The organism is Arthrobacter sp. SX1312 (assembly GCF_002929295.1).
In the GTDB taxonomy this organism is placed as follows: domain Bacteria; phylum Actinomycetota; class Actinomycetes; order Actinomycetales; family Micrococcaceae; genus Arthrobacter_D.
Map to the genome: position 1 here is coordinate 228,786 of NZ_PJIM01000003.1, position 113,486 is coordinate 342,271.

Here is a 113,486-nt window from a genome sequence, read left to right on the forward strand (position 1 = left end):
TGTGGGCGAGCAGCGCGCCGAGGCGGCCCTGCCCGAGCGCGACCTGCAGGGCGGGCGCGGCCCCCCAGAAGACCGCGGCCCAGAGCCGCAGCGCGCGGGACCGCGTCAGGGCACCGGCCGCGAGCCATGCGGTGAGGCCGGCGAGGGGAAGCGCGCAGACCACGGCGACGACGACGGCCGTGTTCGCCGAGCCGAGGCCCAGCAGGGACAGCAGCCACAGCACGTACGCGAACGGCGAGCCGTGGGCGGGGAACCCGGCCCCCAGGCCGGTCCACCACGCGGTCGCGCTGTCCCAGACGGCGCCCGGGGTCGCGGCGACCGGCAGCAGCGCCCCGCCCGCCAGGGCCGGCGCCCCGATGAGGCGGTGGAGGCCCAGGACCGCGGCGGCGAGCAGCACCAGGACGGCCAGCACGGCCCCGGATCCGACCCAGAGCCGCGCCGGGGTGGTCAGCGCGGCGAAGTCGTCGTTGCTGTCCCCGGACGGGATGTACTCCTCGGTCCGCGGGTCCTGCCCGGCGGAGGCGCCGCGCGAGGTGAACGCGTCGACGACCGACCGGCGGTGGGACCACACCTCACGGCGGGACGTGATGAGCGGGCGCACGGTGGAGCGCGGCCGGCGCCGGCTCCGTCCGGCGGAGCGGCGGGACCGCCGGAGGTGGATCGGCCGGCAGACGCCGGCGAGGCTGCCGAGCAGCTGGCCCGCGCCGTGGGCGGGGTCCTTCGCCAGGAGACCGAGCAGCAGCCGGCCCAGGCCTCCGAGGACGGCGCCGACGGCGAGGAAGGGCACGGCCGGCGCGGTGGCGTGCTTGAGCCGGAGATACACCTCGGCCGCCCGCGCGCCGTGCGGCGTGGACACCGGGTGCGGCCTGGGCCGCGCGTGGCGCAGCACCGCCCGGGGCACCACCACCACGCGGTGGCCGGCGAGGCGGTTCCGCCAGCACAGGTCGACGTCGTCGCCCACGCCGTGGAGGGCCGGGTCGAAGCCCCCGAGGGCGTCCCACACGTCGCGGCGGATCAGCATGCCCGCGGAATTGACGGCGAAGACGTCGCTCCGCGCGTCGTACTGGCCCTGGTCGTGCTCGTCGACGTCGATCAGCGTGAGCCGTTCCGCCCACCGGCTGATGGACAGCCCGACGTCCACGAGTTCGCGGCGGTCGTCCCAGGCCACCTGCTTCGCCCCGGCCACGGTGACCGACGGGGCACGCTCGACGGCGAGGAGCAGTTCGGCGAGCGCCCCGGGTTCGGGAGCGGAATCGTCATGGAGGAGCCACAGCCAGTCGTGGGCGTCGCCTCCCCCGGACCCCCCGTACGGCGGGATCTCGGCGACGGCGGTCCTCACGGCGGTGCCGAACCCCGCCCGCGCGGGAGCGCCGACCACGGGGCTGCCGACCGGCAGGTGGAGCTGGAGCAGGGACGCGGACCCGTCCGTCGATCCGGTGTCGACCCCGACGCAGAGATCGGCCGCGCGTCCCTGACGTCCCAGGGCTTCCAGCGTGGCCGGAAGGTACTCGGCACCGTTGTGGGCTACGACGACGGCGGTGACGCGGAGGTGCTGCTGAATCAGACTGCTCGCTTCCGCAACCTGCGGCGCTCCCGCTCGGACAGACCACCCCAGATGCCGAAGCGCTCATCGTTCTCCAGCGCGTACTCGAGGCACTCGGACTTCACGATGCAGGACCCGCACACCTTCTTGGCGTCGCGGGTGGACCCGCCCTTCTCGGGGAAGAAGGCCTCGGGGTCGGTCTGCGCGCACAGGGCGTCCGCCTGCCAGGACAGCTCGCCGTCGTCGTCGACGTTGCCCGGCGCGAGCGGCTGCCCGATCCAGGTGGGCCGGTCGGCCGGCGCCGACTGCGGCCGGGCATCCTCCTGCACCTCGGGATCCAGGCCCGGAAGAACGAGGAGGCTGCTGGGGCCGTCGACGTCGGGGAGGAGCGTGAGGGTCTGGTGGGCGCTGAGGAACGCGGTGGCCTGATCCTCGAGCACGGAACGCGTGCCTTCGCGGTACCGCTCGCCTGCCACCGGGTCGGCGGGATCGAGGAACCAGTCGGCCGGAACGCCCCGTGACCCGTAGCGGGCCGAAGCCTGCGCCGCGATATCTGGTCGTTCCTGTGTGCGTTCTGCCTGCCCCATGATCAGCCTTCCCGGTGTCGCCGTTCCAGCATCAGCATGGGGCGACCCTCGCGCCCGCCTGCTGGAACAGATCCGTTGCCCTAATTACACGGGTGTAACACGATTTTCGTCAAGCGGCGGGGGGAACCTTATAGAGTCGGAGCGTGACACGCACGAGTGGCACGCCGTCAGGACTACCTGTTTTCGTCGGCGAGTCGGCAAGTAGTCATCCCCACCGCGTCGGCGCGAAACCGACCCTCGAGCTGGAAGAGGCCCATCATGCCACAGACACCGGGACAGCTCCTGACAAGGATGCGGACCGTCAACCCCACCTCTCCCCGCCTCGTCTGGCATGGCCGGGAAGGCCGGATCGAGCTGTCGGGGCGTGTCTTCGACAACTGGGTCGCCAAGAGCTCGAACCTCCTCGTCGACGAACTCGATGCCGCCGGCGGGACGACCGTCGCCGTCGACCTGCCGGTGCACTGGAAGACCCTCGCCCTCGTGTTCGCCTGCTGGCAGGTGGGTGCCGTCGTCGTGCTCGCGGACGACGGCACCCGGTCCGCTGACCCCGACATCGTGCTGTCCTCGCGAACCGGTGTCGAGGTGGACCCGGGCCGCCTGCTGGCCTGCGTGGCCCTCGGCTCGCTGGCGCTCCGGTGGGAGGGGCCGCTGCCGCGGGGAGCGGTGGACTACGCGGCCGAGGTGCGGTCCCACGGCGACGTCTTCCTCGACGCGGCGGACGGTCCCGGGGCGCCGTCCGCTCCCCTGGTCCGCACCGACGGGAGGACACTGACGGCCGCGGACCTCGCGGGGAGCGTCGTGCTGCCGACGGGACCCGGGCGGGCCGCCGCTGCCGACACCGCTGCGGCCGGATCCCCCACGGTGCTCCTGGAACCCGGCGTCGATCTGCTGCGGGCCCTCGCCGCCGCGTTCGCGGTGTGGGAGCGGGACGGCGCGCTGGTCCTCGTGGAGGAGGGTGTACCCGTCACCGAGCGGTTGCTGAGCGGTGAGAAGGTCACTGACCGGCTGGGGACTGCCTGACCTTCTCGGCCGCCGGCGTCGCCGCGGTCGGGGCGGCCTTGGCCGGGTGCCCGCCCTCCGGGTGGACGAGTTCCTGGTCGTGGCTGAACGCCGGATCCTCGTCGAGTTCCACGTTGAACACCCAGAATCGGTAGGCGACGAAGCGGACGAAGGTGGCGAGCACCGTGCCGAAGACCCCGACGACGAACAGCGGGGTCGGTTCGACGACGTCGAACATGTACTTGGCCACCCACACACAGCCCGCGGCGATGCCCATGCCGATCACGTTGATGAAGACGAACATGGCCAGTTCCCGGGCCGGGTTGGGCTGGCGGCGGCGGCGGAAGGTCCAGTAGCGGTTGGCGACCCACGCGAAGATCGTGGCCACGCCGGCCGAGACGAAGCGCGCCTTGACCTCGCTGCCGCTCATGGGCCCGTGGATCAGGTACCAGTAGAGGCCGTTGTCGATGACGAACGCCACACCGCCGACGGCCCCGAATTTCGCCACTTCACGCCAGAAAAGGGAGGCGAGGCCCCTGATCCGGTCCATGAGTCCTGCCACTGTCAACCTCCGGGGTGCGATACGAACGCCGGGGCCGCAGGGCATGCTCCCGGCGGACCTGCAGGACGAACCGCGACGGGGCCAGCAGAGCGAGCAACCCAGGCTGACCTTTGCATGGCGTGTTTCGCTCCACTTTACGTCCTCCCTCCGCCCCCCGGGCTCCGCAGGGGCCCGGAAACACCCGATGGCGGGCTGGCAGCTTCCTGTGAAACGCACCCCGGGCCTCCCGATCCTGCCCCCCGGATGGCCGGGTCCGGCCGCGCCGTGGTTACCCTGTAGTGGTGACTTTTCCCGTGATAGGCGTCATCGGCGGCGGCCAGCTCGCCCGCATGATGGCCGGTCCAGCCGTAGAACTCGGCCTCGAACTCCGCGTCCTGGCGGAGGGCCCCGACGTGTCCGCGGTGGCCGCCGTCGCCTCCTCGCAGGTGGGCGACTACCGCGACCGCGAGACGCTGCGTGCCTTCGCCGCGGGCGTGGACGTGGTCACCTTCGACCACGAGCACGTCCCCGGTGAGCTCCTCGCGGACCTGGCGGCCGACGGCGTGCGCCTGCACCCCTCGCCGGCGGCGCTCCGGCACGCCCAGGACAAGCTCGTGATGCGGCGGGCCGTGGACGGACTCGGGCTGCCCAACCCGCGGTGGCAGGCAGTGACCGACCCCTCCGACGTCGAGGCGTTCGCGGCGTCCACCGGCTGGCCGGTGGTCCTCAAGACACCCCGCGGCGGCTACGACGGCAAGGGGGTACTCGTGCTGCGTGACGCCGCGGCCCTCGGGTCCGCCAGCGACTGGTTCACCGGCGGCGAGCTGCTGGTCGAGCAGTTCGTCCCGTTCAGCCGCGAACTGTCCGTCCTCGTGGCCCGGCGGCCGTCCGGGGAGGCCGTCACGTGGCCCGTCGTAGAGTCGATCCAGGTGGACAGCGTCTGCGACGAGGTGATCGCCCCCGCCCCGGCCCTGGCGGCCGACGTCGCCCGCGACGTCACCGCGGCCGCGCTGCACCTCGCCGAACGCCTCGACGTCACCGGCGTCATGGCGGTCGAACTCTTCGAGACCCCCGGGTCGGGAGCAGGCTACCTCATCAACGAACTCGCCATGCGTCCGCACAACTCGGGGCACTGGACCATGGACGGCGCCGTGACCGGCCAGTTCGAACAGCACCTGCGTGCCGTGCTCGACCTCCCCCTGGGATCGACGGCGCCGCTGGCGCAGCACGCCGTCATGAAGAACATCCTCGGCGGCGTGAACACGGACATCTACGCGGCCTATCCGTCGGCGCTGTCCTCAGGACCGTCCGCTAAAGTGCACTTCTACGGCAAGGGCGTACGTCCCGGCCGGAAGATCGGCCACGTGAACGCGCTGGCGGCCCCCGGGGAACCGCTGGCCGACGTCCGCGCGAGGGCCACGAGGGTAGCCGCGACGCTCCGCGACGGCACCGGGATGCCCCCCACTCAGCAATGACCGAAGGGAATGCAGTGACGAACGCCCAGGTAGGCCTCGTGATGGGCTCGGACTCCGATTGGCCCGTCATGGAAGCCGCAGCGGCTGCACTGGCCGAATTCTCCATCCCCTACGAGGCCGACGTCGTGTCCGCGCACCGCATGCCTGCCGCGATGATCGAGTACGGCAGGAGCGCCCACGAGCGCGGACTCCGGGTCATCATCGCCGGCGCCGGCGGCGCCGCCCACCTCCCGGGCATGCTCGCCTCCGTCACGCCGCTGCCCGTGATCGGCGTCCCGGTCCCGCTGCGCTATCTCGACGGCATGGACTCGCTCCTGTCGATCGTGCAGATGCCGGCCGGCGTCCCCGTGGCGACCGTGTCCATCGGCGGCGCCCGCAACGCGGGACTGCTCGCCGTCAGGATGCTTGCCGCCGGCACGGACGAGCAGTCGGCCACCCTGCGCCGGCAGCTCATCGAGTTCGCCGGCGCGCTCCAGCGGACCGCGGAGGAGAAGGGCAGCGCCCTCCGCTCCCGCCTGACGGCGTCGACGGCCGACGGCGCATGATGACAGCCACCCGCAACGACGGCAACGGAGCGCACGGGGCCGGCACCCTCACCGATCCCGTGCGGTACCCGGAGTCCGCTCCGCCGGCGGTCCGCACCAAGCGCGCCTTCGTCCTCCTCGCCCTGACGCTCGTCCTGCCGGGCTCCGCGCAGACCGTCGCCGGGGACCGGCGCCTCGGCCGCAGGGCCCTGCGCACCACGTTCGCCTGCTGGGGCCTCCTGATCCTCGGGATCATCCTCGCCGTCACGAACCGGACCCTCGTGGTCGGCATCGTGACCCACCGCTGGTGGTCGCTGCTGCTGATCGCGGTGATCCTCGGGATCGCCGTCGGGTGGGTGCTGCTGTTCCTGAACACCCTCCGCCTCATCCGCATGCCCCTGCTCGACCGCGGCGCGCGCCCCCTCGTGGCCGGGGCCCTCGCGGTGCTCATGGTGCTCACCAGCGGCTCCCTGGCCTACGGCGCCTACGTGCTCGGGGTGGGCCGGTCGACGGTCGGCTCCATCTTCCAGTCGGGGCCCGCCTTCGACCCCGTGGACGGGCGGTACAACTTCCTCCTCATGGGCGGCGACGCCGGCGAGGACCGCACGGGCCGCCGGCCGGACAGCATCTCGGTGATCAGCGTCGACGCGGAGACGGGCGCCACCGTCACGTTCAGCATCCCGCGCAACTTCCAGAACGCGCCGTTCCCCGAGGGCTCCCCCCTCCGGGAGGTCTACCCCGACGGCTACAACTGCGGCGACCCGTGCATCATCAACAGCCTGTACACGGACGTGACGCAGAACTACACGGACCTGTACCCCGACGCCCAGGATCCCGGCGCCGAGGCGATGATGGACGCCGCGAGCGGCGTCCTCGGGATCGAGGTGCAGTCCTACGTCCTCGTCGACATGAACGGGTTCGAGCAGCTGGTCGACGCCATGGGCGGGATCCGGATCGATGCCGGCGGCTGGGTGCCCATCACCGCCGCGGAGATCCCCGGCACCTACCCCATCCGCCACTACCCGCCGGACGGCTGGATCAAGCCGGGCGTCCAGACCCTGGACGGCTACCACGCCCTCTGGTACGCCAGGAGCCGCGAGTTCGTCACGGACTACGAACGCATCTCCCGGCAGCAGTGCGTCCAGCAGGCCATGATCGCGCAGCTGGATCCGGCCACCCTCCTGACGCGGTTCCAGTCGATCGCCGCGGCGGGCACGCAGATCGTCGAGACGGACATCCCGCAGGATCAGCTGGCCGGGTTCGTCGACCTCGGGCTGAAGGCCCAGGGCCAGGAGACGCGCCGCCTGACCATCGGTCCCCCGGACTTCGGCACCCCGGCCGAGAACTTCGTCACCTACCCGGACTTCGACCGCATCCACGCCCGCGTGCAGGAGATGCTCGCGGTCGGTGCGGCCGACCCGGCCGCTGCCGGTCCGCTGCCGCTGGAGCGCGCCGGCGTCGTAGCCCAGGTGCCGTCGCAGACCGTCGACGACGGCACGACGGAGGGCACCACCGGCGACGTGACGGACGTCGTGATCACCGAGGAGTACCTGCAGGAACTGGCCACGATCGGCGACGACCTGACCCTCGGTGACCTGCTGGCCAACAACGGCGAGTGCTCCCCCGCCTGACCCGGTAGAGGCCTCCCCGACGATCACCCCGACCATCCAAGGACCTGACGATGTACCTCCTCGACAACACCCTCCGTCCCTACGCCTGGGGATCGGATTCCGCGATCGCCGACCTGCTGGGCAGGGAGCGGTCGGGCGGCCCCGAGGCGGAGCTGTGGATCGGCGCGCACCCGGACTCGCCGTCGGTGGTGCTCGCCCCGGCCGGACCGGACGGGGCCCCCGTCCCTGGCGCCGGCCCGGCGGACGGCCGCGCGCTGGACGGGTTGATCGCGGAGGACCCGGAGCACCACCTGGGCGCCGGGGTCGCCGCCGACTTCGGGCGGCTTCCCTTCCTGCTCAAGGTCCTCGCCGCCGACAGCCCGCTCTCGCTCCAGGTACACCCGACGCTCGAGCAGGCCCGGGAGGGCTTCGCCCGTGAGGAGGCGGCCGGGGTGGACCGTGCCGCGGCGGAACGCAACTACAAGGACGACAACCACAAACCGGAGATGCTCCTGGCGCTGACGCCGTTCGCGATGCTGTGCGGCTTCCGGCCGCCGGCACAGGCGCGTGCCGTCTTCGAACTGCTGGCGGCGCACGTCGATCGCGCCGGCCTCGCGCTCCCCCCTCTGGTCCCCCTGCTGCTCGACGATCTGGCCCGGCAGGAGGAGCGCACCGCCCTGCGGTCGGCCTTCGAACGGCTGATCGAAGGCGGCACGGACGTCACGGAAGCGACGGCCGCCATCGTGTCCGCCCTCGCCTCCGGAGCCCCGACCGCGCCGTACGAGGAGGAGCTTGCCACCGTCGTCGCGCTCGACGCGCAGTACCCGGGCGATCCGGGCGTACTGATCTCCCTGCTCCTCAACCGCGTCTCCCTGGCGCCCGGGGAGGCCGTCTACCTCCCGGCCGGCAACGTCCACGCCTATCTGCACGGACTCGGCATCGAAGTCATGGCCTCCTCGGACAACGTCCTGCGCGGCGGACTCACGCCGAAGTTCGTGGACGTGCCGGAGCTGCTCCGTACGGTCTCCTTCGAGCCCGTCGGCGTGCCGATGCTCGGCCCCGAGAGGACGTTGCTGGGACAGGAGGTCTTCCGGCCGCCGTTCCGGGAGTTCCAGCTCCAGCGCATCGAGCTCGAACCCGGCGCCGGGCCCGTCCCGCTGGTGCAGGAGGGGGCCGCCGTCGTCCTCGTGGTGTCGGGGTCCGTCCTGCTCGACTCACCGAGGAGCGAGCTGCGGCTGGACCGTGGTGACAGCGCCTTCCTGCCCGCGGCGGAGGCCCCGGTCAACGCGCACGTCGTGTCCGGCGCCACCGGCGCCGCCCTCGCCTTCGCCGTCACCACAGCCCCGGAGGACTGAGACCGTGGACCACTTCCTGCAGAGCCCGCCGTGGGGCGCACTCCAGCGCGACCTGGGACGCACCGTCCACGAGCGTTCGGGCCCCGGCTGGCGCTTCCTGGCCATCGAGGAGCGCAATCCCGCAGGGACCCTGCTCTACGCCCCCTACGGTCCGACGGCCACCTCCCTGGCCGCGTTCGACGCCGCCCTGGCCGCACTGACGGACCTCGCCCGCAGCTGCGGGGCCGTGTTCGTCAGGATCGAGCCGGTGGATGCCGGCCTCCCGGAGGCCGATCCCGCCGCGCTCCTGCGCACGCGCGGCCTCCGGCCGGCCCCGGCCAACCAGCAGCCGGAGCTCACCTGGGTCGTGGACGTGGACCGGGACTTCAAGGAGGTCCTCGCGGAGATGAAGCCGGTGAACCGCAATCTGTACCGGAACATCCACAAGAAGGGCGTGACCTTCCGGTCCAGCCAGGACCCGGCAGAGATTCCGGTCCTGCTGAGGTTCCTGCACCTGACGGCGGCGCGCAACGGCTTCAAGCCGCAGAGCGACGACTACCTGACGCAGGTGGCCCGATCCCTCATGCCCGCCGGCGCTGCGACCCTCTTCATCGCGGAGCTCGACGGCGAACCGATCGCCGCCGCCCTCACCTATGACTCGGCGGACACGCGGACCTATGCCCACGCCGCGCTGGACGACACCCACCGGAAGCTCAGCGCCGGGATCCCCCTGCTGGTCACCCTCATGGCCGACGCCCGGGACAAGGGCCTGCAGCAGGTGGACCTCTGGGGCGTCGCCCCCGCGGACCAACCGGACCACAAGTGGGCCGGCTTCACGGCGTTCAAGAAATCCTTCGGTGGCCGGGAGGTCGCCTACCCCGGGACCTGGGACCTGCCGGTGAGGAAGCTGCGCTACCGCGGCTACCAGCTGGCCCGGACCGGGGCGCAGGCCGTCCGTCGCGGCGTCGGCGCGGCCCGGACCCTGCCTGCCCGGGTGCGCGGCGCGCTCCGCCGCTGACCCGGCAGCGCGCCCGGCCCGCTAGTCCCTGACGCGGGCGTACGTCTCCCACTTGTGGGCCTGGTGCTCGCCGTCGACCACGCGGATGGTGCCGGACTTCGAGCGCATGACGATGGACTGGGTGAGGACCTTGTCCTTGCTGTACCTCACGCCGCGCAGGAGGTCGCCGTCGGTGATGCCCGTGGCGGCGAAGTAGCAGTTGTCGCTGGTGACGAGGTCGTTGGTCGACAGGACGCGGTCGAGGTCGTGGCCGGCGTCGAGCGCCTTCTGCTTCTCCTCGTCGCTCGTGGGCCAGAGCCTGCCCTGGATGACGCCACCGAGGGACTTGATGGCGCAGGCCGCCACGATCCCCTCGGGGGTGCCGCCGATGCCCATCAGGGCATCGACGTCCGTGCCCTCGCGGGCCGCGGCGATGGCCCCGGCGACGTCGCCGTCCATGATGAACTTGGTGCGCGCGCCGGCCGCGCGGATCTCCTCCACGAGCGGCTTGTGCCGGTCGCGGTCCAGGATCATGACGTTGAGCTGGCTGACCTTCTTGTTGTTGGCCTTCGCGATGAGGTGCAGGTTCTGCTTGACCGGCAGGCGCAGGTCCACCATGTCGGCGGCCTCGGGCCCGGTCACGAGCTTCTCCATGTAGAAGACGGCCGAGGGGTCGAACATCGAGCCCCGCTCCGCGACCGCGAGCACGGCGAGCGCGTTGTTGATGCCCAGCGCCGTCAGGCGGGTGCCGTCGATCGGGTCGACGGCGACGTCGCACTCGGGTCCGCTGCCGTCGCCCACGCGTTCGCCGTTGAACAGCATGGGGGCCTCGTCCTTCTCGCCCTCCCCGATCACCACGATGCCGTTGAAGTGCACGGTCTGCAGGAGCGACCGCATGGCGTCCACCGCGGCGCCGTCGGCCAGGTTCTTGTCACCGAACCCGACCCAGTGGCCGCCGGCGATGGCCGCGGCCTCCGTGACGCGGACCAGTTCGAGCGCGAGGTTCCGGTCCGGTTCCTTGTCCCCGACGGCCAGGGCCGGTGACAGTGTCGAGTACTGGGCATTCGTAGCGTTCTGGGACACGTCTATCCTCATCGTCGAAGGTGATCGGTGGGCACGCGGGCGTACCTGTCCGGTGCTGTCATCATAGGCGCGCCGACGGCGCCGTGCCCGGTCATGACGCGCACGTGCAGCGCCGCGGACGAGCGTCCGTTAGGTGCGGTGGCCGGCATCAGCGAAAATGGAGGGGTGAGCGATCAAGGGAACGAGCGGACGACCCCCGGGACACGACCGGGCTCCGGGGACGGGCAGGGCCCGACCCTGCAGCCCGCCGTGCAGCCCGCCGTGCAGCAGGCACGGCCGGCCGACGACGCCCGTCTCGCCGCGGAGCTGAACGACGACGCCCCGCCCATCACGCTCAGCCCGAACCAGGCCAAGCGCGCCAGCTCCACGGCCCGCGGCATGCTGATCGCCACCGGCGCGACCATCGCCGTCGTCCTCCCCGTCTACTTCCTGAATCCCACGTACACCGCGGACACCTACCAGCGGGACATCGACGTCGGGACCGTGGCCCGCCAGGCGGCGGGCGACGCCGGCTACCTCCCGGCGTCGCCCGCCCTGCCGGAGGGCTGGACCTCCAACTACGCGCGCTGGGTCACCGGACGCAGCGACGCCGTCGATTTCTGGGAGGTCGGGTTCCTCACCGCGGACACGGGCTTCATCCAGCTCACCCAGACCGACGACGCGAACCCCACCTGGACGGCGCAGCGCATCGGCGACGCGCAGGTCTCGGGGACACGGACCATCGGCGGGCTCGACTGGGAGCTCCTCGACGCACCGAACGGGGACACCGTGCTGACGTCGGAGGTCGACGGCGCCACGGTGATCCTCAACGGGGAGGCCTCCCTCACCGAGTTCGACACCGTGGGCGAGGCCGTCGTCGAGGACGTCCGGCAGAATGCCGTCGAGGAGGCCGAGCGCCTGTCATCTTCGGACACGGACGGCTCGTGACGGACGGAGACAGTACAGTGGGCGGCGTGACCCAGCAACTGACTCCCGCCGCCGCCTGGCAGCGACTGCAGGAGGGCAACGCGCGTTTCGTGGCCTCCGACGTCTCGCACCCCAACCAGGACGCCTCCCGCCGCACCGCGCTCGTGAACGACCAGCACCCCTTCGCCGTCATCTTCGGCTGCTCGGACTCCCGGCTGGCCGCGGAGATCATCTTCGACCTCGGCCTCGGTGACGTCTTCGTCGTCCGCACGGCCGGGCAGGTGATCGACGACGCCGTCCTCGGCTCGCTCGAGTACAGCGTGAGCGTGCTCGGCGTCCCCCTGATCGTGATCCTCGGCCATGACAGCTGCGGCGCCGTCACCGCGACGATGGACGCGGTCGAGACCGGGGACATGCCCACGGGCTTCCTCCGCGACCTCGTCGAGCGGATCACGCCGTCCGTCCTGACGGCGCGGCGCGCAGGCATCACCGACGTCAACACGACGGTCGTCGAGCACACGAAGCAGACCGCCCGGCGGCTGGTCGACAGCTCCCGCGTCATCTCCGACGCCGTCGAGACCGGGACGGTCGCCGTCATCGGTGTCTCCTACCGACTGGACGAGGGCAACGCCGTGCTGGTGTCAGGATTTGGCGCACTGTAGAGCAGCGGTAAGAATTGCGGCATGACTCCAACGCCTGCAGCCGGTCCTGAATCCACCTCGACGACGGGCGCTGCGCCCGGCGCGGAGACCGTCGGATACCGCATCGAACACGACACCATGGGTGAGGTGCGTGTCCCGGTCGACGCCCTCTACCGGGCGCAGACACAGCGGGCCGTCGAGAACTTCCCGATCTCCGGCACCACCCTCGAGCGCGCGCACATCGAGGCGCTCGCCCGCATCAAGAAGGCCGCCGCGACGGCCAACGCCGAGCTCGGCGTGCTCGACGAGGAGCGCGCGCGGGCCATCGAGGCGGCGGCGGAGGACGTGGCGTCGGGCCGGTACGACGGCGACTTCCCGGTGGACATCTACCAGACGGGCTCCGGGACGTCCTCGAACATGAACGCGAACGAGGTCATCGCGACCCTCGCGAGCCGCGCCCTCGAGGCTGCCGGGAGCTCCACCTCGGTGCACCCGAACGACCACGTCAACGCGTCGCAGTCCTCGAACGACGTCTTCCCCACGTCCGTCCACGTCGCCGCGACCTCGGCGCTCGTCAAGGACCTCATCCCGGCGCTGGCGCACCTCGCCGAGGCTCTCGAGCGCAAGGCGGAGGAGTTCGCGACCGTCGTCAAGTCGGGGCGCACCCACCTCATGGACGCCACCCCGGTCACCCTCGGCCAGGAGTTCGGCGGCTACGCGGCCCAGGTGCGCTACGGCATCGAGCGCATCGAGGCCTCGCTGCCCCGGGTGGCCGAGGTACCGCTGGGCGGCACCGCCGTCGGCACCGGCATCAACACCCCGGCGGGCTTCTCGGCGCGCGTCATCGAACTGCTCGCCGAGGACACCGGGCTCCCCCTCACCGAGGCACGCGACCACTTCGAGGCGCAGGCCAACCGCGACTCCCTCGTCGAGGTCTCCGGCATGCTGCGCACCATCGCGGTGTCGCTCACGAAGATCCACAACGACCTGCGCTGGCTCGGGTCCGGCCCGAACACCGGCCTCGGCGAGATCGCCCTCCCCGACCTGCAGCCCGGCTCGTCGATCATGCCCGGCAAGGTGAACCCCGTGATCGCGGAGGCCGTCATCATGGTCTGCGCGCAGGTGGTGGGCAACGACGCCACCGTGGCGTGGTCCGGCACGAACGGCGCGTTCGAACTCAACGTCGGCATCCCCGTGATCGCCCGGAACGTGCTGGAATCCATCCGCCTGCTGAGCAACTCGACGCGCGTGTCCGCGGACCGCATGATCGACGGCATCACGGCGAACGTCGAGCGCGCGCGTTTCCTCGCCGAGGCGTCCCCCTCGATCGTGACGCCGCTCAACAAGCACATCGGGTACGAGAACGCGGCGAAGATCGCGAAGAAGGCGGTTGCCGAGGGTCTCACCGTGCGTGAGGCCGTCGTCGCCCTGGGCTTCGTGGAGCGCGGCGAGCTGACCGAGGAGCAGCTGGATTCTGCGCTGGACGTGCTCTCGATGACACGGCCCCCGCAGGCCTGACGCGAGGGCAGGACCGTCTCCGGGAGGGGCGTCCCCGATGCGGGTGCGCCCCTCTCTCGTGTGCAGCGACAATTTGCACTCTTTCAGACAGAGTGCAAATATGTACTCCATGCCTGACAGTGCAAACAATGAAGACGTAGGGCTGCGGGAACGCAAGCGCCGCCGGACTCGCGCGTCCCTCGTGGCCGCGGCCCGCCGTCGGACGCTCGAGCACGGCCTCGCCGGCTTCACGGTCGAGCAGCTCTGCGACGAGATCGGCATCTCCCGCAGGACGTTCTTCAACTACTTCCCCTCCAAGGAGGACGCCGTCCTCGGCTCCTCCGACGAGGTGCTGCCCCAGCAGATCCTCGACGGGTTCGTCGCGTCGGGGCGGACCGTCCCGCCGAAGCCGCTGCTCGACGCCCTCACCGATCTCCTCGCGGAGTTCGGCGCACGGATGGCCATCTCCCGCGAGGAGTACCGGCTGATGTCCGCCGTCCTGCACCGGGAGCCACAGCTCATCGCGAAACTGTTCGCCCGGGCCGAGTCGAAGGCCCAGCTGCTGGTCGACCTCATCGCCGTCAGGGAGGGCCTGCCCGCGGAGCATCCCGTGCCCCGCGTCGCCACCTTCGTGCTGGGCGGTCTCGCCCGCCGGTCCCTCGACGAGTTCTTCGCCGAGGGCAACGAGCTGTCCTACCCCGACGTCATCCGCCGGAACATCGACGCCCTGCGCTACCTGTTCCCCTCCTCCCCCGCCCTCCAGAACCAGAACCAGGACACGACATGAGTACACCGACGGCGCAGGACGGCCCGCTCCTCCTGACCCAGAGACGCATCTGGATCATCTTCTCGGCGCTCATCGCCGGGATGCTGCTCTCCAGCCTCGACCAGACCATCGTCTCCACCGCCATGCCCACGATCGTCGGCCAGCTCGGCGGCGTCGAGCACCAGGTGTGGATCACGACGGCATACCTCCTCGCCACCACGATCGTGATGCCCGTCTACGGCAAGTTCGGCGACGTCCTCGGGCGCCGCAACCTCTTCCTCTTCGCCATCGCGCTCTTCACGATCGCCTCGATCGGCTGCGCCTTCGCCACGGACTTCTGGGCGTTCGTGATCTTCCGGGCCATCCAGGGCCTCGGCGGCGGCGGGCTGATGATCCTCTCGCAGGCGATCATCGCCGACATCGTCCCGGCCAACGAGCGCGGCAAGTACATGGGCCCCCTCGGCGGCATCTTCGGTCTCAGCGCCGTCGCCGGCCCCCTGCTCGGAGGCTACTTCGTGGACCACCTCACGTGGAACTGGGCGTTCTACATCAACATCCCCATCGGGATCGCCGCCTTCGCCATCGCCTGGTTCACCCTGCGGCTGCCGTCCAAGAAGGCCACGAAGCGCATCGACATCCCCGGCGTCGTCCTGCTGTCCGTCGCCACGACGTGCCTGATCTTCTTCACCGATTCCGGCGGGGACGCGGCGGAGGGCTGGACCTCGCCGCTCACCTGGGCCTTCGGGGCCGGCATGGTCCTGGCGACGGTCGCGTTCATCCTCGTGGAACGCCGCGCGGAGGACCCGATCATCCCGCTGGAGCTCTTCCGCAACCGCACGTTCGTCACCAGCACCGGCATCGGCCTGACGCTCGGCCTCGGCATGTTCGCAGCCCTCGCCTTCATGCCGACCTTCCTGCAGATGGCCTCCGGGACGTCCGCCGCCGTGTCCGGGCTGCTCCTCGTCCCGATGATCGTGGGCCTGATGGGCACGTCGATCTGGTCCGGGATCGCGATCTCCCGCTCCGGCCGGTACCGCAGGTACCCGATCGCCGGCGTCTCGATCACCCTCCTGGGCCTGGTCTGGATGTCGACGCTCACGGCCGGCACGCCGATCTGGGTCATCTGCACCATGCTGTTCTTCTTCGGCGCGGGGCTCGGCCTCATCATGCAGGTGATCGTCCTCGTGGTGCAGAACGCGGTGTCCCCGACCATGGTCGGCGTCGCCACGAGCACCAACAACTACTTCCGCGAGGTCGGTGCGTCGCTCGGCGTCGCCGTCTTCGGCGCCATCTTCACGAGCCGCCTCTCGGAGCGCCTCAACGGGACGTTCGCCTCGTTCGGTGCCGACCCGGAGGCCGCCGGCCAGGCGACGTCCACCCTCGATCCTGCCACGCTCAACGCCCTGCCGGACCAGGTGCGCGACGCCGTCGTGAGCGACTACGCCGAGTCGCTGGCCCCCGTGTTCCTCTACCTCGTGCCGTTCCTGGTGATCGCCCTCGTCCTCGCCCTCCTGCTGCGCGAGATCCCGCTGTCGACGACGTCGGGCATGGTGGCGCGGGGCGAGGCGATCGGCGGGGAGGAGGCCGTCCGCCTGGAGCGCGAGCGCGCCGCCGCCGGGTCGCCGGAGCGTTCCGGCGCCTGACCCTCGCGGAGGCGCCCGACGGGCGCGCCGGCGGACGGGTCAGGACACGAAACGGGCCACGCCGTCGAACGAGGCCGCCCCCTGCACCAGGGCAAGGTGCCGGGGGCTGAGGTCGGGCAGGGCATCCGGGGTGAACCAGCGGACGTCGGTCGACTCGTCGTCGTTGACCCGGGCGGTGCCGCTGACCCAGCGGCAGCGGAAATCGAGGTTCAGGAACGTCGTCACATCGCCGTTGGGGTAGGTGATGGGCCCCACGACGTTCGTCCCCAGCAGGCACTCGACCTCGACGAGCACGCCGGTCTCCTCCTCGACCTCGCGGCGCAGGGCCACCGCCGGCTCCTCGCCGGGGTCCACCATGCCGGTGATGATGGCCCACGCACCGTTGTCGGCCCGCCGGCCGAGGAGCACCCGCCCGTCGTCGTCGAACACCACGCCGCCCACGCCCGGCAGCCAGAGAGGGGCATGGCCGATCGAGCGGCGCAGGGCGAGGACGAAGTCCGGGGTAGGCATGATTTTCAGCCTAGTACAGCGAGGCCGAGGGCCGCTCCCGCGATGAGGAACGGCCCGAAGGCCACCGACGAGCGCAGCGTCGCCCGCCGCGCCGCCAGGAGCAACAGGGCCCACCCGCCGCCGAGCACGACGGCGAGGACCGGCCCCCACCAGAGCTCGTCCCAGCCGGCGAACCCCAGGTACAGGCCGAGAAGCCCCGCGAGCTTCACGTCCCCGAAGCCCAGCCCCTGCGGGTGGAGCAGGTGCAGCGCCGCGAAGGCCACCAGCAGGATCGCTCCCCCGCCCAGCATCCCCGGGATACGGTGCCAGTCCCCCGCGGCCCCGGCGGCCGCCCCCAGGAGCAGGACCGCCGCGGGGTAGGACGGCAGGACGATGCGGTCCGGGAGCCGGTGGGTGCGCCAGTCGATGACGCTCAGCCGCACACCGACGACGGCGAATCCCGCGAGGGCGGCGGCGAGCAGCACGAAGGCGACGGGCTCCCGGCCCAGGTAGTCGGCGAGCACGGAGGTCACGGCTCCAACCTATGCGACGGCCCTGATCCGGCGGCGCACCGACGGTACACTGTGGAAATGTCGGCCCAGCACAGTTCCAGCCCCGAGGAGACGTTCCGCTCGCTCTGCCGGTCCTCACCCTGGCGCTGGGAGACCCTGCGCTTCACCATCACCTGGCGTGCGCCGTCGGAGTCGGGCAGCGACACGGCACCGCCGCTCATGGCCTGGCTGCGCCGACCCGCGGCGCTGCGCGTGGAGGCCGCGGACGGCACGCTCCTCCATTCGACCACCGGCAACGAGACCTCCCGCGACGCCATGTACGTGAGCGCCACACGGAAGTCCTGGCTCCTCGCACCGCGCCTCGTGACCCCCGTGTACGACGACGCCGGGCTGGTGCGACGCCGCCCCGAGGCCGCCTACGGCGAGGCGGTCTTCGGCGATCCGCGCTGGTCCTCGATGCTGGACCCGGTGGAGCTCGCCGGGAACGCACCCGTGGCGATGGCCTTCCCGGGGGCCAACCGGGTGGAGATCGGGGATCTCGCCGAGGAGGTGTTCGCGGGCCGCCCGGTGCTGGCCGCGACGCTCACGCCCAACGCCGGCTACACCGCGACCGCGCCCGGCCATCCCCTCATCGGCGAGGGGCGGACACGCGTGCTCGTCGACGTCGGCACCGCGGTCTGCGTGTCGACGACGGCGCTCGACGGCCCGTCGAGCGGCGCCGGCCACGACCTGCAGATCCTCGGTGTGGACGAGTACCTGACGGACGACTACTTCCGGGCGGCGCCGCCCGAACTGAGCGATGTGAGCCGGCACGTGCCGTGGATCGTGGAATGACCTAGAGCTCCGCGCCCTCCAGCAGGTCCGTCACGAGGGCCGCGATGGGCGAGCGCTCCGACCGCGTCAGGGTCACATGCCCGAACAGCGGGTGGCCCTTGAGGATCTCGACGACGGCCGCGATGCCGTCGTGGCGTCCCACCCGCAGGTTGTCGCGCTGGGCGACGTCGTGCGTGAGGACGATCCTGGAATGCTGCCCGATGCGGCTCATGACGGTCAGGAGCACGTTCTTCTCGAGGGACTGCGCCTCGTCCACGATGACGAAGGAGTCGTGCAGGCTCCGGCCGCGGATGTGGGTGAGCGGCAGCACCTCCAGCATGCCGCGGTCCAGGACCTCCTCGACGACCTCCTGCGACACGAGCGCACCGAGGGTGTCGAAGACCGCCTGCCCCCAGGGATTCATCTTCTCGTTCTCGCCGCCGGGCAGGTAGCCGAGCTCCTGGCCGCCCACGGCGTAGAGCGGCCGGAAGACCACCACCTTGCGGTGCTCCCGGCGTTCGAGCACGGCCTCGAGTCCCGCGCACAGGGCGAGGGCGGACTTCCCGGTGCCGGCGCGGCCACCGAGCGAGACGATCCCCACCTCGGGATCCAGCAGGAGGTCGATGGCCAGGCGCTGCTCGGCGGAGCGGCCGTGCAGCCCGAACACGTCGCGATCACCCCGCACCAGGCGGACGTGCTTGTCCGCCCCGACACGCCCCAGCGCGGACCCGCGCGGCGAGAGCAGGATGACGCCGGTATTGACCGGCTGCTCGGCCGCGGCCGGCGTGAACACGGCCTCGTGGCTGTACAGCGTGTCGACTTCCTCGACGGTGGCGTCGAGTTCCACCACGCCGGTCCAGCCGGAATCCCGGACGAACTCGTTGCGGTACTCCTCGGCCCGGAGGCCCATCGCGGACGCCTTGAGGCGCAGCGGCAGGTCCTTCGAGACCACCGTGACGTCCCGTCCCTCGACGGCGAGGGACTTCGCGACCGCGAGGATGCGCGCATCGTTGTCGCCGCTCCTGAACCCGACCGGCAGCACGTCCGGCGAGACATGGTTCAGTTCGACGCGCAGCGTGCCGCCCTCGTCGCCGAGGGGGACGTCCCGGTCGAGTCCGCCGTGGGCCACCCTCAGGTCGTCCAGCAGCCTGAGCGCCTTCCGCGCGAAGTACCCCAGTTCGGGGTCGTTCCGCTTGCCCTCCAGTTCGGAGATCACGACGACGGGCAGGACCACCTCGTGTTCCTCGAACCGCAGGATGGCGCGGGGGTCGGAGAGCAGGACCGAGGTGTCGACGACGTAGCTGCGACGGTGGTGCGATGCATCGGGCGATGGTGCGGTGGTGCTTGTGGCCATGTGGACTCCGCTCCGGGGTGAGCCCACCCCGACGTCGTAGGGTTGACGCGGGCACGGATCCGAACCCCCGTCGATGGCTCGACCCTACGCCTCCCGTCCGTACGGCGCGCGCCGGACGCGTCGTGTCGGTGGTGAAGGAACGGTGAACTCTCAGGAACCGAAACGGCGCTGTCGTCGGCCGAAGTCGCGCAGGGCACGCAGGAAGTCGACGCGGCGGAAATCGGGCCACAGGGCCTCGCAGAAGTAGAACTCGCTGTACGCGCTCTGCCACATGAGGAAGCCGGAGAGCCGCTGCTCGCCGGAGGTGCGGATGACGAGGTCCGGGTCCTGCTGGCCGCGCGTGTAGAGGCGGGAGGAGATGTGCTGGTCCGTCAGCTCCTCGGCGAGCGTCTCCAGCGACATCCCGCGGGCCGCGGCGTCCCGCATGAGCTCCTTGACGGCGTCGACGATCTCACGCCGCCCCCCGTAGCCCACCGCGACGTTGACGTGGATCCCGTCGATCCTCTCCGTGGAGGCGGCGAGGTCCACGAGCTTGCCGCTGAGGTCCTCCGGCAGCAGGTCGAGGGCGCCGACGGGCTGCACCCGCACCCGGTTGCTCTCGCCCAGGCGGTCCAGGGTGTTGGCGATGATGTCGAGGAGTTGGTCGATCTCCTCCTGGGGCCGGCCCATGTTGTCGGTGGAGAGCATGTAGAGCGTGACGACGTCGACGCCGAGTTCCTCGCACCAGCCGAGGAACTCGTGGATCTTGTCAGCGCCGGCCTGGTGGCCGTGGCTCGTCGGAGCGCCCGCGAGCTTCGCCCACCGCCGGTTCCCGTCCACCATGACGCCGATGTGGTGGGGGATCCGCTCGGGCGCGAGGTGACGCTGCAGCCTGCGCTCGTAGAAGCTGTAGCCGACTTCGGGGAACTTCCACGTCACGCCCGGCAGCACCTCCTGAGTCCATGCTCCGGCGGGTCCGGAGCGTCGCCGCGACGGAACACCGGCGCCTTGCGCATACCTCTTCCTACCGTACCGGCAGTCGCCTTATAAAGACCTGCACCGCCGCCGTCGAGCTGTTGCGCATGCCTCGTCCGCCGCCGCCCGCAGGCATCGCCGTGGGCTAGAATCCGGGCTATGACCCCGCACGACCAGGCCCCCCACTCCCGCCCGTCGGACACCGCCGGCGGCCGCACCGCGGCGCTCGAGGACACGGTCGGTTCGGTGGCGGGACCCCTCGCGGACGCCCTGGCCGCCAAGCCGCTGTGGCGGGGCTGGATCCATGCGGTCGCGACCCCGTTGGCGGTCGCGGCCGGGATCGTCCTCGTGGCGCTCGCGCCGACGCCGGCACTGAGGATCACCTCCGCCATCTACGCCTTCACCGGCGTGCTGCTCTTCGGCGTCAGCGCCGTCTACCACCGCGGGAACTGGAGCCCCCGGGTGAAGGTGGTGCTGAAACGCCTCGACCACACCAACATCATGCTGGTCATCGCCGGCTCCTACACGCCGCTCGCCTGGGCGCTGCTGGAGCCGGGGAAGGCCGAGACGCTGCTGTGGATCATCTGGGGCGGCGCGATCGCCGGGGTGCTGTTCCGCAACCTCTGGGTCGATGCCCCGCGCTGGCTGTACGTCCCGATCTACGTGGCGCTGGGCCTCGGCTCGGTGTTCTACATGCCCGATTTCTTCAGGGCCGACGTCGCCGCTGCCGTCCTCATCTGCGTGGGAGGCGTGCTCTACATCGTGGGTGCCGTGTTCTACGGGATCAAGCGTCCCAACTTCTCGCTGCGCGTGTTCGGTTTCCACGAACTCTTCCACGCCTTCACCGTGGCGGCCTTCGCGGCGCATTTCATCGCGATCATGCTGGCCGTCCTGAACCCGGACCAGGCCTGACTGCAGCGACCTAGCGGTTGTCCGGGCCGTGCTTCCCGCCGGGCATGGGCCGCCCGGCATCGTCGGGGCCCTGCGCGCCACCCCGGCGGTCGTCGCCGGCGGCCCCGCCGTCGGCTGCGCCGCCCGGATCAGCGGCGCCGGCCTCGCGCCGGGCTCGTGCCTGGTCCACCTCCGCGGTGTAGCGGACGCGGCGGATGCGCTTGGTCATATCGCGGATCAGGAGGATGACCAGCACGACGACGAAGAGGGTGGCCAGGAACCCGAGGGTCCCGGGCGTCACGGACGCCGGGTCCAGCCCTGGTTTCAGCGTCGGATCGCCCGACGGCGTCATCGTCGTTGCAGCCAGGCTGAGGTCAAGGAACACGCAGGCACCACTTTCGAAACTCGCAGCGGATCACGATGACCGCCGCAGGCAATTCTACGCGGGATAGAACTGGCCCGTGGACCGGGAGGGTCCTACGCGTCGGCGGTGATGCCCGCGAAGAAGTCGTGCTCGGGCAGCTGCGACTCCACCCTCGAGGCGATGAGCGAGTAGTCCTCCCACGGCCACACCTTCTGTTGCATCTCGATCGAGACGGCGAAGAAGAAGCCCTCGGGGTCCACCTGGGTGCGGTGCGCGAGGAGCGCCCGCTCGCGGTGCCCGAAGAAGTCGGCGCAGTGGATCTGCGTGGTGGTCGCGTGGGTGGGCGCGGGCGGCTGGTGCCCCTCGGCGTCGGACTCGAGCCACTGGGCGATGCGCTCGGCGTAAGGGGACTGCAGGCCGGCCTCCTCGAGGGCGAAGTGCAGGGCACGGAACCGTTCGGGATTGAACGCGCGGTCGTAGTAGAGCTTGGACGCACTCCACGCCGCGCCCGTCCCGGGGTAGCGCCCCGGATCGGCCGCGGCCTCGAAGGCCTCCACGGCCACGCGGTGGGCCATGATGTGGTCGGGATGCGGGTAGCCCCCGTTCTCGTCGTAGCTGACGATCACGTGGGGGCGGAACTCGCGGACGAGCTTCACGAGGGGTGCGGCCGCCCGCTCGAGCGGCTGCAGGGCGAAGCACCCGGCCGGCAGGTCGGGCAGCGGATCGCCCTCGGGCAGTCCCGAGTCCTCGAAGCCGAGCCACCGGTGCCGGACGCCGAGCTCGGCGGCGGCGCGGGCCATCTCCAGCCTGCGGAGGCCCGGGAGGTCGCGCTTGCCGTGCGCATCGTCGTTCATCGCCGCATTGAGGATGTCGCCGCGCTCGCCACCGGTGCAGGTCGCGACCATCACCTCTGCCCCGGCCGCCACGTAGCCGGCCATCGTGGCCGCACCCTTGCTCGACTCGTCGTCCGGGTGGGCGTGGACTGCGAGGAGGCGGAGACCCTCGCGGGACTCGCCGGGCTGATCCTGGGGTGGCAACACGCGCTCCTGGCTTGTCGGGGGAAGAACGGAGGAGGCGCCCGGAGGGGGCCGCCGTCGACGGGCGGTAAAATGGGAGCGTGAGCTCCGCCGGAACGCCAACACCAAGAGTAGCCAATCGCTACGGCACCCCCAAGCCGAAGAGGCCGATGGGCCGTGTGCGGATGCTGGTCATCGCCGTGGTCCTCGCAGCCGTGGCAGCGATCGCCGCCGTCGCCCTCACCACGGGCAGCCCGCCGGTGTCCTCGAAGGACGTCGGTTTCTCCCTCGCCTCGGACGAACTGGCGAGCGTCGATTTCGAGGTGACGAAGGATCGCTCGGCGACCGCGCAGTGCGCCGTGCAGGTGCTCAGCGAGAACTATGCGGTGGTCGGCTGGAAGACCGTGACCATCGGCCCGAACAGCGCCGAGGAGGGCGCCAACGACGGCGGGACCACGGCGCACCGGACCGATGTCCGGCTCGATTCGCCCGGCGTCTCCGGCGGTGTCAACGCCTGCTGGATCGTGGAGGACTGACCTCGGCGGCCGGACTGCTTGGGTTCTGGCCCTCCCCCCTCTAGAATGGGGGGATACGTTTCGCCCCGCTTCACCGGCGTACCGGCCACCCGGTCCCACGAGGCGGGGTGTTTGCTTGCCGGTGACCTCGGCTGCACTGCCGGCCCGTCGAGTGACCATGAGCCCCGCCGTCCTGGTGGCGGCCGTACTGAAGGAGTTATCCCGTGTCCACGAACAGCGTTCCCATCGCCGCCTGGCTCACGCAGGAGTCCTACAACCGGCTCAAGACCGAACTGGACCACCTGTCCGGTCCCGGTCGCACCGAGATCGTCGCCCGCATCGAGCAGGCCCGCTCCGAGGGCGACCTCAAGGAGAACGGCGGCTACCACGCCGCCAAGGAGGAGCAGGGCAAGGCCGAGGCCCGCATCCGGCAGCTCACGCACCTGCTGGAGAACGCACACGTCGGCGAGTCCCCGGCGGACGACGGCGTCGTCGAGCCGGGCATGATGGTGTCCGCGAAGATCGCGGGCGACGTCGAGAACTTCCTCCTGGGCAGCCGCGAGGTGGCCGGTGACACGGACATCGACGTCTACAGCGAGAAGTCCCCCCTGGGCGCCGCCATCCAGGGGACCAAGGCCGGCGACACCGTCACCTACACGGCGCCCAACGGCAAGCAGATCACCGTCGAGATCATCTCGGCCACCCCGTACGTGGGCTGACGGTCCGGCTTCACCCGCCGGCTACGAGCCGATGCCGAAGCGGTCCGCCCTCCCGGGGGCGGGCCGCTTCCGTTTGAGCAGGAACGCGGCGAGGACCCCGCCGAGGGCCCCGAAGAGGTGCGCCTGCCAGGAGATGTTCGAGCCGATCGTGGGCAGGACGCCCCACAGGATGGAGCCGTACGCGAGGAACAGGACGACGGCGAGCAGGATCTGCTTCCAGTCCCGGTTGTAGAAGCCGCGCGTGATCAGGTAGGTGAAGAGGCCGAACACCACGCCCGAGGCGCCGATGGTGAGCCCGCCGCCGAAGAGCCAGGTGCCGATGCCGGAGGCGAGCCAGCTGATGCCGATCGCCGCGGCGAAACGCCGCGCGCCCTCCAGGAAGGCCACGAACCCGAGGACCAGCAGGGGCAGCGTGTTGCTCGCCAGGTGCTGGACACCGCTGTGCAGGAGCGGCGCGAAGACCACGCCGTCGAGGCCGTCCACGCTGCGGGGTGCGATCCCGAGGGTCCTCACGAGCGTGTCCCCGAGCAGGGCGTTCACCAGGAACACCGCCCACATCGCCGCCACGAGGCCGACGACGGTGACCAGTCCGGCCTGCGCCCTCCGGGCGAGGGGTTGCACGTCCCCGGCCCTCACCCCTGGACGACCACGGGCTGGAAACCCTCCGCGCGCAGGTTGCTGAGAACCTGCTCGCAGTGCTCGTCGCCCTTGGTCTCCATGTTGATCGTGATCGCCACGTCACCCATGCTGATCGATCCGCCCACGCGCGTGTGGTCGACCCCGGTCACGTTCGCGTCCGACTCCGCGATGATCCGGGAGATGGTCGCGAGCGAGCCGGGGCGGTCGTCGAGGAGCATGCGCACCACGAGGTAGCGTCCCGCGGCCGCGAGACCGCGCTGGATGACCTTCAGCATGAGCATCGGGTCGATGTTGCCGCCGGAGAGCACCACCACCGTGTTGCCCGGGTCGGCGCCGTCCTCCGTCAGCTTGCCGTCGAGGAGGGCCGCCACACCGACGGCGCCGGCCGGCTCGACGACCATCTTGGCGCGTTCCAGCAGGAAGATGAGCGCCCGGGCGAGGGAATCCTCGCTCACCGTCACGACGTCGTCCACGAGCTCCCTGATGATGGAGAACGGCAGCTGGCCCGGCCGGCCGACGGCGATGCCGTCCGCCATGGTCGAGACCTTGGTGAGCGGCACGAGGGCGTCCGCGGCGAGGGACGGCGGATAGGCGGCCGCGTTCTCCGCCTGCACGCCGATGATGCGGATCTCCCGCCCGAGCTCCTTCGCGCGTGCCTTGACGGCGACCGCCACCCCGGCGAGGAGTCCGCCGCCACCCACGCCGATGAGGATCGTGTCGACGTCCGGCACCTGCTCGAGAATCTCGAGCCCGAGGGTCCCCTGGCCGGCCACGACGTCCACGTCGTCGAAGGGATGCACGAACACCGCACCGGTCTCGTCGGCGTACTTCCGGGCTTCGGCGAGCGCCTCGTCGACGTTGTGGCCGTGCAGCACCACCTCGGCACCGTGTCCGCGCGTCGCGGCGAGCTTCGGGAGTGCAACGCCGAGGGGCATGTAGATGCGGGCCGAGATGCCCAGCCGCGCGGCCGCCACCGCCACGCCCTGCGCGTGGTTGCCGGCGGACGCCGCGACGACGCCGCGGACGCGTTCGGCGTCGGTCAGCTTCGCCATCCGGTTGTAGGCGCCGCGCACCTTGAAGGAACCGGCGCGCTGCAGGTTCTCGCACTTCAGGGACACGGTGGACCCGGTGATCCGGCCGAGGGCCCGCGACTGCTCGATCGGGGTACGGGCGATGACCCCCTCGAGGGTCCGGTGTGCCGCTTCGACGTCGGCGAGGGTCACGGCGAGGTCGACGGCGGGGTCGGTCGCGAAATCGGTGGTTGCGGTCTGCTCGGTCACGGGGAGGTCTCTTCCTGGGGGGCTGGCGCGGCGGTCGGGTCCGGGGTGCTGGCCGGTGACGACGAAGACTGGTGCTCCGCCGGGACCGGCCCGCTAATGCCGGCCCCTCCCCCCTGGGGCCAGCCCTGCCGGAGCACGACCTCGTCGTCCTCCCAGGCCCTGCGCGAGATGTAGCGGACGGATGAGTTCAGGACCGCCAGGATGGGGACGGAGAACAGGGCGCCCGGGATCCCGGCGACGATCGTGCCGCCGGCGACGGCGAGGACCACCGCGAGCGGGTGGAGGGAGACGGCCGGTCCCATGACGAGCGGCTGGAGCACGTGTCCCTCGACCTGCTGGACGAAGAGCACGATCGCGAGCATGATCAGTGCGTTCACCCACCCGTTGGCGACGAGCGCGAGCAGGACGGCGACGGAGCCGGTGGCCAGTGCGCCCACGACGGGGATGAAGGACCCGAGGAACACGAGGACGCCGAGCGGCAACGCCAGGGGCACCCCGATGATGGCGGCCCCCACGCCGATGCCGATCGCGTCCACGCCCGCGACGAGGATCTGGACGCGGACGTAGCGCGCCATGGACAGCCACCCCGTGCGGCCGGCGCCGTCGACAGCTGCCCGTGCGCGGACCGGCGCGAGTCCGACGACGAACCGCCAGATCCCGGGGCCGTCGAGCATGAAGAAGATCAGCGAGAACACGGTGAGGAAGATCCCCGCGGCGATGTGCCCCGCGGTGGACCCGAAGGAGAGGGCGCCGCTGAGGATGGAGGCGCTGTTGTCCTGGATCGCGCCGCCGAGGTCCTGCAGGTACTGGTCGATCTGCGTCGCGGTGAGCTGGAGGGGGCCCTGGGACAGCCAGTCCAGCAGCTGCTGCACCCCCGCGGCGGCTTCCCCCCACAGGCTCGCCATCCCGACCGTGAGCTGCTGGCCGACGAGCAGGAGGGCTGCCACGATGACGCCGAGGAACCCGACGAGCGTCATCGCGACGGCGAGGCCGTTCGGGACGCGCCGGCGATGCAGCGCGATCTTCAGCGGCATGAGCAGCGCGGCGAGCAGGCCCGCGATCATGAGGGGGATGACGAGCACCGAGATCCAGCTGAGGAGGTAGATCAGCACGCCCCCGACGACGATGACGAGTCCCAGCCGCCAGGCCCAGGAGGCGGCGATGCGCAGGGCGAAGGGGACGTCCGACCGCCCGTCGGTCCGGACGGGACGGGGCACGAGCGCGGCCCGGTCCTGCGACGGTCCGGGGAGGGTCACAGCACCGCGGCTCACGGCGCGCTGCAAGGCGCGCTGGGGGTTCGCTCCGCGGAGACGATGCATGGCCCAATCCTTCCATAGAACCCGCGCGCGCCCGCTACCCGAGAGCCGGCAGGATCCCCCAACGGGCCGAGAACGACGCCCCCGCGTCGAGCCACCGCAGGCCCTCCCCCGAATTGAACGCATCGGCGGGGGCGGTCATGGGCTCGATGGCCACGGCCCTGTCCACGCCGGGGTAGATGGTGCTCACGTACACATGGGCATAGGCGAAGGACGCGTCGGCCCAGAGGGTGACGCTGCGTCCGTCCGGAGCGGCGAGGACGTGCTCGTGGCGCCCCCCGACGGTGTGCAGGCCCGTAAAGGCCGTGTCGAACTGCAGGTCGCCGATCCTTTGGCCGTTCCGCAGGTCGTGCTGCCCGGTGACACCCACGGTGCCGGTCGGGATCGACCGGTCGTCGGTCTCGAACATCCCGTCCGCCAGCAGCGTCAGGGTCAGGTCCTCGGTGGGCACGTCGGAGATCTTGAGGTACGGATGGGCGCCCAGGCCGAAGGGCGCGGCGTCCGGTGAGAGGTTCGTCAGCTCCTGGGTGACCGTGAGCTGCTCCTCGGTGAGCTCGTAGGTGGCGCGGTGGAGCAGGTGGAAGGGGTAGCCGTGCTGGGGGAATATCTCGGCCTCGAGGATGGCGTGGGCGGGACCGACCTCGACCGCCCGGTAGCCGGTGTTGCGGAGGAGCCCGTGGGTGGCGTTGCCCTTGGACGGCTCCGTGATGTCGAGGCGCTGCTCCGTGCCGTGCAGCGACCACCGGCCGCCGGCGATGCGGTTCGCCCATGGCGCGAGGAGGATCCCCCCGCCCCCGGCGGGGATGTCGCCGTCGCCCCAGGTCTCGGTGAGTGCGACGCCGCCGCACTCGTAGGAGCGCAGGGCCGCCGCGAGGCTGGCGACGACCACCGTCGACGCGCCCGCCCGCAGGGTGTGGTTGATGCCGCTTGCCGGCCGTGGAGTCGCCATGCAGCGATGCTACCCGTACGCGAACTTTCCCTGCGCGGGGTGGCATGGGGCCCTATGATGGATTTTGTTCGTTTCAGTGCGGACTCGTTCGTTTCTCATCCCGTTCCACGGCAGGAGGGCCATGCTCGCAGCAGAACGCCAGGCGGCGATCCTCGAGCGCCTCTCCGGGCAGCCGGCCGTCCGGGTGAGCGGGCTGGCGATCGCGCTCGGCGTCTCGGAGATGACGGTCCGGCGGGACATCGACACCCTCGAGGCCCGCGGGGCGCTGGTCCGCGTCCATGGAGGAGCGGTGCGCCCGGGCAGCCTCAGCTCGGTCGAGGCGGGCTTCGACGTCAACCGGACGCGGGCCGGTGCAGAGAAGCGGCAGATCGCGGCCGCGGCGGTGTCGCTCCTGGCCCCCGGCATGACCGTCTCCGTGACGGGCGGCACCACCACCTTCGCCCTCGCCCCCCTCCTCTGCCGGGTCCGGGGACTGACGGTGATCACCAACTCGCTCCCCCTCGCGGACGAACTGTTCCGGCTGAGCGCCGCTGCGACCCCCGAGAGCACCCCCCGGGTGCTGCTCTCGGGCGGGGAGCTCACCCCGTCGAAGGCCCTCGTCGGCCCGCTCGCGACCGGCACCATCTCCACCCTCCGGGCGGACCTGTGCTTCATGGGCGCCCACGGCGTGGACGCCACCGCGGGCATCACCACGCCCAACCTCGCCGAGGCGGACACCAACCAGGCCTTCGCCCGCACCTGCGGGAGGCTCGTGGTGCTCGCGGACGCGACCAAGATCGGCGTCGTGAGCCTCGCCCGTGTCGCGGCGCTCGACGCCGCGGCCATCCTCGTCACCGACCGGCACCCCGGCGCCGACTACGCCGCACGCACGCGCATCCTCTGCGACCCCGTCACCGACCCCCACCTGGAAGAGCGCCCATGACCCTCATCACCCCCACCCGCCTGTCCGACGGGCGCGAGCTGATCTACTTCGACGCGCACGAGTCCAGCGCCACACGGCATCGCGACGCTGCCGCGACACGTGACGCCCGCGAACTGCCCGCGCGCGGACCGGCCGGGACCGCCCGGTACGACGCCCTGACCGGCGAGTGGATCGCGGTGGCGGCCCATCGGCAGTCGCGCACCCACCTCCCTCCGGCGGACCAGTGCCCGCTGTGCCCGACGACGCCGTCGAACCTCTCGGAGATCCCGGCCTCCGACTACGAGGTCGTGGTGTTCGAGAACCGCTTCTCCTCCTTCGGCCCCGACCTCGGCGACCTGCCGGCCGCCCCCGCCTGGGGTACGACGACGACGGCGTACGGCCGGTGCGAGGTCGTCGCGTTCGATTCCGCGCACGAGGGATCCTTCGGGTCCCTGCAGCCGGAGCGCGCGCGGACCGTGATCGACGCATGGGCCCAGCGCACCGAGGCGCTGTCCGCGATGCCGGGCATCAGGCAGGTCTTCTGCTTCGAGAACCGTGGAGCGGACATCGGCGTGACGCTGCTGCACCCGCACGGCCAGATCTACGCCTACCCCTTCATCCCGCCCCGCGCCGCGACCCTCGCCGGGAAGGCCGCGGAGTTCTTCGAGGCCTCCGACGGACGGCAGACGCTCATGGGGCACGCGCTCGCCGCCGAACGGCAGTCCGGCGAGCGCATGGTCATCGAGGGCGAGCACTTCAGCGCCTTCGTACCGTTCGCTGCCCGCTGGCCCCTCGAGGTCCATCTGGTCCCCCACCGGCAGGTCGCGGACATCGCGGGCCTCACGGGCGAGGAGCGCGACGAACTCACGACGGTCTACCTCGAACTCCTCGGCCGGCTCGACGCCCTCTACCCCACGCCCACGCCGTACATCGCGGCCTGGCAGCAGGCGCCCGTCGACGCCGCGCTGCGGCCGGCGAGCTACCTCCACCTCCAGCTCACCTCTCCCCGCCGCGCCGCCGACAAGCTGAAGTTCCTGGCGGGTTCCGAAGCTGCCATGGGCGCCTTCATCAACGACACCACCCCGGAGAAGGTGGCGGACGCCCTCCGCAGCGCCTCTCCCGCCACAGCCCGGAAGGACCAGGCATGAACACCACCCCCCACGATCTCGCGGCCGCCTTCACCGACCGCTTCGGCAGCGAACCGGACGGCCTGTGGTCCGCCCCCGGCCGCGTCAACGTCATCGGCGAGCACACCGACTACAACGACGGCTTCGTCCTCCCCTTCGCCATCAAGCATTCGACGACGGTCGCCGTGGCGGTGCGCCCGGACCGCATCGTGCGGGTCGCCTCGACCTTCTCCACGGACGACACCCCGGTGACCGCGGACCTCGACTCCCTCCAGGAGGGCAGCGTGGAGGGCTGGGCGGCGTATCCCCTCGGCGTGCTGTGGGCCATGGAGCAGTCCGGCTACCGCTGTCCCGGCATGGACATCCTGGTGGACTCGTCGGTCCCGGTCGGTGCCGGACTCTCCTCCTCCGCCGCGCTCGAGTGTGCCGTCGCCGTCGCGGCGAACGATCTCTCGGAGGCCGGCGTGTCCCGCCGGGAGCTCGCCACGATCGGGCAGTTCGCCGAGAACCGCATGGTCGGAGCGCCGACCGGCATCATGGACCAGTCCGCGTCGCTGTTCGGCGAGGCGGGGCATGCCGTCTTCCTCGACTGCCGGTCCGGGGAATCCCGGCTGGTCCCCCTCGACCTCGAGGGTGCGGGGCTCGAACTCATGGTCATCGACACCCGCGTCAGCCATTCGCATTCCACCGGGGGCTACGCGGCCCGCCGCCGGTCCTGTGAACTCGGCGCCGAGCTCATGGGGGTCCCCGCGCTGCGCGACCTCTCGGTGAAGGACCTCGCCGAGGCGGCGGGCGTCCTGGACGAGGAGACGTTCCGCCGGGTGCGCCACGTCGTCACCGAGAACGCGCGCGTCGAGGACGCCGTGGACGTCCTCTCCCGGAAGGGCCCCGCCGACCTCGGGTCCCTCCTCGTCGCCAGCCACGCCTCGATGCGCGACGACTTCGAGATCTCCTGCCCCGAACTCGACACCGCGGTGGACGCCGCCCTGGACGCCGGAGCGCTCGGCGCCCGGATGACCGGCGGCGGGTTCGGCGGCGCCGCGATCGCCCTCGCGCGCGTCGGCGACGTCCCCGCCATCCGCTCCGCCGTCGAGGCGGCGTTCTCCGCGGCGGGCTTCCGCGCCCCGGTCGTCTTCGGCGTCCTGCCCGGGGCGGGCGCGGCGCGCGTCGCCTGAGACCACGGGACCCCTGCGAACGGCCCTGAACGGCGAAGGACCCGCACCCTGGAGGGTGCGGGTCCTTCGCTGTGACGACCCTTGGTCGTCACCGATCGGTGGGTGCTAGTCGCTGCCGCGAAGGATCGCGAGCAGGCGCAGGATCTCGACGTACAGCCAGATCAGCGTGACGGTCAGGCCGAAGGCCGCGGTCCACGAGTACTTCTGGGGGGCGCCGTTGCGGACGCCCTCGCTGATCGAGGTGAAGTCGATGATCAGGGAGAAGGCCGCGAGGCAGATCGCGAAGAGCCCGATGACGAGGCCGAAGGGGATCCCCTGCTCGAAGCCGAACATACCCTCCGTGCCCGGGATCCCGCTGGAGCGGAGACCGAACGCGCCCTCGGTCACGCCGAAGAGCATGAGTCCCAGGTTCACCAGCGAGAAGGCCGCGTAGCTGATGATCGCGATCATGAAGAACTTCATCGCCTTCGGCGTCGCACGGACCTTGCCGCTCTTGAACAGCGCGAGCGTCACGCCGAAGACCACGAGCGTCCCGAGGACGGCCTGCCCGGCGATCCCCGGGTACATCGCCTCGAGGAACATGGTGAGTCCACCGACGAACAGTCCCTCCAGGCCCGCGTAGGCGAGGATCAGCGCCGGCGACGGCTCACGCTTGAACGCGTTGACGAGGCCGAGCACGAAGCCGCCGAGCGCGCCGATGACCATGAGGGGCAGGGCGAGCCCGGGCAGCACGAAGGCGGGGATCGCAGCGCCCACCAGGACGACGCCGATGCAGAGCAGCGTCTTCACGATCACGTCGTCGAAGGTCATGCGCCCCGTCTGGGCGGGTCCGGCGGACGGCTGGTTGTACATGTGCTCCAGCTGCTGCTGGTTGGCCATGGTCTGGCCCGCGTACATCGTGGTGCCGACTCCCGCCGCCTGGTTGCCGCCCCGGGTAGCGGAACGGAAGGTCTTCCCGTTGAATACCGGATTACCGCCAAGTGCCATTTCTGTAGTCCTCCAATAGGGGGCCGAGTGTCTAACGAACCCTATCAAGTGCAACGGTCCTGCCCGGGGTTTGTTCCCGGCGGCGACCGTGCTCCCGGCCGGACGGAATTTCAATACCAAGGAGCCTTGGTAAAACATTCGTTACCGAATTGCTACCTTGGCCGGATGCTTTTGCGAGGAGGGGAAACACGCCGCTAGTAAAGTGATCCCCACGCCCGTGACACTCGTCACAACTACTGATCCCAGCGGTTCGCCGCCGGGCTTGCCCCCACCGTGGAGGTTCCCATCTTGATCACCATGTCCACGCCTGCACGGATCAGGAGGTCGCTGCTCCTGGTGCTCGGCCTCCTGACGCTCGTGCTGCTCGGCGCCCCTGCCGCGCAGGCGTCCCAGCCGTCGTCGATCCCGGCGGTGCATCAGACGCAGACCGCCGCCACCATCCAGGCCTCCGAGTTCGACAACCGGATCGGCGGCGTCCTCCGCGGCGCCGACGGACCCATCGCCGATGTGACGGTCACCGCCAAGGGCAACGGTTTCGAGGGTGAAGCCACATCCGGCCCCAACGGCGCCTGGAGCATCGGGGTCCCCGAGCAGGGCACCTACGAGGTGGAGATCGACGAGGAGACGCTCCCCGAGGGGGTGGCCCTCGCGGAGGGCCAGGAGAACCCCCGCCAGGTGACCTTCGCCAACACCTCGAGCGCCACCACCCTCTTCCTGTTCGGTGAGGGAATCGTCTCGCAGCAGGCGTCCTTCCTGGACACCCTCGCCGAACGGGCCCTCGCCGGGTTCAGCTTCGGCCTCCTCCTGGCACTGAGCGCCGTCGGGCTCTCCCTGATCTTCGGTACCACGGGCCTCACGAACTTCGCCCACGGCGAGATGGTGACCATCGGCGCGGTCCTCGCGTTCGCCTTCTCGGCCGCCGGGCTGCCGATCACCGTCGCGATCGTCCTGGCGGTCATCGGCGGCGGCCTCCTCGGCTACGTGCAGGACGCCGGTCTCTGGAAGCCCCTCCGGCGTCGCGGGACCGGCCTCGTCCCCATGATGATCGTGAGCATCGGCCTCGCGCTCGCGCTGCGCTACACCATCCAGTTCTTCTTCGGCGGGGCCACCCAGCAGCTTCCCGGATCGCAGAGCGAGATCATCGATCTCGGGTCGGTGTCCATCTCCCGCAACAACCTGACCTCGCTGATCGTGAGCCTCGTGATCATCCTGCTGGTCGCCTTCCTGCTCCTGCGCACGCGCATCGGCAAGGCCACCCGCGCCGTCGCCGACAACCCCGCCCTCGCCGCGGCGTCGGGCATCGACGTGGACCGCGTCATCAGGATCGTCTGGGTCATCGGCGGCATGCTCGCGGCCCTCGGCGGCATCCTGTGGGCCTACTACCGCCCCGGGGTCTCCTACAACATGGGCCAGCAGATCCTGCTGCTCATCTTCGCGGGCGTCACGCTCGGTGGCCTGGGCACGGTCTTCGGCGCCCTCGTCGGTTCCATCATCGTCGGCCTGTTCGTGGAGATCTCCACGATCTGGCTCGAGGCAGACCTCAAGTACGTCGGCGCACTGCTCATTCTGATTCTCGTGCTCCTCTTCCGGCCACAGGGCATCCTCGGCCGCCGCGAGCGCATAGGTTAGGGGCTCTTCATGGACTTCGGAAACATCCTCATCAACGCCTTCGGCGAGATGATCAGCCCCACCACGGCGGCGTACGCCCTTGCGGCCCTCGGTCTCGCGGTGCACTTCGGCTATTCGGGCCTCCTGAACTTCGGACAGGCCGGCTTCATGGCCGTCGGGGCCTACGGGTACGCCATCGCGACCCTCAGCTTCGACGCACCGCTCCCGGTGGCGGTGCTGGTGGCCGTCGTCGCCTCCGTGATCTTCGCGATCATCCTCGGTATACCGACCCTCCGCCTGCGGGCGGACTACCTGGCGATCGTGACCATCGCGGCAGCGGAGATCGTCCGCTACATCGTGACCACCAACGGACTCACGGATGTCACCGGTTCGGCCAACGGGCTGGCGGCCTTCGAGGGCGGGTTCTTCGGCCTCAATCCCTTCCCCCAGGGGACCTACAACATCGGCCCCCTCGGGATGAACGAGCGCGACCTGTGGATCCGCGTCGTCGCCTGGAGCGTCGTCACCATCGCGTGCCTCCTCGTCTGGCTCCTCATGCGCAGCCCCTGGGGCCGCGTGCTGAAGGGCATCCGCGAGGACGAGAACGCCGTGCGCTCGCTCGGCAAGAACGTGTACGCCTACAAGATGCAGGCCCTGATCATCGGCGGTGTCCTCGGGTCGATCGCGGGCATCATCTTCACGCTGCCGCGCGGCGCCGTCCAGCCCGCGAACTACGCGACGGAGCTGACGTTCTTCCTCTACACGTGCCTCCTCCTCGGCGGCATGGCCACTGTCCTCGGACCGGTCGTCGGGGCGATGATCTTCTGGGTGGTGCTCTCGTTGACGCAGGGGATCCTGTACGGCCTCATCGAGATCGGCGCCATCACGTTCCTCACCAACTCTCAGGCGGGTCAGCTGCGCTACATCCTCGTGGGTGTGGCCCTGATGCTGCTCATGATCTTCAGGCCGCAAGGCGTCCTGGGCAACAAGAAGGAGCTGGCGTTCGCATGACCGGCAACCACGGTGAGAACACCCACGACAACCATCACGACAACGACCCGGGGATCACCCCCGGCGATGCCGCTCCGGCGGCGTCCGGCGCCCATGCAGCGGCAGCCCCGGCCGGCGGCGTCCCGGGCGGCTCGGCGGCGGGTGCGGCCCCGCCAGGCCAGGACTACATGACGGACTCCGAGCCCATCGCCACCGGGGAGGCGAGGCCGGGGTGCAGCAAGCGCGATCCCATCGTGGTCGCCCGGAAGGTGACCCGCAGCTTCGGCGGCATCAACGCCGTCGACGTCGAGCACCTCGAGATCCCGCGGCACAAGATCACCGCCCTGATCGGCCCCAACGGTGCCGGCAAGACGACGCTGTTCAACCTGCTCACCGGGTTCGACACCCCGAACAGCGGCGACTGGGAGTTCGACGGCAAGCCGCTCGCGAAGGTCGCCTCGCACAAGGTGGCACGGATGGGCATGGTGCGCACGTTCCAGCTCACCAAGGTCATGGGCAAGCTCACCGTCATGGAGAACATGCGTCTCGGTGCCGCGGACCAGCCCGGCGAGAGCCTCGGCCGGGCCCTGTTCAAGGGCATCTGGGGAGGCCGGGAACGCGAGATCACGCAGCAGGCCGAGGTGTTGCTGGAGAAGTTCAAGCTCGACGCCAAACGCGACGACTACGCGGCGTCCCTCTCCGGCGGGCAGCGCAAGCTCCTCGAGATGGCGAGGGCGCTCATGGTCCGGCCGCGGCTCGTGATGCTCGACGAGCCGATGGCGGGCGTCAATCCGGCGCTCACGCAGTCCCTGCTGGAACACATCAAGAACCTGAAGGCGGAGGGCATGACCGTCCTGTTCGTCGAGCACGACATGCAGATGGTCCGCCACATCGCCGACTGGGTGGTGGTCATGGCCGAGGGCAAGGTGGTCGCGGAGGGTCCGCCCGCCATCGTCATGAAGGACCAGGCCGTGATCGACGCCTACCTGGGGGCCCACCACGACGTGGACCTCGGCGACGCCGAGGGCATCGAGCGCCTCGAGGCGGAACTCGCCCACGACGAGGAATCGGTCATCGGCACCGAGGACGAAGGCCTCCTCGGCCGCGGGGTCATCGAGCTCGGAGGCGAGCCGCGCACGGCAGGCTCCGCCCACAAGGACGAGGAGACGAAGTAATGGCTGAATTCGAGGGCGACTCCGTCGTCAAGGTCACCGATCTCGTGGCGGGCTACCTGCCCGGCGTGAACATCCTCAACGGGTGCAGCATCGAGGCACGCCGCGGTGAGCTCATCGGGATCATCGGCCCGAACGGGGCCGGCAAGTCGACGCTCCTGAAGGCGATGTTCGGACTTGTGAAGGTGCATTCCGGCACCGTCATCGTCCGTGGGCAGGACCTCACGGGCCTGAAGGCGAACAAGCTGGTCAGCCTGGGCGTCGGCTTCGTGCCGCAGAACAACAACGTGTTCTCCACCCTGACCATCGAGGAGAACCTCCAGATGGGCATGTACCAGAGGCCCAAGGACTTCAAGGAGCGCTTCGACTTCGTCGCCAGCCTCTTCCCGGAACTCGCCAAGCGGCGGGCGCAGCGGGCGGGGTCGCTCTCCGGCGGGGAGCGCCAGATGGTCGCGATGGGCCGGGCCCTCATGATGGATCCCGCGGTACTGCTGCTGGACGAGCCCTCCGCCGGCCTCTCGCCCGTGAAGCAGGACGAGACGTTCCTGCGCGTGCATGAGATCAACAGGGCCGGGGTCTCGGTGATCATGGTGGAGCAGAACGCACGCCGCTGCCTGCAGATCTGCGACCGCGCCTACGTGCTGGACCAGGGCAAGGATGCCTACACGGGCACCGGCCGCGAGCTGATGAAGGACCCGAAGGTCATCCAGCTGTACCTCGGCACCCTGGCCGACACCGCCTGAGGTCCGCACCTCAAGGAGGCGTGAAGCGCAAGGGATGGGCGGAACCGGGAACGGTTCCGCCCATTGCCGTGTCCGGCCCGCTACCTTGGCAGGAGGACGCGGGACGGCGTGCACCCGGGAAGGACGACTCATGGCAGGACTGGCCAGCAGCGCGATCGGGAAGGGCTTCGAAGGCGTGTTCCGGGGCATCAAGCGTGTCCGCCGGCACCGCCCGATCCACACCCGCGGGCTGCGGCTCGACGGCACGGTCGTGGTCCACGAGCACGGCCTGCACAGCGGGATCGCGTGGATCGATCAGCCGGGCCGGGCCCCCGCGACGGCCCGTGTCTCGCGCTCGGTCGGTACTGCGGACGGCCTGCCGGACATCATGGGACTCGCGGTGCGGGTTCATCACCCGGACAACGGGGCGGGGCCCTCGACCTTCTCGGACATCCTGCTGTCCTCGACCGGCTGGTCCGTCCCCGGCCGTTTCGTCCTCGTGCCGAGGCTCCGGCTCTCGCGCACGCCGTTCGGCACGATGATGCCCTACCGCGGCGACCACGGCCCGGTGCTGCTCGGCGCGCGCACGCTCGACCCCGCCGGGCTGCCCGCGTCACTCCGTGCGCTCGAACGCGCCCTCGGACCCTCGACCTGGCGGCTCGGTCTGTTCTTCGCGACGCCGCTCGGTGCGTGGCAGCACTTCGGCACCCTCACCCTCGTCCTGGCCCCGGAGGCAGAGGAGAGGGATCTCCGCTTCGACGCCATCCTCCATCCCCTCGCCGGCGCCGCGACGTACGAGTGGGCACGCCGCGTCCGCGAGCCCTCCTACGCCCTCTCCAGGCGTCCGCCGGGCGTCGACTGATCGCGGGGACGGCAGGGCCCGACGGCGTGTGTCCGGGCAGCACAAGGCCCCGGTCGCGCCTTCCGGGGAAGGGCGGCCGGGGCCGTGTCGCCTGTGTCACCGGTCGGGGTGACACACCGGACAGTCCCTAGAGCTTGCCGACCTCGGAACGGCTCGGCTGGGGCTTGTTGTCGGCGTCGTACTTGTAGATACCGATGGCGGCCTCGGTGGGATCACCGTTCTCGTCGAAGGAGACAGGACCGGAGATGCCGTCGTAGTCGATGTCCTCGCCCTCACGGAGCAGCGTGACGCAGCCCGCGAAGTCGAAGCACTTGGTGCCGTCCTTCGATACAGCTGCGAGCTGCTCGGAGATGGCCGTGCCCTCGACGCTCCCCGCCGCCTCGGAGGCGAGCGCGATGAGGTTCACGGCGTCGTAGCTCTCACCGGCGTAGGCGAAGCTGTCCAGGTTGGGGTCGATCGTGGCGAGGGACTCCTGGAATCCGGTGCCCGTAAAGGGGCCGGGGATGGTGCCCTGGGCTCCTTCGAGGGTGCCCGGATCGAGGTCCTTGCTGTAGTCGGTGGTGTTGCCGTCGACCATGAAGATCGAGCTGGCGTCGATGCCCTTGGCGACCAGCAGCGGCACGATGCTCTTGGCCTCGTCGAAGCTGATCAGGACGATGGCGTCGGGCTTCGCCGCGGCGATGGCGTCCACCTGGCTGGAGAACTGGGAGTCGCCGGTGTTGAACATCTCGTTGCCGACGACCTGGCCGCCTGCCCCTTCGATGACCTCCTGGATGTTGCTCTGCAGGCCGGTGCCGTAGGAGTCGTTGAGCGTGATCATGCCGACGGTCTGCGCGCCGCACTCCATGATGTAGTTGCCGAGCGTGCGTCCCTGGAGCACGTCCGAGGGAGCGGTGCGGAAGTACAGGCCCTTGTCGTCCCAGGTGGTGAACTCCGGCGAGGTGTTGGCGGGCGAGAACTGCACGACGCCGGCACCCGTGATCTGGTTGATGACGGTCTTCGACACACCCGAGGACGCGGCGCCGATGATGGCGCTGACGTCCTGGGACAGCAGGTCGGTCACGGACTGCGTGGCGATGTCGGTCGTGGTGTCGCCGGAATCGCGATGCGTGATCGAGATGTCCTGGCCCAGCACACCGCCGGCCGCGTTGACCTCCTCGACGGCGAGGTTGACGCCCGCGATCTCCGGCGGGCCGAGGAACGCGAGCGTCCCGGTGGTCGGCAGGATGGATCCGAGCTTCAGCGGCTGGGGGCTCGTGGTCTCGCTGGCGGGTACGGCCGCAGGATCACCCTTCTCGCCCTGCTCCTCGCCGGTCCCACCCTCGCTCTCGGGACACGCCAGCGCGGATGCGCCCGCGGCCGCCGTGGTCTCCGTGCTGCCGCTGTCGCCGCCGTCGCCCTCGGAACCCGTGGTCCCGCCGCCACCGCAGCCGGAGGCGAAGAGCGCGACGCCCAGGCTCAGGGCAGCGATCTTCGCCGCGCGCGGGGCGTTCTCCCCAATGCCGAAACGCGCGGAGTTGCGTGTTGCAGTCATGAATTAGTCTCCTCGACCGAAAGGCTCTTGCTGCCTTTGATGCGTGTTGCCAGGTGTTCCTGGCTTATGGAAAAGCTAATCCAATTTCGTGTCCGAGATAAGCGAATCCGGTTACATCCTTGTAACGCTCGTCACAGCCGACAGATCCCACTCTTGACAGCGGGCACTGATCAGTATCCTGTCGATCGACGGCGGCCGGACACTTCCGCGGCCATTCAGCGGACGTATACGGCGGCCACTCACGCGGGAGAAGTGCCCCAGCAGGGACTCGAACCCTGACTGAACAGATTTTAAGTCTGCTGCCTCTGCCATTGGGCTACTGGGGCCGGCCGGACGCTCCAGCCTACCGCGGAGGGCAGGCTCGGTCCCTCGGCGGCGGCAGATCCGGCGGGGCGAAGCAGAACGACGGCGGCCCGGGGCGGGCCGCCGTCGTTCTCCTCACGGGTGGTGCGCGGTGCTCAGGCCGTCGCCTTCGCGGAGGCCGCCTTGCCTGCCGGGGTGGGCGGCTGGCTCTGCAGCGCGGTGTCCTTCTTCGGCGCCGGGGTGGCCGCTTCGCGGAACTGGCGCTGGGGGGTCTGCAGGTCGGAGAGCGGAGCGAGGTCCCGACCGAACAGGAAGCTCAGGCTCCAGTTGACGATGACGCGTGCCTTGCGCTCGTACATGGGCATCGCGAAGCCGTGGTAGCCGCGGTGCGCCAGCCACGCCGGGAAGCCCTTCATGCCGAAGCCCATGATGTTCGCGACACCCTTGAACTGGCCGAAGCCGGCCACGGCACCGAGGTTGGTGTGGCGGTATTCCTTGACCTCGTCCACACCGTAGTTCGCGGCGAGGATGTTGGCGGCCAGCAGCTTGGCCTGGCGGACGGCGTGCTGGGCGTTCGGGACGCAGAAGCCTCCCACTCCCCCGCCCGTGAGGTCGGGGACGGCCGCGACGTCGCCGGCGGTCCAGGCATGCTCGATGGGTCCGTCGTCACCGGTGATGCGGAGTTCCGGGGAGGCACGGACGCGGCCGCGCTCGTCCACGGGGAAGTCCGTGGACCGGACCACGGGGTTCGCCTGCACACCGGCCGTCCAGATGAGGGTGTCGGTGCCGAACTCGTCGGCCGGGGTCTTGTCCGGCATGTTGATGAGCTTGAGCATGCCATCCACCGCGCTGGAGAGCGAGGTGTTCAGCAGGACCTCGATCTGGCGTGACCGGAGGTGCTCGACGACCCACTCGGCCTGCTCGGCCGTGACCTCGGGCATGATGCGCCCCATGGCCTCGACGAGGACGAAGCGCAGGTCGGTGCGGCTGAGGCGCGGGTTGGCCTTCACGGCGTCACGGGCTGCGTCCTCCATCTCCGTGATGGTCTCGATGCCGGCGAAGCCGCCGCCGACGACCACGAAGGTGAGGGCGCGGTCCCGCTCGGGGCCTTCGGGGAGGACCGAGCCGGTCTCGATGCGCTCGAGCATGCGGTCGCGCAGGGCGACGGCCTCCTCGATCGTCTTCAGGCCGATGCCCTGGTCCTTCAGGCCGTCGATCGGGAAGGTACGCGTGATGGAGCCTGCGGCGACGACGACGTCCGTGTAGCCGAGCTCGAAGGACTCCCCGCCGCCCGAGGGTGCGATCGTCGCGGTGCGGCCCGCGTGGTCGATCGACGTGACCTTGCCGGAGATGAGCTCCGTCTTCCTCAGGTGCTTGCGGTGGGACACGATGGCGTGGCGCGGTTCGATGTTCCCGGCGGCTACCTCGGGGAGGAACGGCTGGTAGGTCATGTAGGGCAGGGGATCCACCAGCGTCACGATGCCGCCATGGTCCTTGACCTTTTTCTGGAGCCGGTGCGCGACGTACAGGCCGACGTAGCCGCCGCCGACGACGAGGATGCGCGGGCGATCAGAGAAGTGTGGGTTCGATGCCATCCCCCGATGCTACCGGACTTTGTGAAAATCTTCACTAGCTCGGTGGGTGGCCCGGCAGCACTCTCGGGCCCCGATCGTCGTCCTCGGCGCTCCGCCCGCCGTCGCTCCTGTGTTCTCCGGCCGCCGCCTCGCGCCGCCGGACGTGAGCCACGTGCAGGGCTCCGCCCACGAGCACGGCGAGCATCAGGCCCGCGAAGCCGACCACCACGACGCCCGGGATGGTGTGGACCGACTCGAGTGGATCCTCCGCCTGCGGGGCGGGTGGGGCGGGGATGATCTCCGGGGCCGGTCGGCTGGGTGGCACGGGAGCCGGCGCCGGGCTCTGGCCGCCCCGCCGGTACAGCTCGATCCACTCGGCCATGCTGCCCAGTCGGTTCTGGTCGGGCACGGAGATGTCGCTGCCCACGGCCGCGGCCACGTCCAGGACACCGTAACCGTAGAGGGTGTCGAAGCCCGGGGCCCCGGCGTCCTTCGCCGTACCGATGATGCGGTTGACGACCTCCGCGGCCGTGAGCTCCGGGTACCGCGACCGGATCAGGGCCGCCACGCCGGAGACGAGGGGCGCCGCGCCGGAGGTCCCGGACCAGTCGGCGTAGAACCCGCCGGGGAGCCCTCCCACGAGGTTCTCGGAGGGTGCCGCCACCGCGATGCTGATGCCTTCACTCGATGCCTCGTCGCTGGCCATGCCGGACCGGTCGAGGCCGGCCACGGCGAGGACACCGGGGATCGTCGCGGGGGCACCGACCTGGGTCAGTCCACCGGCCCGGTTGCCGGCCGCTGCCACGATCACGACGTCGTTCTGCTCGGCGTGGAGGAAGGCGTCGTCCCAGCTCTCGGGCCACGCCGTGCTGGTGCTGCCGAGCGACATGTTGATGACGTCCGCGCCGTTGTCCACGGCCCAGCGGACGGCGTCGGGCACCTGCTCGTCGACGGAGATGCCGGCCGGGTTGGGGCCGCCGTTGGGCCCCTCGATCCAGACGGACACCGCGAGGAGGTCGGCCTTCGGTGCTACGCCGACGATGCCGTCCGGGCCCTCCCCGTACTGGGAGTACGGCTCCGCCTCCACCGTGGGTTCCGCCGGGGCGGTGCCCCTGTCGGAGGGCTCGGGGGCGGGCGGCGCCTCCGCGTCGGTGTGTCCGCGGCCCGCCACGAGGGTGCTGACCAGGGTTCCATGGCTCGGGACCTCGCCGATGCCGCGCAGTCCGCCCGGGTCCCCGGCGCCGGAGGCGTCCGTCCCGCCGACCACGGCTCCGGCGAGGTCCGGGTGGGTCGCATCCACGCCACTGTCGATCACGGCGACCGTGACGCCCTCGCCCTCCGTGGTCGTCCATGCCTCGGCGATGCCGTAGTCCTCGAGCCAGTACTCCTTGGCGCGCACCTCGTCGGCGGCGGCGGGCAGGGCTGCCTGCAGGAGGACGGTGAGGGCGACGACGACGGCCGTCCCCGTCCGGACGGCCGCGCGGGCTGGCGTGGGCATCAGCTCACGTGCCCTGCCGGGCGACGCTCAGCGCTATGCCGTCGAGGATGTCGTGCTCGCTCGCGACGGCGGTGGTGACGCGCCCACCGGTCAGGACCGCCACGCGATCGAGGATCGTCCGCCATATGAGGGCGCCGGCGCCGATGACATCCACCCGGCCCGGATGCATGTAGGGCAGCGACGCGCGCGATGCATGCGGCCGGTGGAGGAGGTCGGAGGCCGCGGCGGAGATCGCCGCGATGGGCAGCTCGGCCCCATGGATGCGGTCGGGCTGGTAGGCGGGCAGGTCGAGGGCGTGCGCGGTCACCGTGGTGACGCTGCCCGCCACGCCGACAATCTTGGTGACCTCATGCAGCGGCACCTCGTCGGCGGCCTGGTCGACGAGGCGCCGGACCTCGGCTTCCATCGCCGCGATCTGTTCCTCGGAGGGCGGGTCGTCCCGGAGGAAACGCTCCGTGAAGCGCACGCAGCCCATGTCGGTGCTCAGGGCTCCGATCAGCCCCCCGGCCGTGCCCGCCACGAATTCCGTGCTGCCACCGCCCAGGTCGATGACGAGGACGGTCTCGTCCGCGGCCGTCGCCAGGACGCTGACGGCGCCGTCGAAGGAGAGTCGCGCCTCCTCGTCCCCGGAGACGACCTCGGGCTCGACGCCGAGGCGCGCCCGGATGCCGTCCACGAAGTCCTGCCGGTTCTCGGCGTCCCGCGATGCCGACGTCGCCACGAACCGCACGGGCGGGTTCCCGTGGTGCGCGATCAGCGCCGCGTACTCCTCGGCCGCGGCGAAGGTGCGCTCCAGGGCGGCCTCGGACAGGCGCCCGGTCGCGTCGACCCCCTCGCCGAGGCGCACCACGCGCATGAGGCGCACGACGTCGGTCAGCACGCCGTCCTGGACGTCGGCGATCAGCAGGCGGATCGAGTTGGTGCCGCAGTCGATGGCAGCGGTGCGCATGGCTTCTCCTCGCGGGGGTGCGGTCGTGGCCGCGTCGGCGGCGCCGCGGCGTGCCGCCCGTTTCGCCTCGAGCTCCTCGGGGCTCAGCCCCTGGGTCCTGGTGTGTCTGCTGAGGTCGGCGTGGGGCGCCTGGCCCGTGGTGTCCCATGCCCCCTCGCAGTAGCAGCGCTCCGGCGTCCACCAGGGGGCGATGCGGCTGATCGCCTCGTCGCCGAGCGGGTTCACGCCGGGACCCGCCGCGAGGGCATGGCCCACCAGCACGTGCAGGCATTTGACCCGTGTCGGCATACCGCCGGCGGAAACGCCGTCGATCTCCGGGACCGGGCCCGTGCCGGCGCGTTCCCCGACGGCGTCGCGCGCCGCCAGGTACGCGAGGTGCGCCGCCCGGTAGTGGTCGGCGAGACCGGAGTCCTCGGTGAGGCGGTCGCTCATCCCGGTCATCACGCCGTCGGCCTCGAGACGGGAGACTGCCGCGGTGATGACGGGGTGCGCCAGGTAGTACGTGGTGGGGAACGGGATGCCGTTGGACAGGCGCGGGGCCGTGGTGGCGACGAGCGGGTTCCCGCAGACGCACCGGGCACCGATCTCGACGACGTCGCGGACGGGACGCCCCAACTGCCGGCTGAGGACGTCGAGGTCGCGCCCGCTCGGGGTCCTGCTGTCGGTCGCCGGTCGATCCTCGAGGGCGTCGTGCTGGCGGTGCTGGGTCACGCTGTTCCTTCCTTGGTACGCGGCGGGCATGCGCTCCGGCGCAGCACCCGATCCGACGGGGCCCGCCCCGGGGGGGGCGGCGTGCCGTCGCTCAGTCCGTCGCCGCGCGGGCGACCGAGGTCCACAGGGAGTCCACCCAGGGCAGGTCGGCGGGCTCGGCGGCCGAGCCCTCCCCCGTGCTCTCCTCGATGCCGTCGCCGCCCTTGACCAGGTAGCGGGTCTCGCCCGGCATCACGAGGAAGATCCGCTCGCGGGCCTGCTGCTTCACGAAGGCGGGATCGTCCCAGCGCGCGAGCTCCGAGGTGTAGTCGGCCTGTTGCTGCTGCTGCCGGGCGATGTCCGCCCGGAGGGCGTCGAGTTCGGTCTGCTGCTGCAGGTAACGGCTCACCGACGGCGCCAGCAGCACGATCACCGCGACGAGCACGACGGCGAGGGCCAGCAGGCGTCCCGAGAAGGCCTTCGCCGGGATGGGTGTGGCTTCCTCGGCCGGCTCGATGACCGACTCCGCCCGCCTGGACCCGAGCCGCCCGCGCCGGATGCTGCCGGCCAGCTGGGACCGTTCCGCCGCCCTGGCCGCGGAGGCCGACGCCGCGGGGGTCCCGGCGGCCTCCAGCCGCGGACGGGCCGGGGTCGTCCCGGCCGGTCCCGCGCCGGCGCGCGACGCGGAGGTGCCGCCGGAACCCGGTGCGGGCCGTGGATCCTTCGTCGCCGAAGGGCCCGGGGCGCGCGGGGTGGCCGGTTTCCGCGGGGACCCGGCGGCCCTGGAGGTCGCCGGCGCGTGGCCGGTACCCCGGGGGCCCGTACCGGGTCCGGGCTGCGTGGAAGGCCCGACGGCCCGGGAGCCGTGGGCAGGGGGCTGGCCCTTGGACGTCCCCGGGACCGGCCGCTCCTCCGCCGCAGGCGTCGGGCGGCCGGCTCGCGGCACGTTAGGGCGGCGGACGGTCATGGAGCTCCTCGTCGATGCTGTCGCGTGTGGTCGCGTGGGTGCCTCACGGAACCCGTCTAACGAGGGTAACCGCCCTGTCGATCAACTGCGGATCACCTAGGCCGTGAAACGCGGGAAGGCGCTGCGGCCGGCGTAGCGTGCGGCGTCGTCGAGCTCCTCCTCGATGCGCAGCAGCTGGTTGTACTTGGCGACGCGCTCGCTCCGGGCGGGTGCGCCGGTCTTGATCTGGCCCGCATTGGTGGCCACGCAGATGTCCGCGATCGTGGTGTCCTCGGTCTCGCCGGAGCGGTGCGAGGTGATCGTCGTGTAGCCGGCGCGCTGCGCCATCGAGATGGCGTCGAGCGTCTCGGTCAGGGTGCCGATCTGGTTGACCTTGACCAGCAGCGAGTTCGCCGTCCGGGTGGAGATGCCCTTGGCGAGGCGCGTGGGGTTCGTGACGAAGAGATCGTCGCCGACGATCTGCACCTTGTCGCCCAGCGAGTCGGTGAGGAGCTTCCAGCCTTCCCAGTCGTCCTCGTCGAGCGGATCCTCGATGGAGACGAGCGGGTAGTCGCGGACGAGCTCCTCGTAGTAGGCGCTCATCTCCTGGGTGCTGAGGGACTTGCCCTCGAACTGGTACGCGCCGTCCTTGTAGAACTCGGAGGCGGCGACGTCGAGCGCGAACGCGATGTCGGTGCCCGGCGTGTACCCGGCGCGCTCGATCGCGGTGGTGATGAGGTCCAGGGCGTCGCGGTTGGACGGCAGGTTGGGGGCGAAGCCGCCCTCGTCGCCGAGGCCGGTGGCCAGGCCCTTCTCCTTCAGCACGGACTTGAGCTCGTGGTACACCTCGACGCCCCAGCGGAGGCCCTCGGAGTAGGTCTGTGCGCCGAGCGGCACGATCATGAACTCCTGGATGTCGACGTCGGAGTCCGCGTGGGATCCGCCGTTGAGGATGTTCATGAGGGGGACGGGCAGCACGTGCGCGTTCGGTCCGCCGAGGTAGCGGTACAGCGGGAGGGTCGAGGACTCCGCGGCGGCGCGGGCGATGGCGAGCGAGACGCCGAGCATCGCGTTGGCGCCCAGGTTGGACTTGTTCTCGGTGCCGTCCAGGTCGATCATCGCCTGGTCGATCGCGCGCTGGTCGGCGGCGTCGAATCCGAGGAGGGCCGGCTGGATCTGCTCGATCACGGCTTCGACGGCCTGCAGGACGCCCTTCCCGAGGTAGCGGTCCTTCTCGCCGTCACGGCGTTCGTTCGCTTCGAACGCACCGGTGGACGCACCGGAGGGGACAGCGGCGCGGCCGAAGGTGTCGTCGTCGAGCAGTACCTCGACCTCGACCGTGGGGTTTCCGCGGGAGTCGAGGATCTCCCTCGCGTGGATGGCATCGATAATGGCCATGGAATAGCTCCTCTTCGTTGGAGTGTAGGGTCAACATCTTGTTGGGACGTCTTTGTCAGGGCAACGGAGGTGTTGCTCCCAGCCTAGTTCACCTGCGTCCCGGCGGTGCCGTGGGTCACGCGGTTGTGACGTGGGCGGGCCGGCCGTCCCCGGGCTCAGGCCCCGTCGCGGACGTCCCGCTGGTAGTCCAGCACGGCACGGCGCAGGGCACGCTCCGGGTCGATGCCCGCGCCGAGCGCCCGGCGGACCAGGGCCAGCAGTTCCAGGCCGAGGTCGGCCTCGCTCCCGGCCACGACGCCCTGCGGCTGCTCCGGCCGGTCCTCCCCCGCGCTGCTCTCCCCCGCCCGCCCGAGGGTCTTCGCGGCGAAGGCCAGCGCGGGGAGGCGGTGCGGGATGCCGTCGAACGGTGAGGTGCGGGCGGGCCGCTCCTGCGCCTTCACGGCCTGCCACGCGGCGACGATGCCGTCGACCGACGGCGTGTCACGCCCGGGCGTCGCGGCCCGCAGGCTCCCGTCCGTCGCGAACACGTGCGGGTTCCGGCGCACCAGCTTGTCGGTGAGCCCCTCCGCCACCTCGGCGAGCCCGAAGGACCCGGCCTCGGCCCGGAGCTGTGCGTGCAGGACCACCTGGAACAGGACGTCGCCGAGCTCGCCCCGGAGCTCGTCGAGGAGGGACCGCTCCGGCGTCCCGGCGCGCGAGACGTCGTCGACCGCCTCGTAGAGCTCGTACGTCTCCTCCACGAGGTACCCGAGCAGCGCCGCGTGGTCCAGGGCGGCCGTCCACGGGCAGTGGCGGCGCAGCAGGGCGACCACCTCGACGAGGCGCTCCACCGCCGCGCCCGGAGGGTTCCCGGGCGCGGCGTCGCGCGCCCCTGCCGCGTCCTCCACGGAGCTCAGGCGGAGGCCAGCCCGGCGGCGGCGTCGAACCGCTGGGCGACGTACTCGGCCAGGGCCTCGCGGTCCTCGAGCGGCAGGAACGCGGCGTCGACGGCGTTCAGGGTGAGGGCCAGGAGGTCGCCGAGGTCGTAGCCGAAGGTCTCGACGAGCAGCTCGAACTCACCGGTCAGCGTGACCCCGCTCATGAGGCGGTTGTCGGTGTTGACGGTGACCTTGAAGCCCAGCTGGTAGAGCAGGTCGAACGGGTGGGCGTCGATCGTGGTGCCGAAGGCCTCGATGGCCCCGGTCTGCAGGTTCGAGGACGGGCACAGCTCGAGCGCGATCCCCCGGTCCCGCACCCACGACGCGACCAGGCCGAGGTTCGCGATGCCCACCTCTTCGCCGTCGGCGGCCTGCTCGTCCGCGGCGTCCTCGATCTCGATGTCCTCGGCGATGCGGACGCCGTGGCCGAGGCGCAGCGCACGCCCGGCGACGAGCGCGTCCCGGATGCTGTCCAGGCCGGCGGCCTCTCCCGCGTGGACGGTCACGGGGAACTGCTCGGAGGCGAGGAAGGTGAAGGCGTCGGCGAAGCGGGACGCCGGGAAGCCGTTCTCCGCACCGGCGATGTCGAAGCCGACGGCCCCGCGGTCGCGGTGGCGGAGGGCGAGTTCGGCGATCTCCTGGCCGCGGTCGGCGTGCCGCATCGCGGTGACGAGCTGGCCCACCTGGATGACGCGGCCGGCGGCGATCGCCGCGGCGGCGCCCGCCTCGAGCCCCTCCTGCACGGCTTCGACGGCCTCGTCGAGGCTCAGGCCCTGCCGGGTGTGCTGTTCGGGGGCCCAGCGGACCTCGCCGTAGACCACGCCGTCGAGCGCGAGGTCCTCGACGAACTCCCGCGCCACGCGGATGAGCCCGTCCCGTGTCTGCATGACGGCGATCGTGTGGTCGAACGTCTCGAGGTACCGCTCGAGGGATCCCGAGTCCGCGGATTCGCGGAACCAGGCACCGAGGGACTCGGCGTCGGAGGCCGGCAGCTCGTGGCCGATCGCGGCGGCGAGCTCGAGGATGGTGGCCGGCCGCAGCCCGCCGTCGAGGTGGTCGTGGAGAGAGACCTTCGGGAGGGTCCGGATGTCGATGGCAGCGTCGGGGACGGCGTCGTTCTGGGTCTGGGTCACGCTGCCAGCCTACGCGATGCGCGTCAGCGCGGGCCCGCCCCGTGGGCCGGTTCGGGCCGGCCAAGGGCCTCGCCGGCGGACCCCCCGGTGGGCTCCCCGTCGGACCCACCGCGCGTGGCCTGCAGCGGGGTCGAGCCGCGGACGAGGGCGATCACGCGGTCCGTCACGAGACCGATCACGACGGCGATCCCGACGGCCACGGCGACCCCGAGCAGGTGGTTGTGCTGGAACCACGTGCCCGCGACGGCGCCGATCCCGACGGAGTAGCCGGCCCACACCACCCCGGACAGGGCCGTGAGGGCCACGAAGCGGCGCCGGGAGTAGCCGGTCGCGCCCGCGGTGAGGTTCACCGCGACCCGGCCGATCGGGATGAAGCGCGCCACCAGGATGAGCGAGGCCGCGCGCATGGTGAGCTCCCTGCCCGCCCAGGTGAAGGAGCGCTGCATCCGGGGCCGCCGCATCCACCGGAACCGTTCGGTGCCGATCCATCGGCCGAGGAGGAAGGCGATGTTGTCGCCGAGGAAGGCTCCGAGCGCCGCGACCAGGACCAGCAGCCACGGGTCGGGCACCCCCTGCGTGATGATGAGGGACGCCAGCCCGACGACGACGGATTCGCTGGGCACGGGCGGGAAGAAGCCGTCGACGAGGCAGCAGGCGAGGACCAGGAGGTACACCCAGGGCTCTCCCGCCGCTGCGAGGACGCCGGCGCCGATGCCGTCCAGGGCAGTGGTGATCGCATCCATCGTGGGCTCCTGCCGTCGTCGCCCCGTACCTCCGTGACGGGCGTCCGGCTCCGACGCTACCGGCGCACCCGGGGCCGGGTCGTCGGCCTTCCGGGCGACCTGCGCAGGGGCCGGTCTCACCCCGAGGGATGAGACCGGCCGCGCAAGCCCCTAGGGGTTCACCCTGCCGGGCGCCCGCGTGGGAGGACTAGGCGATGCGGTCGATGATGAGCCGCTGCGCCGGGCGCGATCCCTCGGGCGCGATCACGACGGCGTCCGCCAGCGCCTCGCGTGCACGCTCGAACCTCTCGGGGGTGTCGGTGAGCAGCGTCATCAGCGGCTCCCCCGCGCGCACCGTGGCCCCGGGCTTCGCGTGCATCCGCACGCCGGCGCCCGCCTGCACCCGGTCCTCCTTGCGGGCACGGCCGGCACCGAGGCGCCACGCGGCGACACCCACCGCGAGCGCGTCCAGGCCCACGAGGACGCCGTCCGCCGGGGCGAGGACGACCTCGGACTCCTTGGCGACCGGCAGGGCCGCGCGCGGGTCGCCGCCCTGCGCCTCGATCATCCTGTTCCACACGTCCATGGCGCGACCGTCCTTCAGGGCGGCCGCGGGATCGGCGTCGTGCACGCCGGCGCAGGCGAGCATCTCCTCGGCGAGGCGGACGGTGAGTTCGACGACGTCGGACGGGCCCCCGCCCGCGAGGACCTCGACGGACTCCTCGACCTCGATCGCGTTGCCGGCGGTGAGCCCGAGCGGGGTGCTCATGTCGGTGAGGAGCGCGACGGTGTTCACGCCGGCGTCCTTGCCGAGCGCCACCATGGTCTCGGCCAGCTCACGGGCACGGGCCTCGTCCTTCATGAACGCGCCGCTGCCCACCTTGACGTCGAGGACGAGCGAGCCGGTGCCCTCCGCGATCTTCTTGCTCATGATCGAGGACGCGATGAGGGGGATGGCCTCGACGGTGCCGGTGACGTCGCGGAGCGCGTACAGCTTCTTGTCGGCGGGCGCCAGGCCCGTGCCGGCCGCGCAGATGACCGCGCCCACCTCGGCGAGCTGGCGCAGCATGTCCTCGTTGCTGAGGTGCGGCTGCCAGCCGGGGATGGATTCGAGCTTGTCCAGGGTCCCGCCGGTGTGGCCGAGGCCCCGGCCGGAGAGCTGCGGCACCGCGACGCCGAACACGGCGACCAGGGGGGCCAGCGGCAGGGTGATCTTGTCCCCCACCCCGCCGGTGGAGTGCTTGTCGCTCGTGGGGCGGCCGAGCGAGGAGAAGTCCATCCGCTCGCCCGAGGCGATCATCGCGGCCGTCCAGCGGGAGATCTCGGCGCGGTCCATGCCGTTGAGGAGGATGGCCATGTTGAGGGCGGCCATCTGCTCGTCGGCGATGGCGCCGCGCGTGTAGGCGTCGATGGTCCAGTCGATCTGCTCGGGCGAGAGGATGCCGTGGTCGCGCTTGATGCGGATGATGTCGACGGCGTCGAAGGCTTCGGTCATGGGGGATCCTCGGATCTGTTCGGCGGGGCGGGGTGTGGACGACGGGAAGGATGGCGCGGGGCGCGGCCGGTCGGGCCGCGCCCCGTGGGCCGGGTGCTCAGGCGAGGTGCTGGGGCCCGAAGGCGTCCGGCAGGACCTCGTCCATGGTGCGGATGCCGCTGACGGTCAGGAGGACCATGTCCGGGGCCCGGAACTCGTACAGCAGCTGGCGGCAGCGTCCGCACGGCATGAGGGTGTTGCCCTCGCCGTCCACGCAGCTGAAGGCCCGGATGCGCCCGCCGCCGCTCATGGCCAGCGCACTGACGAGCGCGCACTCGGCACACAGCGTCAGCCCGTAGGACGCGTTCTCCACGTTGCAGCCGGAGACGATCCGGCCGTCGTCGAGGAGTGCCGCCGCTCCGACGGGGAACTTCGAGTAGGGGACGTAGGCGTTCCTCATCGCCTCCGTCGCGGCGGCGGTGAGGGTGTCCCAGGGGATCCCGGCCGGGGTGGTGGTCTCGGTCATGAGGGGTGCTCCTAGCCCTTGATGTACGGGATGCCGCTGGCTCCCGGCGCCCTCGAGCGGCCCACGAGGCCCGCGACGGCGAAGACCGTCACCACGTAGGGCAGCATGCGCAGGAACTGGTCCGGCACCGGGGTGCCGAGCAGGCTGAGCACGTTGGACAGGTTCGTGGCGAAGCCGAACAGCAGGGCCGCGAAGAACGCGCCGATCGGATTCCACCGGCCGAAGATCATGGCCGCCAGCGCGATGTAGCCCGCGCCCGCCGTCATGTCGCGCCCGAAGCCCGAGACGGCGACGAGCGTGAAGAAGGACCCGCCGATGCCCGCGACGACACCGGCCAGGAGCACGTTCGTGAAGCGCACCCGGTTGACGTTGACGCCCAAGGTGTCGGCGGCCTTCGGGTGCTCCCCGACCGCGCGGGTCCGCAGGCCCCAGCGGGAATGGAAGAGCTCCACGTAGATGACGGCGACCGCCACGTACATCAGGTAGCCGACGATGGTCTGCTCGAAGAGGATCGGCCCGATCACGGGGAGGTCCGAGAGCAGCGGGATCTCGATGATGGGCAGGCGCGGCGGCGAGTTCCACCGCTCCGGGTCCTCGGTGAGGACGGCGGAGAACAGGAAGCCGGTGAGCCCCGAGACCAGCACGTTGAGCACGACGCCGACGATCACCTGGTTGACGACGTAGCGGATGCTGAAGACGGCGAGGACGAGCGACACGAGGACGCCGGCGACGGCCGCGGCGAAGAGGCCGACGAACGCGTTGCCGGACAGCGACCCGGCGACGGCCGCGGCGAAGGCGCCGAACAGCAGCTGCCCCTCGATGGCGATGTTGACGACGCCGGAGCGCTCGCACAGGATGCCCGAGAGCGAACCGAAGATCAGCGGGACCGCGAGGGTCACCGACCCGGCAAGGAGCCCGTAGAGGGCCACGTTCGGGGTGCGGGCGCTGCCCACCACCCAGGTCAGGAAGGCGATGAGGAACAGGACGGCGAACACGGCCGGCACCCAGGTGGGCACCTTCCGGGCGGAGCGCGTCCGCAGGAACGCGATGACCGCGAGGGCGATCATCCCGAGGGCGGCGATCCAGCCGACGACGGGCGCCGACACCACGAGCGGGGGCAGGACGATCGCGTCGCCGTCCTCCGAGAGGCGGAACGTGACGTCGTTGGCCGGGGCCCCGATCGCGAAGACCAGGAGGGAGAAGAGCGCGACGACGGCGAGGATGATCGGGGTCTTCCAGCTGCGCACGCGGGCGTCGCCGCCGTCGCGGGCGCCGTGCGCGGGCGCTTCGGTGGTTGCTGTGCTCATGCTGCTGCTCCGGTCGAGGCTGGCGTACGGGTCGTGGAGCCGCCCTTGCCGGCACGGGAGGCGCCGGGTGCGGGGAGGCGGAACAGCGCGCGGACGAGCGGCGGCGCTGCGATGAAGAGGACGATGAGCGATTGCACCACGAGGACGATGTCGATGCTGGTGCCGGTCGACGCCTGCATGGTCACCCCGCCGGCGCGGAACGCGCCGAACAGGATGCCCGCCGCGAAGGTGCCCCACGGTGTGGAACGCCCGAGCAGGGCGACGGTGATCGCGTCGAAGCCGAAGCTCGCAGCGACCCCCGAGGTCAGCACCTTCTCGGTGCCGGACACCTGTGCCACGCCCGCGAGTCCCGCGAGGGCACCGGCGATGGCCATCGCCAGGATGTAGCCCTTGCTGACGTTGATGCCGGCGGTGCGGGCCGCGCTCGAGTTGGCGCCGATGGCGCGCAGCTCGAAGCCGACCGTCGAGCGGTTGAGCAGCCATGCCACGAAGAACGTCGCCAGCACGGCGACGACGAAGCCCCAGTGCAGGCGGAACCCCGCGCCGAGCAGCGGCGGGTAGAGCGCCGTCGCGTCGAGCTGGGGGCTGATGGGGTTCGTGGACCCCGGCCGCTGGAAGGCCGGTGTGCTCAGGAAGTAGAGGACCAGGTTGACGGCGATGTAGTTGAACATGATGGTCAGGATGACCTCGTGGGCGCCCGTGCGTGCCTTGAGGAGCCCGACGATCCCGGCCCAGATCGCACCGCCGACCATGCCGGCGAGGATCACCAGGAGCAGGTGGATGCCGGCCGGGAGGTGGAGCGTGAAGCCGACCCAGCCCGCGAAGGTCGCACCGATGAGGATCTGGCCCTGCGCGCCAATGTTGAACAGGCCCGCGCGGAACGCGAGCGCCACACCCAGGCCGGCGCAGATGAGCGGCGTGGCGACCGTCAGCGTCTGCGTCAGCGGGTAGATCATCCGGGCGAAGGTCTCCCCCTGGAAGTTGAACACCGAGCCCTGGAAGAGGGCGATGTACGCGCTCGACGCCGCCGTCCAGGCCGCCGCCAGGGTGTCCTGCGGCCGGCTGAAGAAGTACGACGACGCCCGTGCCACGTCCTCGTCGGTGATGGCGATGAGCAGGCCGCCGAGGACCAGCGAGAGGACCACGGAGAGGAAGGCGACGAGCGCGTTCCCGGTCATGATGCGCTGCAGGAGCGTCGACTCGGGCGAGGTTCCGCCGCCGAGACCGGTCGCGGTGGGGGGCACCGCGGGAGGGGGCAGTTCCCCTCCCGCCGTCTCCGCCGCGTTCTCGCGCCGCACCTCGTCCTGGCGCGCGGCCTCCTTCGCTTCCCGACGGCTCAGCGGAGCGTCGCCGTCGGTCGCCGGGCTGGCCGGCCTGTCGTCCTGCGGGCTCACAGGTTTCCTCCTTGAACGTCGTGTACCTGGGCCAGTGCTTCGTCGCCGGCCATGCCGGCCATCATCAGGCCGAGGACATCGCGCGACGCCGTGCCGGGCACGATGCCCATGAGGCGCCCGCGGTACAGCACGGCGATCCGGTCGGCGAGTTCCAGGACCTCGTCGAGCTCGGTGGAGACGATGATGACGGGTGTGCCGCCGTCGCGCTCCGCGACGATGCGCCGGTGCAGGAACTCGATGGATCCGACGTCGACGCCGCGGGTGGGCTGCGAGGCGATGAACAGTTCGAGCGGCCGGGAGAACTCGCGGGCCATGACGACCTTCTGCTGGTTCCCGCCGGACAGCGTCCCCGCCGCCGCGGACGCGGACTGCGTCCGGATGTCGTACTCCGCGATCTTCTCCTCGGCGTTCTTCTCGATGACCGCGGGTGACATGGACAGGCCCCGGGCGAAGGGGTCGTCGTCGTAGCGGTTGAGGACGAGGTTGTCGGCGACCGAGAACGTGCCGACGAGCCCGTCCACGCTGCGGTCCTCGGGGACGAACCCGACGCCGGCGCGGATGACGTCCTTGACGCTGCGGCCCAGGAGCTCCTCGCCGCCGAGCGTGATCGAGCCCGTGACGTGGTCCTGGAGCCCCATGATGGCTTCCGTGAGTTCGGTCTGCCCGTTGCCCTGGACGCCCGCGATGGCGAGGATCTCCCCCTGCGCCACCTCGAAGCTGAGGCCGTCCACGACGCGCTGGCCGTTGGCGGCCTGGACCGTGAGGTCGCGGACCCTGAAGGTCACCTCGCCGGGGGTCGCCGGCTTCTTGTCGAGCGTGAGGCTGACCGAGCGCCCCACCATGAGGGACGCGAGCTCGGTGGTCGACGCGTCCGGGTCCGCGGTGCCGACCACCTTGCCGCGGCGGATGACGGTGATGACGTCGGAGACGGCCTTGACCTCGCGGAGCTTGTGCGAGATGAAGACGATCGACTTCCCGTCGGCCTTGAGCTGGCCCATGATGCCGAGCAGCTCGTCGGTCTCCTTGGGTGTCAGCACGGCGGTGGGCTCGTCCAGGATCAGCACCTCGGCGTCGCGCACGAGGGCCTTGATGATCTCGACGCGCTGCTGCACGCCGACGGGCAGGTCCTCGACCACGGCGTCGGGATCGACGTCGAACCCGTACTGGTCGGAGATCTGCCGGATGCGCGTGCGCGTCTTCTGCAGGTCGAGCATGCCACCCGCCTTCGTCGCCTCGTTGCCGAGGGCCACGTTCTCCGCGACGGTGAACACCGGCACGAGCATGAAGTGCTGGTGCACCATGCCGATCCCGGCGGCCATGGCGTCCCCGGGTCCCTTGAAGGTCACCGGCTTGTCGTCGACGAGGATCTCGCCCTCCGTCGGGTCGTACAGCCCGTACAGCACGTTCATGAGCGTCGACTTCCCGGCCCCGTTCTCACCGAGCAGGCTGTGTACCTGTCCCGGTTCGACGACGAGATCGATGGAGTCGTTGGCGACGAGCGATCCGAATCGCTTCGTGATGCCGATCAGTTCGAGTTTCACAACTCATCCAACCTGTTCTGTTCTTGTCGTGTCCTGACTCGTCGCTGGATCGAGCGGAAGCCACGTGAAGGATACCGGGCGGCGCATCGGTGCACCGACCGGCCTCGAATGCAAACCGCCCTCCTCCCGGGGTGACCCCGCGGGAGGAGGGCGGTCCTGGTGCGCTGCCGTGCTACTTCGGGCTGGCCGCCGATTCGACCGTGATCTCGCCCGAGACGATCTGGTCCTTCAGGCCGTCGAGCGTCGCCTGCAGATCGGCGGGGACGTTGGCCTCCTGGTCGTGGAACGGCGCCAGTGCCACGCCGCCGTTCTCGAGGGTGCCCACGTACGGGGTGTTGTCGAAGTTGCCCTCGACGTCGGTGCTGATGACGTCCTCGACGGCATCGCCCATGAGCTTCATGACCGAGGTGAGGATGAACTCCTCGCCCTTGCCCGCGGTCTCGTAGCCGTCGGAGTCGACCCAGATGGCCTTGACGTCCTTGCCGCCCGCATTGGCCTCGATGACGGCGTCGAGCGTACCCGAACCGACCGGACCGGCGACGGGCATGATGATGTCGGCGCCCTCGTTGATGAAGTTCTGGGTGTTGGTCTTGCCTGCTGCCTGGTCCTCGAAGTTGCCCACGAAGGTGCCGTTCTGGCTCTCCTTGTCCCAGCCGAGGAGCTGGACGTCGCCGCCGGTCTCCTCGTTGAAGTAGGTGACGCCGTCGGCGAAGCCGTCCATGAAGATGGTCACGGTCGGGATGTTGATGCCGCCGAAGGTGGCCACCTTGCCGGTCTCGCTCGTGGCGGCCGCCGCGTAACCGGCCAGGAACGCCGCCTGCGCCGTGTCGTAGATGATCGGCTTGACGTTCGGCAGGTCGATCGAGTTGTCGTCGACGATCGCGAATTTCGCCTCGGTGTTCTGCTCGGCGGCGGCCTTCGTGGTGTCGGCGAGCAGGAAGCCCACGGTGACGGTGAGGTTGCAGCCGCCCTGGACCATGCTGTCCACGTTGGGCCCGAAGTCGGTCTCGGCCTGCGACTCGGCCTGGTTGATCTCGATGCCGAGGTCCGCTTCGGCCTTCTTCAGGCCCTCGTAGCTGGACTGGTTGAACGAGCGGTCGTCGAATCCACCCGAGTCGGAGACGATGCAGCCGAGGTAGTCGGAATTCGCTTCGGCGCTCGAGCCGCCTGACGCCTCTTCGGCCGGCGGTGCCCCGCAGCCGGAGAGGACGAGGGCCGATACGCCGAGAACGGCCGCGGACAGGCCGGTGCCGCGCGAAATTTTGCGCAGTGAGTTCTTCAAAATGCCTCCAGGAGAAATATGCGCCACGGGAAGGAATGCCAGCGAGTGTCCATCCCGGACACGATTGGTCCGAGGCTCTGTTGTCACTGGAAGACCGTGGCGCCGCGACACCGTCGGTGCAGCACGTATGCGAACATCCTAAGGGCCAAGTGACGGGGAACACTACACGGGCACACCGAGGGCGCCGATCGTTCGGGTTTCGTTATGCACAGGTTGCTGAGCACCTGTCCGGCGGTGCCGGACGCCCGGCTACGCGTCGGCGCCGAGGATGGCCCGGAGGGCTGCGGCGGTCATGACGCGGATGCCGTAGCCGATGGCCCTCTCGTCCGGTCGGTAGTCGCCGCGGTGCAGGTCGTAGGTCTCCCCGCCGGGCGTGCGGGTCCCCAGCCGCATCATGGCGCCGGGCACCTCCTGGGTCATCCAGGCGAAGTCCTCGCCTCCCATGGACTGCGGCGTCAGGACGACGGCACCCGGGCCGAGTTCGGCGCGGGCGGCGGCCTCGAGCAGGCCGGTCTCCGCCTCCTGGTTCACCACGGGGGGCACACCGCGGGTGTGCTCCAGCTTCACGGTCACGCCGAACGGCGCCGCGACCTCGCGGACGGCGCGGTCGAGCAGCTCGCCGGCGGACTTCCACGCATCGGCGTCGAGGCAGCGCAGCGTGCCCGACATGTAGCCGTGCGCCGGGATCGCGTTGGGGGCCGACCCGGCGTGGATCTGTCCCCACACGAGGGAGACGGCGCTGCGCACGTCGATCCGGCGGGAGAGCACGGCCGGGACGTTCACGGCGATGGACGCCAGCGCGAACACGAGGTCCTCGGTCAGGTGCGGGCGCGAGGTGTGGCCGCCGCGACCGCTGAGCTCGACGCGGATGGTGTCCGACGCCGATGTGATGGCGCCGATGCGCGTGCCGACCAGGCCGACGTCGATCCGCGGGTCGCAGTGCAGGGCGAGGATCCGCGGCAGGCCGGTGAGCACGCCCTGGTCGATGACGTCCAGGGCGCCGCCGGGCATCATCTCCTCGGCGGGCTGGAAGATGATCCGCACTGTGCCGGGCAGGGGCTGCTCGCGGTCCAGGTCGGCGAGGACGAGGGCGACGCCGAGCATCACCGTCGTGTGGATGTCGTGGCCGCAGGCGTGCGTCACGCCGGTCGAGGCCGACGCGTAGGCGAGGCCCGTCTCCTCGACGATCGGCAGGGCGTCGATGTCCGCCCTCAGACCGAGGCGGAGCGGACCCTGGCCCACGTCCACGAAGACGCCGGTGCCCAGCAGCCGCTGCGGGACGAGACCCGCCTGCCGGAGCCGTGCGACGAGCAGGTCCGAGGTGCGGTGCTCCTTGAAGGACAGCTCGGGATGCCGATGGATGTCACGCCGGATGCCGGTCAGCTCGTCGAGCAGCGTGTCGAGGGATGCACCGACCCGTGAGGCAGGAGGGCTCTGGGCGCTGAACGTTTCCACGCCCTCAGCCTACCGACCGGCGGCCCGAGGGCGGCACTTCATTGCTCCCGCGCCTCCGCCGTCCGATTCCTTGCCCTCCTAGAGCACGTCGGTGTCGCCGCTGGCGCGGAGCCTCTCGACGGCCTTCTTGACCTCCTGGGCGTGTTCCTTGGTGGTGACGAGCAGGGCGTCGGGGGTGTCCACGATGACGACGTCGTCGATCCCGATGAGCGCGATCACCCGCTTGGTGTCCGAGACGACGATGCCCGAGGCGTTCTCGGAGAAGACGCGCGCACCCTCCCCCATCACCGTGAGCTCGCTGTTCTCCTCGGCCGGGTTCAGCCGTCCGATGGCCGCGAAGTCGCCGACGTCGTCCCAGCTGAACTCGCCGGGGATCATGGCGACGTCGCCCGCGGCCGCGGCGGGTTCCGCGACGGCGTAGTCGATGGCGATCTTCGGCAGCGTCGGCCAGACGCGGCGGGCCACCTCGACCCGGCGGGGGGTGTCCCAGGCCTCCGCGATCTCGGCGAGGCCGGCGTAGAGCTCGGGCTCGTTGGCGGACAGGTGCTTGAGCATGAGGTCCACCGGGGCCACGAACATGCCGGCGTTCCAGGAGTAGTTGCCGCTCTCGATGTAGCCGTCGGCGACCTCCTGCGAGGGCTTCTCCACGAATTCGATGACGGCGTGCGCGCTCGGTGCCCCGTCCACGGCGAGGGGCTCGCCGGCCCTGATGTACCCGAAGCCGGTCGACGCGTGGGTCGGCTTGATGCCGATGGTGACGATGAAGCCGCGGGCGGCCGTCTGGATGGCCTCGCGGACCGCGTCCTGGAAGACGTCGACCGGCGCGATCACCTGGTCGGCGGCGAACGATCCCATGATGATGCGCGGGTCCCTCCGGTGCAGGATGGCGGCGGCGAGCCCGATCGCGGCCCCGGAATCCTTCGGCTCCGACTCGAGGACGAGATTCAGGTCCTCGATCTCCGGGAGCTGCGCGAGCACCGCGCGTCGGTGGACGATGCCGGTGACGACCATGATCCGCCCGTCGCAGAGGGGGCGGAGGCGGTCGTAGGTGGCACGGATCAGGGTGCTGCCGGAACCGGTGAGGTCGTGCAGGAACTTGGGCGCGGCCGCCCGTGAGAGCGGCCACAGCCGCGTGCCGGTGCCTCCCGCGGGGATCACGCCGTGGAAGCGCGCGAGCGCATCGTCTACGAGCTCGGTGTCTGGGGTGTGGGCAGCCGCCCTCTCGGTACTCATCCGTTCCACGGTAACCGACGCATGCCGGGGCGGACTCCCTCCCGCCGGGGCCACCCCCGGTGGGTGCCGGGCTCGGTGCCGGGCTCGGTGCCGGGCACGGTGCCGGGCTCGGTGTCGACCCCGGTGTTAACAAGGTCACAGGTGAGGCGCCCCTAAATTGAACGGGGAGTGTCACCGGCCTAGATTATTCTTATCTGAAGAGTGCTGTCGCACCGGCGTAATCCCTGCGTATATCGCGCTAACGCCCTCGCGATGCAGGGAGGTCAATTCAATGCCGAAGACACTGTCACCAACGGGCACCCTCTACCGTGGCCGGGAAGGCCAATGGTCCTGGGTGGCCCACCGCATCACCGGGGTCGTGATTTTCTTCTTCCTCCTCGTCCATGTCCTGGACACCTCGCTCGTGCGGGTCTCCCCGGAGGCGTACGACGCCGTCATCGCCTCCTACAAGAACCCGATCATGGGTCTCGGAGAACTCGGCCTCGTGGCCGCGATCGTCTTCCATGCCTTCAACGGCATCCGCGTCATCCTCGTGGACTTCTGGAAGAAAGGCCCCAAGTACCACCGCCAGATGCTCTGGAGCGTCGTCGGCCTCTGGGCGGTCGTCATGATCGCCTTCTCGATCCGCCATCTCTCGCACGTCTTCGGAGGTTAGGACCCCATGGCTACGCCAACCATTGAAACCCCCCGCTCCGGCCGGGTGTCCCCTGGCTACTCCCGTACCCCGGGCTCGCGGGGCAACTTCGAGATGATCGCCTGGCTGTTCATGCGCATCTCGGGGGCCATCCTGGTGGTGCTGATCTTCGTGCACCTCTACGTGAACCTCGTCGCGGGTGATGGCATCACCGGCATCGACTTCGGTTTCGTCGCCGGGAAGTGGGCGAGCCCCTTCTGGCAGATCTGGGACCTGACCATGCTGTGGCTGGCCATGCTGCACGGCACCAACGGCATCCGGGTGATCATCAACGACTACGCGGAGAAGAACAGCACGCGCATGTGGCTGAAGGGCGTCCTGTACACGTCGACCGTCGTGATCGTGGTCCTCGGCACGCTCGTGATCTTCACCTTCGATCCCTGCCCCGTCATCGACGGGGTGGCCCACGTCGCGGACTACTGCCCCGCCCCGTAACACCTGCCGCAGGCCGGCAACTCCCGCATGACGGGCCCTCCGGGCCGCACTCATGCAGCCTCAACGGTTTCAACAGAAAGAGCGACCAGCATGCAGGTCCACAAGTACGACGTCGTCATCGTCGGCGCGGGCGGCGCAGGAATGCGCGCGGCCATCGAATCGGGCCAGCGCGCCCGCACCGCCGTCCTGACGAAGCTCTACCCCACCCGCTCGCACACCGGAGCCGCGCAGGGCGGCATGTGTGCTGCACTCGCCAACGTCGAAGAGGACAACTGGGAGTGGCACACCTTCGACACGGTCAAGGGCGGCGACTACCTGGTCGACCAGGACGCCGCCGAGGTCATGGCGAAGGAAGCCATCGAGGCCGTCCTGGACCTCGAGAAGATGGGCCTGCCGTTCAACCGGACGCCCGAAGGACGCATCGACCAGAGGCGCTTCGGCGGCCACACGCGCGACCACGGCAAGGCGCCCGTCCGGCGCTCCTGCTACGCCGCCGACCGCACCGGGCACATGATCCTCCAGACGCTCTACCAGAACTGCGTCAAGCACAACGTCGAGTTCTACAACGAGTACTACGTCCTGGACCTCCTGATGGTGGACCAGGAAGTCACGGTGGACGGCGTGACGCGCATCGAGAAGCGCGTCGCGGGCGTCGTGTCCTACGATCTCGCCTCGGGAGAGCTGCACATCTTCCAGGCGAAGTCCGTCGTCTTCGCCTCGGGGGGCGTGGGCAAGGTCTACAAGACCACCTCGAACGCCCACACCCTGACCGGTGACGGCATGGGCATCGCGTTCCGCCGCGGCATCCCCCTCGAGGACATGGAGTTCTTCCAGTTCCACCCGACCGGCCTCGCAGGCCTGGGCATCCTCCTCTCGGAGGCCGCCCGCGGTGAGGGTGCAATCCTCCGCAACTCGGAGGGCGAGCGCTTCATGGAGCGCTACGCGCCGACCATCAAGGACCTCGCACCGCGTGACATCGTCGCGCGGTCGATGGCGAACGAGGTCCGCGAGGGTCGCGGCGCCGGCCCGAACAAGGACTACGTCCTCCTCGACCTGACGCACCTGGAGCCCGCGCACATCGACGCGAAGCTGCCCGACATCACCGAGTTCGCCCGCACCTACCTCGGTGTGGAGCCCTACACGGAGCCGGTGCCGGTCTTCCCGACGGCGCACTACGCCATGGGCGGCATCCCGACCAACGTCAAGGCCGAGGTCCTCGCGGACAACGACACCGTAGTGCCCGGCCTGTACGCCGCCGGCGAGGTCGCCTGCGTCTCCGTCCACGGCTCGAACCGCCTCGGCACCAACTCTCTGCTCGACATCAACGTGTTCGGGAAGCGGGCAGGCCTGGCCGCCGCCGAGTACGCCCTCACCGCCGACTTCGTCGACATCCCGGAGAACCCCACGGCCGAGACCGAGGAACTCCTGAACCGGGCGCGCAGCTCCGAGGGCGGGGAGCGCGTCGCGCTGATCCGCAAGGAGCTGCAGGACGTCATGGACGCCAACGTCCAGGTGTTCCGCACCGAGCAGACTCTCCTCGAGGCCTTGCGCGTGATCGATACACTGGAGGAGCGGTACACGCGCATCACCGTGCAGGACAAGGGGAAGCGTTTCAACCTGGACCTGCTGGAAGCCGTGGAGCTCGGGTTCCTCCTGGACATGGCGAAGGTCATGACCGCCGCGGCCCTGCACCGCAAGGAGTCCCGCGGCGGCCACTTCCGGGAGGACTACCCGGAGCGCGACGACGAGAACTTCATGACCCATTCCATGGCCTACAAGGATCCCAGCGCCATCGAGACCAGTGGTGTCCGCCTTGAGACCAAACCGGTGATCTTCACCCGATACCAGCCCATGGAGCGTAAGTACTGATGAGTACCGAAACGATCGAGAAGGAGCCGGCATCCAAGGTCGAGCTCGCACCCGGTGTCGGTGGCGGAGGAGAGATCCCCACGTTCGACATCACCCTGAAGGTGCGCCGCTACAATCCCGAGGTGTCCGACGAGGCGCACTGGGACGAGTGGCAGCTCACCATGTACGGCACCGACCGCGTGCTGGACGCCCTGCACAAGGTCAAGTGGGAGCACGACGGCTCCGTGTCCTTCCGCCGCTCGTGCGCCCACGGCGTATGCGGCTCGGACGCGATGCGCATCAACGGCCGCAACCGGCTCGCCTGCAAGACGTTGCTGAAGGACCTCGACACGTCCAAGCCCATCCTCGTGGAACCCATCAAGGGGCTCCCCGTGGAGAAGGACCTGATCGTGGACATGGAACCGTTCTTCCAGTCCTACCGGGAGATCATGCCGTTCCTGGTGAGCAAGGGCCACGAGCCCAGCAAGGAACGCCTGCAGTCCGCCGAGGAGCGCGAGCGCTACGACGACACCACCAAGTGCATCCTGTGTGCCGCGTGCACGTCGTCGTGCCCCGTGTTCTGGACCGACGGCCAGTACTTCGGGCCGGCCGCGATCGTCAACGCCCACCGGTTCATCTTCGACTCGCGGGACGACGCCGGGGACATGCGCCTGGAGATCCTCAACGACAAGGAGGGCGTCTGGCGCTGCCGGACCACCTTCAACTGCTCCGAGGCGTGCCCCCGCGGCATCCAGGTGACGAAGGCCATCTCCGAGGTCAAGCAGGCGATCCTCACCCGCAAGATCTGATCCGGCACCGCCGGGCAGGCAGCAGTACCCGGGGAAAGGGCGGTCCGTCTCGACGGACCGCCCTTTCCCTCGTCCGGGCACCCTCGACTCCGCATCGACGGCGTCGGACTAGGTACGGGTCTTCCGCCGACTCCGTTGCCGCAGCGATCCGGCCTTGGCGTGGTGCAGGCGGGCGGACTCGGCGGCCGCATCAGCCGTGCCCACGGCGCACCAGGCCGTCGCGAGCAGGTACACCTGGCTCAGCAGGTAGAACCAGACGAACAGGGCGACGACCACCGCGACCGACAGCAGGATCACACTGTTGCCGAAGAGTCCGACGATCTGCGTCGAGAAGAACCTGAGCACCGAGGTCCCGAGACCCGCGATGAGCGCTCCCTGCAGGAGGATCGGCTTCGGCATCGTGATCGCGGAGGAGGATCGGAGCAGGACCACGACGACGAAGGTGTCCAGGAGGATCATGATCGCGAACCCCGCGGCCTGGGTCAGCCCCTGCGTGGCCGCGCCGAGGTCGAGGAAGGAGAGCAGCGCTCCCAGGGTGTTGGTGGCCACCACGCCGAGCGCCGTCGTCACGACCATCACGACGCCGAGCAGGGCGAGGGTGACGAGGTCCTTGGCCCAGAGCACGAGCGGGATCGTGACCACGGGGGGCAGGCCGAAGATCCCCCGCATCGCCTGGCGCATCCCCCCGATCCACCCCAGGGAGGTCACCACCATGACACCCGCGGAGATGACGATGGTCCAGCCGAGACCACTCGTGGCCTCGAACAGGGCATCGGGGGTCACGAGGCCGGCCTGCCCCTCTCCCTGGTCGATCAGGCCCGGGACGGCCTGGTCGAGAAGGTCCACGGCGATGTCCTGCAGGTCCTCGTTCCCGGCGATGACGATGCCCAGGGCGGCGAACACGATCACGAGCAGCGCCGCGATGGCGAAGAAGAGGCGGTAGGCGAGACCTGCGGCCATGAGGGGGCCGCGCCTGCGGAGATACAGCTGGAAAACCCGCACCGCGCGGACGGTATTGATGCGGGACAGGGCGAGATCCACCCGCGCGACGAGGAGTTCCACGCCGCCGCTGCCGGAGCGGGTCAGTCGGCCGAGCCGGATCCGCGCCTCGGCGACCTTGCGGTGCAGCCCGGGCAGGTCGGCCGGCGAGGGCTGATCAACCTGCTGCGGCTTGGGAGCCGTCAGTGCCTTGACCAAAGTGCAGCTCCTCCCTCAGCTTCCAGAGCCCCGACGGCATGTGCTCATAGAGTCCCATGGAACGTACCTCGAACGAGGCCTCGAAGGTCTGCAGCTCCCCGACGGCGGCGTCCATCGCTGCGTCCGACACGTCGTGCGCCACGGTGACGTGCGGGTGGAAGGGGAAAGCGAGCTCACGCTCGAGCGGCCCGGCCTGCAGCCTGACATGAAGGTCCACGCACTCGTCGAAGCCCTCCACGAGCCTGAGGAAGACCACAGGTGAGATCGGCCGGAAGGACCCGGTGCCGCGGAGCCGCACGGTGAACGGGGCCTGGTCGCGGGCCACCGCGCGGACGTGGTCGATGGTCTCGTCCCAGTCCGTGGCCGGCGTCGTCGTGATCAGGGTGATGTGCGGCGGTACGACTGCCGCCATCGGGTCGCCGAAGGACGCCCGCCACAGCTCGAGGGTGCCGGCGAGCGGCTCGGGGATCGGGATGGTGACGCCTACGGAGCTACCGGCCACGCTCGAGGGGGACGTGGCTGCCGCCGCTCCGCGAGGTTGGATGATCGAGGCGCACATCGGTCAGAGTGACCCCGCGGCCGGGAGGAAACCGACGCGCGCATAGACCTCGGCGAGCGTGGGGGCGGCCAGGGCACGTGCCTTCGCGGCGCCCTTGGCGAGGAGTCGATCGAGTTCCGCGGGGTCGGAGAGCAGTTCCTCCGCCCGGCTGCGGACGGGGGTGAGGGCCTCCACCACCACCTCCGCGAGATCCACCTTCAGGTGGCCGTACATGCGCCCCTCGTACTCGGCCTCGAGCTCCGCGACGGTCCGCCCGGACAGACCGGCATAGATCGTCAGGAGGTTGGAGATCCCGGGCTTGTCGGTCCTGTCGAAGCGGATCTCCGTCCCGGCGTCGGTGACGGCGGACCGGATGCGCTTGGCGGTGACCTTCGGGTCGTCGAGGAGGTTGATCAGGCCAGCGGGGGACGACGCGGATTTGGACATCTTCGCCGTCGGGTTCTGCAGGTCGTAGATCTTCGCGGAGTCCTTCCGGATGAACGGTTCCGGCACCACGAAGGTCTCGCCGAACCGCGTGTTGAAGCGCTGCGCGAGGTCACGGCTGAGCTCCACGTGCTGGCGCTGGTCCTCCCCCACCGGGACGCCGTCGGGCTGGTAGAGGAGGATGTCCGCTGCCTGGAGGACCGGGTAGGTGAACAGGCCCACGCTCGCGGCATCGGTCCCCTGCTTCGACGCCTTGTCCTTGAACTGCGTCATGCGCGAGGCCTCACCGAACCCGGTGATGCAGTTCAGCACCCAGGCGAGCTGGGTGTGTTCCGGGACCTGCGACTGCACGAAGAGCGTCGCCCGGTCCGGGTCGACGCCGCCGGCGATGTACTGCGCGGCGGTGATCCGGGTGCGGTGCGCCAGTTCCTTCGGGTCCTGCGGCACGGTGATCGCATGCAGGTCGGGGATGAAGAAGACGGCGTCGTAGGTCTCCTGCAGGCGGACCCACTGCACGAGCGCGCCGAGGTAGTTGCCGAGGTGCAGCGAACCCGCCGAGGGCTGCATCCCCGAGAGGATGCGCTGCCGCCGTTCCGGGTGCGCGACGGGCGTGGGCTGTGTCATGGGGGCTGTCCTGAATCTAGATCTGGTAGTCGACGACGAGCGGCGCGTGGTCCGAGAACCTCGTGTCCCAGCTCGGCGCCCTGTCGACGTCGGCGCTCACAGCGCTCTTGGCGAGGGCCTGGGTGGCCAGCTGGTAGTCGATCCGCCAGCCCGTGTCGTTGTCGAACGCCTGGCCGCGCCAGGACCACCACGTGTAGGGGCCGTCGACGTCGCCCGCGAGGAGACGTGCCACGTCCACGAAGCCGCACTCGTCCGAGAGGAAACGGTCGAAGTACGCCCGCTCCTCGGGCAGGAAGCCCGCCTTCTTGACGTTGCCCTTCCAGTTCCTAATGTCCAGCCGGGTGTGGCCCACGTTGAGGTCCCCCATGACCACGGCGTGGTCGGCGCCGTCGCGCAGCTGCGGCAGACGGGCGGCCATCGCATCGAGGAACCGGTACTTGTCGTCCTGCTTCTGTGTGCCGACCTCACCGGAGTGGACGTATGCGCTCACCACGGTGAGGTGGGCGCCGTCCACATCGAAGTCGGCCTCCACCCAGCGGCCGGAGGTGTCGAAGTAGGAGTCGCCGATCGTGGTGCGTGTCGCCGTCGGCTCCCGCCGCGAGGCGACGGCGACCCCGGCGCGCCCCTTGGCCTCGGCCTCGGTGTGGAGGATATGCCAGTCCTCGCCCAGCAGGTCCCGGACGACGGCGTCGGGGGCCCGGACCTCCTGCAGGCAGAGGATGTCGACGTCCCGGCCGTCCAGCCATTCCTGCATCCCGCGCTTGTATGCGGCGCGGATTCCGTTGACGTTGACCGAGGCGATACGCAGGGATTCCTGGGGGGGATTCGAGGCCGGACTCACTCGATCCACTGTACCCGGCAGGGTATCCCGCTTCGTCCGGCGGGTGGGCCCCTCAGTCGACAATGGTGCCCTCGACGGGCCCGTCGGTGGAGCCCTTCATCATGGAGCGGGCATTGTGCGACGTGATCTCGATCGTCTCGAGGGCTCGCTCCACCATGCCCTCGTCCTTGCCGAGGTACTCCCTGACCACGCCGACCTGCACCTGGACGATCTTGAAGCTGTGATCGAGCTTCAGGTCACGGGCCCTGTCCGCGGCGGCAGGCTGGACCTGTCCCGAGGGACCTGCCCCGAACACGCCCTGGGCCTCCAGACGCGCCGTCGCCTTCCGTGCCGCTCCCCGGAGACTGAAGACCACATAGCTGAAGACGAGGAGCCAGCCGAGGGAGACGATCACCACCAGCCAGCCGACGACGTCGTTCTGGTTCGCCGCGAAGACCACGGCGACCAGGAACACGATCAGCATGACGGCCATCCCGGCACTGCCCATGCGCATGCTCGGACCCCGGCCCGCAGGCCTCCCATTACTCCCTAGTGACTGCATCCCACCATTCTCCAGCATCGGCAGCCCGCCCCCCGGTGCTTCCACCGCTGGCGAACTGTCAGACTTTGATAAGTTTCCATCAAGTTTCCCCATCCGTGACGGCAGTCACCCCGAAGTACCCTCGTGCGCGCCCCCTCGGTGCGCTTCACTCGTACTATGGAGGAACACCCATGAACAAGAAGATGCGTCTCCTGGCAGTACCGGCACTGGCGATCAGCGCTGTTGCTCTCGCTGCCTCCCCCGCGATGGCCGCCCATGACGGCGCCTACTCGTCCACCCTGGGCCAGCTCAACGGCACCACGGGCACCGGCTCCATCACCCTCGACGTCGCCGGTGACCAGGCCACGGTCAACCTCCAGGTTTCCGGCCTCGCCGAGACCTTCATGGACGCGCCGTACCCCCACGTCCAGCACATCCACGGTGGAGCCAAGGGCGTCTGCCCCACCCCCGCGGACGACGCTGACGGCAACGGCATCGTCAACGTGGCGGAGGGCGCCCCCGGATACGGCGACATCGTCACCACCCTCACCACCTCGGGTGCCACCACCCCGGCCGAGGGCCTGAACCTGGCGCTCGGCGGACAGGGCGGAACCTACTCCGTCCAGCGCACCATCACCATCGATGATGCCACCCAGAAGGCACTCGCCGCCGGCACCGCCGTCGTCGTCGTGCACGGTCTCGATCCCGCGACCGCCGGCGTCCCCGCAGAGGTCTTCGGCAGCCCCTCCGAGCTCAACCCCGATCTCCCCCTCGGCGCCACGTCGCCCGCACTCTGCGGCACCCTCGTGAAGACCCAGATGGGCGAGATGCCTTATGGCGGAGCCGACACGGGCGTTGCCACCGAGTCCTCCAACACCGCGGGCATGGTCGCCCTCGGTGGTGGCCTGGTCCTCGCCGCAGCAGCCGGCGGCACCTACGTGGTCCGTCGCCGTTCGGCCGACAACGCATAGTCCTGATCGTCGATGATCGATAGAGTGACCGGCCGCCGCTGGGGCTTCACCGCCCCGGCGGTGGCCGCACTTTTCCTCCTCGCCGGCTGTGGTGCTGCGGACCCCGCGACCACGCCGGCCCCCACCGTCTCCCCCACTGCCTCCCCGAGCGCAGATGCGAGCGCCGACGCGTCGGCTCCCTCCGCCTCCCCTTCCCCGTCGTCGACCGCGCCGTCGTCGACCGCCCCCGCGACGGCCCCTCCCCTGCCCGCCGTGCTCCCGGCCTCCGCGCCCGTCACGCTGGAGATCGCATCGATCGGCGTCCGGACCGACCTGCTGAAGCTCGGCCTGCGCGAGAACCGGAGCCTGGAGGTCCCGCCCGACGGCCCGGGGGCCCCCGCGAGCTGGTACGACCAGTCCCCGACGCCCGGCGATCGCGGCCCGGCCGTCCTGCTCGGCCACGTGAACGCCACCGACGGCGGCAAGGGCGTCTTCGCGGACCTCCGCGCACTCGAGGCCGGCGACCGCATGAGCGTCACCCGTGAGGACGGCACGACGGCGGTCTTCGAGTTCCAGCGCGGCGAGGCCTACGGGAAGGACGAGTTCCCCACCCTCGAGGTGTACGGGAACACCGCCGGATCGGAACTGCGCCTCATCACGTGCGACGGCTACAACCCCGACACGGGCGAGTTCGACGACAACTACGTCGTCTACGCGACGCTCGTCCTCTAGCAGCTACCGCAGGAAGAGCTTCCGCAGCCGCAGGGTCGTCAGTAGCATGCCCACGGCGATCATCACGAGGAAGTAGCCGACGTGGAGGACCGTCGCCGGCGTGAACGAGGCGACGCTGATCTGGCGCAGCAGTTCCACCCCGTGCCAGAGCGGCAGGGCCTGGATCAACCACTGGATGCCCTGCGGGTACACGCTGAGCGGGTAGAAGGTCGCCGAGAACAGGAACATCGGCAGCATCACGAAGTTGATCCATTCCATCTGCTGGAAGGTCTTCATGAAGCTGGTGATCCCCATGCCGAAGGACGCGAACCCGAACGCGATCACCACGGACGCGGGGACCATGAGCAGCGCCACGGGCGTCGTGATGAGCCCCATGAGCGCCATCACCGCGGTGAAGCCGGTCGCGTACAGGGCCCCGCGCAGGAGGGCCAGGAAGATCTCCCCGATCGCGACGTCCAGCGGCCCCAGCGAGGTGTACAGCATCCCCTGGTACAGCTTCGCGAAGTTCATCTTGAAGAAGACGTTCCAGGTGCTGTCGTAGACGGCGCCGTTCATGGCCGAGACCGCCAGCAGGGCCGGCGCGATGTAGGCGGCGTAACTGATCGGCCGGCCGTCGGGCCCCTCGACCGTCCCGACGAGGGCGCCGAGGCCCACGCCCATGGAGACCAGGTAGAGCACCGGTTCGAAGAAACCGGACACCATGATGAGCCAGTTGCTGCTGCGGGTCGCCAGGAGCCCGCGCGCGACGACGGCCTTCGCGTTGCGCGAGTACAGCGCGGCCAGGGGCCGTTTCGAGCCGTCCAGCGCGTAGTCCTGCCGGGTCAGCTGGGCGCTCATCGGCCGAGCCTCCTCGCGTAGACGGTGCGTGCCAGGCGCAGGCCGACGACGGCGAGGACCACGAGGTACAGCACGTGCACCACGGTGAGCCAGGGCGGGATGGCCTGCCCGTAGGTGAGGAGGCGACCGAGTTCCGTGCCGTGCCACAGCGGCGAGATCCACCCGATCCACTGCAGGAAGACCGGCAGGGTGTCGAGCGGGAAGAACGTGCCGGAGAACAGGAACATCGGGGTCACGATGAAGCGCATGACGAGCGCGAACTGGCCCTTGTCCTCCTCGACACTCGCCGAGTAGGCCATCAGCGGAAGGCCGAACGCCAGTCCGCTGAGCACGGCGACCGGGATGACGGCCGCCCCCGTGGCGGACGGCGACGCACCGAAGGCGGCGACGATGAGGAAGTAGATGATCGTGGTCGCGGTCAGCCGGGCGGTGATCGCGAGCACGTGCCCGTTGACGATCTGGCCGGTGCCGAGCGGCGACGCATGCGGACCGTAGTACACCCGCCGCCACTTGAACCCGTCCATGACGGGGTAGGTGAACTCGGTGGCCGCCGTCATGATGGTCGCGGACGCCAGCAGGGCCGGGGCGATGAAGGCCAGGTAGCTGACGCCACCGAAGGCCGACCCGGCGTTCCGGTCCACGAGCGTGGCCAGGCCCACGCCCATCGCGAAGAGGTACATGACCGGGGTGCCGACGCTGGAGGCGAGCAGCGTCCAGCGGTAGCCCTGCATGGAGCGGAGCACGTGCTCGGCGTAGTACCAGGATCCGAACGACCGGGCGCGGCGCGCGGAGACCTCCGGCGCGTGGGCGTGGAGGCGGTACGGCGGGCCGGTGGTGGCCTCCCGGACGGAAGGCCCGTTCTCACTCAACGAGACTCCTCCCGGTCAGGCGCAGGAACACGTCCTCGAGGGAGGACCGCCGCACGAGGGACGTGATGGGCTTCAGCCCCCGCGAGGTGACCTGCTCGAGGGCCGCCTCGCCGTCCCGGGCGTAGATGAGCACGCGGTCCGGCAGCGGCTCGAGCCGCTCGCCGATGCCCTGCAGTTCGTCCGCCACCGTGGTGTTGCGTGCCGAGCCGAACCGCAGTTCGAGCACCTCGCGGGTGGAGTGCTCCCGGATGAGCTGCGCGGGCGACCCCTCGGCCATGATCCGGCCCTCGTCCACGACGACGAGCCGGTCACAGAGCTGTTCCGCCTCGTCCATGTAGTGCGTGGTGAGGATGAGGGTCACCCCGGACTCCTTGAGCCGGAACAGCCGGTCCCAGAGGATGTGCCGCGCCTGCGGGTCCAGGCCCGTGGTGGGTTCGTCCAGCAGGAGGATCTTCGGTTCGTTGATGAGCGAGCGCGCGATGGTCAGGCGCCGCTTCATGCCACCCGACAACGCATCGACCTTCGCCCCGGCCTTGTCCGTGAGCTGGGCGAATTCCAGCAGTTCGTCGGCCTTCGGCCTGAGGTAGCTCATCGGGAGCCCGAAGTAGCGGCCGTAGACGATGAGGTTGTCGCGCACCTTCAGTTCCTCGTCGAGGTTGTCCTGCTGGGGGACGACCCCGAGGTGGGCGCGCACCTCCGGCCCGTGGTCCTCCGGGTCGAGGCCCATGATGGTGAGCCGGCCGGAGGTCCGCTGCGAGACCCCGCCGATCATGCGCATGGTGGTCGACTTCCCCGCGCCGTTCGGACCGAGCAGGCCGAAGGACTCCCCCGCCGGCACCTCGAAGGAGATGCCGTCGACCGCCTTGACGTCGCCGTAGTGCTTGCTGAGCTGCTGCGCGGAGATGACCGGTGGTCCGGCGGGGTGGGTGAGCACCCGCCCAGCCTAGGCGATGACCCCCGGGGCAGGAGCCGAGGAGGGCGCTCGCGTGTCTACGCCCGCGCGGCCCGGCGCTCCGCGGCCTCGACGACATTCGTGAGGAGCATCGCCCGGGTCATGGGACCCACGCCCCCGGGGTTCGGCGACAGCCAGCCGGCGACGGACGCCGCTGCGGGGTCGACGTCGCCGGTGAGCTTCGCCTTCCCGGTCTCCGGGTCCTCGACGCGGCTCACGCCGACGTCGAGGACGATCGCGCCGGGCTTGAGCCGGTCCGCCGTGATCATGTGCGGTATACCGGCGGCCGCCACGACCACGTCGGCGCGGCCGAGGTGGTCGGGGAGGTCGACGGTCCCGGTGTGGGCCAGGGTGACGGTCGCATTGATCTGCTTGCGCGTCAGGAGCAGTCCGAGCGGCCGGCCCACGGTGACGCCGCGCCCGACGACCAGCACGTTCAGGCCCTTGAGGGCGACGTCGTGCCGGAGGAGGAGCTCGACGATCCCGTGCGGGGTGCACGGCAGGGGCGAGTCCATCTCGGCGTTGACGTTGAGGACGAGCCTGCCGAGGTTCATCGGGTGCAGGCCGTCGGCGTCCTTCGCCGGGTCGATGCGTTCGAGGATCGCGTTGGTGTCGATGTGCGGGGGCAGCGGGAGCTGCACGATGTAGCCGGTCGTGGCGTCGTCGTCGTTCAGCTCGTCGAGGACCGCCTCGAGTTCCTCCTGGGTGATGGTGGCCGGGAGGTCCCGGCGCACGGAGGTGATGCCCACCTGGGCGCAGTCGCGGTGCTTGCCCGCCACGTAGGAGTGGCTGCCGGGGTCGTCGCCCACGAGTACCGTGCCGAGGCCCGGTGTCACCCCGCGCTCGCGGAGGACGGCCACACGCTCGGCGAGTTCCTCCTTGATCCGGGCGGCGGTCGCCTTGCCGTCAAGGATGCGTGCTGTCGTCGTCATGCGGATCGTCCTTCCGGGAGGGCTTGTCCAGTTGTTCGAGCAGGAATGCCTTGCCGCGGTCGCAGCAGCCGGTGAAGCAGCATTCCTCGGCGGGGATGTCGTAGCGGGTCGATGCGGCGGCCTCGGAGGCGAGGGCCCCGGGCGGGACCGCGTCTACCACTCCTCCTGGCCCGGGTACAGCGGGAAGTCGGCGGCGAGCGCGGACACGCGGGCGCGGAGGGCCTCGACGTCGGGTGAAGGCTTGAGCGCCGCAGCGATGATCTCGCCCACCTCGGTGAACTCGGTGGCGCCGAAACCGCGGGTCGCGAGTGCGGGGGTGCCGATCCGGAGGCCCGAGGTGACCATGGGCGGACGGGGATCGAACGGTACGGCGTTGCGGTTGACGGTGATCCCCACCGAGTGCAGCACGTCCTCGGCCTGCTGGCCGTCGAGCGACGAGTTCCGCAGGTCCACGAGGACGAGGTGGACGTCCGTGCCACCCGTGAGCACCGAGACGCCGTGCTCGGTGACATCGGAGGCCGTGAGTCGTTCGGCGATGATGCGCGCACCCTCGAGGACGCGCTCCTGGCGCTCCCTGAACTCGGCCGAGCCGGCGATTTTGAAGGCCGTGGCCTTGCCCGCGATGACGTGCATGAGCGGGCCGCCCTGCTGACCGGGGAAGACGGCCGAGTTGAGCTTCTTGGCCCATTCCTGCTTGGCGAGGATCACGCCCGAGCGGGGACCCGCGAGAGTCTTGTGGACCGTGGAGGTGACGACGTCGGAGTGCGGGACGGGGCTGGGGTGGACGCCGGCGGCGACGAGGCCTGCGAAGTGGGCCATGTCGGTCCACAGCAGGGCGCCGACCTCGTCAGCGATCGAGCGGAACGCCGCGAAGTCGAGCTGGCGGGGGTAGGCCGACCAGCCGGCGATGATGACCTGGGGCTTCGCGGCGAGAGCCTGCTCACGGACGCGCTCCATGTCCAGGCGGTGGGTGTCCTCCTCGACGCCGTAGGCCGCGACTTCGTAGAGCTTGCCCGAGAAGTTGAGCTTCATGCCGTGCGTGAGGTGGCCGCCGTGCGCGAGGGAGAGCCCCATGATCTTCTCGCCGGGCTTGATCATGGCCGAGAGCGCCGCTGCGTTGGCCTGCGCGCCGGAGTGCGGCTGGACGTTCGCGAACTCGGCACCGAACAGTGCCTTGACCCGCTCGATCGCGAGGTTCTCGGCGACGTCGACGTGCTCGCAGCCGCCGTAGTAGCGGCGCCCCGGGTAGCCCTCCGCGTACTTGTTGGTGAGCACGCTGCCCTGGGCCTCGAGGACGGCGCGCGGCGCGAAGTTCTCCGAGGCGATCATCTCGAGGGTGTCCCGCTGCCGTGCGAGCTCGTCCCGGAGGACGGCGGCGATCTCCGGATCCACCTCGGACAGGGGGGCGTTGGTGACGGAGTCGGCGTGGGAGGGAGCCATGGGCGAAGTGGTCATCGGTCGATCCTTCTCTGGGTCTCGCAAGGGGGTCAGCGTGAATCGCGGGCGGGGGTCGGAACCGCAGTCCGCGCCCCGGCCGCTCTAACGTGACCCGCGGCCCAGGCGTGCGATCCGTGGTCTGCACTGGAAGCGCGGGCGAACCCCGCAGGGGATCCCGGCCTCCCGCCGCTTCCTGGTGGTTGCCCACCCTACGCCAGTCGCGACGCTCCCATGCTAGCCGGAATACGACGACGGCGGGACAGGTTCCGCATCAGTGGAGCGGCGGCCGACGGGCGGCGCTGCACCGGGGAGGGCGTCGCCATGCACGGTCCGGCACGGGAAGAGGGCGGAACGGAACGGCGTGTCCGCGTCGTCGTGATCGGCGCCGGCCAGGCGGGGCTCAGCAGCGCCCACCATCTGGCGCGCCGGGGCCTCCGCCCGCACCGGGACTTCGTGGTCCTCGACGCCAACCCCGCCCCGGGCGGTGCCTGGCTGCACCGCTGGCCCGCCCTCACCTTCGACGCCGCCCACGCCCTGCACGACCTCCCGGGCCTGCGCCTCGGCACGCCGGACCCGGAGGAACCCGCCTCCCGGGTGGTCGGCCGGTACTACGGGGACTACGAGCGGACCTTCGCCCTGCCCGTGCTCCGGCCGGTCCGGGTGACCGGGGTGGAGTCCGACGACGACGGCCCGCTCCGGGTGTCCACGCCGGACGGCACCTGGCTGGCCGACGTCGTCGTCAGTGCGACCGGCACCTGGGACCGCCCCTACTGGCCCCACTACCATGGCCGCGACGTGTTCGCCGGGCGTCAGCTGCACACGCACGACTACCGCTCGGCCGGCGAGTTCGCGGGCCGGCGCGTCCTCGTGGTGGGCGGCGGGACCTCGGCCGCGCAGTTCGTCCTCCAGCTCCACGCGGCCGGGGCGACGCCCCTCTGGTCGACCCGCCGGCCGCCGTCGTTCACCCGCCGGCCGTTCGACGCCGAGTGGGGCCGGGAGGTCGAGGCCGCGGTCGATGCGCGGACGAGGGCGGGCCTCCCGCCGGCCAGTGTGGTGTCGGCGACGGGCCTTCCGCTCACGGCCGAGTACCGGGCGGGCGTCGACGCCGGGATCCTCGTCTCGCGCGGCCCCCTGGCCGGGCTGCGCGAGCGGTCGGCGGTGTTCACGGACGGGACCGAGGAGCCCGTCGACGTCGTGCTCTGGGCCACCGGCTTCCGGGCCGCCCTGGACCACCTCGCACCGCTGCGCCTCCGGGAGCCCGGCGGCGGCATCGCCATGGACGGGGTGCACGTACTGAAGGAGCCGCGCCTCCTGCTCGTCGGCTACGGCGCATCGGCGTCGACGCTCGGCGCGTCACGCGCGGGGCGGGCGGCGGCGACGGCAGCCGCGGCCCGGCTGCGCGGGATCGCGTCACAATCGGGGCCCCCCGGTAATCTGGCGTAGGTGACCTCCCCCGACGCCCCGCGCTCCTTCTCCCTGACGCTGTCCTGCCCCGACCGGCCCGGGATCGTCCACGGTGTCTCGGGTGCCCTGGTCGGCGTGGGGGCCAATATCACCGAGTCGCAGCAGTACGGCAGCCCGGACACGGGTACCTTCTTCATGCGCGTGGCACTCGACACCGATGCGTCCGAGGAGGACCTCCGCTCGGCCCTCGGGCCCGTGGCCGGGGAGTTCGGCATGGACTGGTCGGTGGCCCCGTCCGCACGCCGTACGCGGACGCTCATCATGGTGTCCAAGGCCGCGCACTGCCTCAACGACCTCCTCTTCCAGCACCGCTCGGGCACGCTCGCCATCGACATCCCCGTGATCGTGTCCAACCATCGCGACCTCGAGGGACTCGCCGCGTTCTACGGCGTCGAGTTCCACCACATCCCGGTGACGCCCGAGACCAAGGACGACGCCGAGGACAGGCTGCGCGCGCTGATGGACGAGCACGGGATCGAACTCGTGGTCCTCGCGCGGTACATGCAGATCCTCAGCGACCGGCTCTGCGAGGACCTGCTGGGCCGGGCCATCAACATCCACCACTCGTTCCTGCCGTCCTTCAAGGGCGCCCGCCCGTACCACCAGGCCCATGCACGCGGCGTGAAGCTGATCGGTGCCACCGCCCACTACGTCACCGGGGCCCTCGACGAGGGGCCGATCATCGAGCAGGAGGTCATCCGCGTGGATCATGCGCGCACGGCCGAGCAGCTGACCTCGATCGGCCGGGAGCTCGAGGGACGCGCGCTGGTGCAGGCGGTGCAGTGGCATGCCGAGCGGCGCGTGCTCCTCGACGGTCGCCGCACGATCGTCTTCAACTAACACCCCTCCCGCGACGGCAGGGCGTCGCCTAGGCTGACGCCATGGCACACCTCATCCCCTTCCGCGGCAGGACCCCCGTCATCAGCGATTCGGCCTTCACGGCACCGACCGCGTCCCTCATCGGAGAGGTGACGCTCGGCGAATCCGCCAGCGTCTTCTACGGTGCCAGTGTCCGGGCGGACACGGCCGCGATCTCGATCGGCGAGGGGTCCAACCTGCAGGACAACGTGGTGGTCCACGCCGATCCGGGCTACCCGGCCACGATCGGGGCTCGCGTCAGCGTGGGGCACAGTGCCGTGGTGCACGGGTGCACGATCGAGGACGACTGCCTCATCGGGATGAGCGCCACGGTCATGAACGGCGCTGTCATCGGCGCCGGGTCGCTGGTCGCCGCCGGCGCCGTCGTGCTGGAGGGCACGGTCGTCCCGCCGCGGTCGCTCGTCGCCGGCGTCCCGGCCAAGGTGCGCCGGGAACTGGACGACGACGAGGTCGGGGCCGTGCGGGCGAACGCCGACCGCTACAAGACTCTCGCCCAGGAGCACCGCCAAGCGTTCACTTCTTGACGACAGGCATCAGGTGCGGCAGCCTTATGCCATGCCCGCAGAATCCCCCTCGACGGCGAGGACGAGCTCGAGCGGCCCGCCTCCGAAACCGGGTTCGCAGTCCGCCCTGCGCGAGCGGAACCAGCAGCGCGTCATCGCGGCCCTCATGAGCGGCGGGCCCCGGACCCAGGCGGAACTCGCCCGGCAGACGGGCCTCTCCACGGCGACGGTGTCCAACATCGTGAAGTTCATGGCCACGACCGGGATCGTGAGCACCGTGCCGACCACCAGCTCGGGGCGCCGGGCCCTGTCCGTCGTCCTCAACGACAACGGGCAGGTCGCGGCGGGCATCGACATCGGACGCCGACACCTCCGCGTGGTCCTCGCGAGCCCCAACTACCGGGTCCTGCAGGAGGCCTCCGTCGCCCTCCCGCTCGGCCACAGTGCACACGACGGGCTGGCTGCCGCGTCGGACCTCCTGGACACCCTGCTCGAGAACGGCGGCATCTCCCGGGGCGCGCTCCTCGGTGCGGGCATCGGGATCCCGGGTCCCATCGACCGTCGGAGCGGGACGGTGGTGCAGGGCGCCATCCTGCCCGAGTGGGTGGGCATCACCATCCACGAGACATTCAGTGAACGGCTCGGCGTGCCCGTCTTCATCGACAACGACGCCAATCTCGGCGCCCTGGCGCAGGTGACCTGGGGCCCGCACAGTGCGGTGGACAACCTCATGTTCGTCAAGGTGGGGTCCGGCATCGGCTCCGGGCTCGTCCTCAACGGTGCGCTGTTCTACGGCAATGTCGGGATCACCGGGGAGCTGGGGCACACCACCATCAATGAGCACGGCCTCATCTGCCGGTGCGGCAACCGCGGCTGCCTCGAGACCGTCGCCTCGACCTCCACGATGATCGAGCTGCTCAGCCGTGGCGGCAGCGAGCCCGTGGACACCCGGCGCATCGTGGACCGGGCACTCACCGGCGACACCGCGACCCTGCGCGTCATCGACGACGCCGGCGCCGCCATCGGGCGGGCGCTCGCCCACATGGCCAACCTGATCAACCCCGAGACGATCGTCGTCGGCGGTCCGCTCACCGATCTCGGCGAGATCCTCCTCGGGCCGATCCGGCGTGGACTGTCCCGCCATGCCGTGCCGATCATCGGCGAGACGACGGCCGTCTGCATGTCCTCGCTCGGCGACCGCGCCGAGGCCCTCGGTGGCGCCGCCGTCGTCCTCGCCCAGGCAGGACTCTCGCCCGCTCTCGTGGGCTCCACCTAAAGATTTCCTCTGTTTTCGCGGAGCCATGCGTTCAACAGTTGACTGCAAAGGCTCGGGGATGTTCAATTCTTCTCAGGTCGTGATTCGGCCTGCATCAAGACAACGCCGTCACTGCGGGAGAATCCATGAAGAACCACATCATCCTCGAGATGCGCTCCATCACGAAGGAGTTCCCGGGCGTCAAGGCCCTCGCGGACGTCTCGATCGAGGTGCGTGCAGGCGAGATCCACGCGATCTGCGGTGAGAACGGCGCCGGGAAGTCGACACTCATGAAGGTCCTCTCGGGCCTCTACCCGTACGGCGACTACTCGGGCGACATCATCTTCCAGGGCGAAGAGGTCCGGTTCAAGGACATCCGCTCCAGTGAGGCCGCGGGGATCGTCATCATCCACCAGGAACTCGCGCTGATCCCGGAGCTCTCGATCGCGGAGAACATCTTCCTGGGCAACGAGCCCGCCCGCTTCGGCGTCATCGACTGGGACCATGTCAACCGGACCACCCTGGAGCTCATGGCCCGCGTGGGCCTGAGCGAGGACCCGACCACCAAGATCAAGGACATCGGCGTCGGCAAGCAGCAGCTCGTCGAGATCGCCAAGGCACTCAGCAAGTCGGTGAAGCTGCTCATCCTCGACGAGCCCACCGCGGCGCTGAACGAGTCCGACTCGCAGCACCTCCTGGACCTGATGGCCGGCCTGCGGTCCAAGGGCATCAGCTGCATCATGATCTCCCACAAGCTCAACGAGATCGAGCAGATCGCCGACTCGATCACCATCATCCGCGACGGCAGGTCCATCGAGACCCTGCACGTCAAGGAGGACGGCGTCGACGAGGACCGCATCATCCGCGGGATGGTGGGCCGTTCGCTCGAGTCCCGCTTCCCGGACCACACCCCGACGATCGGTGAGACCTTCTTCGAGGTACGGAACTGGACCGTCGGACACCCCACCGTGCCGGACCGCCTGGTGTGCAAGAACTCGAGCTTCAAGGTGCGGCGCGGCGAGATCGTCGGGTTCGCGGGGCTGATGGGCGCCGGGCGTACGGAGCTCGCGCGCTCGGTCTTCGGCCGCTCCTACGGCACCTTCAAGTCCGGCCAGATCGTCATGGACGGCAAGGAGGTCACGCTCCGCTCGGTGCCCCAGGCGATCGACGCCGGCCTCGCCTACGTCACCGAGGACCGCAAGTCGCTCGGCCTCAACCTGCTGGACGACATCAAGACCACCACGGTGTCCGCAAACCTGCAGAAGATCACGCGCGGTCTCGTCGTCGACAGGGACGAGGAGTTCAGGATCTCCGAGGAGTACCGGAAGTCGCTGCGCACCAAGACGCCGAGCGTCAACGAGGGCGTCGCGAAGCTCTCGGGCGGCAACCAGCAGAAGGTCGTCCTCGCGAAGTGGATGTTCACCGATCCCGAACTGCTGATCCTCGACGAGCCCACCCGCGGCATCGATGTGGGAGCCAAGTACGAGATCTACGGCATCATCCAGAAACTCGCCGACCAGGGGAAGGGCGTCATCGTCATCTCCTCCGAACTGCCCGAACTGCTCGGCCTCTCGGACCGGATCTACACGATCTTCGAGGGCGCCATCACCGGTGAAGTGGAACGCGAGAACGCGAACCAGGAATCCCTGATGAAACTCATGACCGCCAGCAGGAAATCCGCCTGACCCGTTGACCCAAGGAAAGACACCATGAATTCCCTCAAGCAAATCTTCGGCGGGAACACCCGCCAGTTCGGGATGATCTTCGCCCTGGTCGCGCTCGTCCTGTTCTTCCAGTGGCGCACGGGCGGCAAGATGCTCACGTCCGTCAACATGATGAACCTGTTCAACGGCAACTCGTACATCCTCATCCTCGCGATCGGGATGGTGCTGGTCATCATCGCCGGGCACATCGACCTCTCCGTCGGCTCCGTCGCCGCGTTCGTCGGCATCGTCGTCGCGATCGCGATGCGCGACTGGGGCATCCCCTGGTACCTCGGGGTGGTGCTCGGTCTGGCGCTCGGTGCGCTCATCGGGGTGTGGCAGGGCTTCTGGGTGGCCTATGTCGGCATACCCGCGTTCATCGTCACCCTCGCCGGGATGCTCATCTTCCGCGGCGCCAACCAGTCCGTGGGCAACTCCCTCACCGTCCCGGTCCCCGAGGGCTTCCGTGAGCTCGGCGCGGGCTACCTGCCCGAGGTCGGTCCCAACATCGGCTACAACAACCTGACCCTGCTGATGGGCTTCGCCCTCGTGGCCTTCGTGATCTACAACGAGGTCCGGGGACGCCGCAAGCTGGAGAAGATCAACGCCGAGGTGCCCCCCATGTGGGTTCCCGTCACCAAGGTGGTCCTGCTCTCCGCGGTCATCCTCTACGCGACCTACCTCTTCGCGACCGGGCGTCCCGGGACGTCCTTCCCGGTCCCCGGCCTGATCCTCGGCGTCCTCGTCATCATCTACGCGTTCATCTCCAACAAGACCATCGCCGGCCGCCACGTGTACGCCGTCGGTGGCAACCGCCACGCGGCCGAGCTGTCCGGTGTGCAGGGCAAGCGCGTGAACTTCATGGTCATGATGAACATGTCGATCCTCGCGGCCCTCGCGGGCATGATCTTCGTCGGCCGCTCGACCGCCTCCGGTCCGTCGGACGGCGTCGGCTGGGAGCTCGATGCGATCGCGGCCGTGTTCATCGGCGGCGCAGCCGTCACCGGTGGCGTCGGGACCGTGGTGGGATCCATCATCGGAGGCCTCGTCATGGCCGTCCTGAACAACGGACTGCAGCTCCTCGGAGCCGGCGCCGACGACACCCAGATCATCAAGGGCCTCGTCCTGCTCATCGCCGTCGCCTTCGACGTCTACAGCAAGAGCCAGGGCAAGCCGTCCATCATCGGGCTGATCACCAGGCGGTTCGGCGGAGGCGACGGCGGCAAGAAGGTCGACACCGAGGTCCCCACTCCCTCCCCGACCGAGCAGGCCGTCGGAACGAAGCAGGTCATCTCGCACGACGTCTAGGGCCCGGCATCCCCGGTTCCCGGAACCACAGCTTTCCCCGTCCACACGAGCAAGAGAAAGAGAATGAGAATGCGTACTTTCGCAAAATCCCTCGCAGCGATCGCTGCAGTATCAGCGCTGACGCTGACCGGGTGCGGCCGCGAAGAAGCGGCGCCCTCCGCCGACGGCGAGACCGCCGCTGCAGGCTTCGAAGAAGGATCGGCCATCGGCGTCGCACTCCCGCAGAAGACCTCGGAGAACTGGGTCCTCGCCGAGGAGCTCTTCAATGAGGGGCTGACCGAGGCCGGCTACGACCCCGACGTGCAGTTCGCCAACGGCGGCGTCTCCGAGCAGCAGAACCAAATCAGCTCCATGATCACCAACGGTGTGGAGGTCCTGGTCGTCGGTGCCATCGACGGCGCCCAGCTCGGCACCCAGCTCCAGCAGGCCAAGGATGCCGGCATCTCAGTCATCGCCTACGACCGCCTCCTGACCAACACGGAGAACGTGGACTACTACGTGGCCTACGACAACTTCCAGGTCGGCGAACTCCAGGGCCAGGCCCTGCTCGACGGCATGAAGGCCGCGAAGCCCGAAGGGCCCTACAACATCGAGCTGTTCGCCGGTTCGCCGGACGACGCCAACGCGAAGGTCTTCTTCGACGGCGCCATGAGCATCCTCCAGCCCGAGATCGACAACGGCAACCTCGTCGTCGTGTCCGGCCAGGAGACCTTCGACCAGGTCGTGACCCAGGGCTGGGAGGCGGAGAACGCCCAGAGGCGCATGGACACCCTGCTCTCCGGCAGCTACAGCTCCGAGGACCTCGACGGCGTCCTCTCCCCCAATGACACGCTCGCCCGTGCGATCCTGACCTCGGTCAAGGGTGCCGGCAAGCCCATCCCCGTCGTCACCGGCCAGGACTCCGAGGTCGAATCCGTGAAGTCGATCATGGCGGGCGAGCAGTACTCCACGATCAACAAGGACACCCGTGCCCTCGTGGAACATGCGATCGTGATGGTCAACGACCTGCAGGCCGGGAACGAACTCGAGATCAACGATCCCGATTCCTACGAGAACGGCGTCAAGACGGTCCCCGCGTACCTCCTCGAGCCGCAGATCGTCACCCAGGAGAACGCAGCGGAGGCGTACGCCGACAACGAGGAGCTGGCCCCCCTCACCCAGTAGCACCCGCCCGGAATCCTCCGGAAGCAGGACCTGAAGCGCCCCGGCTCCGGCCGGGGCGCTTCGTCGTGTCGGCGCCGGGGATGGACGCAGCTCCGACCAGCGGCGAGGATGGGTCCATGAACCCACAGCACCGCATGATCGTTCCCCCCTGCGCGGAAGCAGGAGCCCCCAGCCCGGTCGTCGCCACCGGCAGGCCGCTGAAGTGGGGCGTGATCGCCACCGGCGGTATCGCGTCCAAGGTGACGCAGGACATCGCCCTGCTCGAGGACGCCGTGCTCCATGCGGTCAGCTCCCGCAGCGCGGACAGTGCCGCCGCGTTCGCCGACCGCTTCGGGTTCGCCACCAGCTACGGCAACGACGGCGGCATGGCCGGCTACCAGCGCCTCGTGGACGACCCGGAGGTCGACGTCGTCTACATCACCACACCGCACGGCCAGCACTACGACGTCGCGAAGGCCGCCCTCACGGCGGGCAAGCACGTCCTGTGCGAGAAGCCCTTCACCATCAACGCGGCCGAGGCGGAGGAGCTCGCCGCGATCGCCGCCGACGGTGGGCTCTTCCTCATGGAAGCGGTCTGGACGCGCTTCCTGCCCAGCGTGAACCGTGCCTGGGAGATCATCCACTCCGGCGAGCTGGGTGACATCCGGTGGGTGCAGGCGGACCTCGGGTTCACCGCTCCGGAGGACCCGACCAGCAGGCTCTGGGACCCGGCGGCCGGCGGTGGCGCGCTGCTGGACCTGACGGTCTATCCGCTCACGTGGGCGCTGGGGTCCCTCGGCTTCCCGGATTCCGTGTCCGCCGTCGGGACGCTCAACAGTGACGGCGTCGACCTCCAGAACGCCGTGACCCTCGGGTACGGGAGCGGCGCGCATGCCCAGCTGTCGTCGTCGTTCATCGCCTCCTGCCCCGGCCAGGCGACGGTGTGCGGGTCGAAGGGCTGGCTGAAGACCGGCGGCGGGAACCTGCACAACCCGACGGAACTGACGATCAAGGCCGGTCAGGAGGAGGCCCGCGTGGAGCACTTCGAGCAGGCCGGCGCCGGCTACACCTATGAGCTGCGCGAGGTGACCCGCTGCATCCAGGAGGGCCTGACGGAGAGCCCGACAATGCCGATCGGCGACACGGTGAAGACGATGCGTCTGCTCGACGGCGTGCGCGCCCAGATCGGCCTGCGCTACGCGAACGACGCGGCCTGACCGGACACGCAGAGGCCGGTGTACCGCGGAGGCGGTACACCGGCCGGTGTGCGGAGGTGGGGGCCTACTTCGCGAGGATCGCCAGGACCTCCGACAGCTTCGCCGAAGGACGCATCACCTCTGTCACCTTCGCGACGTCGGGGTGGTAGTACCCGCCGATGTCCGCGGGTGACCCCTGGACGGCGAGCAGCTCGGACACGATCGTGTCCTCGTTGCCCGTCAGCGCCTCGGCCACCCGGGCGAAGCTCTCCGCGAGCTCGGCATCCTGCTCCTGCTCGGCCAGTTCCTCGGCCCAGTAACGGGCGAGGAAGTAGTGGCTCCCGCGGTTGTCGATCTCGCCGACGCGGCGGCTGGGCGACTTGTTCTCGAGCAGGAAGGTGCCCGTCGCCCGGTCGAGCGTGTCGGCGAGGATCTGCGCGCGGGCGTTCCCCGTCGTCGTCGCCAGGTGTTCGAAGCTGACGGCCAGGGCCAGGAATTCGCCGAGGCTGTCCCAGCGGAGGTGGTTCTCCTTCACGAGCTGCTGCACGTGCTTGGGAGCCGATCCGCCGGCGCCGGTCTCGAAGAGCCCGCCGCCGTTCATGAGGGGGACCACGGAGAGCATCTTGGCGCTGGTGCCGAGTTCGAGGATCGGGAACAGGTCCGTCAGGTAGTCGCGGAGCACGTTGCCCGTGACGGAGATGGTGTCCTGGCCCTGGCGGATGCGCTTGAGGGTGAACGCCGTGGCGTCGACCGGCGTCATGATCTCGAGGGTGACGTCGTCCGTCCCGTGCTCGGCCAGGTACTCCCTGACCTTCGCGATGAGATGGGCGTCGTGGGCGCGGCTCTCGTCGAGCCAGAACACGGCCGGCGTCGCCGAGGCGCGCGCGCGGGTCACGGCCAGCTTCACCCAGTCGAGGATCGCGGCGTCCTTGGTCTGGCAGGCGCGCCAGATGTCGCCGGGCTCGACGTCGTGCTCGATCAGCACCGTGCCCTCGCCGTCGACCAGCTGCACCGTGCCCGCGGCCTGGATCTCGAAGGTCTTGTCGTGGCTGCCGTACTCCTCGGCGGCCTGCGCCATGAGGCCGACGTTCGGGACGGTACCCATGGTGGTCGGGTCGAACGCGCCGTGGGCGCGGCAGTCGTCGAGGACGACCTGGTAGATGCCGGCGTAGCTGCTGTCCGGGAGGACGGCGAGCGTGTCGGCTTCCTTGCCGTCCGGTCCCCACATGTGGCCGGAGCTCCTGATCATGGCCGGCATGGACGCGTCCACGATCACGTCGCTCGGCACGTGCAGGTTGGTGATGCCCTTGTCCGAGTCCACCATGGCGATCGCCGGCCCGTCCTCCATGCCGCGGGCGATGGTCTGCCGGACGCCCTCGCGGACGTCCTCCGGGAGCTTGTCGAGACCGCTGAGGATGGAGGCGAGGCCGTTGTTCGGGCTGAGGCCGGCGGCGGTGAGCTGGGCGCCGTACTTCTCGAAGAGCTCGGGCAGGAAGGCGCGGACCACGTGGCCGAAGATGATGGGGTCGGAGACCTTCATCATGGTGGCCTTGAGGTGCGCCGAGAAGAGCACGCCCTCCTGCTTCGCCCGGGCGACCTGCGCCTTCAGGAACTCGTTGAGTGCGGCGGCGCGCATGACGGTGCCGTCCACGACCTCGCCGGCGAGCACGGGGAACGGGGCCTTGAGCACGCTGACGGTGCCGTCGGCCGCGACGTGCTGGATCGAGACGGTGCCGTCGGCGGGGATCACCACGGACTTCTCGTTGGAGCGGAAGTCGTCGCTCGTCATGTGTGCCACGTTGGTCCTGGACTCCGGCGTCCAGGCCCCCATGCTGTGCGGGTTCTGCCGGGCGTAGTTCTTGACGGACGCCGGGGCGCGGCGGTCCGAGTTGCCCTCGCGCAGGACGGGGTTCACGGCGCTGCCCTTGACCTTGTCGTACCGCGCGCGGACGTCCTTCTCCTCGTCCGTCGACGGGTGGTCCGGGTAGTCCGGCAGGGCGTAGCCCTGGCCCTGGAGTTCGGCGATGACCGTCTTGAGCTGGGGGACGGACGCGCTGATGTTCGGCAGCTTGATGATGTTCGCTTCCGGCGTCTTCGCCAGCGCGCCGAGCTCGGCGAGGGCATCCGCTTGTCGCTGGTCCTCGGTGAGGTGGTCACCGAAGAGGGCGATGATGCGCCCCGATAGCGAGATGTCCCGGGTCTCCACCTCGACGCCGGCCGTGGAGGCGAACGCCTCGACGATCGGCAGGAACGAGTAGGTGGCGAGCATCGGCGCTTCGTCGGTGTGGGTGTAGATGATTCTGGCCATGGGTTGGCGTCTCCCTGGTGCTCATGCGGTGTACGGGTGGTTGGGGGTTGCCCATCGGCTCTAACCTACCGAGCTTTTTCGGGCTTCGCCTCACGGCGGATGTGAGGCGGTGTCAGTGGAAGAAGTGGCGCGCACCTGTCAGGTAGAGCGTGACGCCGGCGGCGTTCGCGGCGTCGATCACTTCCTGGTCGCGCACCGATCCGCCCGGCTGCACGACCGCGCGGACCCCGGCGTCGAGCAGGATCTGGAGGCCGTCGGCGAAGGGGAAGAAGGCATCCGACGCCGCCACCGAACCGCGGGCGCGTTCGGTACCGCCCAGGGTGTTGGCGCGTTCGACGGCGAGCCGGCACGAATCGACGCGGTTGACCTGGCCCATGCCGACGCCGACGGAGGCGCCGTCGTTCGCGAGCAGGATCGCGTTCGACTTGGCGGCGCGGCAGGCCTTCCAGGCGAAGGCGAGGTCGGCGAGCGTCGCCCCGTCGGCGGCCTCACCGGCGGCGAGGGTCCAGCCCGCGGGGTCGTCGCCGTCCGCGTCGAGGGCGTCGGCGACCTGCATCAGCACTCCACCGGAGACCTGGCGGAACTCCACCGGGTTCCGCCCGTAGCCGTCCGGCAGGGTCAGGAGCCGGATGCTCTTCTTCCGGGAGAGGATGTCGACGGCCTCGGCCGAGAACGACGGCGCGATCACGACCTCCGTGAAGATCTCCTTCACGGTCCGCGCCATGCCCGCGCTGACCTCGCGGTTCGCGGCGATGACGCCGCCGAACGCGGAGACCGGGTCGCAGGCGTGGGCCTTCGCGTGCGCGTCGGCGATGGGGTCCTCCGCCGCGGCGGATCCGACGGCGACGCCGCACGGATTGGCGTGCTTGATGATCGCGACGGCGGGCTCGTCGAAGTCGAAGGCCGCGCGCAGGGCGGCGTCCGCGTCGACGAAGTTGTTGTAGCTCATGGCTTTGCCGTGCAGCTGGTCCGCCTGCGCGATGCCCGGCGTGGCACCCTTCTCGACGTACAGCGCGGCCTGCTGGTGCGGGTTCTCGCCGTAGCGGAGCACCTCGGACCGCTCGAGGGCGAGGCCCGCGTAGCCGGGCCAGCCGGCGCCGTCGTCGATCTCGAACTGCTCAGCGGTCCAGGAGGCGACGGCGGTGTCGTACGCGGCGGTGTGCGCGAAGGCGAGCGCGGCCAGCCGGCGTCGCGCCCGGAGGTCGAAGCCACCTTCCGCGGCGGCGGTGACCACGTCGCCGTAGCGCGCAGGATCGACGACGACGGCGACCGACGGGTGGTTCTTCGCCGCGGACCGCACCATCGCCGGCCCGCCGATGTCGATCTGCTCGACGACGTCGTCGGGCTCCGCCCCCGAGCGCACGGTCTCCACGAAGGGGTAGAGGTTCACGACCACGAGGTCGAACGCCTCGATGTCGAGCTCGGCGAGCTGGTCGATGTGCTCCTGGCGGCGGCGGTCGGCGAGGATGCCGGCATGGACCTTGGGGTGGAGGGTCTTCACGCGGCCGTCGAGGGTCTCCTGGAAGCCTGTCACCTCGGAGACCTCGGTGACGGGGACACCCGCGGCGGCGATGCGCTGCGCCGTCGAGCCGGTGGAGACGATGACGACGCCCGCGCGGTGCAGGCCCTGCGCCAGCTCCTCCAGCCCGGTCTTGTCGAACACCGAGATGAGTGCTCGGCGGATGGGGACACGGTCGAGGTGGGGCAGGCTCACGCAGATCTCCGTAGGTCGCTTCGCTGGGTCGCCGTCCAGTCTATAGGGGTGCCTCGGCCGGCACCCCCGGATGACGCATGGTGCCCGAGGGGGCAGGGAAGGCGCCTGGCGTACAGTTTTCCAGTACCCGCTCCCCTCCCCGAAGGCACCATGAGCATCAATACGCAACTCCCCACCGGCGATCAGGTGGTGCAGGACCTCCCCTGGCGCTGGAAGGTCCAGGGGAAGATCTTCCTCATCGGCGGCCTCGGCTTCATGTTCGACGCCTGGGACGTGACCCTGAACGCCTACCTGATCCCGCTGCTGATCGGCGACTGGGGGATCACCTCGGGCCAGGCGGCGTGGATCGCGACGTCGAACCTGATCGGCATGGCCGTGGGCGCGTTCGCGTGGGGGTCCGTCGCGGACATCATCGGCCGCAAGAAGGCGTTCACCCTCACCCTGCTCGTCTTCGCCCTCTTCACGGTCCTCGGGGCGTTCTCACCGGACATCGTCTGGTTCTGCGTGTTCCGGTTCCTGGCCGGCTTCGGCCTCGGCGGCTGCATCCCCGTGGACTACGCGCTCGTCGGCGAGTTCACGCCGCGGCGCCAGCGCGGCCGGGTCCTGACGGCCATGGACGCGTGGTGGCCGATCGGCGCCTTCCTCTGCGGCGTGGTGACGACGGCGATCGTCGCGCAGACCGGTGACTGGCGGTACACCATGCTCGTCATGGTGCTGCCGGCCCTCCTCGTGTTCTGGGTGCGCCGCAGCGTGCCCGAGTCCCCGCTGTACCTCGTGCAGCGCGGCCGGCGCGACGAGGCCCGGGCCGTCATCGACGACCTCGTGGCGAGGACCGGCGCCGAGGAGCGCCCGTGGCGCCTGCCGGAGCCCGAGGACACGCCCCGGCTCTCGCTCGGCAGCATCTCCGGACAGCTCACGGGCCTCTGGCGCTTCGACTGGCGCATCACCCTGACGGCGTGGAGCCTGTTCCTGACCATCCTGCTCGTCTACTACGGGGCCCTCACGTGGATGCCGCGTATCCTCATCGCCTCCGGCTACGCGCAGTCCGTCGCGTTCATCACCACCACGTTCATGACCGGCGTCGGCTTCCTCGGCGTGATCGCCGCGGCCCTGCTGGTGGAACGCGTGGGCCGCAAGTGGCTGCTGGCGATCACCGGGCCGGGCTCGGCCGCGCTCCTCGTGGCCTTCGCGCTGACCCTGGACCTGCCGGCGGTCGCCACGGCGTGGCTGCTGGCCTTCGGCTTCGTGGTGCAGGTGGCGATCCCCGTGCTGTACACCTACGTCTCCGAGCTCTACCCCACCGAGTTGCGGGGCAGCGGGTTCGGCTGGGCGTCGACCATCTCCCGCATCGGGGCGGGCCTCGTTCCGCTGATCTTCGGCACCCTCCTGTGGCCCTTGCTCGGCCTGCCGCTCACGTTCGCGCTCATCGGCGGTCTCGTGGTCCTCGCCGTCCTGTTCATGGCGTTCAACGCGCCCGAGACGAAGGCCGCCCGGCTGCGCTGACCGGCCCCGGGCGGGGCCCGGTGGACACGTCCGGATCGACGGGGACCAGGAGTCCGAAATAGTTTTCGCGTAAATTGCGCGCGGAGGATTGACTCGTGGTGTGACGTCGGACACGCTGGTGCCTGACCCCCGAAGGAGACCCCGTGAAACCACGCCACGCCACCGTCGTCGTGCTGACCGCCCTTGTTGCCGGTTCCGTCGCCGCACCCCCCGCTCTCGCCGCCCCGAAGAACCCCGCAGACCCCTCCGCCGCGTCGGCCCGGCACTCGCTGCGCACCGCGGTCACGGACGAGAACTTCTACTTCGTCATGGCCGACCGCTTCCAGAACGGCAGCACGGCCAACGACGACGGCGGGCTCGGCCCCGATCCGTCGGTGTCCGGCTTCGACCCCACCCGGAAGGGCTACTACAACGGCGGCGACCTCCAGGGCCTGCTCCAGGAGCTCGACTACATCCAGGGCCTGGGCACCACCTCCATCTGGCTCACCCCGAGCTTCAAGAACCGCGCCGTGCAGCCGGAGGACAACTCGGCCGGCTACCACGGCTACTGGATCACCGACTTCACGCAGATCGATCCACACCTCGGTACCAACGAGGACCTCAGGACCCTCATCGATGCCGCACACGCGCGAGGCATGAAGGTCTACTTCGACATCATCACCAACCACACCGCGGATGTGATCGGCTACGACGCCGGCGAGCGCGCCCCCTACGTCTCCAAGGACGAGGAGCCGTACCGCGACGCCGACGGCACCGCGTTCGACGACCGCGACTACGCGGGCACGGGCACCTTCCCCGAGCTCGACGCCGCGACCTCCTTCCCGTACATCCCCGTGGTGCCGGAGGCCGACAAGGACCTGAAGGTCCCCGAGTGGCTGAACGATCCCACGCTCTACCACAACCGCGGCGACACGACCTTCGCGGGCGAGGACGCCTACTACGGTGACTTCTTCGGCCTCGACGATCTGTCCACCGAGCACCCCGTGGTGGTGGACGGCATGATCGACATCTACAGGACGTGGATCGCCGACTTCGGCGTGGACGGCTTCCGGATCGACACCATGAAGCACGTGAACGACGAGTTCTGGCAGGAGTTCGGCCCCGAGGTCCTCTCCTACGCGCAGCAGCAGGGCAAGGACGAGTTCTTCATGTTCGGCGAGGTCTTCGACACCACGAAGTCCTTCACCTCGCAGTTCACCACGCGCAACCGCATGCAGTCGGTCCTCGACTTCCCGTTCCAGGCCGCCGCCCGCGGCTACGCCTCGCAGGGCGCGCCCGCAACGGATCTCGAGCGCTTCTTCGCCGGCGACGACTGGTACACGGACGCGGACTCCAACGCCTACAGCCTGCCGACCTTCCTCGGGAACCACGACATGGGCCGGATCGGCGGCTTCATCGCGAGCGACAACCCCGGCGCGGCCGACGACGAGCTGCTGGCGAGGGACACCCTGGCACACGAACTCATGTACTTCTCACGCGGCAACCCGGTGATCTACTACGGCGACGAGCAGGGATTCACGGGCCCCGGCGGCGACCAGGACTCGCGGCAGACGCTGTTCGCCAGCCAGGTCCCCGAGTACCTCGACGACGACCTGCTGGGCACCGACGCGACCCACGCCACCGACAACTTCGACGCGACCCACCCCCTGTACCAGGGCATCGCGACCCTCGCCGACGTCACCGCGGAGCACCCGGCCCTGCGCAACGGCGCCCACCAGCACCGGTACGCCTCGGACGGCCCGGGCATCTACGCGTTCTCCCGGACCGACGCGAAGGACCAGCGCGAGTACGTGGTGGCACTGAACAACAGCACCGGGCCGAGGACCGCCGCCATCCCCACCTACGCCGGCAAGCGCACCTTCGGCCTCGTCCACGGCGACGCGCCCCAGCACGCGAAGTCCGCGGCCGACGGCACCCTCACCGTCACCGTCCCCGCACTGTCCACGGTGGTCTACGAGCTGTCGGGGAAGATCCCGCACTCCAAGGCCGCACCGGCGATCAGCCTCCAGCAGCCGGCACCCGCCGCCGAGGACAACGGCCGCATGAAGGTCGCTGCCGACGTCGCCGGCTCGTCGTTCTACGAGGTCACCTTCGAGGCCCGCACCCCGGGCTCCCCGTGGACGAGCATCGGCACGGACGACAACGCGCCGTACAGCGTCTACCACGACACCAGCGCACTCCCCGCCGGGACGGCGGTGGAGTACCGCGCCGTGGTCCTCGACAACGCGCGGCACACACGGACCTCCGCGGTGGCGTCGGCCACCGTCCCGCAGCCGCGGCTGACCATGGGCCTTCCGGCCGAGGGCACGCAGGTCCAGGGCGAGGTCGAGGTGACCGCCACCGCGAGCCCGGAGAACTCCGAGTACGCCGTGACCCTCGAGCGCAGCATCGCCGGAGGGGCGTGGACGGCGATCGGTTCGGACGACTCGTCGCCGACCTACACCGCCGTCGACGATCTCGCGGCCCTCGACCTCGCCGAAGGCACCCAGGTCCGGTACCGTGCCGTGCTCGGGACCTCGGTGAGCGACATCAGGACCGTGAGGGTCGGCTCGGTCGTCGACCAGCCCGGTTCCGTGGCCGTGGCCGGCAGCCTCGATTCCGAGCTGGGCTGCGGCGGGGACTGGGATCCGGCGTGCGACCAGGCGCAGATGACCTTCGATGCCGCCTCGCAGACCTGGATCCTCGAGGTCGCCGACCTGCCCGCCGGCAGCTACGAGTACAAGGCGGCGCTCAACCGCAGCTGGACCGAGAACTACGGCGCCGGCGGCGGCCGCGACGGCAGCAACATCGCACTGCAGCACGCGGGCGGTCCGGTGACCTTCGTGTACGACCACCGCACGCACGTGATCGGCACGCGCTAGCCGGCGTGCCACGCGTGACGGCGGCCGGGACCTCCTGGTCCCGGCCGCCGTCACGTCCGGGTCAGAGCCAGTCGTTGCGCTTGAAGGCCCAGTACAGGCCGCCGCCCATCGCGACCATGAGCAGGAGCGCGAACGGGTAGCCGAGGCCCCAGTGCAACTCGGGGATGACATCGAAGTTCATGCCGTAGATCGAGGCGATCAGCGTCGGCGCGAAGAGGATCGCCGCCCAGGACGAGATGCGCTTGACCTCCTCGCCCTGCCGCAGCGACGTCTCCGTCATGCGCGTCATCTCCTCGTTCTGCCGCTGGGCCACGAGGGTGGAATGGACCGTCAGGGCGTTCTGCAACAGCGTGCGGAACGTGTTGATGCGCTCGACGATGCGGATCACGTGGTCCTGCACGTCCCGGAGGTTCCGCGCGAGCTCGTCGTCCATCCGGTACTTCTCCGAGCCCCTGAGCAGGTCGTCCATCATGGCCTCCAGGGGCTGGGCGGCGCGCTGGAACTCGATGACCTCGCGGTGCAGCTCGTAGATCCTCCGTGAGACGTCCGGCGCTCCCCCGAACAGCTCGTTCTCGATCTCGTCGATGTCGTTCTCGAGTCCCTGCACCACGGGCCCGTACTCGTCCACCACCTGGTCGAGCATCGCGTACAGGACCGCCTGCGGTCCCGTGCCGAGCAGCTCCGGGTCCTCCTCGAGCCTCCGCCGCACGATCCCGAGGTCCGGCGATTCGGCGTGCCGGACGGTCACCACGAAGTCGTGGCCGATGAAGATGTGCAGCTCGCCGAACTCCACCTTCTCCTCCACATCGAGGTAGCGGGCGGGCCGCAGCACCACGAACAGGGTGTCGCCGTAGCGCTCGAGCTTGGCGCGCTGGTGCCCGTTGGTGGCGTCCTCGACGGCGAGGTTGTGCAGCCCGAATTCGGCCTCGACCGCCTGGATCTCCTCCCGCTCGGGGCGGTAGAGGCCGATCCAGCCCATGCCGCCGCTGTCCCGCATGAGCTCGAACGTCTGGTCCAGGGTCTCGGGGTGGATGCGCTTCTTCCCGCCGACGTAGACGGCGTTCGCGACCAGCGGCACCTCAGGCCCCGGCCCGACCGGAGACCGCGGCAGCGCCGGCCAGCCCGGCGAGGGTCTCGATGAGGAGCCTGCGCTCCTCGACCTTGATCCGCTCGTGGAGCGTCTCCTCGGTGTCACCGGGCAGGACGGCGACCGCGGCCTGGGCGAGGATGGGGCCCGTGTCCACGCCCGCGTCGGCGACCATGACGGTGCAGCCCGTCACCTTCACGCCGTACGCCAGGGCGTCGCGGACGCCGTGGGCGCCCGGGAAGCTCGGCAGGAGCGCCGGATGGGTGTTGAGATAGCGGTCGGGGAAGGTGTCGAGGAAGTGCTGGTCGACGATCCGCATGAAGCCCGAGGACACCACGTAGTCCGGCTCGTGCGCGGCCACGGCCCCGGTGAGGGCGCGGTTCCAGTCCGCCCGCTCCCCGTACTGCCGGAAGTCCACCTCGAACGTCGGGATCCCTGCCGCGGCCGCCCGTCGGACGCCGCCCGTGCCCGGCCGGTCGGCCCCCACGGCGGCGATGGTCACGGGGAGACGGCCCTCGGCGACGGCGTCGATCACGGCCTGGAGGTTGGACCCGGAGCCGGAGACGAGGACTACGATGCGCATGAACCAACCTTAGGGTCTCCCCTCGCCTAGGGTTGAACCATGGCGAGGCGAGGAACCACCAGGCAGCAGGACACCGACCAGGCCGGACCGCAGGGTCCCGGGACGGCGCCCAAGGCACCGGACGACCCCGCCACCGCGCGCGCCTCGTCCGCCAGGTTCTGGCTGCGCCTGTTCTTCGGGGCACTCCTCGGCGCGTCGCTGACCAGCAGCCTGGTGCTGCCGTGGAAGGTGCTCGCGCTCGTCCTGGCGCTGTTCGCCCTCGCCGCCGGCGTCGTCGGGCTCGTCAAGGCCATCGGCGCGAAATTCCCCCGGTTCGTGGTCCTCGCGACGTCCCTGGGCCTGGCCGCCGCGCTGTTCCTCACGGCGGGCACCGCTGCGTCGATACTCCTCTGGCCCATCACGCAGACGTACGAGGACTGCATGTCCCGCGCCCTGACCCTGCAGGCGCAGGGCGACTGCGAGGACGGCCTGAGGAGCCTCGACGGGTTCGGCGGCTCCTAGGGTCCCGCGTGGGCACGCGGCTCAGCGCCGCCGCGGCTCCCGCTCCAGCAGGGGCCCGAGGGCATGCCCGAGCAGGGCGCCGACGGCCACCTCCAGCGCGAGCCACAGACCGACCGCCAGCGGGTCGGGGCCCAGGTCGGTGAAGCGGCCCAGGCCGAGCGAGGCGCGCGAGAGCAGGGCGACGGCGGCCCCGCACAGTCCGGCCGTGATGCCGATGAGTCCGGCGAGCGCGAGGGTGGACGCCGTCGAGGTGAGCCACCGCCTGCTGCTGTGCAGCACGAGCCACTCGTCGAAGTGGTTCTCGCCCTCCCGGAAGAACCACCAGCCGGCGAGGAGTCCGGCGAGGACCGGGATGGCCAGCGCCGCGTACCCGTAGTCGAGCGTGCCCGCGGGGAGCGCGCCGAGGATGGGCAGGGCGGGCAGGGGACCCACGGTGCTGGCCAGCGGCGTGAGGGAGCTGCCCGTGCCGAGGGCGAACCCGGCACCCGTGGACCAGGACATCGTCCAGAGGGCGAGGTTGGGCAGGAGCCCCAGCTGGAGCAGGGTGATGACGGACGCGCCGGCGATCCCGCCGTCGATGCGCTCGTAGATCGCGGCGATGCCCGCCCAGTTCAGCCCGATCGCTACGGCGAGCAGGGCGGCCGAGAGGGACGCGGCGACGAGGACGGCGATGAATCCCGACCGGACGATCGACCAGGCGTAGGACCCGGCCCAGCGGGAGTGCTGGCTCGCACGGCCCACCCAGGCCGCGAAGTCCACGCCCACCAGGCGGCTCCAGGCGCCGGCCTCACGGTAGGCGCCGGTGATGAGTCCGATCCCGGCGGACACGGGAGGGATCAGGGCGCCCGCAACGAGTGACACGGACGCGTCGGGGGTGCCCGACACATACGCGATGCCCGCACCGATCGCCGCGTAGGTGAGGAGAGCACCGAGCAGCGCCTGCCAGAGCTGGTCGGTGTACGATGCCCGGGCGAGCCGGCGCCCCGCACGCCAGGCGAGGAACAGCGGCACGAGGATGAGCCCGAGCGGGACGACGTGCAGCAGCCCCGACACCGCCTCGCCCCCGGCCGGGCCCGGAGGGAAGTGCAGCACGAGGGGCACCCCGTGCATGACCAGCCAGCCCTGGCCCGCCAGGCGGGCGGCGGACTCCGCCGTCCGGTCCGCGAATCCCCCGGTGAACCATACGGCGGCGACCGGGAGCACCACGAGCAGGGCCGAGATCACGGCGGCCTGTCCGAGTTCGAGCACCCCCTGGAGCCACAGGGGCATGGGAAGGGCGCGGGGCTTGGTGGGGATTTTCATCCCTCCCATGGTGCCACCGGCAGGGGCCCGCGCCACCCATCGACGCGGGATGAACAGGGCCCGGGGACGGCATGCCGCTGTCACCCGAAGATGTCGAGGAGGCCCTTGACGACGGCGAGGCCTGCGCCGATGAACGCGATGACGATGACGAACGCGCGGGCCTGGGAATCACGGACGAAGCGCCCGAGCTTCTCCCCGGCAAAGATGCCGGTCACGATGACCAGCCCGATCGCGATCCACATCCACGGCGCGAGGACGGGTGCCTGGGCCGGGTCGAGGAGCAGTTTGGTGACCAGCGTCACCGAGCCGATGCAGACGAAGAAGGGCTGGAGCGTCGCCGCGAAGGGGCGCTGGGGCCAGCGTGCGAGGAGGGCGTACGCACTGACGGCCGGGCCGCCGACCCCTGCCATCGAATTGGTGACGCCGGCGGCGAAGCCCGCGACCGCCTTCGGCGTATTGCCGCGCACGACGACGTCGGACCGCTGGAGCACCAGGGAGACGGTCAGCGCCACGAGGACCACGGCGCCGACCGTGACCGACAGCGGTGCGGGCGGGAGGGAGACCGCGAGGAACGAGCCCGGGATGGAGCCGAGCAGGGACGGGACGACGAGCCAGCGGAACATGCTCCAGTCGATGTCCTTCCAGACCCGGCCCACGATGATGGCCGAGGACACCACGCCGCAGAGGTTCACGAGGAGGACGCCCTCGTGCGGTCCGAGGATGATCACGAGGAACGGGGCGATCAGCAGCGCGAAGCCCAGGCCGGCGATACGCTGCGCGATGGCCCCCACGAGGATGGAGGCCAGCACGATGCAGAAGATGCCGAGAGTCACCCAGCCACAGTACGCCCGGGCAACCATCAAGCCCTCCTCCGTGACCGAGCACCACGGCGGTACGCTGGGCCCATGACGGCCCTCACCACCGCACTGGCCACCGCGGACTGGCGCCGGCGCGTCTTCCGCCTCTACGACGACGTCCGCGAGCGCGCCGCCTCCGCATCGCCCGAGGCCGCCCACGCCGTGTGGCGGGAGGGCCGTGACGAGCTGTTCCGCACCCACCCGGCGTCGGCCCTCGGGCGCGGCGCGAGGGAGTCGTTCGCCGGGCTCGCGGTAGCGCCCTACGACCCGACCTTCCGGTTCGAGGCGGAAGTGGACGACGACGGCGCGGGTCGGGCGATGGACGTCGCGACCGGCACGGACGGCGTCGTCCCGTTCCGCCGCCTCGGCAGCGTGCTGCTGCCCGGGCTGGGGAAGCTCGCCCTGTGGAAGCTCGGCTCCTACGGCGGCGGGCTGTTCCTGCCCCTGCGCGACGGCACCTCGGGCAGGGCCGGCGGCGCGTACGGCGGCGGGCGCTACGTCCTGGACACCGTCAAGGGTGCCCACCTCGGCGAGGGGCGCGACCCCGGGCGCCTCGTGGTGGACCTCAACTTCGCCTACAACCCGTCCTGCGCCTATGACGAGGCATGGGCCTGCCCCCTGCCCGGTCCGGACAACCGGCTCGCGGACGACGTCCCGGTGGGCGAGCTCTACCGGGAGTACTGACGCCCGACACCGGACGGGTTCATTTCCTCCGACGTTCACCCCGGCGCCACCCTGCGGCGGCCGGCCCTCCGCCTGCGCGGGCGACCGTAGGGGTGTGAGGATAGCCATCGTCGCAGAATCGTTCCTGCCCCACATGAACGGGGTCACCCACTCGCTGCTCAAGGTGCTCGCCCACCTGCGGGGCCGCGGCGACGACGTGCTGGTGATCGCGCCGGCCTCGTCCTGGCTCGACGAGCCCGCGCCGTCCCGGGTGGAGGGCTTCCCCGTCCACCTCCTCCCGTCCCTCGCCCTGTCGGGGTACGCGGACGTCCGGCTGGCCGCCGGGACGGTCGCCCGCGTACGCCGCATCCTCGCCGCGTTCGGGCCCGACGTCGTCCACGTCGCCTCGCCGTTCGTCCTCGGCTGGCGTGCCGTGCAGGCGTGCGAGCAGCTCGGCATCCCCACGGTGTCCGTCTACCAGACCGAGGTGCCCGCCTACGCCGCCCGGTACGGCGTGCCCTGGCTCGAGCCGCTGCTGTGGCAGCGCGTCGAGAACATCCACGACGCCTCCACCCTCACCCTCGTGCCGTCCACGTTCGCACTGGACCAGCTGCGGTCCCGCGGTGTGCAGCGGCTCAACCTGTGGCGGCGCGGCGTCGACACCGAGCGGTTCTCCCCCACCCGGTACGACGCCGCGTGGCGGGCGACGGTCGCGCAGCCGCACGAGCGCATCATCGGCTACGTGGGCCGGCTCGCGGCGGAGAAGCAGGTCGAGGATCTCGCCGTGCTGGACCCGCTGCCGGGGACGCGGCTCGTGATCGTCGGTGCCGGCCCGCAGCAGGAGAGCCTCCGGGCCCGGCTGCCGCGGGCGCACTTCGCCGGGTTCCGGACGGGGACGGACCTGGCCCGTATGGTCGCGTCCTTCGATCTCTTCGTCCACCCCGGCGAGTCCGAGACGTTCTGCCAGACCATCCAGGAGGCCATGGCGTGCGGCGTCCCGGTCGTCGCGGTGGGCCGGGGCGGCCCGCTGGACCTCGTGGATCCGTCCCGCACGGGCTGGACGTACACCCCGGGTGACCTGCAGGGGCTGCGGACCGCCGTCGTCGACCTCATCGGTGACGACGCCAAGCGGCGCGCGTTCGGCCGGGCAGCGCACGCCTCGGTCCAGGGGCGCACGTGGCCCGTGCTCTGCGAGCAGCTCGTGACCTACTACGACAAGGCCGTCACGGTCCAGCGACGCCGGGTCCATCTCGCCGACACCCTGGCCGACAGGGTGCGGAGGGCGTCCCGGTCCGACTGATCCGTACCCCGGAGGGCTGGACGCCGCCCGCCCGAGGGGGTAAGGTGCGCGGTCGCGGTGGCGATGCCCGCGCAGGCTCTATCATGGGAGCAACCCACCCACTCTCCGGAGGTTCCGATTACAGACACGGCCGCCCAACACGACATCTACTTCGGCGCGCCCGAACCGGAGAACGAAGCCGAGATCCTCGAGTCGGCGTCCAGTGCGGCGGTGGCCCGACTCGAGGGCCGTACGGACATCACGACCGTCAAGCGGCGCTTCACCCTGGTCAACCAGGACCGCACGCCGCACCAGGCGATGGTCGAGGACCTGCTGTTCATCCGCCGGGCACTCGACGACGCCGGCATCGGGTTCCTGCTGGTGCGCGGCAACGACGAGCGGCCCGTGATCGCCGTGGACCTCGACCACCGTGAGAAGCTGCGCGCCGCGCTCGTCGAGGCGTGCCGGGACGAGCCGTTCTACTCCCGCACCGTGGACACGAAGCGCCGCACCACCCTGCTGGTGAGTGACGGCCAGCTCTCGAGCAGCGGCAAGGCCCGCATCTTCCGCCTGTTCCGGCCACGCATCGAACCCCTCGGCGGGCTCGCCTACGGGCCGTCCGCCGGCGTGCAGATCGAACTGTGGGCGCTCGGCGGCAGCGCCATCGAACTGCCGGTGGAGAACTCCCTCACCCGCCGCACCCTCCCCGCCGCCGAAGTGGTGCGCGGCGAAGTGGAACGCCACGGCCTCTCCTGGCCGACGATCGACAACATGTTCGCCGATCACGCCACGGACATCGACTTCGACATCGACCTCGTCTTCTCCTGGGTGGACGGCAGCAGCCCCGAGTACCGGGCGGCGCGCGCGGCCCGCATGGAGGGCGTGGTGGTCGGTGAGGGCGACGACCACGAGGCGCGCTTCCGGCAGATCGACGAGCTGAAGTACGCGCTGCGCTCCGTCTACATGTTCGCGCCGTGGGTCCGCCGGATCTTCATCGCGACCGACTCGGAGCGCCCCGCCTGGCTCGCCGACCACCCGTCGGTCACGCTCGTCCGCTCCGAGGAGCACTTCAGGGACCCGTCCGTCCTCCCCACGCACAACTCGCAGGCCGTCGAGGCGCAGCTCCAGCACATCCCCGGCCTCTCCGAGTACTTCCTCTACTCCAACGACGACATGTTCTTCGGGCGTCCCGTCGCCCCGGACATGTTCTTCTCCCCCGGGGGCGTCACGAAGTTCATCGAGGCGGACACGCGCATCGGCCTGGGCGACAACGACGCCGAGCGCAGCGGCTTCGAGAACGCCGCCCGCGTGAACCGGCGCCTCCTGCACGAGCGGTTCGGGCGCATCACCACGCGGCACCTCGAACACACCGCCGCTCCCCTGCGGAAGAGCGTGCTGCTGGAGATGGAGGCGGAGTTCGCCGCGGAGTTCGCCGCGACGGCAGCCTCGCGCTTCCGCGCCAAGGACAACATCTCCGTCACCAACTCGCTGTACCACTACTACGCACTGCTGACCGGCCGGGCCGTCACGCAGGAGATGGCGAAGGTGAAGTACGTGGACACCACGCTGCGGTCCGGGCTGAAGAGCCTGAACAAGATGCTGGACAAACGCAACCAGGACTTCTTCTGCCTCAACGACGGCAGCTTCCCGGAGGTCGCGGCCGACGAGCGGGCCCACCTCGTGACGGACTTCCTCGAGAAGTACTTCCCGGTCAAGGCCCCCTGGGAGATCTAGGCCCCGCGCCGGGATGACGGGGATGCGTGCAAGACTGGCGCGATGCAGACCTTCCTGCCGTATCCCGATGTCGCGGCCAGCGCCCGGGTGCTCGACCAGGCAAGGCTCGGCAAGCAGCGCGTCGAGACCCTGCAGGCGCTGCGTGCCCTCGTGATCCCCGACTACGGGTGGCGGCAGCACCCGGCCATCCGCATGTGGATGGGCTACGTCCCGGCGCTGACCGTCTACGGCCTGGCCATGGTGGCCGAGTGGGTCTCGCGCGGCCATGCCGATTCGACGCACCGGCAGATCCTCGAGTTCGCCCCGGACGTGCTGGAGCAGCCGGACGTGCCGATGCCGCCGTGGTTCGGGGATCCGGCGCTGCACGTGAGCCACCAGTCCAATCTGATCCAGAAGGCACCGGAGATCTACCGGGACCGGTTCCCCGGCGTCCCCGAGGACCTCCCCTATGTGTGGCCCGCACCGGAACGCGAGCGCCTGCCCGTCGAACCCGCCGGACGGCGCCTGTGGGTCTGGCGCGCCGATGGGCTGCCCGCCGCCCGGGACGCCGACGACGACGACGACGACGCGATGCTGCTCATGCCGCCCGTCCCGCCGGGAGGGCACGCCGCCCCCAAATGGGAGCGGCAGTTGCACGCGTTCGAGGAGTCCATGGAGGAGGGCGACGCCGTCGCGATCCCCGACCCGGAGGGCCGGCGTTTCCGGACGGGGCACGTGGGCCGGGTCTTCATGCACGAGGACGGGCTGGTGCGTCCTGCGCGGCTGGACGGCTGGCTGCAGCGTTCGGACTTCGATCCGCCGGCCCTGCTGCAGGACCCGCGGACGCTCTTCGCCGTCGGCGTGCCCGACGCGCTGCGTGCATGATCCCGACGCGCTGCGCGCCTGATCCCGACGGGCTGGGGTCGGATGTCGGTTCAGGCCGGGGTCGGGTGACGGTTCAGGCCGAGGTGAGGTGCCGGGCGCGGCCGACCTCGGGGATGGTCACGCCGCGCGCCTCGAGCCGGCGCCGTGTCTCCTCGCGGGGGACCACCTCCCCCACCGTGGTGTGCCGTCCCGCGGGTACCACCGAGTGGACGATCGTCTCCTCGTAGACGTGGACGAGGTTGTAGGACTGCGCGCCGTCCCGGCCGCGCGTGCCCCCGCCGTCGAACATCAGGTCCTGGGTGTAGCAGGTGGCACTCGCCACCGAGACCGGGACGCCGGCGAACATCGCCGTCGTCGAGTAGTGCAGGTGCCCGGCGAGGATCGTGCGGACGTCCGAGCCGCGGACGACGCCGGCGAGCGAGCGCTGGTCGCGCAGTTCCACGAGGACCGCGAGGTCCTGGACGCTGGGGACGGGCGGGTGGTGCAGGGCGAGGATCGTCCCGTGCGGCGCGGGTACCTCCAGTTGCGCGGCCAGCCAGCGCAGCTGCTCGTCGTCGAGCTCGCCGTGGTGGCGCCCCGGCACCGTGGAGTCCAGGGTGATGATGCGCAGGCCGTCGACGAAGTGCACGGCGTCCACCGGGGCGTCCTGCCGTCCGGCCGGTGTCCCGTCGAGGAGTCCCGCCCGGAAGGCCGCGCGGTCGTCGTGGTTGCCCATCGCCCAGATGACCCGGGCCCCGAGCCGTTCCGCCGCGGGGTCCACGATGGCACGGAGCTTCGCGTACGCGCCCGGTTCCCCCTTGTCCGCGAGATCACCGGTGAAGACGATCGCGTCCGGCCGTGCGCCGGACGCCTCGAGGTCGTCGAACACCTCCTGCAGCCTCTGCTCACTGTCCACGGCACCGTACAGCGGGGCGTCCCCGCCGAGCAGGTGGGTGTCGCTCATGTGCAGGACGAAGTGCTGGGGCCGGGGATGTTCTGCTGTCCGGGGGACCATGGGACCTTCTCCGATAGCTGGTGGGCCTGCTGGCTTGTCTGCCATCCAACCAGAAGGCCCTGTCCCTGTCAGTGAACTCCCGACGGCACGGCGCGAAACATCCAGGAAACATGCGTCGCCTCCCGGACCTGCCGCGTGGACTCCGGTGCCGCCCGAGGAGACTGGCGGGGCGGCACCGCGGGCCGTAGGCTCACAGGCGACCGATCATCCGCGCAGAAGGGCACCACCATGGGATTCCGCATCACCCACATCCCCCTCCGCCTCGCGACGGGCGCCTACATCCTCAACTCGGGACTCGGGAAGACCGCGCTGGACGACGGCACCGCCGCCTACCTGCAGTCCGCGGCGTCCAGGGCGTTCCCCCAGGTCAGCCAGTTCGAGGCGCAGCAGTTCGCGACGTTCCTGGCCGCATCGGAGATCACGATCGGCTCGGCGCTCCTCGCGCCGTTCATCCCCAGCAGGCTGGCCGGGCTCGCGCTGCTGGCCTTCTCGGCCGGGATGCTGACCATGTACTTCACGACCCCCGAGATGACGATGGAGGACGGCGTCCGCCCGAGCCCGGAGGGCGTGGCCCTCGCGAAGGACAGCTGGCTGACGGGCATCGCCCTGGCCCTCATCCTGGACCGCCGGAAGAAGTAGGCCGGCGGGGCACGAGGACAGGAGACCCCGGCATGTGCGGACGCTTCGTCATCGCGGGCAACAGGGCCGACCTCATCGACGCCTTCGAGGTGGACGAGGCCGTCGAGGACGAGTTGCGGCCCTCCTGGAACGTCGCGCCGACCGACACCGTGCGGCTCGTCGTCGAGCGGTTGGACCCGCACACGGGCGAGCTGACGCGCCGGCTGGAACCGGCGCGCTGGGGCCTCATCCCCTCCTGGGCGAAATCGGCGTCCGTGGGATCACGGATGATCAACGCCCGCAGCGAGACCCTGCTGGAGAAGCCCTCCTTCCGGGCCGCCGCGCTCAAACGGCGGGCGATCGTCCCGGCGGACGGGTACTACGAGTGGCGGAAGAACGACGACGGCTCCAAGACCCCGATCTACCTGCACGGCCCGGACGGGTCCCTCCTGGGCTTCGCCGGGCTCTACGAGTTCTGGCGGGACCCCGCGACCACGTCCCCGGAGCACCCGCAGGGGGAATGGGTGGTCAGCTGCACCATCATCACCCGGCCGGCGAGCGACGCCCTCGGCGAGATCCACGACCGCACGCCGGTGATCCTTCCCCCGGACCTGCGTGGCGACTGGCTGGATCCGCGCAACGACTCGCGGCCGGCTGTGCAGGAACTGCTGGACGCCATCCCGGACCCCCACCTGGTGCCACGCCTGGTCGGGAAGCGTGTGGGGTCGGTGCGCAACGACGGCCCCGACCTCATCGAGCCCCTTCCCGAGCCGGCGTCGGAAGCCTAGGGTCGGAGGATGACGACCAGCGGAACAGACGCATGATCAGGACGGACATCGCCCCGGGGATCCACTACCTCGAGCATGCCAGGACCAACGTCTACCTCGTGGAGGACGACGACAACCTCCTCCTGGTCGACACGGGGCTGCCCCGCTCGAAGGGGCTCCTCCTGGCGGCACTGACCCGGATCGGCCGCTCGGTGCAGGACATCCGGGGCATCGTGCTCACCCACGGGCACTTCGACCATGTGGGGACCGCCGAGCACCTGCGCTCCAGGTACGGCATCCCGGTCTACTGCCACCCCGACGACGCCCGGATCGCCGCGCACCCCTACAGCTACGACCGGGAACGGAGTCCGTTCCTGTACCCGCTGCGCTATCCCCGCGCCGTGCCCGGGCTGCTGCGCATGACCGTCGCGGGCGCCGTCGCGGTCAGGGGCGTGCAGGACACCCTGCCGCTCACCCCCGAGGCGGCCGCGGCCCTGCCCGGCTCACCCCTCCTGGTCGAGACACCGGGTCACACGAAGGGCCACTGCGCGCTGCACTTCCCGGACCGCGACGCCGTCATCAGCGGCGATGCCCTCGTCACGCTCGACCCCTACACGGGACACCCCGGCCCGCAGGTCGTCGCCCGCGCCGCCACCGCGGACATGGACATGGCCCTGCGCTCCCTCCAGGCGCTGCGCGCCACGGCTGCGCGGACCGTGCTGCCGGGCCACGGGTTCCCGTGGGGTGCGGGCGTGGAGTCGGCGGTCGCGCAGGCGATCGAGGTCGGCGGGCACTGAGTCCCTGCCGGGTCGCCGTCGACCGCCCGGGCAACGCGATACGCTGGCCGCATGGGCTGGTTGAGGCGTCAGACGATGGTGGGCATCGCCCGCGGCACGGTGAAGCGCGGGGTGCTCACCATGGTCACGGCGCAGGCGGTGGTCATCGCGGGGGTCGTCGCCGTGGACGTGTACCAGAGGAGCCGGCGCACCAAGCGACCGGGCTTCCCGCAGCCGGGCACGTTCCACACCACGATCGCCGACACCGGGACCACCGTCTTCACCTACGGCGAGGATCTCTTCGACGCGATGATCGCCGCGATCGACAACGCCAAGGACCAGGTCCTGCTCGAGACCTACATCTGGAAGGGCGACGAGGTCGGGAGGCGCTTCCGGGACGCCGTGAACCGGGCGGCGGATCGCGGCGTGGACGTCTTCGTCATCTACGACGGCTTCGCCAATCTCGTGGTCAACCCGTTCTTCTACGACTTCCACCCTGCCGTCAACACCTACCGCTTCCCGGTCATCCGTCCCGCGATCATCTTCACGAACATCCGGGGCACGGGCCTCGACCACCGCAAGGTCCTCGTGGTCGACGACGAGGTGGGGTTCGTGGGCGGCTACAACATCGGGACGCTGTACGCGACGAAATGGCGTGACACGCACCTGGAGATCCGCGGACCGTCCGTCTGGGAGCTCCGCGAGGCGTTCGTCAGCGTCTGGAACATCCGGGCCATCCCCAGGCGCCCCGAGCTGCCGGACCTCAGTGCCACCTACTGGGAGCCGCGGATCCGTGCGGTCAACAACATCCCGGCCCTGCTGGTGTTCCCCATCCGCGGCGTCTACCTGGACGCGATCAACCGCGCCCACAAGCACATCTTCATCACCACCGCGTACTTCATCCCCGACCGGCAGATCCTCGACGCCCTGCTGCGCGCGAGCCGCCGCGGCGTGGACGTCCGCGTGATCCTCCCCGAGGATTCCAACCACGTGGTCTCCGACTGGCTGTCCCGGGGGTTCTACTCCTCCCTCATCAGCGCCGGCGTGCGGATCCTGCTCTACCAGAATTCCATGATCCATGCGAAGACCGCCACGGTGGACGGCGAGTGGAGCACGGTCGGCACGGCCAACATCGACCGCCTCAGCCTCACCGGCAACTACGAGATCAACCTCGAGATCTTCGACCGCGACCTCGCGGCGACGATGGAGAGGATCTTCGCCGTGGACTCCTCCAACAGCCGCGAGCTGACCCGGGAGGAATGGGACAGCCGCCACCTGGTGGCCCGCGCCAGCGAGATCATCCTCGCTCCGCTGCGTCCGTTCCTGTGACCCCGGACGGCGCTCCGGGTGCCCGCCCGGGCCCGGCGAAGCGCTCCATGTAGCCGCGCTGCGAGGAGCCCACGTGCCCGGCCATCAGGCGCCCGGCCTCGGCGTCGTTGCCGGCATCGATCGCCGCCATGACGAGGCGGTGCTCGCCCCAGGACTGCCTCCCGCGCCGGTCGACGTCGGCCGCGTACAGCCACTCGATCTTGCCGGAGATCTGCCGGAGCAGGGCGGCCAGCGAGGCGCTGCCGCTGAGCTCCGCGACCCCGAGGTGGAAGCGGATGTTCAGCTCCGGCAGTTCCGCGAGGGCGTCGGCCGCCACGGCGCGGTCGCCGTCGTCGAGGATGTCCGTGAGCGCCCGCCGCGCCGTCCACCACGCGGTGTCCGGCGCGTCGGCGCCGAACTGGGCGGAGGCCCGGCGGGCCGCGCGCCGCGCGATCGTGGCCTCGATGACCCCGCGCACGGCGAACAGGTCCTCCGCGTCGTCGAGCGGGATCGCGGCCACGGTGGAGCCGGCGTAGGGGCGGGACTCGACGAACCCCTCCGCCTCGAGTGACCGCAGCGCCTCCCGCACGGGCACGCGCGACACACCGTACTTCGCCGCGAGCGCCGCCTCGGTCACCCGGGTACCGGGCGCCAGGACCCCGAGGATGATGTCGTGGCGGACGGCGTCGAGGACGCGCTGCGGCGCCCCGGCATCCTGGTCAGACCGCAACGGACCCGCCCGGCCGCGTGCGGTCGGGCAGGAGCTCAGCGCCCGGCCGCATAGCCCTGCGCCCCTCGCGGGTTGGCGGCGGCGGACAGCACGCCCGTCCCCGGGTCCCGGGTGACGGCGGAGAGCCGGCCGAGCGCCCAGTCCCCTGCCCGCGTGATGACGTGGCCGCGGCGTTCGAGGTCCGCGATGAGCTCCTCGCCCAGCCGGTCCTCGACCACGGCCCCACCCGGCTCCCAGGTGCGCGGCCAGAACGATCCCGGGATCGACGTGGTGTGGAGGGACGGTGCGTCGATGGCCTGCTGCGGCGTGTAGCCGCCCACGATGGTGCGCAGGATGTAGAGCAGCTGCCACTGGTCCTGCTGGTCGCCGCCGGGCGATCCGAGGGCCACGACCGGCGTGCCGTCCTTGAGGATGAGCGTCGGGGTGAGCGTGGTGCGCGGCCGCCTGCCCGGCTCCAGCGTGGACGGTCCGCCCTCCTCGAGCCACGTCATCTGGAGCCGCGACCCGAGGCAGAACCCGAGCTCGGGGATCGTCGGCGAGGACTGCAGCCATCCCCCGCTGGGCGTGGCGGAGACCATGTTCCCGGCGGCGTCGACGACGTCGATGTGGCACGTGTCGCCGCGCGTCTCCCCGCTGCGGGACACCGTGGGTTCACCGACCCCTGCGAATCCGCTGCCCCCGGCGAGGGCGGGAGGCGTGTAGTCGGTGCGCAGCGGCGGGGTGAAGGGCGTGCGGCCGGGAACGGTGCCGGGCCGGAACTCGCGGGACGCCTCGTCGCCGATGAGCGCGCGCCGTTCGGCGGCGTACTCCTCCGACAGCAGGTACTCCATCGGGACCTCGGCGTCCCCGTAGTAGGCCTCGCGGTCGGCGATGGCGAGCTTCTGCGCCTCGAGGATGGTGTGCGCGCCTGCTCCCGTGGACGGGTCGAGCTGCTCGTCGTCGAACCCGTCGAGGATGGCGAGGGTCTGCAGCAGGGCCGGGCCCTGGCCCCACGGCCCGGTCTTCGCGATGGTGTAGCCGCGGAACTCGAGGGTGGTGGCCTCCTCGTAGCCCGCCTCGAAGCCCGCGAAGTCCTCGAGGGTCAGGACGCCGGCGTGGTCGAGGCCCGAGGAGTGCCGGTGCGGTGTCCGGCCGAACTCGACGGCGGCCTGCGCCACGAGCCCGGTACGCCACTCGTGGCGCGCGGCGTCGATACGCCCGGTCCTCGTCGCGGCGTCGGTCCCGGCGTCGATGAGGGATCCGAGCACGCGGGCGTACGCCTCGTTGCGGATCACCTCGCCCTCCCGCGGCGGCCTGCCCTCGGGCATCCACAGTGCGGCGGACGTGGGCCAGTGCTCGGTGAAGAGCTCCGCCACGGCGGCGATCGTCGCCCCGACGCGGCCGAGGACCGGGTGGCCGTCACGGGCGTACCCGAGGGCGAAGGCCAGGACGTCCTCGAGTTCCCACGTGCCGTGGTCGCGGAGCAGGATCAGCCAGGCGTCGACGGCGGCGGGTACCGCGGCGGCGAGGGCGCCCGCGCCCGGGACGAGTTCCAGGCCCTCGGCGAGGTAGTGCTCGCGGGTGGCCGCAGCCGGCGCAGGCCCCTGGCCCATGAGGACGACCGGCCGTCCGGGCTCCTCCGCCGTGGCGAAGACGCCCGTCATGTCACCGCCGGGCCCGTTGAGGTGGGGCTCGACGACGTGCAGGACGAACGCCCCGGCCACGGCGGCGTCGAAGGCGTTGCCGCCGCGCTCGAGGACTGCCTGCGCGGAGGCGGTGGCCAGCCAGTGCGTCGACGCGCTCATCCCGAACGTGCCCTGCAGCGTGGGACGGGTGGTGAAGGTGGGAGGGGGCGTGTACGTCATCGGATCACTTTCGGCAGGGGAATCGACGGTGCGCGACCGTAGGCGCGGGCTCGTCCGCATTGAATACAATCGACGCTCCAAGGATAAGCTTCGTATACATTCGCCCCAAGTTGTTACTGAAGGACATCATCGTGACGAAGAACCGGGTGGTCACGGACCGCCTCCACCTGTGGCTCATGCTCATCCTGACGTTCTCCACCGGAGTGATCGATGCCGTCGGCTACCTGGGCCTCGATCGCGTCTTCACGGGCAACATGACCGGCAACGTGGTGCTCCTCGGCATGGCCTTCGCGGGGGGCGCCGATCTGCCGATCCTGCGGCCGGCTCTCGCCCTCGTCTTCTTCATGGTGGGCGCCGCGCTCGCCGGCCGGGTCCTGCGGAAAGGGCCCGAAGGGTGGTCCGGCCGCACGTCGAGCACGTTCCTCACGGTGACCGTGGGCCTGACCGCGCTCGCGGTGTTCGTCGCGCTGGTCGACGTCACCGCCGAGGAGGTCCTGGGCAGCATCACGACGTCGGTGCTCGCCACCGTGATGGGTGTCCAGGCCGCGACGGCCAAGCGCCTCAAGGTCGCCGAGATCACCACCGTCGTCGTGACCTCCACCATCACGGGCCTCGCCTCGGACTCCCGCCTCGCCGGGGGGAAGAGCCCCTTCTGGGCCCGCCGCGCCTCCGCGATCGCCCTGATCATGGCCGGCGCGGTCGTCGGCGCCCTGACCCTGAGGGTCGACCTCTGGCTCGGCATCGCGGTGTCGGCGCTCCTCTCCGCCGTGGTCACCCTCCTCGGGCACCTCCGCCACCGGCAGGACGTGAAGGCCGGGCACACGGAGAATGCCGGGGAAGCCGCACTACGGTAGGAGCATGGAACAGGTCGAGGAGCAGTTCGCATTCCACCGGCTCGCACGGTCGTGGCCGCAGCACCGCTGGTGGAGGCCGCTCCTCACCGCCCTGCTCGGCGGCGTGTTCTACGTCGTCCTCATCCTCCTGGTCCTGGTCGCGGGGCTCGCGCTCGCCAGCCTCACACCCACCGGCGTCGGGCCCTATTTCGACGCGCTGTCGGTGCTGGACCTCAGCAACCCGGTAATGTTCGCGTTCACCCTCGTCTCCCTGATCCTGATGATCCCCGCGCTCGCCCTGGCCGCCCTGATCATGGGCCCCCGGCCGATCGGCCTGCTCTCGTCCGTGGCAGGCCGGATCCGGTGGCGCTGGCTCGCGGTCTGCGCGGGCGTCTCCGTCGGTGTGTTCCTCGTCAACCTCGCGGTCTCCTTCGGGGTCGGCGCGCTCTTCCCCGCGGAGGCGGAACCGGCGCCCCTCCCGCCCGAGACGTCCACCCTGCTGATCCTGCTGACCCTGTCCGTCCTCGCCGTCCCGTTCCAGGCCGCCGCGGAGGAGTACGTGTTCCGCGGGTTCCTGATGCAGGCCATCGGCAGCTGGCTCCGCCACCCCGCCTTCGCGATCCTGCTCCCCGTGCCGCTCTTCGTCCTCGGCCACGGCTACGATCCGCTCGGACAGGCCGACGTGGCGATCTTCGCGATCTTCGCGGGCTGGATCACCTGGCGGACGGGCGGGCTGGAGGCCGCGATCGCGGTGCACGCGGTCAACAACATGACCATCTTCGTCCTCGGGGCCTTCGGCCTCGTGGATGTGAACTCCACCGAGGGGTCGTTGAGCGGACTCGTCCTGTCCGCCGCGACCATGGCCGTCACGGCCGTCATCATCGTCCGCCTGGCGGACCGCCGCGGCGTCGCCCGGACGCGGACCGTCACCCGGTGGCCGGCACTGGAGCCGAGGACCCCGGTCCCGGGTCAGCCCCTCCCCCCGGCGGCCGACCGCCGGTCACCGACCGCCGACGCCTGACCGCTCGAGGACCCATGTTCGCCGATGTGTCATCCCCCGTCCTCGTCACCGGGGCCACCGGCAACGTGGGCCGCCCCCTCGTGGCGTCCCTGCGTGCCATGGGAGTCCCCGTACGCCCCGCGAGCCGGCGCGGGACGGACCCGGACGGGGCCGCCTTCGACTTCGGCGTTCCGGAGACCTGGCCGGCGGCCTTCGACGGCGTGACCGCCCTGTTCCTCGTCCGGCCGCCGCACCTGGCGAACGTCGCACGGGACATGGTGCCGTCCCTCGTGGAGGCACGCCGCCGCGGCGTCCGGCACGTCGTCCTGCTCTCCGTCCAAGGCGCCGACCGCGTGCCGGTCCTCCCCCACGCCCGGCTGGAGCGGTGGCTCCGGGCCTCGGGCATGGCCTGGACCTTCCTGCGCCCGTCGTACTTCGACCAGAACCTCAGCACCGTGTTCGCGGCCGACATCCGCGACCACGACCGCATCCTCGTCCCCGCAGGAGCAGGCCGGACGGCGTTCGTGGATGCCGTCGACGTCGCGTCCGTCGCCGCCGCGGTACTCCGGGAACCCGGCCTCCACCGCGGGCGCTCCTGGTCCCCGACGGGCAGGGAGGCGCTCACCTGGTCGGAGGTGGCCCGGACCATCTCCGAGGTGCTCGGCCGATCCGTGACCTACCGCGACCCGGGCGTCCTCGGATACTTCCGGCACGCCCGCACGGACCTCGGGATGGAGACGGCCATGGCCGCCACCACCACGGTCATCCACGCATCGGCCCGGCTCGGCGTCGCGAAGCACCTGACGGACGACGTGCGGCGTGTCACGGGCCGGGAACCGCTGTCCTTCCGGTCCTTCGTCGACCGCGAGCGGGCAGCCTGGGAGCGGCCCGGCGCCTAGCGCTCCCCCGGCGCAGCACCCCGCCTCAGGCCTCGACCCGCAACCCCATGCCCTCAGCGAGGAAGGGGGCCAGCACCAGCAGCTGGTGCTCGTCGATCGTGGCGCCCCGCAGACCGTCGAGGCCGTCGATGCCGCGGAAGCTGCTGGTACGGAGGTCCACGTCCGTCAGCCGGGCGCCGTCGAGCGTGAGGGTACCGACGGTGCAGTCCCGCAGGGCCAGGCGCGTGGCCAGGGCGCCGGTGAGGTCCAGCTCGCCGATGATGCACCCGCTCAGGAGGACGTCCGTCAGCCGGGCGCTGCGCAGGTTCACGTAGTCGAGCTTCCCGCCGTCGAGGTGGACGCCGTCGAGCCTGCTGTCGTACAGCTCCGCCGATCCCCACCGGGTGCCACGCAGCGAGGTCTCGCGCCAGGTGCTGCGCGGCGCCCGGAGGACCGGGGCGAAGAGGTCCTCGAAGGAGCACCCGATGACGCGGGCGCCGCGCAGTTCCGCGTCGTTCAGGGACACCGCCTCGAGCATGCACTCCTGCAGGGTGATCCCGGCCAGGTCCTCGCCGTCGAGCACCAGCCTCTCGTAGTGCTCACCCTCCCGGTGATCGCCGTCGAGCAGGTCCGGCGCGTCGACGCGGACGAGGCCCCTCGGCGGCTGCAGGGTCAGGCGGGGCGCATTCGTGGTGCTGCGCGTGGGGCGCGGTGGCATCGCTGGATCCGTTCGTCGTCTCGTCGCTCCGGCCCGGCCGGGCCGGGCCTCCATCCAACCACCGACGCAACACTTCTCCCGAAACCAGCCATCTCATACAGTGGGTCACCCGACCGAGGATGGAGCCGACATGCCGACACCCGACAGCACCCCTGACAGAGCACCGGACAGCACGTCCGGGACAGGGACCGAGGACGCCTCCCTCCTGAAGGTCCTCGGCAACTGGGACGCCCTCGCCCTGGGGTTCGGGGCGATGATCGGCTTCGGCTGGGTGGTGCTGACCGGCGGCTGGATCGCGTCGGCCGGCACGGGCGGAGCGGTCCTCGCGATGGTGACGGGCGGCGTCATCATGGGCGTCGTCGGCCTCACCTACGCCGAGCTGACCGCCGCCATGCCCAAGGCGGGCGGCGAGCACAACTTCCTCCTGCGCGGCATGGGCCCCCGCTGGTCCTTCGTGGGGTCCTGGGCCATCACCGGCGGCTACGTCACGATCGTCGCCTTCGAGGCGGTGGCCCTTCCACGGACCGCCGAGTACATCTTCCCCGGCCTCAGCCGCATCCCCCTCTGGACGGTCGCCGGTGACCAGGTGCACCTGACGTGGGCTCTCGTCGGCGCGATCGCCGCCGTCGTCGTCACCCTCATCAACATCCGCGGCGTGAAGATCGCGGGGGCCGCGCAGACCTTCGTGGTGGTCTTCCTCCTCGTCATCGGACTGATCCTGGTCTTCGGCAGCGTCACCGGCGGATCGGTGACCAACATGGAGCCCTTCTTCACGGGAGGCTCGGCCGGGTTCTTCGCCGTCCTCGTCGTGGTGCCGTTCCTGTTCGTCGGCTTCGACGTCATCCCGCAGTCCGCGGAGGAGGTGGACATCCCCGCCCGGCAGATCGGCCGCCTCGTCGTCGTCGCCGTGATCCTCGCGACCATCTGGTACGTGATGACCATCCTGACCACCTCGTCCGCCATGCCCGCGAGCGAGCTCGCCACCACGGACATCGCGACGGCCGACGCGATGGGCGCCATGTTCGGCTCGGACCTCATGGCCAACGTGCTCATCGCCGGCGGCATCGCGGGCATCCTCACCTCCTGGAACTCGCTGCTCCTGGGGGCGTCCCGCCTCATGTACTCCATGGCCCGCTCCGGCATGCTGCCCCGCTGGTTCGGGGTGCTGCACCCGCGCTACCGGACTCCGGTGAACGCCCTGATCTTCATCGGCGCGCTGTCCTTCGCGGCACCGTTCTTCGGCACCCAGATGCTCGGCTGGCTCGTCGACTCCGGTGCCCCCAGCATCGTCCTCGCGTACATCCTGGTGTCGCTCGTCTTCGTGATCCTGCGCCGCCGCGAACCGGGGATGGAGCGGCCGCTGCGTATCGGCGGGGCGGGCAACGGCGGCACCGTGATCGGCTGGATCGCCGTCATCCTCTGCGTCGCCCTGCTCAGCCTGTACCTGCCCGGCATGCCCGCGGCCCTCACGCCGCCGCCGTGGATCCTCTTCGGGCTGTGGTGGGTCCTGGGCGCCGTCTTCCTCCTGCGCATCCCCCGTGGCATCGCACCAGGGCACGACGCCGAGGAACGGCTCCTCGACCGGCTCGCCGACCGCGCGGGACAGGCCCGCTGACCTCACGGCCGGCGGCAGCACGCGTGCTTTACTGGGGTCATTCGTCGATCCAGGGGGAGGGCAACCGATGACCGGTGACGGCTCGCAGTCCGTGCACGATCCACGCTACGAGGGCATCTACCAGCGTGGTGGTGCCTCCGCTCCGGCAGCGAGGAGAGGCTCACCGGCCCCCGGCGCTCCCGCCCTGCCGCCGATCGCCGAACCGCACGGCCCCGCGACCTCCGTGATCCGCGAGGTGGCGCCGGAGCCGGACGGCCCGGCGGCCCGTGCGGCGTCCCCGCGCAATCCGTACGACCCCTGGATCTGGGGCGTCGCCGGAGTCCTCGTGGCACTCGGTGCCTACCTCCTCGCGGCACCGATCATCCACGCACAGCAGTACGCCGAGGCGTTCCCCGCCGGGCAGATGGGCCCCTACACCGCACCCTGGTTCAGCTACGTGAGCATGGCCGCACCGATCCTGCTGATGCTCGGTGTGGCGACGGCCGTCGTCCAGCTCTTCGTCCTCTCGATCCGCCACACGCTGACTGCACGCTGACCGGGGGCTGATCGACTGCTGATCGACTGCTGATCGACTGGTGATGTGTCGCCGACCGTTCGCCGATCAGGGGCAGGGCGCCGCCCCCGTAGTGTGGAGAGCATGGAATCCCCGATCGAGAGCTACC

The 113,486-nt window shown here is 70.5% G+C and carries 107 protein-coding genes and 1 tRNA gene (2 of these 108 cut by a window edge); 54 read left to right on the forward strand and 54 right to left on the reverse strand.

Going from position 1 to position 113,486, the window contains the following annotated elements; all coding sequences use genetic code 11:
• Together CXQ92_RS18705 and CXQ92_RS14230 are read right to left on the reverse strand one after the other, a co-directional pair.
• A protein-coding gene (locus tag CXQ92_RS18705) for a glycosyltransferase family 2 protein (protein ID WP_306738644.1) crosses the window boundary here: on the reverse strand, positions 1–1,615 show its 5' portion. Its footprint begins 1,877 nt before the window's first position; 1,615 of the gene's 3,492 nt are visible here — the first part of the coding sequence; the start codon lies at positions 1,613–1,615; its stop codon lies off the left edge, out of view.
• Entirely contained in the window at positions 1,561–2,130 is a 570-nt protein-coding gene (locus tag CXQ92_RS14230) for a WhiB family transcriptional regulator (protein WP_104168425.1), read from the reverse strand. Before CXQ92_RS14230 ends, CXQ92_RS18705 begins: the two co-directional genes overlap by 55 nt.
• Before the next feature lie 258 nt (positions 2,131–2,388).
• Between CXQ92_RS14230 and CXQ92_RS14235 the strand changes: the two genes are divergently transcribed.
• Positions 2,389–3,150, forward strand: a complete 762-nt coding sequence (locus CXQ92_RS14235) for a TIGR03089 family protein (RefSeq protein WP_104168426.1) — start codon at positions 2,389–2,391, stop codon at positions 3,148–3,150.
• Here the strand turns inward: CXQ92_RS14235 and CXQ92_RS14240 are convergent.
• Positions 3,125–3,679, reverse strand: coding sequence for a GtrA family protein (locus CXQ92_RS14240; RefSeq protein ID WP_104168427.1), 555 nt, complete (start codon positions 3,677–3,679; stop codon positions 3,125–3,127). The two genes, CXQ92_RS14235 and CXQ92_RS14240, sit on opposite strands and share 26 nt — an antisense overlap.
• A 341-nt stretch (positions 3,680–4,020) precedes the next feature.
• Between CXQ92_RS14240 and CXQ92_RS14245 the strand changes: the two genes are divergently transcribed.
• From CXQ92_RS14245 to CXQ92_RS14265, 5 genes are read left to right on the forward strand one after another with little or no spacing between them, the layout of a single operon-like run.
• Positions 4,021–5,145: a 5-(carboxyamino)imidazole ribonucleotide synthase gene (locus CXQ92_RS14245; RefSeq protein WP_104168806.1), complete on the forward strand. Its 1,125-nt coding sequence runs from the start codon at positions 4,021–4,023 to the stop codon at positions 5,143–5,145.
• Positions 5,146–5,186: 41 nt separating this feature from the next.
• Positions 5,187–5,690, forward strand: a complete 504-nt coding sequence (purE, locus tag CXQ92_RS14250) for a 5-(carboxyamino)imidazole ribonucleotide mutase (protein ID WP_258070012.1) — start codon at positions 5,187–5,189, stop codon at positions 5,688–5,690.
• A complete protein-coding gene (locus CXQ92_RS14255; RefSeq protein WP_104168429.1) occupies positions 5,687–7,300 on the forward strand; it encodes an LCP family protein in 1,614 nt (537 codons plus the stop codon). The genes purE and CXQ92_RS14255 overlap by 4 nt, the downstream gene beginning before the upstream one ends.
• Before the next feature lie 50 nt (positions 7,301–7,350).
• Positions 7,351–8,634: a mannose-6-phosphate isomerase, class I gene (gene manA / locus CXQ92_RS14260; protein WP_104168430.1), complete on the forward strand. Its 1,284-nt coding sequence runs from the start codon at positions 7,351–7,353 to the stop codon at positions 8,632–8,634.
• 4 nt (positions 8,635–8,638) lie between these two features.
• A complete protein-coding gene (locus CXQ92_RS14265; protein ID WP_104168431.1) occupies positions 8,639–9,631 on the forward strand; it encodes a peptidoglycan bridge formation glycyltransferase FemA/FemB family protein in 993 nt (330 codons plus the stop codon).
• Positions 9,632–9,652: 21 nt separating this feature from the next.
• Here the strand turns inward: CXQ92_RS14265 and glpX are convergent, their stop codons facing one another.
• Positions 9,653–10,705 (reverse strand): class II fructose-bisphosphatase, encoded by a 1,053-nt coding sequence (gene glpX / locus CXQ92_RS14270; protein WP_052274139.1) that lies wholly within the window; start codon positions 10,703–10,705, stop codon positions 9,653–9,655.
• Between the two features lie 153 nt (positions 10,706–10,858).
• Here glpX and CXQ92_RS14275 point away from each other — a divergent pair, with 153 nt between their 5' ends.
• The 5 genes from CXQ92_RS14275 to CXQ92_RS14295 all read left to right on the forward strand — a co-directional run bounded on the left by CXQ92_RS14275 (position 10,859) and on the right by CXQ92_RS14295 (position 16,146).
• Entirely contained in the window at positions 10,859–11,620 is a 762-nt protein-coding gene (locus CXQ92_RS14275; RefSeq protein ID WP_258069961.1) for a DUF4245 domain-containing protein, read from the forward strand.
• Positions 11,621–11,646: 26 nt separating this feature from the next.
• Positions 11,647–12,261: a carbonic anhydrase gene (locus CXQ92_RS14280; protein ID WP_104168808.1), complete on the forward strand. Its 615-nt coding sequence runs from the start codon at positions 11,647–11,649 to the stop codon at positions 12,259–12,261.
• A 21-nt stretch (positions 12,262–12,282) separates the two neighbouring features.
• On the forward strand, positions 12,283–13,758 hold the full coding sequence (locus CXQ92_RS14285; protein ID WP_258069962.1) for a class II fumarate hydratase: 1,476 nt from the start codon (positions 12,283–12,285) through the stop codon (positions 13,756–13,758).
• Between the two features lie 109 nt (positions 13,759–13,867).
• Entirely contained in the window at positions 13,868–14,524 is a 657-nt protein-coding gene (locus tag CXQ92_RS14290) for a TetR/AcrR family transcriptional regulator (RefSeq protein ID WP_181033678.1), read from the forward strand.
• On the forward strand, positions 14,521–16,146 hold the full coding sequence (locus CXQ92_RS14295) for an MDR family MFS transporter (protein ID WP_104168433.1): 1,626 nt from the start codon (positions 14,521–14,523) through the stop codon (positions 16,144–16,146). Before CXQ92_RS14290 ends, CXQ92_RS14295 begins: the two co-directional genes overlap by 4 nt.
• Positions 16,147–16,185: 39 nt before the next feature.
• Here the strand turns inward: CXQ92_RS14295 and CXQ92_RS14300 are convergent, their stop codons facing one another.
• Both CXQ92_RS14300 and CXQ92_RS14305 read right to left on the reverse strand, forming a co-directional pair.
• A complete protein-coding gene (locus tag CXQ92_RS14300; RefSeq protein ID WP_104168434.1) occupies positions 16,186–16,656 on the reverse strand; it encodes an NUDIX domain-containing protein in 471 nt (156 codons plus the stop codon).
• 5 nt (positions 16,657–16,661) lie between these two features.
• A complete protein-coding gene (locus tag CXQ92_RS14305; protein WP_104168435.1) occupies positions 16,662–17,168 on the reverse strand; it encodes a prepilin peptidase in 507 nt (168 codons plus the stop codon).
• Between the two features lie 57 nt (positions 17,169–17,225).
• Between CXQ92_RS14305 and CXQ92_RS14310 the strand changes: the two genes are divergently transcribed.
• On the forward strand, positions 17,226–17,981 hold the full coding sequence (locus CXQ92_RS14310; protein WP_104168436.1) for a hypothetical protein: 756 nt from the start codon (positions 17,226–17,228) through the stop codon (positions 17,979–17,981).
• Position 17,982: 1 nt separating this feature from the next.
• Here the strand turns inward: CXQ92_RS14310 and CXQ92_RS14315 are convergent, their stop codons facing one another.
• Both CXQ92_RS14315 and CXQ92_RS14320 read right to left on the reverse strand, forming a co-directional pair.
• Positions 17,983–19,314 (reverse strand): PhoH family protein, encoded by a 1,332-nt coding sequence (locus CXQ92_RS14315; protein WP_104168437.1) that lies wholly within the window; start codon positions 19,312–19,314, stop codon positions 17,983–17,985.
• 150 nt (positions 19,315–19,464) lie between these two features.
• Positions 19,465–20,232, reverse strand: a complete 768-nt coding sequence (locus CXQ92_RS14320) for an isoprenyl transferase (RefSeq protein WP_104168810.1) — start codon at positions 20,230–20,232, stop codon at positions 19,465–19,467.
• A 195-nt stretch (positions 20,233–20,427) separates the two neighbouring features.
• Here CXQ92_RS14320 and CXQ92_RS14325 point away from each other — a divergent pair, with 195 nt between their 5' ends.
• Positions 20,428–21,180 carry a hemolysin III family protein gene (locus CXQ92_RS14325; protein WP_104168438.1) on the forward strand — a complete coding sequence of 251 codons (753 nt, stop codon included), beginning with the start codon at positions 20,428–20,430 and terminating at the stop codon, positions 21,178–21,180.
• A gap of 10 nt (positions 21,181–21,190) precedes the next feature.
• On the opposite strand, the gene CXQ92_RS18240 is transcribed toward CXQ92_RS14325, so the two are convergent.
• Positions 21,191–21,544, reverse strand: a complete 354-nt coding sequence (locus tag CXQ92_RS18240; RefSeq protein WP_181033679.1) for a hypothetical protein — start codon at positions 21,542–21,544, stop codon at positions 21,191–21,193.
• A gap of 92 nt (positions 21,545–21,636) precedes the next feature.
• Positions 21,637–22,560 carry a mycothiol conjugate amidase Mca gene (gene mca / locus CXQ92_RS14335; RefSeq protein ID WP_104168439.1) on the reverse strand — a complete coding sequence of 308 codons (924 nt, stop codon included), beginning with the start codon at positions 22,558–22,560 and terminating at the stop codon, positions 21,637–21,639.
• An 80-nt stretch (positions 22,561–22,640) separates the two neighbouring features.
• On the opposite strand from mca, the gene CXQ92_RS14340 reads away from it, so the two are divergent.
• On the forward strand, positions 22,641–23,075 hold the full coding sequence (locus tag CXQ92_RS14340; protein WP_258069963.1) for a DUF4307 domain-containing protein: 435 nt from the start codon (positions 22,641–22,643) through the stop codon (positions 23,073–23,075).
• Between the two features lie 203 nt (positions 23,076–23,278).
• Positions 23,279–23,773, forward strand: a complete 495-nt coding sequence (greA, locus tag CXQ92_RS14345) for a transcription elongation factor GreA (protein WP_104168440.1) — start codon at positions 23,279–23,281, stop codon at positions 23,771–23,773.
• A gap of 21 nt (positions 23,774–23,794) precedes the next feature.
• Here greA and CXQ92_RS14350 read toward each other — a convergent pair whose 3' ends face one another.
• From CXQ92_RS14350 to CXQ92_RS14365, 4 genes are read right to left on the reverse strand one after another with little or no spacing between them, the layout of a single operon-like run.
• A complete protein-coding gene (locus CXQ92_RS14350) occupies positions 23,795–24,394 on the reverse strand; it encodes a rhomboid family intramembrane serine protease (protein ID WP_258069964.1) in 600 nt (199 codons plus the stop codon).
• A gap of 11 nt (positions 24,395–24,405) precedes the next feature.
• Positions 24,406–25,692 (reverse strand): threonine ammonia-lyase, encoded by a 1,287-nt coding sequence (ilvA, locus tag CXQ92_RS14355; RefSeq protein ID WP_104168441.1) that lies wholly within the window; start codon positions 25,690–25,692, stop codon positions 24,406–24,408.
• Positions 25,689–27,011, reverse strand: coding sequence for an AI-2E family transporter (locus CXQ92_RS14360; RefSeq protein ID WP_104168442.1), 1,323 nt, complete (start codon positions 27,009–27,011; stop codon positions 25,689–25,691). The genes ilvA and CXQ92_RS14360 overlap by 4 nt, the downstream gene beginning before the upstream one ends.
• Positions 27,012–27,045: 34 nt before the next feature.
• Complete coding sequence (locus tag CXQ92_RS14365; protein ID WP_104168443.1) at positions 27,046–27,957, reverse strand: aldose 1-epimerase family protein; 912 nt, start codon at positions 27,955–27,957, stop codon at positions 27,046–27,048.
• A gap of 121 nt (positions 27,958–28,078) precedes the next feature.
• On the opposite strand from CXQ92_RS14365, the gene CXQ92_RS14370 reads away from it, so the two are divergent.
• From CXQ92_RS14370 to galK, 3 genes are read left to right on the forward strand one after another with little or no spacing between them, the layout of a single operon-like run.
• On the forward strand, positions 28,079–28,879 hold the full coding sequence (locus tag CXQ92_RS14370) for a DeoR/GlpR family DNA-binding transcription regulator (protein WP_104168444.1): 801 nt from the start codon (positions 28,079–28,081) through the stop codon (positions 28,877–28,879).
• Entirely contained in the window at positions 28,876–30,006 is a 1,131-nt protein-coding gene (gene galT, locus CXQ92_RS14375) for a galactose-1-phosphate uridylyltransferase (protein ID WP_104168445.1), read from the forward strand. Before CXQ92_RS14370 ends, galT begins: the two co-directional genes overlap by 4 nt.
• On the forward strand, positions 30,003–31,160 hold the full coding sequence (gene galK, locus CXQ92_RS14380) for a galactokinase (protein ID WP_104168446.1): 1,158 nt from the start codon (positions 30,003–30,005) through the stop codon (positions 31,158–31,160). The genes galT and galK overlap by 4 nt, the downstream gene beginning before the upstream one ends.
• 105 nt (positions 31,161–31,265) lie before the next feature.
• On the opposite strand, the gene CXQ92_RS14385 is transcribed toward galK, so the two are convergent.
• Positions 31,266–32,147, reverse strand: a complete 882-nt coding sequence (locus tag CXQ92_RS14385) for a Bax inhibitor-1/YccA family protein (protein ID WP_104168447.1) — start codon at positions 32,145–32,147, stop codon at positions 31,266–31,268.
• A 297-nt stretch (positions 32,148–32,444) separates the two neighbouring features.
• Here CXQ92_RS14385 and CXQ92_RS14390 point away from each other — a divergent pair, with 297 nt between their 5' ends.
• From CXQ92_RS14390 to CXQ92_RS14410, 5 genes are all read left to right on the forward strand, one after another.
• Positions 32,445–33,776: a branched-chain amino acid ABC transporter permease gene (locus CXQ92_RS14390; RefSeq protein ID WP_104168813.1), complete on the forward strand. Its 1,332-nt coding sequence runs from the start codon at positions 32,445–32,447 to the stop codon at positions 33,774–33,776.
• 9 nt (positions 33,777–33,785) lie between these two features.
• Positions 33,786–34,766, forward strand: a complete 981-nt coding sequence (locus CXQ92_RS14395; RefSeq protein WP_104168448.1) for a branched-chain amino acid ABC transporter permease — start codon at positions 33,786–33,788, stop codon at positions 34,764–34,766.
• A 167-nt stretch (positions 34,767–34,933) separates the two neighbouring features.
• Positions 34,934–35,920, forward strand: a complete 987-nt coding sequence (locus tag CXQ92_RS14400) for an ABC transporter ATP-binding protein (RefSeq protein WP_104168814.1) — start codon at positions 34,934–34,936, stop codon at positions 35,918–35,920.
• Positions 35,920–36,660 (forward strand): ABC transporter ATP-binding protein, encoded by a 741-nt coding sequence (locus CXQ92_RS14405; RefSeq protein WP_043444082.1) that lies wholly within the window; start codon positions 35,920–35,922, stop codon positions 36,658–36,660. The genes CXQ92_RS14400 and CXQ92_RS14405 overlap by 1 nt, the downstream gene beginning before the upstream one ends.
• A gap of 130 nt (positions 36,661–36,790) precedes the next feature.
• Complete coding sequence (locus tag CXQ92_RS14410; protein WP_104168449.1) at positions 36,791–37,501, forward strand: hypothetical protein; 711 nt, start codon at positions 36,791–36,793, stop codon at positions 37,499–37,501.
• Positions 37,502–37,628: 127 nt separating this feature from the next.
• On the opposite strand, the gene CXQ92_RS14415 is transcribed toward CXQ92_RS14410, so the two are convergent.
• The 18 genes from CXQ92_RS14415 to CXQ92_RS14500 form a co-directional block, all read right to left on the reverse strand.
• Positions 37,629–39,035 (reverse strand): ABC transporter substrate-binding protein, encoded by a 1,407-nt coding sequence (locus tag CXQ92_RS14415; protein WP_104168450.1) that lies wholly within the window; start codon positions 39,033–39,035, stop codon positions 37,629–37,631.
• 253 nt (positions 39,036–39,288) lie between these two features.
• Positions 39,289–39,361, reverse strand: a tRNA-Leu gene (locus CXQ92_RS14420).
• Between the two features lie 132 nt (positions 39,362–39,493).
• Complete coding sequence (locus CXQ92_RS14425) at positions 39,494–40,933, reverse strand: NAD(P)/FAD-dependent oxidoreductase (RefSeq protein ID WP_104168451.1); 1,440 nt, start codon at positions 40,931–40,933, stop codon at positions 39,494–39,496.
• Positions 40,934–40,967: 34 nt separating this feature from the next.
• A complete protein-coding gene (locus CXQ92_RS14430) occupies positions 40,968–42,410 on the reverse strand; it encodes a S8 family serine peptidase (protein WP_104168452.1) in 1,443 nt (480 codons plus the stop codon).
• A gap of 4 nt (positions 42,411–42,414) precedes the next feature.
• Complete coding sequence (locus CXQ92_RS18825; protein WP_306738640.1) at positions 42,415–44,070, reverse strand: DUF501 domain-containing protein; 1,656 nt, start codon at positions 44,068–44,070, stop codon at positions 42,415–42,417.
• Positions 44,071–44,161: 91 nt separating this feature from the next.
• The gene (locus CXQ92_RS14440; protein WP_104168454.1) at positions 44,162–45,016 is read right to left on the reverse strand and encodes a septum formation initiator family protein; all 855 of its coding nucleotides are present in this window, start codon (positions 45,014–45,016) and stop codon (positions 44,162–44,164) included.
• A gap of 96 nt (positions 45,017–45,112) precedes the next feature.
• A complete protein-coding gene (gene eno / locus CXQ92_RS14445) occupies positions 45,113–46,393 on the reverse strand; it encodes a phosphopyruvate hydratase (protein WP_104168455.1) in 1,281 nt (426 codons plus the stop codon).
• Positions 46,394–46,548: 155 nt separating this feature from the next.
• Complete coding sequence (locus tag CXQ92_RS14450; protein ID WP_258069965.1) at positions 46,549–47,280, reverse strand: MazG nucleotide pyrophosphohydrolase domain-containing protein; 732 nt, start codon at positions 47,278–47,280, stop codon at positions 46,549–46,551.
• A 5-nt stretch (positions 47,281–47,285) separates the two neighbouring features.
• Positions 47,286–48,443, reverse strand: coding sequence for an adenosine deaminase (locus tag CXQ92_RS14455; protein WP_104168456.1), 1,158 nt, complete (start codon positions 48,441–48,443; stop codon positions 47,286–47,288).
• A 23-nt stretch (positions 48,444–48,466) separates the two neighbouring features.
• The gene (locus tag CXQ92_RS14460; RefSeq protein ID WP_104168457.1) at positions 48,467–49,186 is read right to left on the reverse strand and encodes a DedA family protein; all 720 of its coding nucleotides are present in this window, start codon (positions 49,184–49,186) and stop codon (positions 48,467–48,469) included.
• A gap of 187 nt (positions 49,187–49,373) precedes the next feature.
• Positions 49,374–50,660, reverse strand: a complete 1,287-nt coding sequence (locus CXQ92_RS14465) for a thymidine phosphorylase (RefSeq protein ID WP_104168458.1) — start codon at positions 50,658–50,660, stop codon at positions 49,374–49,376.
• 97 nt (positions 50,661–50,757) lie between these two features.
• The gene (locus tag CXQ92_RS14470) at positions 50,758–51,165 is read right to left on the reverse strand and encodes a cytidine deaminase (RefSeq protein WP_104168459.1); all 408 of its coding nucleotides are present in this window, start codon (positions 51,163–51,165) and stop codon (positions 50,758–50,760) included.
• 11 nt (positions 51,166–51,176) lie between these two features.
• On the reverse strand, positions 51,177–52,472 hold the full coding sequence (locus tag CXQ92_RS14475) for an ABC transporter permease (protein ID WP_104168460.1): 1,296 nt from the start codon (positions 52,470–52,472) through the stop codon (positions 51,177–51,179).
• Positions 52,469–53,650: an ABC transporter permease gene (locus CXQ92_RS14480; RefSeq protein ID WP_258070014.1), complete on the reverse strand. Its 1,182-nt coding sequence runs from the start codon at positions 53,648–53,650 to the stop codon at positions 52,469–52,471. The genes CXQ92_RS14475 and CXQ92_RS14480 overlap by 4 nt, the downstream gene beginning before the upstream one ends.
• 212 nt (positions 53,651–53,862) lie before the next feature.
• Entirely contained in the window at positions 53,863–55,407 is a 1,545-nt protein-coding gene (locus tag CXQ92_RS14485; RefSeq protein WP_104168462.1) for an ABC transporter ATP-binding protein, read from the reverse strand.
• A gap of 172 nt (positions 55,408–55,579) precedes the next feature.
• Positions 55,580–56,689: a BMP family protein gene (locus CXQ92_RS14490; RefSeq protein WP_104168463.1), complete on the reverse strand. Its 1,110-nt coding sequence runs from the start codon at positions 56,687–56,689 to the stop codon at positions 55,580–55,582.
• A 249-nt stretch (positions 56,690–56,938) separates the two neighbouring features.
• A complete protein-coding gene (locus CXQ92_RS14495) occupies positions 56,939–58,144 on the reverse strand; it encodes an amidohydrolase (RefSeq protein WP_104168464.1) in 1,206 nt (401 codons plus the stop codon).
• A 78-nt stretch (positions 58,145–58,222) separates the two neighbouring features.
• A complete protein-coding gene (locus tag CXQ92_RS14500) occupies positions 58,223–59,377 on the reverse strand; it encodes a mannose-1-phosphate guanylyltransferase (RefSeq protein WP_104168465.1) in 1,155 nt (384 codons plus the stop codon).
• Between the two features lie 271 nt (positions 59,378–59,648).
• Here CXQ92_RS14500 and sdhC point away from each other — a divergent pair, with 271 nt between their 5' ends.
• From sdhC to CXQ92_RS14520, 4 genes are all read left to right on the forward strand, one after another.
• Entirely contained in the window at positions 59,649–60,032 is a 384-nt protein-coding gene (sdhC, locus tag CXQ92_RS14505; protein ID WP_052274151.1) for a succinate dehydrogenase, cytochrome b556 subunit, read from the forward strand.
• A gap of 6 nt (positions 60,033–60,038) precedes the next feature.
• On the forward strand, positions 60,039–60,506 hold the full coding sequence (locus CXQ92_RS14510) for a succinate dehydrogenase hydrophobic membrane anchor subunit (protein ID WP_104168466.1): 468 nt from the start codon (positions 60,039–60,041) through the stop codon (positions 60,504–60,506).
• 90 nt (positions 60,507–60,596) lie between these two features.
• Complete coding sequence (gene sdhA / locus CXQ92_RS14515) at positions 60,597–62,375, forward strand: succinate dehydrogenase flavoprotein subunit (protein ID WP_104168467.1); 1,779 nt, start codon at positions 60,597–60,599, stop codon at positions 62,373–62,375.
• The gene (locus tag CXQ92_RS14520; protein WP_104168468.1) at positions 62,375–63,163 is read left to right on the forward strand and encodes a succinate dehydrogenase iron-sulfur subunit; all 789 of its coding nucleotides are present in this window, start codon (positions 62,375–62,377) and stop codon (positions 63,161–63,163) included. Before sdhA ends, CXQ92_RS14520 begins: the two co-directional genes overlap by 1 nt.
• Before the next feature lie 108 nt (positions 63,164–63,271).
• Here CXQ92_RS14520 and CXQ92_RS14525 read toward each other — a convergent pair whose 3' ends face one another.
• From CXQ92_RS14525 to CXQ92_RS14545, 5 genes are read right to left on the reverse strand one after another with little or no spacing between them, the layout of a single operon-like run.
• On the reverse strand, positions 63,272–64,360 hold the full coding sequence (locus CXQ92_RS14525; RefSeq protein ID WP_104168469.1) for a YihY/virulence factor BrkB family protein: 1,089 nt from the start codon (positions 64,358–64,360) through the stop codon (positions 63,272–63,274).
• On the reverse strand, positions 64,320–64,862 hold the full coding sequence (locus tag CXQ92_RS14530) for a 2'-5' RNA ligase family protein (RefSeq protein ID WP_306738641.1): 543 nt from the start codon (positions 64,860–64,862) through the stop codon (positions 64,320–64,322). Before CXQ92_RS14530 ends, CXQ92_RS14525 begins: the two co-directional genes overlap by 41 nt.
• A gap of 60 nt (positions 64,863–64,922) precedes the next feature.
• Entirely contained in the window at positions 64,923–65,966 is a 1,044-nt protein-coding gene (gene trpS / locus CXQ92_RS14535; RefSeq protein WP_104168471.1) for a tryptophan--tRNA ligase, read from the reverse strand.
• Positions 65,967–65,982: 16 nt separating this feature from the next.
• Positions 65,983–66,816: an exodeoxyribonuclease III gene (locus CXQ92_RS14540; RefSeq protein WP_104168472.1), complete on the reverse strand. Its 834-nt coding sequence runs from the start codon at positions 66,814–66,816 to the stop codon at positions 65,983–65,985.
• A gap of 43 nt (positions 66,817–66,859) precedes the next feature.
• Positions 66,860–67,348, reverse strand: a complete 489-nt coding sequence (locus CXQ92_RS14545) for a hypothetical protein (RefSeq protein WP_104168473.1) — start codon at positions 67,346–67,348, stop codon at positions 66,860–66,862.
• Between the two features lie 170 nt (positions 67,349–67,518).
• Here CXQ92_RS14545 and CXQ92_RS14550 point away from each other — a divergent pair, with 170 nt between their 5' ends.
• Together CXQ92_RS14550 and CXQ92_RS18245 are read left to right on the forward strand one after the other, a co-directional pair.
• Positions 67,519–68,298, forward strand: coding sequence for a CHRD domain-containing protein (locus tag CXQ92_RS14550; RefSeq protein WP_104168474.1), 780 nt, complete (start codon positions 67,519–67,521; stop codon positions 68,296–68,298).
• A gap of 12 nt (positions 68,299–68,310) precedes the next feature.
• Positions 68,311–69,009 carry a sortase gene (locus CXQ92_RS18245; protein ID WP_181033680.1) on the forward strand — a complete coding sequence of 233 codons (699 nt, stop codon included), beginning with the start codon at positions 68,311–68,313 and terminating at the stop codon, positions 69,007–69,009.
• 3 nt (positions 69,010–69,012) lie between these two features.
• On the opposite strand, the gene CXQ92_RS14560 is transcribed toward CXQ92_RS18245, so the two are convergent.
• From CXQ92_RS14560 to glyA, 6 genes are read right to left on the reverse strand one after another with little or no spacing between them, the layout of a single operon-like run.
• Positions 69,013–69,846, reverse strand: coding sequence for an ABC transporter permease (locus CXQ92_RS14560; protein WP_104168475.1), 834 nt, complete (start codon positions 69,844–69,846; stop codon positions 69,013–69,015).
• The gene (locus CXQ92_RS14565) at positions 69,843–70,715 is read right to left on the reverse strand and encodes an ABC transporter permease (RefSeq protein WP_258069966.1); all 873 of its coding nucleotides are present in this window, start codon (positions 70,713–70,715) and stop codon (positions 69,843–69,845) included. The genes CXQ92_RS14560 and CXQ92_RS14565 overlap by 4 nt, the downstream gene beginning before the upstream one ends.
• The gene (locus tag CXQ92_RS14570) at positions 70,708–71,649 is read right to left on the reverse strand and encodes an ABC transporter ATP-binding protein (RefSeq protein WP_104168476.1); all 942 of its coding nucleotides are present in this window, start codon (positions 71,647–71,649) and stop codon (positions 70,708–70,710) included. The genes CXQ92_RS14565 and CXQ92_RS14570 overlap by 8 nt, the downstream gene beginning before the upstream one ends.
• A 56-nt stretch (positions 71,650–71,705) precedes the next feature.
• Positions 71,706–72,599: a bifunctional methylenetetrahydrofolate dehydrogenase/methenyltetrahydrofolate cyclohydrolase gene (locus tag CXQ92_RS14575; protein WP_104168477.1), complete on the reverse strand. Its 894-nt coding sequence runs from the start codon at positions 72,597–72,599 to the stop codon at positions 71,706–71,708.
• Positions 72,574–72,759, reverse strand: a complete 186-nt coding sequence (locus CXQ92_RS14580; RefSeq protein ID WP_104168478.1) for a hypothetical protein — start codon at positions 72,757–72,759, stop codon at positions 72,574–72,576. The genes CXQ92_RS14575 and CXQ92_RS14580 overlap by 26 nt, the downstream gene beginning before the upstream one ends.
• The gene (glyA, locus tag CXQ92_RS14585) at positions 72,753–74,054 is read right to left on the reverse strand and encodes a serine hydroxymethyltransferase (RefSeq protein WP_104168479.1); all 1,302 of its coding nucleotides are present in this window, start codon (positions 74,052–74,054) and stop codon (positions 72,753–72,755) included. Before glyA ends, CXQ92_RS14580 begins: the two co-directional genes overlap by 7 nt.
• Positions 74,055–74,357: 303 nt before the next feature.
• Here glyA and CXQ92_RS14590 point away from each other — a divergent pair, with 303 nt between their 5' ends.
• From CXQ92_RS14590 to CXQ92_RS14625, 8 genes are all read left to right on the forward strand, one after another.
• On the forward strand, positions 74,358–75,479 hold the full coding sequence (locus tag CXQ92_RS14590; protein ID WP_104168480.1) for an FAD-dependent oxidoreductase: 1,122 nt from the start codon (positions 74,358–74,360) through the stop codon (positions 75,477–75,479).
• Positions 75,480–76,340: a formyltetrahydrofolate deformylase gene (gene purU, locus CXQ92_RS14595; protein ID WP_104168481.1), complete on the forward strand. Its 861-nt coding sequence runs from the start codon at positions 75,480–75,482 to the stop codon at positions 76,338–76,340.
• Between the two features lie 41 nt (positions 76,341–76,381).
• A complete protein-coding gene (locus CXQ92_RS14600) occupies positions 76,382–76,903 on the forward strand; it encodes a gamma carbonic anhydrase family protein (protein ID WP_104168482.1) in 522 nt (173 codons plus the stop codon).
• Between the two features lie 31 nt (positions 76,904–76,934).
• On the forward strand, positions 76,935–78,158 hold the full coding sequence (locus CXQ92_RS14605) for an ROK family transcriptional regulator (protein ID WP_104168483.1): 1,224 nt from the start codon (positions 76,935–76,937) through the stop codon (positions 78,156–78,158).
• A gap of 125 nt (positions 78,159–78,283) precedes the next feature.
• Positions 78,284–79,822 (forward strand): multiple monosaccharide ABC transporter ATP-binding protein, encoded by a 1,539-nt coding sequence (gene mmsA / locus CXQ92_RS14610; protein WP_104168484.1) that lies wholly within the window; start codon positions 78,284–78,286, stop codon positions 79,820–79,822.
• 24 nt (positions 79,823–79,846) lie between these two features.
• Positions 79,847–81,148 carry a multiple monosaccharide ABC transporter permease gene (gene mmsB / locus CXQ92_RS14615; protein WP_104168485.1) on the forward strand — a complete coding sequence of 434 codons (1,302 nt, stop codon included), beginning with the start codon at positions 79,847–79,849 and terminating at the stop codon, positions 81,146–81,148.
• A 63-nt stretch (positions 81,149–81,211) separates the two neighbouring features.
• On the forward strand, positions 81,212–82,312 hold the full coding sequence (locus CXQ92_RS14620) for a sugar-binding protein (RefSeq protein WP_104168486.1): 1,101 nt from the start codon (positions 81,212–81,214) through the stop codon (positions 82,310–82,312).
• A 116-nt stretch (positions 82,313–82,428) separates the two neighbouring features.
• The gene (locus CXQ92_RS14625; protein WP_104168487.1) at positions 82,429–83,508 is read left to right on the forward strand and encodes a Gfo/Idh/MocA family protein; all 1,080 of its coding nucleotides are present in this window, start codon (positions 82,429–82,431) and stop codon (positions 83,506–83,508) included.
• 64 nt (positions 83,509–83,572) lie between these two features.
• On the opposite strand, the gene CXQ92_RS14630 is transcribed toward CXQ92_RS14625, so the two are convergent.
• Positions 83,573–85,795, reverse strand: coding sequence for an NADP-dependent isocitrate dehydrogenase (locus tag CXQ92_RS14630; protein ID WP_104168488.1), 2,223 nt, complete (start codon positions 85,793–85,795; stop codon positions 83,573–83,575).
• Positions 85,796–85,907: 112 nt separating this feature from the next.
• Positions 85,908–87,509 carry a bifunctional phosphoribosylaminoimidazolecarboxamide formyltransferase/IMP cyclohydrolase gene (gene purH / locus CXQ92_RS14635; protein WP_104168489.1) on the reverse strand — a complete coding sequence of 534 codons (1,602 nt, stop codon included), beginning with the start codon at positions 87,507–87,509 and terminating at the stop codon, positions 85,908–85,910.
• Between the two features lie 150 nt (positions 87,510–87,659).
• Here purH and CXQ92_RS14640 point away from each other — a divergent pair, with 150 nt between their 5' ends.
• A complete protein-coding gene (locus CXQ92_RS14640; protein ID WP_104168490.1) occupies positions 87,660–89,012 on the forward strand; it encodes an MFS transporter in 1,353 nt (450 codons plus the stop codon).
• A 143-nt stretch (positions 89,013–89,155) separates the two neighbouring features.
• Complete coding sequence (locus CXQ92_RS14645; RefSeq protein WP_258069967.1) at positions 89,156–91,873, forward strand: alpha-amylase family glycosyl hydrolase; 2,718 nt, start codon at positions 89,156–89,158, stop codon at positions 91,871–91,873.
• Between the two features lie 61 nt (positions 91,874–91,934).
• Here the strand turns inward: CXQ92_RS14645 and CXQ92_RS14650 are convergent, their stop codons facing one another.
• Positions 91,935–92,951: a magnesium and cobalt transport protein CorA gene (locus CXQ92_RS14650; RefSeq protein WP_104168491.1), complete on the reverse strand. Its 1,017-nt coding sequence runs from the start codon at positions 92,949–92,951 to the stop codon at positions 91,935–91,937.
• A gap of 1 nt (position 92,952) precedes the next feature.
• Complete coding sequence (purN, locus tag CXQ92_RS14655) at positions 92,953–93,543, reverse strand: phosphoribosylglycinamide formyltransferase (RefSeq protein ID WP_104168492.1); 591 nt, start codon at positions 93,541–93,543, stop codon at positions 92,953–92,955.
• 39 nt (positions 93,544–93,582) lie between these two features.
• On the opposite strand from purN, the gene CXQ92_RS14660 reads away from it, so the two are divergent.
• Positions 93,583–94,044 (forward strand): hypothetical protein, encoded by a 462-nt coding sequence (locus tag CXQ92_RS14660; RefSeq protein ID WP_104168493.1) that lies wholly within the window; start codon positions 93,583–93,585, stop codon positions 94,042–94,044.
• A gap of 21 nt (positions 94,045–94,065) precedes the next feature.
• Here CXQ92_RS14660 and CXQ92_RS14665 read toward each other — a convergent pair whose 3' ends face one another.
• Entirely contained in the window at positions 94,066–95,346 is a 1,281-nt protein-coding gene (locus CXQ92_RS14665) for a DUF6350 family protein (RefSeq protein ID WP_104168494.1), read from the reverse strand.
• A gap of 80 nt (positions 95,347–95,426) precedes the next feature.
• Complete coding sequence (locus CXQ92_RS14670) at positions 95,427–96,179, reverse strand: sulfite exporter TauE/SafE family protein (RefSeq protein ID WP_258069968.1); 753 nt, start codon at positions 96,177–96,179, stop codon at positions 95,427–95,429.
• Positions 96,180–96,251: 72 nt separating this feature from the next.
• Here CXQ92_RS14670 and CXQ92_RS14675 point away from each other — a divergent pair, with 72 nt between their 5' ends.
• From CXQ92_RS14675 to CXQ92_RS14690, 4 genes are all read left to right on the forward strand, one after another.
• Entirely contained in the window at positions 96,252–96,887 is a 636-nt protein-coding gene (locus CXQ92_RS14675) for a DUF1684 domain-containing protein (RefSeq protein ID WP_104168496.1), read from the forward strand.
• A 94-nt stretch (positions 96,888–96,981) separates the two neighbouring features.
• Positions 96,982–98,166, forward strand: coding sequence for a glycosyltransferase family 1 protein (locus CXQ92_RS14680; RefSeq protein WP_104168497.1), 1,185 nt, complete (start codon positions 96,982–96,984; stop codon positions 98,164–98,166).
• A gap of 63 nt (positions 98,167–98,229) precedes the next feature.
• Positions 98,230–99,879, forward strand: coding sequence for a stealth family protein (locus CXQ92_RS14685; RefSeq protein WP_104168819.1), 1,650 nt, complete (start codon positions 98,230–98,232; stop codon positions 99,877–99,879).
• Positions 99,880–99,921: 42 nt separating this feature from the next.
• Positions 99,922–100,743 (forward strand): MSMEG_6728 family protein, encoded by an 822-nt coding sequence (locus tag CXQ92_RS14690; protein ID WP_104168498.1) that lies wholly within the window; start codon positions 99,922–99,924, stop codon positions 100,741–100,743.
• A gap of 73 nt (positions 100,744–100,816) precedes the next feature.
• On the opposite strand, the gene CXQ92_RS14695 is transcribed toward CXQ92_RS14690, so the two are convergent.
• Positions 100,817–101,737, reverse strand: a complete 921-nt coding sequence (locus tag CXQ92_RS14695; protein WP_104168499.1) for a phosphodiesterase — start codon at positions 101,735–101,737, stop codon at positions 100,817–100,819.
• 228 nt (positions 101,738–101,965) lie between these two features.
• Between CXQ92_RS14695 and CXQ92_RS14700 the strand changes: the two genes are divergently transcribed.
• Genes CXQ92_RS14700 through CXQ92_RS14715 form a run of 4 tightly spaced genes read left to right on the forward strand, consistent with a single transcriptional unit; the run spans position 101,966 to position 105,227 of the window.
• Positions 101,966–102,376: a hypothetical protein gene (locus CXQ92_RS14700; protein WP_104168820.1), complete on the forward strand. Its 411-nt coding sequence runs from the start codon at positions 101,966–101,968 to the stop codon at positions 102,374–102,376.
• Positions 102,377–102,408: 32 nt separating this feature from the next.
• Positions 102,409–103,143, forward strand: a complete 735-nt coding sequence (locus CXQ92_RS14705) for an SOS response-associated peptidase (RefSeq protein WP_104168500.1) — start codon at positions 102,409–102,411, stop codon at positions 103,141–103,143.
• A gap of 32 nt (positions 103,144–103,175) precedes the next feature.
• The gene (locus CXQ92_RS14710) at positions 103,176–103,919 is read left to right on the forward strand and encodes an MBL fold metallo-hydrolase (RefSeq protein WP_104168501.1); all 744 of its coding nucleotides are present in this window, start codon (positions 103,176–103,178) and stop codon (positions 103,917–103,919) included.
• Between the two features lie 51 nt (positions 103,920–103,970).
• The gene (locus CXQ92_RS14715; protein ID WP_258069969.1) at positions 103,971–105,227 is read left to right on the forward strand and encodes a phosphatidylserine/phosphatidylglycerophosphate/cardiolipin synthase family protein; all 1,257 of its coding nucleotides are present in this window, start codon (positions 103,971–103,973) and stop codon (positions 105,225–105,227) included.
• On the opposite strand, the gene CXQ92_RS14720 is transcribed toward CXQ92_RS14715, so the two are convergent.
• Positions 105,196–105,936: a GntR family transcriptional regulator gene (locus tag CXQ92_RS14720; RefSeq protein WP_104168502.1), complete on the reverse strand. Its 741-nt coding sequence runs from the start codon at positions 105,934–105,936 to the stop codon at positions 105,196–105,198. The genes CXQ92_RS14715 and CXQ92_RS14720 overlap by 32 nt on opposite strands.
• A gap of 35 nt (positions 105,937–105,971) precedes the next feature.
• Positions 105,972–107,780 (reverse strand): gamma-glutamyltransferase family protein, encoded by a 1,809-nt coding sequence (locus CXQ92_RS14725; protein ID WP_104168503.1) that lies wholly within the window; start codon positions 107,778–107,780, stop codon positions 105,972–105,974.
• Positions 107,781–107,911: 131 nt separating this feature from the next.
• Between CXQ92_RS14725 and CXQ92_RS14730 the strand changes: the two genes are divergently transcribed.
• From CXQ92_RS14730 to CXQ92_RS14740, 3 genes are read left to right on the forward strand one after another with little or no spacing between them, the layout of a single operon-like run.
• Entirely contained in the window at positions 107,912–108,634 is a 723-nt protein-coding gene (locus tag CXQ92_RS14730; RefSeq protein WP_258069970.1) for a YoaK family protein, read from the forward strand.
• A 4-nt stretch (positions 108,635–108,638) separates the two neighbouring features.
• Positions 108,639–109,634 (forward strand): CPBP family intramembrane glutamic endopeptidase, encoded by a 996-nt coding sequence (locus CXQ92_RS14735; protein WP_181033681.1) that lies wholly within the window; start codon positions 108,639–108,641, stop codon positions 109,632–109,634.
• Positions 109,635–109,648: 14 nt separating this feature from the next.
• Entirely contained in the window at positions 109,649–110,512 is an 864-nt protein-coding gene (locus tag CXQ92_RS14740; RefSeq protein ID WP_104168505.1) for an NmrA family NAD(P)-binding protein, read from the forward strand.
• A gap of 25 nt (positions 110,513–110,537) precedes the next feature.
• Here the strand turns inward: CXQ92_RS14740 and CXQ92_RS14745 are convergent, their stop codons facing one another.
• On the reverse strand, positions 110,538–111,209 hold the full coding sequence (locus CXQ92_RS14745) for a pentapeptide repeat-containing protein (protein WP_258069971.1): 672 nt from the start codon (positions 111,207–111,209) through the stop codon (positions 110,538–110,540).
• 130 nt (positions 111,210–111,339) lie between these two features.
• Here CXQ92_RS14745 and CXQ92_RS14750 point away from each other — a divergent pair, with 130 nt between their 5' ends.
• From CXQ92_RS14750 to glsA, 3 genes are all read left to right on the forward strand, one after another.
• Positions 111,340–112,824 (forward strand): APC family permease, encoded by a 1,485-nt coding sequence (locus CXQ92_RS14750; RefSeq protein WP_104168506.1) that lies wholly within the window; start codon positions 111,340–111,342, stop codon positions 112,822–112,824.
• A gap of 67 nt (positions 112,825–112,891) precedes the next feature.
• Positions 112,892–113,359, forward strand: coding sequence for a hypothetical protein (locus tag CXQ92_RS14755; RefSeq protein ID WP_104168507.1), 468 nt, complete (start codon positions 112,892–112,894; stop codon positions 113,357–113,359).
• 102 nt (positions 113,360–113,461) lie between these two features.
• Positions 113,462–113,486: the start of a glutaminase A gene (gene glsA / locus CXQ92_RS14760; protein WP_104168508.1), read on the forward strand. 1,790 nt of this gene lie beyond the right edge of the window; 25 of the gene's 1,815 nt are visible here — the first part of the coding sequence; its start codon is at positions 113,462–113,464; its stop codon lies beyond the right edge, outside the window.

Bases quoted from the DNA above. Each gene is read 5' to 3' on its own strand.
- CXQ92_RS14230 (WP_104168425.1), bottom strand. From the start codon at position 2,130: ATGGGGCAGGCAGAACGCACACAGGAACGACCAGATATCGCGGCGCAG.
- CXQ92_RS14235 (WP_104168426.1), top strand. From the start codon at position 2,389: ATGCCACAGACACCGGGACAGCTCCTGACAAGGATGCGGACCGTCAAC.
- CXQ92_RS14240 (WP_104168427.1), bottom strand. From the start codon at position 3,679: ATGGACCGGATCAGGGGCCTCGCCTCCCTTTTCTGGCGTGAAGTGGCG.
- CXQ92_RS14245 (WP_104168806.1), top strand. From the start codon at position 4,021: ATGATGGCCGGTCCAGCCGTAGAACTCGGCCTCGAACTCCGCGTCCTG.
- purE (WP_258070012.1), top strand. From the start codon at position 5,187: ATGGGCTCGGACTCCGATTGGCCCGTCATGGAAGCCGCAGCGGCTGCA.
- CXQ92_RS14255 (WP_104168429.1), top strand. From the start codon at position 5,687: ATGATGACAGCCACCCGCAACGACGGCAACGGAGCGCACGGGGCCGGC.
- manA (WP_104168430.1), top strand. From the start codon at position 7,351: ATGTACCTCCTCGACAACACCCTCCGTCCCTACGCCTGGGGATCGGAT.
- glpX (WP_052274139.1), bottom strand. From the start codon at position 10,705: ATGAGGATAGACGTGTCCCAGAACGCTACGAATGCCCAGTACTCGACA.
- CXQ92_RS14285 (WP_258069962.1), top strand. From the start codon at position 12,283: ATGACTCCAACGCCTGCAGCCGGTCCTGAATCCACCTCGACGACGGGC.
- CXQ92_RS14290 (WP_181033678.1), top strand. From the start codon at position 13,868: ATGCCTGACAGTGCAAACAATGAAGACGTAGGGCTGCGGGAACGCAAG.
- CXQ92_RS14295 (WP_104168433.1), top strand. From the start codon at position 14,521: ATGAGTACACCGACGGCGCAGGACGGCCCGCTCCTCCTGACCCAGAGA.
- CXQ92_RS14300 (WP_104168434.1), bottom strand. From the start codon at position 16,656: ATGCCTACCCCGGACTTCGTCCTCGCCCTGCGCCGCTCGATCGGCCAT.
- CXQ92_RS14310 (WP_104168436.1), top strand. From the start codon at position 17,226: ATGTCGGCCCAGCACAGTTCCAGCCCCGAGGAGACGTTCCGCTCGCTC.
- CXQ92_RS14315 (WP_104168437.1), bottom strand. From the start codon at position 19,314: ATGGCCACAAGCACCACCGCACCATCGCCCGATGCATCGCACCACCGT.
- CXQ92_RS14325 (WP_104168438.1), top strand. From the start codon at position 20,428: ATGACCCCGCACGACCAGGCCCCCCACTCCCGCCCGTCGGACACCGCC.
- CXQ92_RS14360 (WP_104168442.1), bottom strand. From the start codon at position 27,011: ATGCATCGTCTCCGCGGAGCGAACCCCCAGCGCGCCTTGCAGCGCGCC.
- CXQ92_RS14365 (WP_104168443.1), bottom strand. From the start codon at position 27,957: ATGGCGACTCCACGGCCGGCAAGCGGCATCAACCACACCCTGCGGGCG.
- CXQ92_RS14370 (WP_104168444.1), top strand. From the start codon at position 28,079: ATGCTCGCAGCAGAACGCCAGGCGGCGATCCTCGAGCGCCTCTCCGGG.
- galT (WP_104168445.1), top strand. From the start codon at position 28,876: ATGACCCTCATCACCCCCACCCGCCTGTCCGACGGGCGCGAGCTGATC.
- galK (WP_104168446.1), top strand. From the start codon at position 30,003: ATGAACACCACCCCCCACGATCTCGCGGCCGCCTTCACCGACCGCTTC.
- CXQ92_RS14385 (WP_104168447.1), bottom strand. From the start codon at position 32,147: ATGGCACTTGGCGGTAATCCGGTATTCAACGGGAAGACCTTCCGTTCC.
- CXQ92_RS14390 (WP_104168813.1), top strand. From the start codon at position 32,445: ATGTCCACGCCTGCACGGATCAGGAGGTCGCTGCTCCTGGTGCTCGGC.
- CXQ92_RS14395 (WP_104168448.1), top strand. From the start codon at position 33,786: ATGGACTTCGGAAACATCCTCATCAACGCCTTCGGCGAGATGATCAGC.
- CXQ92_RS14400 (WP_104168814.1), top strand. From the start codon at position 34,934: ATGACGGACTCCGAGCCCATCGCCACCGGGGAGGCGAGGCCGGGGTGC.
- CXQ92_RS14405 (WP_043444082.1), top strand. From the start codon at position 35,920: ATGGCTGAATTCGAGGGCGACTCCGTCGTCAAGGTCACCGATCTCGTG.
- CXQ92_RS14410 (WP_104168449.1), top strand. From the start codon at position 36,791: ATGGCAGGACTGGCCAGCAGCGCGATCGGGAAGGGCTTCGAAGGCGTG.
- CXQ92_RS14415 (WP_104168450.1), bottom strand. From the start codon at position 39,035: ATGACTGCAACACGCAACTCCGCGCGTTTCGGCATTGGGGAGAACGCC.
- CXQ92_RS14425 (WP_104168451.1), bottom strand. From the start codon at position 40,933: ATGGCATCGAACCCACACTTCTCTGATCGCCCGCGCATCCTCGTCGTC.
- CXQ92_RS14430 (WP_104168452.1), bottom strand. From the start codon at position 42,410: ATGCCCACGCCAGCCCGCGCGGCCGTCCGGACGGGGACGGCCGTCGTC.
- CXQ92_RS14440 (WP_104168454.1), bottom strand. From the start codon at position 45,016: ATGACCGTCCGCCGCCCTAACGTGCCGCGAGCCGGCCGCCCGACGCCT.
- eno (WP_104168455.1), bottom strand. From the start codon at position 46,393: ATGGCCATTATCGATGCCATCCACGCGAGGGAGATCCTCGACTCCCGC.
- CXQ92_RS14460 (WP_104168457.1), bottom strand. From the start codon at position 49,186: ATGGATGCGATCACCACTGCCCTGGACGGCATCGGCGCCGGCGTCCTC.
- CXQ92_RS14465 (WP_104168458.1), bottom strand. From the start codon at position 50,660: ATGACCGAAGCCTTCGACGCCGTCGACATCATCCGCATCAAGCGCGAC.
- CXQ92_RS14470 (WP_104168459.1), bottom strand. From the start codon at position 51,165: ATGACCGAGACCACCACCCCGGCCGGGATCCCCTGGGACACCCTCACC.
- CXQ92_RS14475 (WP_104168460.1), bottom strand. From the start codon at position 52,472: ATGAGCACAGCAACCACCGAAGCGCCCGCGCACGGCGCCCGCGACGGC.
- CXQ92_RS14480 (WP_258070014.1), bottom strand. From the start codon at position 53,650: ATGACCGGGAACGCGCTCGTCGCCTTCCTCTCCGTGGTCCTCTCGCTG.
- CXQ92_RS14500 (WP_104168465.1), bottom strand. From the start codon at position 59,377: ATGAGTACCGAGAGGGCGGCTGCCCACACCCCAGACACCGAGCTCGTA.
- sdhC (WP_052274151.1), top strand. From the start codon at position 59,649: ATGCCGAAGACACTGTCACCAACGGGCACCCTCTACCGTGGCCGGGAA.
- CXQ92_RS14510 (WP_104168466.1), top strand. From the start codon at position 60,039: ATGGCTACGCCAACCATTGAAACCCCCCGCTCCGGCCGGGTGTCCCCT.
- sdhA (WP_104168467.1), top strand. From the start codon at position 60,597: ATGCAGGTCCACAAGTACGACGTCGTCATCGTCGGCGCGGGCGGCGCA.
- CXQ92_RS14520 (WP_104168468.1), top strand. From the start codon at position 62,375: ATGAGTACCGAAACGATCGAGAAGGAGCCGGCATCCAAGGTCGAGCTC.
- trpS (WP_104168471.1), bottom strand. From the start codon at position 65,966: ATGACACAGCCCACGCCCGTCGCGCACCCGGAACGGCGGCAGCGCATC.
- CXQ92_RS14545 (WP_104168473.1), bottom strand. From the start codon at position 67,348: ATGCAGTCACTAGGGAGTAATGGGAGGCCTGCGGGCCGGGGTCCGAGC.
- CXQ92_RS14550 (WP_104168474.1), top strand. From the start codon at position 67,519: ATGAACAAGAAGATGCGTCTCCTGGCAGTACCGGCACTGGCGATCAGC.
- CXQ92_RS18245 (WP_181033680.1), top strand. From the start codon at position 68,311: ATGATCGATAGAGTGACCGGCCGCCGCTGGGGCTTCACCGCCCCGGCG.
- CXQ92_RS14560 (WP_104168475.1), bottom strand. From the start codon at position 69,846: ATGAGCGCCCAGCTGACCCGGCAGGACTACGCGCTGGACGGCTCGAAA.
- CXQ92_RS14575 (WP_104168477.1), bottom strand. From the start codon at position 72,599: ATGACGACGACAGCACGCATCCTTGACGGCAAGGCGACCGCCGCCCGG.
- glyA (WP_104168479.1), bottom strand. From the start codon at position 74,054: ATGACCACTTCGCCCATGGCTCCCTCCCACGCCGACTCCGTCACCAAC.
- CXQ92_RS14590 (WP_104168480.1), top strand. From the start codon at position 74,358: ATGCACGGTCCGGCACGGGAAGAGGGCGGAACGGAACGGCGTGTCCGC.
- CXQ92_RS14600 (WP_104168482.1), top strand. From the start codon at position 76,382: ATGGCACACCTCATCCCCTTCCGCGGCAGGACCCCCGTCATCAGCGAT.
- CXQ92_RS14605 (WP_104168483.1), top strand. From the start codon at position 76,935: ATGCCCGCAGAATCCCCCTCGACGGCGAGGACGAGCTCGAGCGGCCCG.
- mmsA (WP_104168484.1), top strand. From the start codon at position 78,284: ATGAAGAACCACATCATCCTCGAGATGCGCTCCATCACGAAGGAGTTC.
- mmsB (WP_104168485.1), top strand. From the start codon at position 79,847: ATGAATTCCCTCAAGCAAATCTTCGGCGGGAACACCCGCCAGTTCGGG.
- CXQ92_RS14620 (WP_104168486.1), top strand. From the start codon at position 81,212: ATGAGAATGCGTACTTTCGCAAAATCCCTCGCAGCGATCGCTGCAGTA.
- CXQ92_RS14625 (WP_104168487.1), top strand. From the start codon at position 82,429: ATGAACCCACAGCACCGCATGATCGTTCCCCCCTGCGCGGAAGCAGGA.
- CXQ92_RS14630 (WP_104168488.1), bottom strand. From the start codon at position 85,795: ATGGCCAGAATCATCTACACCCACACCGACGAAGCGCCGATGCTCGCC.
- CXQ92_RS14640 (WP_104168490.1), top strand. From the start codon at position 87,660: ATGAGCATCAATACGCAACTCCCCACCGGCGATCAGGTGGTGCAGGAC.
- purN (WP_104168492.1), bottom strand. From the start codon at position 93,543: ATGCGCATCGTAGTCCTCGTCTCCGGCTCCGGGTCCAACCTCCAGGCC.
- CXQ92_RS14660 (WP_104168493.1), top strand. From the start codon at position 93,583: ATGGCGAGGCGAGGAACCACCAGGCAGCAGGACACCGACCAGGCCGGA.
- CXQ92_RS14665 (WP_104168494.1), bottom strand. From the start codon at position 95,346: ATGAAAATCCCCACCAAGCCCCGCGCCCTTCCCATGCCCCTGTGGCTC.
- CXQ92_RS14675 (WP_104168496.1), top strand. From the start codon at position 96,252: ATGACGGCCCTCACCACCGCACTGGCCACCGCGGACTGGCGCCGGCGC.
- CXQ92_RS14685 (WP_104168819.1), top strand. From the start codon at position 98,230: ATGCCCGCGCAGGCTCTATCATGGGAGCAACCCACCCACTCTCCGGAG.
- CXQ92_RS14690 (WP_104168498.1), top strand. From the start codon at position 99,922: ATGCAGACCTTCCTGCCGTATCCCGATGTCGCGGCCAGCGCCCGGGTG.
- CXQ92_RS14695 (WP_104168499.1), bottom strand. From the start codon at position 101,737: ATGGTCCCCCGGACAGCAGAACATCCCCGGCCCCAGCACTTCGTCCTG.
- CXQ92_RS14700 (WP_104168820.1), top strand. From the start codon at position 101,966: ATGGGATTCCGCATCACCCACATCCCCCTCCGCCTCGCGACGGGCGCC.
- CXQ92_RS14705 (WP_104168500.1), top strand. From the start codon at position 102,409: ATGTGCGGACGCTTCGTCATCGCGGGCAACAGGGCCGACCTCATCGAC.
- CXQ92_RS14710 (WP_104168501.1), top strand. From the start codon at position 103,176: ATGATCAGGACGGACATCGCCCCGGGGATCCACTACCTCGAGCATGCC.
- CXQ92_RS14715 (WP_258069969.1), top strand. From the start codon at position 103,971: ATGGGCTGGTTGAGGCGTCAGACGATGGTGGGCATCGCCCGCGGCACG.
- CXQ92_RS14725 (WP_104168503.1), bottom strand. From the start codon at position 107,780: ATGACGTACACGCCCCCTCCCACCTTCACCACCCGTCCCACGCTGCAG.
- CXQ92_RS14735 (WP_181033681.1), top strand. From the start codon at position 108,639: ATGGAACAGGTCGAGGAGCAGTTCGCATTCCACCGGCTCGCACGGTCG.
- CXQ92_RS14740 (WP_104168505.1), top strand. From the start codon at position 109,649: ATGTTCGCCGATGTGTCATCCCCCGTCCTCGTCACCGGGGCCACCGGC.
- CXQ92_RS14745 (WP_258069971.1), bottom strand. From the start codon at position 111,209: ATGCCACCGCGCCCCACGCGCAGCACCACGAATGCGCCCCGCCTGACC.
- CXQ92_RS14750 (WP_104168506.1), top strand. From the start codon at position 111,340: ATGCCGACACCCGACAGCACCCCTGACAGAGCACCGGACAGCACGTCC.
- CXQ92_RS14755 (WP_104168507.1), top strand. From the start codon at position 112,892: ATGACCGGTGACGGCTCGCAGTCCGTGCACGATCCACGCTACGAGGGC.